The sequence below is a fragment of the Streptomyces sp. NPDC111628 genome (assembly GCF_055635195.1).
In genome coordinates, this window is sequence record NZ_JBVKBZ010000002.1 from 805944 (window position 1) to 919951 (window position 114008).

98 protein-coding genes and 7 pseudogenes (2 of these 105 cut by a window edge) are annotated in these 114008 nt (G+C 69.5%); 56 read left to right on the top strand and 49 right to left on the bottom strand.

The window, feature by feature from the left end; all coding sequences use genetic code 11:
- Positions 1-522: the start of an LLM class flavin-dependent oxidoreductase gene (locus ACZ7MF_RS11270; protein ID WP_471475958.1), read on the bottom strand. The gene continues 609 nt to the left of window position 1, outside the view; the window shows 522 of its 1131 coding nt (coding positions 1-522); it begins with the start codon at positions 520-522; its stop codon lies beyond the left edge, outside the window.
- A 33-nt stretch (positions 523-555) separates the two neighbouring features.
- Positions 556-1851 carry an MFS transporter gene (locus ACZ7MF_RS11275; protein ID WP_471475959.1) on the bottom strand — a complete coding sequence of 432 codons (1296 nt, stop codon included), beginning with the start codon at positions 1849-1851 and terminating at the stop codon, positions 556-558.
- 146 nt (positions 1852-1997) lie between these two features.
- On the opposite strand from ACZ7MF_RS11275, the gene ACZ7MF_RS11280 reads away from it, so the two are divergent.
- A complete protein-coding gene (locus tag ACZ7MF_RS11280; RefSeq protein WP_471475961.1) occupies positions 1998-2903 on the top strand; it encodes a LysR family transcriptional regulator in 906 nt (301 codons plus the stop codon).
- A gap of 139 nt (positions 2904-3042) precedes the next feature.
- Here the strand turns inward: ACZ7MF_RS11280 and ACZ7MF_RS11285 are convergent, their stop codons facing one another.
- The 3 genes from ACZ7MF_RS11285 to ACZ7MF_RS11295 all read right to left on the bottom strand — a co-directional run bounded on the left by ACZ7MF_RS11285 (position 3043) and on the right by ACZ7MF_RS11295 (position 5775).
- Entirely contained in the window at positions 3043-3249 is a 207-nt protein-coding gene (locus ACZ7MF_RS11285) for a hypothetical protein (protein WP_471475962.1), read from the bottom strand.
- Between the two features lie 176 nt (positions 3250-3425).
- Positions 3426-4388 carry a sugar ABC transporter substrate-binding protein gene (locus ACZ7MF_RS11290; protein ID WP_471475963.1) on the bottom strand — a complete coding sequence of 321 codons (963 nt, stop codon included), beginning with the start codon at positions 4386-4388 and terminating at the stop codon, positions 3426-3428.
- A 331-nt stretch (positions 4389-4719) separates the two neighbouring features.
- A complete protein-coding gene (locus ACZ7MF_RS11295; protein ID WP_471475965.1) occupies positions 4720-5775 on the bottom strand; it encodes a YncE family protein in 1056 nt (351 codons plus the stop codon).
- A gap of 500 nt (positions 5776-6275) precedes the next feature.
- Between ACZ7MF_RS11295 and fes (ACZ7MF_RS11300) the strand changes: the two genes are divergently transcribed.
- Complete coding sequence (gene fes, locus ACZ7MF_RS11300) at positions 6276-7562, top strand: enterochelin esterase (RefSeq protein ID WP_471475966.1); 1287 nt, start codon at positions 6276-6278, stop codon at positions 7560-7562.
- A gap of 204 nt (positions 7563-7766) precedes the next feature.
- Here fes (ACZ7MF_RS11300) and ACZ7MF_RS11305 read toward each other — a convergent pair whose 3' ends face one another.
- From ACZ7MF_RS11305 to fes (ACZ7MF_RS11340), 8 genes are all read right to left on the bottom strand, one after another.
- Positions 7767-11621, bottom strand: coding sequence for an amino acid adenylation domain-containing protein (locus tag ACZ7MF_RS11305; RefSeq protein WP_471475967.1), 3855 nt, complete (start codon positions 11619-11621; stop codon positions 7767-7769).
- Positions 11618-11845: a phosphopantetheine-binding protein gene (locus tag ACZ7MF_RS11310; protein WP_271158446.1), complete on the bottom strand. Its 228-nt coding sequence runs from the start codon at positions 11843-11845 to the stop codon at positions 11618-11620. Before ACZ7MF_RS11310 ends, ACZ7MF_RS11305 begins: the two co-directional genes overlap by 4 nt.
- A 3-nt stretch (positions 11846-11848) precedes the next feature.
- Positions 11849-12481, bottom strand: a complete 633-nt coding sequence (locus ACZ7MF_RS11315; protein WP_471475969.1) for an isochorismatase family protein — start codon at positions 12479-12481, stop codon at positions 11849-11851.
- A 23-nt stretch (positions 12482-12504) separates the two neighbouring features.
- Positions 12505-14133 carry a (2,3-dihydroxybenzoyl)adenylate synthase gene (locus tag ACZ7MF_RS11320; protein WP_471475970.1) on the bottom strand — a complete coding sequence of 543 codons (1629 nt, stop codon included), beginning with the start codon at positions 14131-14133 and terminating at the stop codon, positions 12505-12507.
- A complete protein-coding gene (locus ACZ7MF_RS11325; protein WP_471475972.1) occupies positions 14130-15347 on the bottom strand; it encodes an isochorismate synthase in 1218 nt (405 codons plus the stop codon). Before ACZ7MF_RS11325 ends, ACZ7MF_RS11320 begins: the two co-directional genes overlap by 4 nt.
- 39 nt (positions 15348-15386) lie before the next feature.
- On the bottom strand, positions 15387-16169 hold the full coding sequence (locus ACZ7MF_RS11330; protein ID WP_271158442.1) for a 2,3-dihydro-2,3-dihydroxybenzoate dehydrogenase: 783 nt from the start codon (positions 16167-16169) through the stop codon (positions 15387-15389).
- Positions 16166-17140 (bottom strand): ABC transporter substrate-binding protein, encoded by a 975-nt coding sequence (locus ACZ7MF_RS11335; protein WP_471475973.1) that lies wholly within the window; start codon positions 17138-17140, stop codon positions 16166-16168. The genes ACZ7MF_RS11330 and ACZ7MF_RS11335 overlap by 4 nt, the downstream gene beginning before the upstream one ends.
- 98 nt (positions 17141-17238) lie before the next feature.
- Positions 17239-18567 carry an enterochelin esterase gene (fes, locus tag ACZ7MF_RS11340; protein ID WP_471475975.1) on the bottom strand — a complete coding sequence of 443 codons (1329 nt, stop codon included), beginning with the start codon at positions 18565-18567 and terminating at the stop codon, positions 17239-17241.
- 178 nt (positions 18568-18745) lie between these two features.
- Between fes (ACZ7MF_RS11340) and ACZ7MF_RS11345 the strand changes: the two genes are divergently transcribed.
- Complete coding sequence (locus tag ACZ7MF_RS11345; protein WP_471475977.1) at positions 18746-19792, top strand: FecCD family ABC transporter permease; 1047 nt, start codon at positions 18746-18748, stop codon at positions 19790-19792.
- Between the two features lie 5 nt (positions 19793-19797).
- Complete coding sequence (locus ACZ7MF_RS11350; RefSeq protein ID WP_471477219.1) at positions 19798-20862, top strand: FecCD family ABC transporter permease; 1065 nt, start codon at positions 19798-19800, stop codon at positions 20860-20862.
- 58 nt (positions 20863-20920) lie between these two features.
- Here the strand turns inward: ACZ7MF_RS11350 and ACZ7MF_RS11355 are convergent, their stop codons facing one another.
- Complete coding sequence (locus tag ACZ7MF_RS11355; RefSeq protein ID WP_359248359.1) at positions 20921-21331, bottom strand: cupin domain-containing protein; 411 nt, start codon at positions 21329-21331, stop codon at positions 20921-20923.
- A gap of 233 nt (positions 21332-21564) precedes the next feature.
- Here ACZ7MF_RS11355 and ACZ7MF_RS11360 point away from each other — a divergent pair, with 233 nt between their 5' ends.
- From ACZ7MF_RS11360 to ACZ7MF_RS11415, 12 genes are all read left to right on the top strand, one after another.
- The gene (locus ACZ7MF_RS11360; protein ID WP_471477220.1) at positions 21565-22128 is read left to right on the top strand and encodes a carboxymuconolactone decarboxylase family protein; all 564 of its coding nucleotides are present in this window, start codon (positions 21565-21567) and stop codon (positions 22126-22128) included.
- Between the two features lie 38 nt (positions 22129-22166).
- Positions 22167-23696, top strand: coding sequence for a sugar ABC transporter ATP-binding protein (locus ACZ7MF_RS11365; RefSeq protein WP_471475978.1), 1530 nt, complete (start codon positions 22167-22169; stop codon positions 23694-23696).
- Entirely contained in the window at positions 23693-24712 is a 1020-nt protein-coding gene (locus ACZ7MF_RS11370) for an ABC transporter permease (RefSeq protein ID WP_471475979.1), read from the top strand. Before ACZ7MF_RS11365 ends, ACZ7MF_RS11370 begins: the two co-directional genes overlap by 4 nt.
- 100 nt (positions 24713-24812) lie before the next feature.
- Complete coding sequence (locus ACZ7MF_RS11375) at positions 24813-25775, top strand: sugar ABC transporter substrate-binding protein (RefSeq protein WP_361570187.1); 963 nt, start codon at positions 24813-24815, stop codon at positions 25773-25775.
- Between the two features lie 172 nt (positions 25776-25947).
- Positions 25948-26859, top strand: a complete 912-nt coding sequence (locus ACZ7MF_RS11380) for a LysR family transcriptional regulator (protein ID WP_471475981.1) — start codon at positions 25948-25950, stop codon at positions 26857-26859.
- 110 nt (positions 26860-26969) lie between these two features.
- Complete coding sequence (locus ACZ7MF_RS11385; protein ID WP_471475983.1) at positions 26970-27887, top strand: VOC family protein; 918 nt, start codon at positions 26970-26972, stop codon at positions 27885-27887.
- Between the two features lie 51 nt (positions 27888-27938).
- Positions 27939-29387 carry an NAD-dependent succinate-semialdehyde dehydrogenase gene (locus tag ACZ7MF_RS11390; RefSeq protein WP_471475984.1) on the top strand — a complete coding sequence of 483 codons (1449 nt, stop codon included), beginning with the start codon at positions 27939-27941 and terminating at the stop codon, positions 29385-29387.
- Positions 29384-30157, top strand: coding sequence for a fumarylacetoacetate hydrolase family protein (locus tag ACZ7MF_RS11395; RefSeq protein ID WP_471475986.1), 774 nt, complete (start codon positions 29384-29386; stop codon positions 30155-30157). The genes ACZ7MF_RS11390 and ACZ7MF_RS11395 overlap by 4 nt, the downstream gene beginning before the upstream one ends.
- The gene (locus ACZ7MF_RS11400) at positions 30154-30525 is read left to right on the top strand and encodes a VOC family protein (RefSeq protein ID WP_122619512.1); all 372 of its coding nucleotides are present in this window, start codon (positions 30154-30156) and stop codon (positions 30523-30525) included. Before ACZ7MF_RS11395 ends, ACZ7MF_RS11400 begins: the two co-directional genes overlap by 4 nt.
- A 26-nt stretch (positions 30526-30551) precedes the next feature.
- The gene (locus tag ACZ7MF_RS11405) at positions 30552-31337 is read left to right on the top strand and encodes an alpha/beta fold hydrolase (protein ID WP_471475988.1); all 786 of its coding nucleotides are present in this window, start codon (positions 30552-30554) and stop codon (positions 31335-31337) included.
- Positions 31334-31819 carry a GlcG/HbpS family heme-binding protein gene (locus ACZ7MF_RS11410; RefSeq protein ID WP_471475990.1) on the top strand — a complete coding sequence of 162 codons (486 nt, stop codon included), beginning with the start codon at positions 31334-31336 and terminating at the stop codon, positions 31817-31819. Before ACZ7MF_RS11405 ends, ACZ7MF_RS11410 begins: the two co-directional genes overlap by 4 nt.
- A 3-nt stretch (positions 31820-31822) precedes the next feature.
- Positions 31823-32851: a uroporphyrinogen decarboxylase/cobalamine-independent methonine synthase family protein gene (locus tag ACZ7MF_RS11415; protein ID WP_471475991.1), complete on the top strand. Its 1029-nt coding sequence runs from the start codon at positions 31823-31825 to the stop codon at positions 32849-32851.
- 68 nt (positions 32852-32919) lie between these two features.
- Here the strand turns inward: ACZ7MF_RS11415 and ACZ7MF_RS11420 are convergent, their stop codons facing one another.
- Positions 32920-33207 carry a putative quinol monooxygenase gene (locus tag ACZ7MF_RS11420; RefSeq protein WP_471475993.1) on the bottom strand — a complete coding sequence of 96 codons (288 nt, stop codon included), beginning with the start codon at positions 33205-33207 and terminating at the stop codon, positions 32920-32922.
- Positions 33208-33440: 233 nt separating this feature from the next.
- On the opposite strand from ACZ7MF_RS11420, the gene ACZ7MF_RS11425 reads away from it, so the two are divergent.
- The 5 genes from ACZ7MF_RS11425 to ACZ7MF_RS11445 all read left to right on the top strand — a co-directional run bounded on the left by ACZ7MF_RS11425 (position 33441) and on the right by ACZ7MF_RS11445 (position 40273).
- Positions 33441-34889 carry an aldehyde dehydrogenase family protein gene (locus ACZ7MF_RS11425; protein WP_471475995.1) on the top strand — a complete coding sequence of 483 codons (1449 nt, stop codon included), beginning with the start codon at positions 33441-33443 and terminating at the stop codon, positions 34887-34889.
- A 37-nt stretch (positions 34890-34926) separates the two neighbouring features.
- Positions 34927-36126, top strand: coding sequence for an L-2-hydroxyglutarate oxidase (lhgO, locus tag ACZ7MF_RS11430; RefSeq protein ID WP_471475996.1), 1200 nt, complete (start codon positions 34927-34929; stop codon positions 36124-36126).
- A gap of 148 nt (positions 36127-36274) precedes the next feature.
- Entirely contained in the window at positions 36275-37135 is an 861-nt protein-coding gene (locus ACZ7MF_RS11435) for an amidohydrolase family protein (protein WP_399691885.1), read from the top strand.
- 13 nt (positions 37136-37148) lie between these two features.
- Entirely contained in the window at positions 37149-38858 is a 1710-nt protein-coding gene (locus ACZ7MF_RS11440) for a thiamine pyrophosphate-dependent enzyme (protein WP_471475998.1), read from the top strand.
- 20 nt (positions 38859-38878) lie between these two features.
- Positions 38879-40273, top strand: a complete 1395-nt coding sequence (locus ACZ7MF_RS11445; protein WP_471476000.1) for an Ldh family oxidoreductase — start codon at positions 38879-38881, stop codon at positions 40271-40273.
- Here the strand turns inward: ACZ7MF_RS11445 and ACZ7MF_RS11450 are convergent.
- The 10 genes and pseudogenes from ACZ7MF_RS11450 to ACZ7MF_RS11495 all read right to left on the bottom strand — a co-directional run bounded on the left by ACZ7MF_RS11450 (position 40258) and on the right by ACZ7MF_RS11495 (position 50185).
- A complete protein-coding gene (locus ACZ7MF_RS11450; protein ID WP_471476002.1) occupies positions 40258-40515 on the bottom strand; it encodes a hypothetical protein in 258 nt (85 codons plus the stop codon). The genes ACZ7MF_RS11445 and ACZ7MF_RS11450 overlap by 16 nt on opposite strands.
- A 30-nt stretch (positions 40516-40545) precedes the next feature.
- A complete protein-coding gene (locus ACZ7MF_RS11455; RefSeq protein ID WP_471476003.1) occupies positions 40546-40854 on the bottom strand; it encodes an Lrp/AsnC family transcriptional regulator in 309 nt (102 codons plus the stop codon).
- Between the two features lie 60 nt (positions 40855-40914).
- Positions 40915-41775: pseudogene (locus ACZ7MF_RS11460) on the bottom strand (ATP-binding protein); the annotation flags it as partial.
- 684 nt (positions 41776-42459) lie between these two features.
- Positions 42460-43773, bottom strand: a complete 1314-nt coding sequence (locus tag ACZ7MF_RS11465) for an MFS transporter (protein ID WP_361570157.1) — start codon at positions 43771-43773, stop codon at positions 42460-42462.
- A gap of 266 nt (positions 43774-44039) precedes the next feature.
- Entirely contained in the window at positions 44040-44993 is a 954-nt protein-coding gene (locus ACZ7MF_RS11470; RefSeq protein WP_471476005.1) for a catechol 2,3-dioxygenase, read from the bottom strand.
- Positions 44990-46072 (bottom strand): 4-oxalomesaconate tautomerase, encoded by a 1083-nt coding sequence (locus tag ACZ7MF_RS11475; protein ID WP_471476007.1) that lies wholly within the window; start codon positions 46070-46072, stop codon positions 44990-44992. Before ACZ7MF_RS11475 ends, ACZ7MF_RS11470 begins: the two co-directional genes overlap by 4 nt.
- Complete coding sequence (locus tag ACZ7MF_RS11480) at positions 46069-46764, bottom strand: 4-carboxy-4-hydroxy-2-oxoadipate aldolase/oxaloacetate decarboxylase (RefSeq protein ID WP_471476009.1); 696 nt, start codon at positions 46762-46764, stop codon at positions 46069-46071. The genes ACZ7MF_RS11475 and ACZ7MF_RS11480 overlap by 4 nt, the downstream gene beginning before the upstream one ends.
- Complete coding sequence (locus tag ACZ7MF_RS11485) at positions 46764-47522, bottom strand: PIG-L deacetylase family protein (RefSeq protein ID WP_471476011.1); 759 nt, start codon at positions 47520-47522, stop codon at positions 46764-46766. The genes ACZ7MF_RS11480 and ACZ7MF_RS11485 overlap by 1 nt, the downstream gene beginning before the upstream one ends.
- A 48-nt stretch (positions 47523-47570) precedes the next feature.
- A complete protein-coding gene (locus ACZ7MF_RS11490) occupies positions 47571-48224 on the bottom strand; it encodes a GntR family transcriptional regulator (RefSeq protein ID WP_361570147.1) in 654 nt (217 codons plus the stop codon).
- Positions 48225-48526: 302 nt separating this feature from the next.
- Positions 48527-50185, bottom strand: coding sequence for a subtype B tannase (locus tag ACZ7MF_RS11495; protein ID WP_361570249.1), 1659 nt, complete (start codon positions 50183-50185; stop codon positions 48527-48529).
- A gap of 147 nt (positions 50186-50332) precedes the next feature.
- On the opposite strand from ACZ7MF_RS11495, the gene ACZ7MF_RS11500 reads away from it, so the two are divergent.
- Together ACZ7MF_RS11500 and ACZ7MF_RS11505 are read left to right on the top strand one after the other, a co-directional pair.
- A complete protein-coding gene (locus ACZ7MF_RS11500) occupies positions 50333-51532 on the top strand; it encodes an ROK family protein (RefSeq protein ID WP_361570145.1) in 1200 nt (399 codons plus the stop codon).
- A 662-nt stretch (positions 51533-52194) separates the two neighbouring features.
- The gene (locus ACZ7MF_RS11505) at positions 52195-53919 is read left to right on the top strand and encodes a subtype B tannase (RefSeq protein ID WP_361570143.1); all 1725 of its coding nucleotides are present in this window, start codon (positions 52195-52197) and stop codon (positions 53917-53919) included.
- A 772-nt stretch (positions 53920-54691) separates the two neighbouring features.
- Here ACZ7MF_RS11505 and ACZ7MF_RS11510 read toward each other — a convergent pair.
- Genes ACZ7MF_RS11510 through ACZ7MF_RS11520 form a run of 3 tightly spaced genes read right to left on the bottom strand, consistent with a single transcriptional unit; the run spans position 54692 to position 58214 of the window.
- Positions 54692-55705 (bottom strand): VOC family protein, encoded by a 1014-nt coding sequence (locus tag ACZ7MF_RS11510; protein ID WP_471476013.1) that lies wholly within the window; start codon positions 55703-55705, stop codon positions 54692-54694.
- A complete protein-coding gene (locus tag ACZ7MF_RS11515) occupies positions 55702-56565 on the bottom strand; it encodes an alpha/beta fold hydrolase (RefSeq protein WP_471476015.1) in 864 nt (287 codons plus the stop codon). The genes ACZ7MF_RS11510 and ACZ7MF_RS11515 overlap by 4 nt, the downstream gene beginning before the upstream one ends.
- 11 nt (positions 56566-56576) lie before the next feature.
- Positions 56577-58214, bottom strand: a complete 1638-nt coding sequence (locus tag ACZ7MF_RS11520) for a bifunctional 3-(3-hydroxy-phenyl)propionate/3-hydroxycinnamic acid hydroxylase (protein ID WP_471476017.1) — start codon at positions 58212-58214, stop codon at positions 56577-56579.
- 121 nt (positions 58215-58335) lie between these two features.
- On the opposite strand from ACZ7MF_RS11520, the gene ACZ7MF_RS11525 reads away from it, so the two are divergent.
- Complete coding sequence (locus tag ACZ7MF_RS11525) at positions 58336-58968, top strand: TetR family transcriptional regulator (protein WP_471476019.1); 633 nt, start codon at positions 58336-58338, stop codon at positions 58966-58968.
- Positions 58969-59031: 63 nt separating this feature from the next.
- Here the strand turns inward: ACZ7MF_RS11525 and ACZ7MF_RS11530 are convergent, their stop codons facing one another.
- The 4 genes and pseudogenes from ACZ7MF_RS11530 to ACZ7MF_RS11545 form a co-directional block, all read right to left on the bottom strand.
- Entirely contained in the window at positions 59032-59583 is a 552-nt protein-coding gene (locus tag ACZ7MF_RS11530) for a PASTA domain-containing protein (protein WP_471476021.1), read from the bottom strand.
- Between the two features lie 2 nt (positions 59584-59585).
- The gene (locus ACZ7MF_RS11535) at positions 59586-59759 is read right to left on the bottom strand and encodes a PASTA domain-containing protein (RefSeq protein ID WP_471476023.1); all 174 of its coding nucleotides are present in this window, start codon (positions 59757-59759) and stop codon (positions 59586-59588) included.
- Between the two features lie 95 nt (positions 59760-59854).
- A pseudogene (locus tag ACZ7MF_RS11540) lies at positions 59855-60348 on the bottom strand (TetR/AcrR family transcriptional regulator); the annotation flags it as partial.
- A 121-nt stretch (positions 60349-60469) separates the two neighbouring features.
- The gene (locus tag ACZ7MF_RS11545; protein WP_471476025.1) at positions 60470-61258 is read right to left on the bottom strand and encodes an LmeA family phospholipid-binding protein; all 789 of its coding nucleotides are present in this window, start codon (positions 61256-61258) and stop codon (positions 60470-60472) included.
- Positions 61259-61466: 208 nt separating this feature from the next.
- On the opposite strand from ACZ7MF_RS11545, the gene ACZ7MF_RS11550 reads away from it, so the two are divergent.
- Positions 61467-62513, top strand: coding sequence for an amidohydrolase family protein (locus ACZ7MF_RS11550; protein WP_471476027.1), 1047 nt, complete (start codon positions 61467-61469; stop codon positions 62511-62513).
- A gap of 11 nt (positions 62514-62524) precedes the next feature.
- Entirely contained in the window at positions 62525-64072 is a 1548-nt protein-coding gene (locus ACZ7MF_RS11555; RefSeq protein WP_471476029.1) for an MFS transporter, read from the top strand.
- A 110-nt stretch (positions 64073-64182) separates the two neighbouring features.
- Here the strand turns inward: ACZ7MF_RS11555 and ACZ7MF_RS11560 are convergent, their stop codons facing one another.
- Positions 64183-64929 carry an IclR family transcriptional regulator gene (locus tag ACZ7MF_RS11560; RefSeq protein ID WP_471477221.1) on the bottom strand — a complete coding sequence of 249 codons (747 nt, stop codon included), beginning with the start codon at positions 64927-64929 and terminating at the stop codon, positions 64183-64185.
- A gap of 187 nt (positions 64930-65116) precedes the next feature.
- Here ACZ7MF_RS11560 and mhpD point away from each other — a divergent pair, with 187 nt between their 5' ends.
- From mhpD to dmpG, 3 genes are read left to right on the top strand one after another with little or no spacing between them, the layout of a single operon-like run.
- Entirely contained in the window at positions 65117-65938 is an 822-nt protein-coding gene (mhpD, locus tag ACZ7MF_RS11565) for a 2-keto-4-pentenoate hydratase (RefSeq protein WP_471476031.1), read from the top strand.
- Positions 65935-66909 (top strand): acetaldehyde dehydrogenase (acetylating), encoded by a 975-nt coding sequence (locus ACZ7MF_RS11570; protein ID WP_471476032.1) that lies wholly within the window; start codon positions 65935-65937, stop codon positions 66907-66909. The genes mhpD and ACZ7MF_RS11570 overlap by 4 nt, the downstream gene beginning before the upstream one ends.
- A complete protein-coding gene (gene dmpG / locus ACZ7MF_RS11575; RefSeq protein ID WP_471476034.1) occupies positions 66906-67916 on the top strand; it encodes a 4-hydroxy-2-oxovalerate aldolase in 1011 nt (336 codons plus the stop codon). Before ACZ7MF_RS11570 ends, dmpG begins: the two co-directional genes overlap by 4 nt.
- Positions 67917-68347: 431 nt before the next feature.
- Here the strand turns inward: dmpG and ACZ7MF_RS11580 are convergent, their stop codons facing one another.
- The 3 genes from ACZ7MF_RS11580 to ACZ7MF_RS11590 all read right to left on the bottom strand — a co-directional run bounded on the left by ACZ7MF_RS11580 (position 68348) and on the right by ACZ7MF_RS11590 (position 74114).
- The gene (locus ACZ7MF_RS11580) at positions 68348-70801 is read right to left on the bottom strand and encodes a SpoIIE family protein phosphatase (RefSeq protein ID WP_471476036.1); all 2454 of its coding nucleotides are present in this window, start codon (positions 70799-70801) and stop codon (positions 68348-68350) included.
- Between the two features lie 425 nt (positions 70802-71226).
- The gene (locus tag ACZ7MF_RS11585; protein ID WP_471476037.1) at positions 71227-73155 is read right to left on the bottom strand and encodes an ATP-binding protein; all 1929 of its coding nucleotides are present in this window, start codon (positions 73153-73155) and stop codon (positions 71227-71229) included.
- A 377-nt stretch (positions 73156-73532) separates the two neighbouring features.
- Positions 73533-74114, bottom strand: coding sequence for an AMP-binding protein (locus ACZ7MF_RS11590; protein ID WP_471476039.1), 582 nt, complete (start codon positions 74112-74114; stop codon positions 73533-73535).
- A gap of 450 nt (positions 74115-74564) precedes the next feature.
- Between ACZ7MF_RS11590 and ACZ7MF_RS11595 the strand changes: the two genes are divergently transcribed.
- Complete coding sequence (locus ACZ7MF_RS11595) at positions 74565-75137, top strand: RsbRD N-terminal domain-containing protein (RefSeq protein ID WP_471476040.1); 573 nt, start codon at positions 74565-74567, stop codon at positions 75135-75137.
- Complete coding sequence (locus ACZ7MF_RS11600) at positions 75138-77186, top strand: alpha-galactosidase (RefSeq protein ID WP_471476041.1); 2049 nt, start codon at positions 75138-75140, stop codon at positions 77184-77186.
- A 44-nt stretch (positions 77187-77230) separates the two neighbouring features.
- Here the strand turns inward: ACZ7MF_RS11600 and ACZ7MF_RS11605 are convergent, their stop codons facing one another.
- On the bottom strand, positions 77231-78457 hold the full coding sequence (locus tag ACZ7MF_RS11605; protein WP_471476043.1) for a PucR family transcriptional regulator: 1227 nt from the start codon (positions 78455-78457) through the stop codon (positions 77231-77233).
- A 322-nt stretch (positions 78458-78779) separates the two neighbouring features.
- Here ACZ7MF_RS11605 and ACZ7MF_RS11610 point away from each other — a divergent pair, with 322 nt between their 5' ends.
- From ACZ7MF_RS11610 to ACZ7MF_RS11640, 7 genes and pseudogenes are all read left to right on the top strand, one after another.
- Entirely contained in the window at positions 78780-79034 is a 255-nt protein-coding gene (locus ACZ7MF_RS11610; protein WP_471476044.1) for a hypothetical protein, read from the top strand.
- A 305-nt stretch (positions 79035-79339) separates the two neighbouring features.
- On the top strand, positions 79340-79465 hold the full coding sequence (locus ACZ7MF_RS11615) for a hypothetical protein (RefSeq protein ID WP_471476046.1): 126 nt from the start codon (positions 79340-79342) through the stop codon (positions 79463-79465).
- A 230-nt stretch (positions 79466-79695) separates the two neighbouring features.
- The gene (locus ACZ7MF_RS11620) at positions 79696-80232 is read left to right on the top strand and encodes an EF-hand domain-containing protein (RefSeq protein ID WP_471476047.1); all 537 of its coding nucleotides are present in this window, start codon (positions 79696-79698) and stop codon (positions 80230-80232) included.
- Positions 80229-81362 carry an isocitrate/isopropylmalate family dehydrogenase gene (locus ACZ7MF_RS11625; protein WP_471476048.1) on the top strand — a complete coding sequence of 378 codons (1134 nt, stop codon included), beginning with the start codon at positions 80229-80231 and terminating at the stop codon, positions 81360-81362. Before ACZ7MF_RS11620 ends, ACZ7MF_RS11625 begins: the two co-directional genes overlap by 4 nt.
- Positions 81359-82003, top strand: coding sequence for a cysteine hydrolase family protein (locus tag ACZ7MF_RS11630; protein ID WP_471476050.1), 645 nt, complete (start codon positions 81359-81361; stop codon positions 82001-82003). The genes ACZ7MF_RS11625 and ACZ7MF_RS11630 overlap by 4 nt, the downstream gene beginning before the upstream one ends.
- Positions 81946-82965 (top strand): class I SAM-dependent methyltransferase, encoded by a 1020-nt coding sequence (locus tag ACZ7MF_RS11635; RefSeq protein ID WP_471476052.1) that lies wholly within the window; start codon positions 81946-81948, stop codon positions 82963-82965. The genes ACZ7MF_RS11630 and ACZ7MF_RS11635 overlap by 58 nt, the downstream gene beginning before the upstream one ends.
- Before the next feature lie 337 nt (positions 82966-83302).
- Positions 83303-83476 (top strand): annotated as a pseudogene (locus ACZ7MF_RS11640) (IS5/IS1182 family transposase); the annotation flags it as partial.
- Between the two features lie 20 nt (positions 83477-83496).
- On the opposite strand, the gene ACZ7MF_RS11645 reads toward ACZ7MF_RS11640, so the two are convergent.
- Both ACZ7MF_RS11645 and ACZ7MF_RS11650 read right to left on the bottom strand, forming a co-directional pair.
- Positions 83497-84759 carry an IS110 family RNA-guided transposase gene (locus tag ACZ7MF_RS11645; protein ID WP_471476054.1) on the bottom strand — a complete coding sequence of 421 codons (1263 nt, stop codon included), beginning with the start codon at positions 84757-84759 and terminating at the stop codon, positions 83497-83499.
- 1097 nt (positions 84760-85856) lie between these two features.
- Positions 85857-86237, bottom strand: a complete 381-nt coding sequence (locus tag ACZ7MF_RS11650) for a hypothetical protein (RefSeq protein WP_471476056.1) — start codon at positions 86235-86237, stop codon at positions 85857-85859.
- 278 nt (positions 86238-86515) lie between these two features.
- Here ACZ7MF_RS11650 and ACZ7MF_RS11655 point away from each other — a divergent pair.
- From ACZ7MF_RS11655 to ACZ7MF_RS11680, 6 genes and pseudogenes are all read left to right on the top strand, one after another.
- Positions 86516-87280: pseudogene (locus ACZ7MF_RS11655) on the top strand (IS5 family transposase).
- Positions 87281-87537: 257 nt separating this feature from the next.
- Complete coding sequence (locus ACZ7MF_RS11660) at positions 87538-88434, top strand: DUF5655 domain-containing protein (RefSeq protein ID WP_471476058.1); 897 nt, start codon at positions 87538-87540, stop codon at positions 88432-88434.
- Between the two features lie 295 nt (positions 88435-88729).
- Complete coding sequence (locus tag ACZ7MF_RS11665; protein ID WP_471476060.1) at positions 88730-89803, top strand: site-specific integrase; 1074 nt, start codon at positions 88730-88732, stop codon at positions 89801-89803.
- Positions 89804-89893: 90 nt separating this feature from the next.
- Complete coding sequence (locus ACZ7MF_RS11670) at positions 89894-90418, top strand: hypothetical protein (protein WP_471476062.1); 525 nt, start codon at positions 89894-89896, stop codon at positions 90416-90418.
- Positions 90415-90609 (top strand): hypothetical protein, encoded by a 195-nt coding sequence (locus tag ACZ7MF_RS11675; protein ID WP_471476064.1) that lies wholly within the window; start codon positions 90415-90417, stop codon positions 90607-90609. The genes ACZ7MF_RS11670 and ACZ7MF_RS11675 overlap by 4 nt, the downstream gene beginning before the upstream one ends.
- Before the next feature lie 519 nt (positions 90610-91128).
- Positions 91129-91299, top strand: a pseudogene (locus ACZ7MF_RS11680) (pirin family protein); the annotation flags it as partial.
- 395 nt (positions 91300-91694) lie between these two features.
- Here ACZ7MF_RS11680 and ACZ7MF_RS11685 read toward each other — a convergent pair.
- A protein-coding gene (locus ACZ7MF_RS11685; protein ID WP_471476065.1) for an IS3 family transposase occupies positions 91695-92857 on the bottom strand; the annotation gives its coding sequence in 2 pieces (ribosomal slippage) (positions 91695-92570 and positions 92573-92857; 1161 coding nt in all).
- 163 nt (positions 92858-93020) lie between these two features.
- Between ACZ7MF_RS11685 and ACZ7MF_RS11690 the strand changes: the two genes are divergently transcribed.
- Both ACZ7MF_RS11690 and ACZ7MF_RS11695 read left to right on the top strand, forming a co-directional pair.
- Positions 93021-93200, top strand: a complete 180-nt coding sequence (locus tag ACZ7MF_RS11690) for a hypothetical protein (protein ID WP_471476067.1) — start codon at positions 93021-93023, stop codon at positions 93198-93200.
- Positions 93151-93356: pseudogene (locus ACZ7MF_RS11695) on the top strand (IS256 family transposase); the annotation flags it as partial. The gene ACZ7MF_RS11690 and the pseudogene ACZ7MF_RS11695, both read left to right, overlap by 50 nt.
- Positions 93357-93437: 81 nt before the next feature.
- Here the strand turns inward: ACZ7MF_RS11695 and ACZ7MF_RS11700 are convergent.
- The 6 genes from ACZ7MF_RS11700 to ACZ7MF_RS11725 all read right to left on the bottom strand — a co-directional run bounded on the left by ACZ7MF_RS11700 (position 93438) and on the right by ACZ7MF_RS11725 (position 101527).
- The gene (locus ACZ7MF_RS11700; RefSeq protein WP_471476069.1) at positions 93438-94484 is read right to left on the bottom strand and encodes a LacI family DNA-binding transcriptional regulator; all 1047 of its coding nucleotides are present in this window, start codon (positions 94482-94484) and stop codon (positions 93438-93440) included.
- 193 nt (positions 94485-94677) lie between these two features.
- Positions 94678-95643, bottom strand: coding sequence for an acetylxylan esterase (locus ACZ7MF_RS11705; protein WP_471476071.1), 966 nt, complete (start codon positions 95641-95643; stop codon positions 94678-94680).
- Between the two features lie 245 nt (positions 95644-95888).
- Positions 95889-97025 (bottom strand): Gfo/Idh/MocA family protein, encoded by a 1137-nt coding sequence (locus ACZ7MF_RS11710; RefSeq protein WP_471476073.1) that lies wholly within the window; start codon positions 97023-97025, stop codon positions 95889-95891.
- A gap of 594 nt (positions 97026-97619) precedes the next feature.
- Positions 97620-98651, bottom strand: a complete 1032-nt coding sequence (locus ACZ7MF_RS11715) for a LacI family DNA-binding transcriptional regulator (RefSeq protein ID WP_471476075.1) — start codon at positions 98649-98651, stop codon at positions 97620-97622.
- A 169-nt stretch (positions 98652-98820) separates the two neighbouring features.
- Positions 98821-100806, bottom strand: coding sequence for a glycoside hydrolase family 15 protein (locus ACZ7MF_RS11720; protein WP_471476077.1), 1986 nt, complete (start codon positions 100804-100806; stop codon positions 98821-98823).
- 235 nt (positions 100807-101041) lie between these two features.
- On the bottom strand, positions 101042-101527 hold the full coding sequence (locus ACZ7MF_RS11725) for a DUF6415 family natural product biosynthesis protein (protein ID WP_471476078.1): 486 nt from the start codon (positions 101525-101527) through the stop codon (positions 101042-101044).
- A gap of 189 nt (positions 101528-101716) precedes the next feature.
- Here ACZ7MF_RS11725 and ACZ7MF_RS11730 point away from each other — a divergent pair, with 189 nt between their 5' ends.
- Positions 101717-103105, top strand: coding sequence for a Tat pathway signal protein (locus ACZ7MF_RS11730; RefSeq protein ID WP_471476080.1), 1389 nt, complete (start codon positions 101717-101719; stop codon positions 103103-103105).
- Positions 103106-103171: 66 nt separating this feature from the next.
- Positions 103172-103654 carry an SAM-dependent methyltransferase gene (locus tag ACZ7MF_RS11735; RefSeq protein WP_471476081.1) on the top strand — a complete coding sequence of 161 codons (483 nt, stop codon included), beginning with the start codon at positions 103172-103174 and terminating at the stop codon, positions 103652-103654.
- A gap of 179 nt (positions 103655-103833) precedes the next feature.
- Here ACZ7MF_RS11735 and ACZ7MF_RS11740 read toward each other — a convergent pair whose 3' ends face one another.
- A complete protein-coding gene (locus ACZ7MF_RS11740) occupies positions 103834-105036 on the bottom strand; it encodes a helix-turn-helix domain-containing protein (protein ID WP_471476083.1) in 1203 nt (400 codons plus the stop codon).
- Between the two features lie 81 nt (positions 105037-105117).
- On the opposite strand from ACZ7MF_RS11740, the gene ACZ7MF_RS11745 reads away from it, so the two are divergent.
- From ACZ7MF_RS11745 to ACZ7MF_RS11775, 7 genes are all read left to right on the top strand, one after another.
- The gene (locus ACZ7MF_RS11745) at positions 105118-105786 is read left to right on the top strand and encodes an HAD family hydrolase (RefSeq protein ID WP_471476084.1); all 669 of its coding nucleotides are present in this window, start codon (positions 105118-105120) and stop codon (positions 105784-105786) included.
- 339 nt (positions 105787-106125) lie between these two features.
- The gene (locus tag ACZ7MF_RS11750; protein WP_471476085.1) at positions 106126-106578 is read left to right on the top strand and encodes a hypothetical protein; all 453 of its coding nucleotides are present in this window, start codon (positions 106126-106128) and stop codon (positions 106576-106578) included.
- 59 nt (positions 106579-106637) lie between these two features.
- On the top strand, positions 106638-107267 hold the full coding sequence (locus tag ACZ7MF_RS11755) for a transposase family protein (RefSeq protein ID WP_471476087.1): 630 nt from the start codon (positions 106638-106640) through the stop codon (positions 107265-107267).
- On the top strand, positions 107264-107389 hold the full coding sequence (locus ACZ7MF_RS11760; protein ID WP_280524569.1) for a hypothetical protein: 126 nt from the start codon (positions 107264-107266) through the stop codon (positions 107387-107389). The genes ACZ7MF_RS11755 and ACZ7MF_RS11760 overlap by 4 nt, the downstream gene beginning before the upstream one ends.
- Positions 107390-107821: 432 nt before the next feature.
- The gene (locus ACZ7MF_RS11765; protein WP_471476088.1) at positions 107822-108541 is read left to right on the top strand and encodes a glycoside hydrolase family 113; all 720 of its coding nucleotides are present in this window, start codon (positions 107822-107824) and stop codon (positions 108539-108541) included.
- A 437-nt stretch (positions 108542-108978) separates the two neighbouring features.
- Entirely contained in the window at positions 108979-109515 is a 537-nt protein-coding gene (locus ACZ7MF_RS11770; RefSeq protein ID WP_471476090.1) for a WhiB family transcriptional regulator, read from the top strand.
- The gene (locus ACZ7MF_RS11775) at positions 109512-109724 is read left to right on the top strand and encodes a helix-turn-helix domain-containing protein (RefSeq protein ID WP_471476091.1); all 213 of its coding nucleotides are present in this window, start codon (positions 109512-109514) and stop codon (positions 109722-109724) included. Before ACZ7MF_RS11770 ends, ACZ7MF_RS11775 begins: the two co-directional genes overlap by 4 nt.
- A gap of 33 nt (positions 109725-109757) precedes the next feature.
- Here the strand turns inward: ACZ7MF_RS11775 and ACZ7MF_RS11780 are convergent, their stop codons facing one another.
- Positions 109758-110888 (bottom strand): tyrosine-type recombinase/integrase, encoded by a 1131-nt coding sequence (locus tag ACZ7MF_RS11780; protein WP_471476092.1) that lies wholly within the window; start codon positions 110886-110888, stop codon positions 109758-109760.
- Positions 110889-111475: 587 nt separating this feature from the next.
- A pseudogene (locus ACZ7MF_RS11785) lies at positions 111476-111961 on the bottom strand (flavin-dependent monooxygenase); the annotation flags it as partial.
- A 230-nt stretch (positions 111962-112191) separates the two neighbouring features.
- On the opposite strand from ACZ7MF_RS11785, the gene ACZ7MF_RS11790 reads away from it, so the two are divergent.
- Positions 112192-114008, top strand: partial view of a DUF2599 domain-containing protein gene (locus tag ACZ7MF_RS11790; protein WP_471476093.1) — the 5' portion only. It continues 103 nt past the right edge of the window; the window shows 1817 of its 1920 coding nt (coding positions 1-1817); its start codon is at positions 112192-112194; its stop codon lies off the right edge, out of view.

The following is a 114008-nucleotide window of genomic DNA, read 5'->3' on the forward strand; positions in this document are numbered from 1 at the left end:
TCCGTCACGCCGGTAGGAGACGGGCATGATGCGGCCGGTCAGCGCACCGTGGTCCCACTCGGTGTCCAGGACGATGGGGTCCTTGCCGGCGCTCTGCCGCTGGGCGCGCTGGAGCAGGTCCAGCTTGCTCGCGAAGATCTCGTCGCGGCGCCGCGGGTCGAGGCCGAAGTTCTCGAAGTCGGGCGAGAAGCCCACCCGGCCGGCCGACATGCCCATCAGGAACCGGCCCCGCAGCAGCAGGTCGACGAGGTTGGAGTCCTCGGCCAGGCGCAGCGGGTGGTGGAAGGGGAGTGGGACGATGGTGGTGCCGAAGTGCGTTTCGCTCAGGTGGGGGGCGAGGCGGGCCGCCATCAGCAGGGGGTTGCTGTAGGGCTCGTACCCGTTGAAATGCTGTTCGCCGAAGGTGACCATCGCGAACCCGTGGTCCGCGCAGCGGATCGACTGCTCGATGCACAGGTCGATCAGGGGACTGTCCTGCTGGGGGCCGTAAGCCATCGGGCCCATGAAGACGGAGATGTGCATGGATTCTGTTCCTCTTGCCGAAGTGGTACGGGGTCAGCGGACCTTGCGGACGGGGACGATGGACACCGCGCTGAGAACCGCGAAGGCCGCGCCGGCGGTGAAGAGCATCAGGTAGTTGCTTCCGGGCTCACTGGCCAGGGACCCGAAGCCGATGGTCAGGAAGAGAGGGGCGATGGCCGGCGCGAACGACTGCGGCAGGAGGTTGGCCACGTTGATGACGCCCAGATCCTTCGCGGCATCCCGCTTGCGGTCCGGCAGGACGTCGGTCACCAGTGCCAGGTCGACAGCGAAGTAGATGCCCTGCCCCAGACCGATCAGCACCATGCCGACGAAGTACGCGGGCAGAGCGGTGGACACGGCGAGGACGAGCAGGCCGGCTGCAGCGGTCGCCGCAGCCGCCATCACGAACACCTTGCGGCGGCCGGTGCGGTCCGACAACGGACCGAACACGGCGCTACCCACCACCACAACCGCGGTCTGCGCCAGAACGCCCAGGGGGATGACCGCGGTGGCCCGTGACTCGGTGAGGCCGAGCTGTTCGGTGAGGTAGAAGACCTGGTAGTTCAGGACGGATGCGATCGCCAGGAAGATGGCGAACCTGCTCAGCCAGGCCCAGGCGAAGTCAGGATGCCGACGTGGACTGAAGGTGAAGCTGCGCAGCAGTTCACCCCAGTTCAGCGGAGGGCGCTCGGAGGCGGCCAGAGTCCGGTCCTTGAGGGTCAGGCACATGACGCCCACGGCTATGAGCATGACGGCGCCCGGCACGACGACGGCCGCGACAGCCGACACGTTGTTCAGGGCTCCGCCCACACCGGCACCCACGGTGGCGGCCAGCGCCTGGGCGACTCCCAGCACCCCGGACATACGGCCACGGGCCTGCGGTGGCACATGGTCCGGCATCACGGCCATCATCGCGGCCAGCACGGCGTTGCAGCCGGTCTGGGCCAGGCACCACCCGGCCAGTAGAAGGGGGATGCCGCCGGCCACGGCCACCAGCACCAGGCCGGCGAAGCCGACGAGCGCACCGGCCAGCAGGATGGGACGCCGCATACCGAACCGCGAGGTGCAGCGGTCCGACAGCCGACCGGCCAGGGGATTGGCGATCAGCCCGAAGACGGCAGCGACCCCGAGCACGAGCGAGAGCGTCCCGGTCTTGCTGTGGGGCGCAAGCTCAGAGACGCGGATCTGCAGCATGATCATGATCGGCGTCAGGAAACCGACCCAGAGCCCGAAATAGCCGAGGCTGAAGGAAAAGACGAAGCGGGCCCCCAACCGAGGCGAAGCCTCAGGAGGCACTGCGGTGGTGCTCACTGCGGATGACGAGGTCAAGGCGGCTCTCCTATGACCAGGATGTGAAAAGGAACGGACGCCGGAGTGGCCCGTTGGTGCTACCTTTCATCAGCGTCAGCGCATAGGGAACACGAAATCATCGATCGCACCTATCGACGCCATCTATAAGTCGTGAGGGCAGTGACATGGACCTGCGTGGAATCGATCTGAATCTTTTGCTGTCGCTGGACGCCCTACTGACCGAGCGGAGCGTGAGCCGGGCCGCGAACCGCATGAACCTGAGCCAGCCCACCCTGTCGGCGTCACTGGCGCGGCTGCGACGACACTTCAACGACGAACTGCTGCACCGCGTAGGCAACCAGTACACGCTCACCCCACTCGCCGAACGGCTCGCCGCGATGACCGGCGACGTACTCAACGGAGCCGAGCGGATCTTCGCCAGCCAAGCCCGCTTCGACCCCCTGACGTCTCAGCGCCAGTTCACCCTCCTCACAACCGACTACGGACTCGCCGAAGCCACGGCCGCCCTGTGCGCCGCACTCGACCGCCAGGCACCGAGGATGAAGGTGCGGCTCCGCCACATCACGCCGGAATTCGCCGAGCGCGGAGCTGAGGGCCTGCGCACCGTGGACGGTCTCCTGATGCCGCACGGCTACCTGCCCGACATGCCGCACCTGGACCTGTACCGGGACCGCTGGGTATGCGTCGTCTCCGCCGACAACACCCAGGTCGGCGACGAGCTGACCATGCACAACCTGGCCACACTGCCCTGGGTGGACGCGTTCGGCGGCCCCGGTGGGAGCACCCCGGCGGCACGGCAGCTGCAGCTGCTCGGCGTGGAGCCGAACGTACAGATCTTCGCCGACAGCTTCCTCGGCGTACCTTTCCTCGTCACTGGCACCAACCGCGTAGCTCTCCTGCAGGAACGTATCGCCCGTCGCATCGCCGAACGGCCTGACCTGCGCATCCTCGAATGCCCCTTTGATGCCGTACCGCTGGTGGAAGCCTTTTGGTGGCACCCCGTGTACACGCACGATCTGGAACACACCTGGCTACGCAACCTTCTGCCGCAGGTCTTCCCAGATGCATGAGCCCAGTTCTGCAGTGGGCCCTATCGTGTGCGCCGACCTCCATCAGGATGAGACCGCCTGGGCGGCCGGTCCCGTTCCCGCTGCGCCGTCCGCAAGAGAGGGGCGGGGACAGGAGAAGATGACCTCTAGAAGATGACCTCTAAGGGAGAGGCGGCTTGGCTACGGGTGCGGGGTCCGCGTCGACGCGTTGGGGATAGCGGTGCAGGACCTGCTGGGCCACGCGCTGGGCGAGCAGCGCCTCGATGCGGAACTGCTCGAGGGGTTCGGCGGTGACCTGCCAGGTACCGGTCCGTGTCCCACCATGCCGACTCGCGACCAACCGCCGTCGCCCCTGGGAGAAGCCCAAGTCAACCTCCCTACGACCGCGCCGCACGGGGCAATGATCACGGTGGGTACGTGACGAGGGTTATGTCTTCACTCTGGTGATGGAGCCTCTGCACCGACTGAGTGTGCACAAGGCCGCTGTTTGATTGCTGGCTTCCGCACGTGGCGTGCGGTGGGTCTGCGGGTGGCCGTACCGGATCAGTAGTCGGCGGGGCAGTACAGTGGCGCCGTGTCCGCGTCGGCCTTGGTGACCAGGCGGATCGGCGTGTGGTCGATCTTCTCCGCCGCCCTGTCGCGCAGCAGGGCGATGGTGTTGCGGACGGCCAGTTCACCGGTGTTCCCGGCCGAGTTGGACACCGTCGCGGAGAAGCGGCCGTCCTTCAGCGCGGCGAGGGCTTCGTCCGTGCCGTTGACCGTCACTATCCTGACCTTGTCGGCCCCGGCCGCGTCGAAGGCCTTGCGGGCGGCGAAGGCCATCTGCTCATTGGCGACGAAGGCGTAGTCCAGTTCAGGGTGGGTCCGGGCCATGGTGGTGGCGACCTTTCCGGCCTTGGCGGCGTCGAACATGCCGGGCTGCTCGTCGACGACCTGGGCGTTTGCGGGCAGGGCTTCGGTGAAGCCGTCGGTGAGCAGGTCGGAAGCGGCGCCGGGTGCTCCCGCGATGACACCGACTTGCACGTCCCGGCCCGCCGCGTCGTCGGCGACCCACTGGGCGTCCAGCTGCCCGACGGCCTCCAGGTCGACGAGTACCGCGCCCAGGATGTCATCCGGGTTGGTGCTCACAGAGGTAAGGAAGATAGGGATGTCCGCGTTCCTGGCCTTCTCGATGTCGCGCTTCAGGGCATTCGTGTCCACGGTCTGCAAGATGATCGCGTCGACCTCTCGCATGATCATCTCCTCGATGTTGGCCAGTTCGGTGGCGGCGTCCTGGTTGGAGTTGGCGGTGACCAGCCTCGCGAAGTTGTTCTTGGCGGTGATCTCCACGGACCGCTGGAGGCAGGTGTGGAACTGGCTGTCTCCGCCATTGACGAATCCGAGGGTGAGTGGGCCGTCGTCGGCGGCGTCAGAGTCGTCCGGGTAGAGGCCGCAGCCGCTGAGCAGCAGGCCGACGCCGAGGAGCAGAACATGAGTGGCTCTTCGGTGGCGCGAGGGCGTAGGCATGGCTGGGCCGCCTTTCCGGGGGCGTACTGGGGAGCGTCCGATGCATCCGTTCACCGCCCATTGCAGAGGCGGCTTTCGCGCGTGGTGGCTGCGGCTCCTGCAGTCACGCGACGGCGCAGACGGTACAGCCGTTTGAAGGGCCTTCACCCTGTCCGGGAGCGCAAGGTAATCCTGCGCGGTTCGCTTGGCGCTCGGCAGTTCGCGGGTGTCCAAGGGCAGCGCGGGCAACCGCCGACGGTCTGGTCGACCTGATCGTCGGCGGCATGTGCACGGTGCCTGTCACCCCCCGCCGCTGAAAGGCGGCGGGAGGTGATGGTGGTGTACGGAGACGTCAGTGCGCGAGGCGGATCCGAGTGATGGTGTCCTCGGTCGCGGTGGCCCCGGACTTGTCGACCACGTAGGCGGTGCCGTCGGCGATCTCCACGTGGTTCGGGTTGGCGCCGGTGGCGATGGTCTCCTCGATCACGCCCTTCTTCACGTCGACCCGTGTCACGTTCGCGTCGGTGCGGTTGACCACCAGCACGTCGCCGGAGCGTTCGTCGGTGGCCACGGACAGGGCGCCGACGCCGGTCGCCACGGACTTGGTGACGACGCCCTTGCGGAGGTCGACCACGGACAGGGTGCCCGAGGTCTGGTCGGCGGTGTAGGCGGTCCTGCCGTTCCTGGACAGCGAGACCGAGATCGGGCCGTCGCCGGCCGGGAGGAAGCGCGGGGTCGCGGATCCGCGCCGCAGCTCGATCAGGCGGTCGTTGTTGAGGTCGGCCGCGTAGAGCGCGCCGGTCTTCTCGTTGACGGTCAGGCCGGTGGGGCCGGCACCCTCGACGGTGACGCGCTCCTTCTCCTTCAGGGTCTTCGTGTCGAAGGCGACGAGGGCGCCGTCGCCGAATGCGCTTGCCCACACGGTGTTGTGCTTCTCGTCGACGACGATCTCGCGGGCGTGGTTGACGTTCGGCAGGCTGGCGAGGTGCTCCCCGGTGCGCTGGCTGTAGACGGATACGGTGTTGTTGCGGGTGTTGGTCGTCCAGACGGTGTTGTGCTCGTCGTCTACGGCGACGCCGTAGACCGCCTCGACGGCGCCGGTAGTGGTGTCGGTGACAGGCGGGGTGAGGTCGGCCTTGATCTCCAGGGTCTTCGGGTCGACCTTCAGCAGATGGGACTCGGTGACCGGCGGGCGGCCGACGGCGGCGGTGACCCACAGCGCGTCGTTCCGCTCGGAGTAGGAGGACTGGTACAGGCCCTTGGTGAGCTTGGCGGTGGCGACCTGCGAGCCGGTGGAGTGCGCGGAGGCGGTGCCCGCCAAGGTCAGGGTGCTGCCCGCGGCGACGGCCACAGCGGCGGCAGTGGCTACCGCGGTACGGCGGCGGATGGGGGTGACAGGGATGGACATGGTGGTGAAGCTCCCTTTCTCGGGGATCAACGGACAACTGCACAGGGACAAGTGGCTCGGGTGGCTGCCCGGAGGGCGGCGGTCAGGCGTTCGCGCCGGGGCCTGCGGCGGGACTGCCGACGCTGCGGCGGCGGACGACGAAGTACGTGGTGGCTGCAGCCCCCGCAGCGCCGCGGCCGCGGCGGCGGCCGCGGACCAGGCGATCGTGGTGTAGGAGACAGGCTCTCCACGGACGCCGCTGTCAGAGTCTGACGGCGGCGCCCCTGGGGCGGCGCACAGGGCGCCCATGGCCAGGGTCGCGCTGACGGTCGGGGGGACCACGCGGCTCAGCCGGACACCGGAGGGCGCAGCGGATCTGTCAGAGGTCATGCGGGCTGCTCCTGGCAGGCAAAACGTCACGGAGGAGGACGTTCGAGAGAGAGGACACGTCGGGGCGGCGACAGCCGGCGCGGAACACGACGTGCGATCTAGTAAGGTAAGGCTAACCTAAGCTATAGGTCATGGACAGTCAATTGAGATCCGCACCCACGCACCTCCCAAGGCCTCCGGAGAACACCCCTGACAACCCGCCCCGCCTGCCCCGGCCGCATCCGGTGCCCCGCCTCGCCAGGCCGGCGTGCACGCTGCCCGGGCCGGGTGGCGAGGACACCTTCTGGGCAGACGTGCGGGCCCGCGGTGGTACGCCCCTGGTGGGCCCCGACCCGCGCGGCAGCGCCGACCACCGGGCGGTGACGTTCCTGTGGCGCGGCACTGCCACCACCCGGGCAGTCCAGGTACTGCCGAACAAGCTCGGCGACCCGCGCGACCCCGACGGCAACCTCATGGAACACGTCCCCGGCACGGACGTCTGGCACTGGACCCTGCGTCTGAGGCACGACTGGCGGGGTACCTATGACCTGTACGTCGACGAAGGCGACGGTCCGGGCCCGGGAACGCTCGCGTACCAGCGCCGTCTGCGCACCCTGCGCCGCACCGACCCCTTCAACCCCCGCACGCTGCCTCATCGCTGGCAGGCGGACCCGGTGTCGTACGCCGAACTCCCGGCCGCCCCGCACGCGGTGGACTGGGAGCCGCGGCCCGGCGTTCCGCGCGGGACCGTCACGGAGTACACCGTGGGGAGTAACCGCCTCGGCGGTTCCCGCCGGGTCTGGCTGTACGAACCGCCTGCCGCAGTGCGGGAGTCGGAGCGGCTGCCGGTGCTGGTACTGCTCGACGGCGAGCACTGGCAGCCCCGCCTCGGGCTCTCCCACCTCCTCGACAACCTCATCGCGGACGGCCGGGTCCCGCCGGTCGCCGCCGTACTGCCGGATGCCGTGGACGAGGCCACTCGCTGGGCCGAACTGTCCTGCCGGCCCGAGTACGTCGACTTCCTCGCGGGCGAGCTGCTGCCGTGGGCGGCGGGACACCTGCCCCTCAGCGACGATCCGGCGCGCACCGTGATCGCCGGGCAGAGCCTCGGCGGGCTCACCGCCGCATACGCCACGGTGGCGACACCGCACCGCTTCGGTAACGCCCTCGTCCAGTCGGGCTCGTTCTGGTGGCCGGTAGGGCCGGACACGGAGTGGCTCACCCGGACACTCGCCGGTATGCCCCGGCTTCCGGTGCGGTTCCGGCTCTCCTTCGGCACACAGGAATGGGTGGCCCTGCCCGCCGCGCGCAGGCTGCGCGACACCCTGACGGCCCTCGGCTACCACGACTCCTCCTACCGGGAGTTCAACGGCGGTCACGACTACCTCTGCTGGCGTACGGAACTGGCGGACGGCCTGGTGGAACTCCTGGGCCGCTGAGCCTGGCTTGGGGGTCACTCCCGGCCCCCATCGCTCGGTGCACACACCGCCCGTGCGGTGCGGGGCCGAAGCGGGGCGTCCAGCCGGACGGGACCGCTCGCCACGCGGGCCACCGGGACCGGTGTCCCGCGGCGCTCTCCAGCAGCAGGTGCCCCTCCCAGCCGTCGTCGGTTCCGGACTCGAAGGGGCCGGCCGGTTCCGGAGTCATGCATCCAGCTCCTTCAGCCGGGCGGCCAGGACCGTTGCGACGTCGTCGAGGTTCCGGTCCCGCATCAGCTGCGGGTGGGTGCAGTCGAGGTCGTGGTTGTCGACGGCGCCGGTGACGTGCGGCCGCCAGGACTCGCTGGTCAACCAGTCCTCGGTGCGCGGGGCGGCGGCCGTGAAGAACAGCACGTCGCCGTCGTACGGGCGGTGTTCGTGCTCGCGCATCATGCGGGCGTGGTTGGGCACGATGTCGACGATCCGGGACAGGGTGCGGTCGGTCAGTCCGGCCAGCGGGCTGCCTGCCCGGCGCAGCGTGGCGAGCACGTCCTGTCGGGTGCGTTCGCCGGTGCGGTCGAAGCCCGCCATGCGCAGGACGGCCGTCAGAGCGTCGCCCTCCTCGGGAGCAGGCCGATCGCGCCACTGCTCGGAGGGGAAGGCGTCCAGCAGCGCGAGGAGTTCGACCTCCTCGCCGGCCTCCTGGAGCAGTACGGCGACCGTGTGCGCGAGGACGCCGCCGACCGACCAGCCCAGGAGGCGGTACGGGCCGTGCGGCTGGACCTCGCGGATCCGCTCGGCGTAATCCTCGGCCTCCTCCTGGAGCGTGCGCGGCAGGGCCTCGTCCCCGGTCAGGCCGCGGGCCTGGAGCCCGTACACCGCCTGCCGCGGTCCGAGCCGCGCGGCGAGTCCCGCGTAGCACCAGGCGAGGCCGCCTGCCGGATGGATGCCGAACAGTGGCGTCCGGTCGCCCTCGGTGCGGAGCGGCAGGACGACGCCGAGGGCGTCCCCTGCGGCCGGTGCGGCGGCGTCCAGCCGGGCGGCGAGCGCGGCGGGCGTCGACGCCTCGAACAGGGAGCCGAGGGTCAGCTCGGCATCGAATTCCTCGCGGACCCGGCCGACCAGGCGCACCGCGAGCAGTGATGTCCCGCCCAGGTCGAAGAACGCGTCGTCGGGACCGATCCCCTCCACACCCAGCACCTCGGCGAACAGGCCGGTCAGCGCTTCCTCACGGGCGGAGGCGTACGGCCGTCCGCCGGCGCCGCCGGCGAACACGGGGGCGGGCAGCCCACGCCGGTCCAGCTTGCCGTTCGGTGAGAGCGGGAAGGCGTCCAGTGCGACGACGGCCGCCGGGACCATGTGCTCGGGCAGCTCCCGGGCCAGCGCCGCCCGGACCCCGGCCGGATCGGCGCCGCCGGTCACGTAGCCGACGAGCCGGTCGTCACGGACCAGGGCGCACGCCGCGTCCACGCCGGGACGGGCGGCCAGCGCCGCCTCGATCTCGCCGAGTTCGATGCGCTGGCCACGCAGCTTGACCTGGTGGTCGGTGCGGCCGAGGTACTCGACCTCGCCCTTCTCCGTCCACCGGGCCAGGTCTCCGGTGCGGTACATCCGGGTGCCGGCCGGACCGAAGGGGTCGGCGACGAACCGGGCCGCGGTCAGCTCCGGTCGGCCCAGGTAGCCGTCGGCGAGCTGCGTGCCCGCCAGGTACAGCTCACCGGGGACACCGGGCGGGCAGGGCTGGAGAGCGGCGTCCAGGACGTACAGGCGGGTGTTCCACACCGGCCGCCCGATGGGGACCGGGCCCCGGTCCGCCGGGTCGCACGCGTGGTACGTCACGTCGACGGCGGCCTCGGTCGGCCCGTAGAGGTTGTGCAACTGCACGCCGGGCAGGGCGCGGGCGAACGCGGACGCGGTCTCCCGAGGGAGGGCCTCGCCGCTGCAGAACACCCGGCGCAGCACCGCCGCACAGCCGGAGGCCTCCGGGGTGCCCAGGAACACCTGAAGCATCGACGGAACGAAGTGGCAGGTGGTGACGTCCTGTTCGCGGATCAGCCGGGCCAGGTGGATCGGGTCCTTGTGGGCGCCGGGCTCGGCGACGACCAGCGTCGCGCCCTCGCGCAGCGGCCAGAAGAACTCCCAGACCGACACGTCGAACGACGACGGGGTCTTCTGGAGCACCCGGTCCGCGGCCGTCAGCCCGTACTCGTGCTGCATCCACCGCAGCCGGTTGTCGATCGCCCGGTGCGGCACGACCACGCCCTTGGGGCGGCCGGTGGAACCGGAGGTGTAGATGACGTACGCGGGATGGGCGGGGGTGAGGGCGCGGGCCGGGTCGGTCCAGGGGTACGACGACACGTCGAGTCCGTCCAGTACGACCATCTCGGCGTCGGTGCCGTCGGGGAGGCGGCCGGCGCGGTCGGTGACCGCGCACACCGGTGCCGCGTCCCGCAGCATGTACGTCAGGCGGGCCGCCGGGTAGTCCGGATCCAGCGGCAGATACGCCGCGCCCGCCTTCAGCACCGCGAGCAGGGTCACGATCAGCTCCACCGAGCGCGGCACCGACACCGCCACCAACGTGCCCGGCCCGGCGCCCAGGGCCTGGAGGTGCCGGGCGAGCCGGTTGGCGCGGGTGTTCAGCTCCGCGTAGGTCAGTGTGGTGTCCCCGAGGACCAGCGCGGTGGCGTCAGGGGTACGGGCGGCCTGCGCCTCGATCGGTCCGATGAGCGTGGTCGGCGGTAGTGGCCGCTCCGTGCGGTTGAACTCGTCGACGACGAGGCCGACTTCCGCCGAGGTCGCGGCGGTGTGCACCGCGAGGGGCTGCTGCGGGTCGGTGTCGGCCAGCCGGTCCAGCAGGTGCAGGAAGCGGTCCTGGTGCGCGGCGAGATCGGAGTGCTCGTACAGCGCGGGGTTGCCGTCGTGGTCGACGCGCAGGCCCCGGCCGTCGGCGCGGTCGTAGACGTTGACCGTCAGGTCGTCCACCGGGCCGGCCGACAGGTTCCTCGCCCGGGCGGGGGCGCCCGCGAAGCCCACACCGTAGTCGAAGGGCATGACGTTGACGAGCGGGCCGACCAGCGCCCGGCCCTCGCCGAGCAGGCCCAGGTCGCGGCGGATGTCCTCGTAGCGGTAGCGCTGGTGGCGGCGGACCTCGCGGACGCCGAGCACCACCCGCCGGACCAGTTCGGCGAAGGTCTCCTCGGGGAAGACGGCCAGCCTGAGCGGCAGTACGTTCATGACCATGCCGGGCACGCGCAGCGCCACCGAGCCCATGCGGCCCATCATCGGCAGGCCCAGCACCACATCGGTACGGGCGGTGGCGCGGGCGGTGTACAGGGCCTGCGCGGCGATCAGCACGTCCGGCCAGGTCGCGCGGAGCCGGGCTGCGAGGTCCTTGAGCCGCCCGGTGGAGTCGGGGGAGAGGTGGGCGGTGCGGCGCAGGAAGGTGCGGGACGGCAGCGCACCGCGGCCCGCGAGCCGTGCTGCCTCCGGCCGGTCGGCGAACGCCTCGGCCCAGTACGCCCGGTCGGCCTCGAACGCGGCCGACTCCCGGTAGGCGGCGTCGTCCGCGACCAGGTCGGCCAGGTGGCCGAAGTCGCGTGGGGCGGGTTCCTCGCCGCGGACGAGCGCCGAGTACACCTCGGCGGTGCGGCGCACCAGGAGCGAGTAGCCGTAGCCGTCCATGACGAGGTGGTGGATGCGTTGGTACCACAGCCACCGCTCGGCGCCGACCCGGAACAGTGCGTGGTGGAACAGCGGCCCGGAGGACAGGTCGAACGGCTCCGCGAGGTCGGCACGCATCCACGCCACGGCCTCCGCCTCGGTGCCCGACTCGCGGACTGTCAGCGGCATTTCGGTCGTGTCGGGCACGCGCTGCACGGGGCCGTCCGGGGCGTCCTCGATCCGGACCCGAAGCGCTTCGGCCTCGTCCGCGACCAGGCGCAGAGCGCGGGCGAACAGCACCGGATCGAGCGGACCGTCGATCTCCAGGTACTCGGCGGTGTTCTGCGCGGGACTGAGCGGGTCCAGGGCCTGCGCGAACCACATGCCCGACTGGGCCGCCGTCAGGGGCAGGACCCTCATACCGCCCCCAGCAGGGGCGCCCACGCCTCGATGGCGGGCCGCTCGGCGAGGTCGGCGAAGGAAGCGGTCACGGCGTGCTCGCGGCGCCAGCGTTCCAGGAGCGTCATGACGCGGATCGAGTCGAGACCGTGGTCGACGAGGTTCTCGTCCACGGGTATGTCCGCCGGGTCCTCACCGAGGCAGTCGGCGACGTCGGTGCGTATCCGCTCAACGGTCAGCGTCATGAGTCAGTCCTTCGTCACAAGCGCGTCGGTGGTGGTGACGACCGCGCAGCGGCCGGCGGCGTAGCGCAGTGCCATGTCGTGGTCGGCGCGGGAGAAGTCGGCGACGGCGTCGGCGACGACGAACGCCTGGATGTCCCGCTGCCAGGCGTCGGCGGCGGTCATCAGCACGCCGATGTGCGCGTACACGCCGGCGACGACGATCTGGTCGCGCCCCCGCTCGCGCATCAGGTCCGCCAGCCCGGTGCGGACGAACGCGCTGTACTTCCACTTGGTGAGCACCGTCTCCCCGTCCTCGGGGGCGACCTCCTCGGGCGCGGCGAGCCGCTCCGGGTCGTCGGGGACGCCGGGGCCCCAGAAGTCGAGCTGGAGGCCGCGCTGTTCGGGGGTCTGACCGCCGCGCTGGGCGGAGTGGACGACCGGTACGCCGAGGCGGCGGCACTCCTTCAGCAGGCGGGCGGTGTTGCCGAGCATTCCGGTCAAGGGCTGCTCGCCGGCCGGGAAGGCGCCGAGGAAGTGCTGCTGGAGGTCGTGCACGAGCAGGACGGCACGCGCCGGGTCCACGGTCCAGGACACGCGGTTCGCCGGGAGTTCGTCCGGTTCCGGGAGCGGATAGGGGGCGATGGCGGGAAGTGCCATGGGGGAGGTGCCTCTCGATACGGTCAGGACTGTCCGGCGGCGGATCGCAGCTGCTTCTTGCTGATCTTGCCGACGCCGGTCTGCGGGAACTCCTCGACGAACTCGACGCGGTCGGGGACCTTGTAGGCGGCGATGCCGCGCTCGCGGACGAACCGCTTGATCGCGGCCGGCCTCAGTGGTTCGGCGTCCCCGCGCAGGATCACGTAGGCGAGGGAGCGTTCGCCGAGGTACGCGTCGGGCACCGAGACCACCGACACGTCGTGCACCGACGGGTGGGCGAGGATGATGTTCTCGACCTCCTCCGGTGCGATCTTCTCGCCGCCCCGGTTGATCTGGTCCTTGGCCCGGCCCTCCACCACGAGGTGCCCGCCGGGGAGGCGGCGCACGATGTCGCCGGTGCGGTAGAAGCCGTCCTCGGTGAAGGACCGCCGGTTGTCCTCGGGGGCCCGCCAGTAGCCGCGGATGGTATAGGGGCCGCGGGTCAGCAGATGCCCGAACTCGCCCTCGGGGACGTCCTCGTCCTCGTCGTCGACGATGCGGATCTCGTCGTCCGGGGAGATCGGCCTGCCCTGTGTGGTGACGACCGTCTCGGTGTCGTCGTGCAGCCGCGTGTAGTTGACCAGGCCCTCCGCCATGCCGAACACCTGCATCAGCCGGCAGCCGAGCGCGGGCTCCAACCGGCGGGCGGCCTGCTCGCTGTACTTGGCGCCGCCGACCAGCGTCAGCTCCAGGCTGGACAGGTCGTGCTCGGCGGCCGGAGCGGCCTCGGTCCACACCAGGGCCAAGGGCGGCACCAGGGCCGTCATGGTGATCCGCTCGGCCTCGATCAAGGGGAACACGGTGCCCGGGTCGGGCTTCGGGGCGAGCACCACCGTGCCACCCGCGTACAGGACGCCCAGCCAGCCCGGTGAACTCATCGGGAAGTTGTGCGCGGCGGGCAGCGCGACGAGGAAGCGGGTGCCGCCGTCCACGCCGCAGATCTCGTCGGAGCCACGCAGCGAGTACATGTAGTCGTCGTGGGTGCGCGGGATCAGCTTGTTCAGACCCGTCGTCCCGCCCGACAGTTGGAGGAACGCCAACTCGTGCGGCGCAGGCCCGTCGAACGGACCGGACGGCTCGCACGGCACCTCGCGCAGCGCCGTGTGCTCACCGGGGTCCCCGGCCACGAACACGTGCCTCAGGCCAGGCGTCCGCTCCCGCATCCGCGCGGCCAGGTCCCGGTGGTCGAAACCGGCGTGCGTGTCGGGGACGACGTAGGCGACGGCCTCGGTGAAGGAGCAGAAGTGGGAGATCTCCGTCTCGCGGTGCGCGGGCAGCGCGTACACCGGCAGCGCGCCGATGCGGAACAGGGCGAAGACCACCTCGACGAACTCGCCGATGTTCGGCAGCTGTACGACGACCCGGTCGCCCTTGGCGATGCCGCGGGTCAGGAACCCGGCGGCGAGGCGGTCGGCGCGTGCGTCCAGCTCGCGGTACGTCCAGGTGCGCCGCTCGGGTGCCGGGTCGACCAGGGCGATCCGCTCGGGGTGGGCGGCGGCCCGCTCGCGCAGCATGCCGCCGAAGGTCTCGCCGCGCCAGTGACCGGCGGCCCGGTAGCGTGCGGCGAACTCGGCCGGCCAGGTGGGGGCGTCCACACCGGGGGTGAGGGTCACAGCGCTGCTCCTACGGCGTGCAGGAAGGTACGGAACTTGGCGGCGGTCTCCGCGGTCTCGGCCTCCGGTGTGGACGCGGCCACGACCCCGGCGCCGGCGAAGAGTCGCAGGCTGGTGCCCTGGGCCTCGGCGCAGCGGATGGTCACCACCCACTCGCCGTCGCCGTCGGCGTCCTGCCAGCCGACCATGCCGGTGTAGGCGCCGCGGTCGAAGGGCTCCGACTCGGCGATCACCCGCCGGGCCAGCTCGGTGGGCGTGCCGCAGACCGCCGGGGTGGGGTGCAGGGCTGACGCCAGGTCGAGGGCGGTGGTGTCCGGGGCGGAGACCTCGCCGGTGACCGTGGTCGACAGGTGCCACATGGCGGCGGTGCGCACCAGCGTGGGCCGCGCCGGCACGTCGAGCGTGGTGCAGAACGGTGCCAGCGCCTCCTGTACGGCGGCCACGACGACGGCGTGTTCGTGCAGGTCCTTCTCGGACTCCAGCAGGGCGACCGCGCGCCGCACGTCCTCGGCGAGGTCCGTACTGCGTGGCGCGGAGCCCGCGAGGGGGTTGGCGGTGAGCCGGCCGCCCCGGCGGGAGACCAGCAGTTCGGGGCTGGCGCCGATCAGGGTGCGGCCGGGACCGCTCGGCACGGCGAAGGTGTATCCGGCGGGGTCGCGGCGGGCCAGGCGGCGCAGCATGGCCGGCAGGTCCGGTTCCCGGGCGGAGGTCAGCTCCAGGGTGCGGGCGAGGACGACCTTGTCGAACTCCCCGGCCCGCATCCGTGCCACGGCGGCGGCGACCGCCTCGCCGTAGTGTCCCGCGGCCGGGACCTCTCGGACCTGCCACTCGGGACGGTCTGCGTCCTCGGGCACGGGCAGCGCGATCAGAGGGTCCTCGCGCAGTGGCGGCGCCCAGCGCACCGAGTCGGGCACCGCCAGCGCGGCCGGGGCGTCAGGGGCGAAGGGCAGTGCCCCCACGACCACCGGTGCGGGTGAGCCCGGGCGGCGCAGCGCCTGCAGCGCTTCCCGTACCCGCCTGGCCGGCGGGCGCGAGTCGTCGGGTAGCTCGGCGGCGGTGCCGCGTCCGAGGAGGGTGCGGTGGGGGGTGGCGAGGAAGCGGTCGGTCGGGGGTCGGTAGGACTCCAGCAGCGCGGTGGCGGCGCCGGGGGTGACCGGTGTGCCGGTGGGCCGGTGCAGGGGTTCGTGCAGGGGTTCGTGCAGGGAAAGGGACATGGCTGTCTCCAGGGGGAGGACGTGTGCCGGAGGCCCGGGTCAGGCCCGCAGGGTGGCGCCGCCGTCGACGTACAGGTCGTGCATGGTGATGTGCCGGGCGCGGTCGGAGGCCAGGAAGACGACGGCGTCGGCGATGTCGGAGGGGTCGGCGATGCGGCCGAGCGGGATGCCCGTGCGGTAGGACACCAGGTCGCCCTCGACCACCCGCCGGGCGGATGCCTCCTCCTCGCCCGAGGTCCACAGGGCGCGCTGCATGTCGGTCATGGTCGAGCCGGGGGAGACGGTGTTGCAGCGCACGCCCTGCCGCGCGACTTCCAGGCCCAGACACTTGGTGAACATGACCGCGGCGGCCTTGGAGGCCGCGTAGGCGGCGAGGCCCGCGCGGGGGATGCCGCCCGCGTTGGAGGCGACGGTGACGATGCTGCCGCGGCCGCGCCCGGTCATCCGGCGGGCGGCGGCGCGTGAAACGTGGAACACCCCGGTGGTGTTGACCGCGAAATGCGCCGCCCAGTCCTCGTCGGTGAGGTCGGCGACGGGTCCGTCGCGCAGGATCCCGGCCACGTTGACGGCGATGTCCAGCGGGCCGAGGGTGTCCTCGGTCTCGGCCACCAGCGTCTCCACCGCGGTGGCGTCGGTGACGTCCAGCTGCCGGGGGATGACCGACTCACCGTGCCGTGCGGCGAGTGTCTGCACTCCCGCGCGGTCGAGATCGGTGGCGACCACGCGCACGCCCTCGTCGACGAGGGCGGTGACCACCGCCGCGCCGATGCCCCGGCCCGCCCCCGTCACGAGGGCGAGCCGGCCGTCGAGTCCGGGCGTCACGGGGCGAGCGCCTTCGTCACGTCGTCCAGGACGATCCGGGCGGCCAGCGGGCCGCCGGCGCTGTTCCAGGCGGAGCCCTGGACGACCACGACGTGGCCCTCCCGCTCGGCCTTCAGCCTGCTGAAGTTGGGCACCTTCCGGGCCTCGGCGTACGCCTTCTCACCGTCGGCCTTCTCGCCCAGGGTGCCGAAGAACAGCCAGTCGCCGTCGATGGTGGAGAGCTTCTCCAGACTGACCGGCTCACTGTGGCCGGTGCCCACGCCCTGCTGGTCCTTGGGCCGTTCAAGGCCCAGGGCGGTCAGGGTGGCGCCCACGTGGCCCACACCACGGCCGACCGCCGACGGAGCCTTGTTCTGCCAGCGGATCACGCTGACGACCGCTCCTGCGTTGTCGCCGAGCTTCGCCTTGGTCGCCGCGACGTCGGTGTCGAAGCCGGTGAGGAACTTGTCGGCCTCGGCCTTCCGGTTCAGCGCGTCGGCCGTGGCGGTGAACGCCTTCTTCCAGTCCTCGTTCAGCTTGGCGGTGACCACGGTCGGGGCTATGGACTCCAGCTTGGCGACCTCGCCCTTCACCGCCGTGGTCTCGTCGAGCAGGATCAGATCGGGCTGGAGCGCGGCCAGCTTCTCCATGTCGGCCTCGGCGACCGTGGCGACGACCTGCGCCTTGCCCGCCTTGTCGGCCAGATACGCGGACACGCCCTTCTGTCCGCGCCCGGCGGTGGCGCCGACCGGCTCGATGCCGAGCGCGAGGGCGGCGTCCAGGGTGGGCTCGCTGAGCGTGACGACCTTCTTCGGCTCGGCGGGCACGTCGACTTGGCGGCCCGTCGCGTCGGTGACCTGACGAGTGCCGGCCGCGTTGCCGCCCGCGCTGTCGCCGCCGTCGTCACCGCAGCCGGTCAGGAGCAGCGCCCCGATGGCCACGGCGGTGGTGGAGGCGAGGACGGTTCTGCGTGAGGCACGTGCAAGGGACATGAAGGGGTCCTCCTCGGGAGGGGTGGTGGGACAGGAAAGGGGAGCCGAAGTACGGAAAGGGATCCGGACCACGGAGGGGGACGGAGCCGCGCGAGGCGTCAGGAAGCGGGGCCACCCAGCAGACGGACCAGGCCGTCCGCCAGGGCGCCGTGCCAACAGGCGTAGTCGTGACCGCCGTTGAACTCGTCGTAGGTGACGCGGTGGCCGGTGGTGCGCAAAGCGTCGTACAGGGCGCGGCTGTGGTCGATCATGGCGCCCTCGTGCAGTCCGACATCCAGATGGACTCGGACCGGCCGGGCGGTGCCGGCGGCGAAGCGGGTGACGAGCCAGGGCGTGCCGTGCACCGGCGGTTTGGGTCCGGCCGGTGGTGGCAGCCCGGGCCGCCACCACAGGGAGGCGGACTGGGCGAGGACGTTGCCGAACCGGTCGGGCCGCAGATACGCGGCGTACAGCGCGGTCATGGCGCCGAGGCTCTGCCCGGCGACCACGGTCCGTCGCGGGTCCGTGGCCAGGGGCCAGCGTCCGGACGCCCAGGGCAGCAACTCGTCGGCCAGGAAGCCGACGAACGGCTCTCGACCGCCGAGGTCGCGCCAACGGGTCCGCCGGTCCACGGCGTCCGGCGCCACCACCGCCAACGGTGGTAGCGCGCCGTCGGCGATCAGCGCGTCCAACGTGTCGCCGAAGCCGAGGCGCCCGAACCACATGTCGCCGTCGCACAACACCACGACCGGCAGGGGCGCGCCGGCGCCGCGTTCGTGACCCGGCGGCAGATACACCCAGGCGTCCCGGTCGCCGACCGGTGCCGAGCCCGGTACCCGGTGCCGCTCGACCAGCCCGGCCGGCACCGTGCCCCGCCGCTCGGCCCACGGCTGGGCGGGGGCGTCGGGCAGGGCGAAGACCGAGGCGTCGGACTCCTGTCGGCGGGTGGCGACAGAACGGCGGTTGAGCGGGTCGGCGGCGGCGAACGCGGTCAGCGACCGCAACCGCTGCTGGAGGCCGTCCGGGTCCGGCGGCGGTTCCTTGAGCGAGATGTCGGCGGCCAGCCGGTAGGAGCCGCGGTGGTCGGCGCGCAGCCGGAGCCCCAAGTGCCAGACGTCGGTGCCGGGGACCCGTTCCAGCAGGGAACCGGCCAGGTGGGCGGGGTCGGCGAGGCGGTTGCCGCACAACAGCACGTACCGCGTGGCGCGGTGCCCCCGCCACAGGAACGTGACCACCCGATGGCCTGGCGAGCCGTCGAGTTCCTCGACGAGCGGGGTGCCCAGACCCTCTGCCGTCTCCCAGAACTCGGCGGCCAGGGCTGCCCGTCGGGTGTCGTCGGCGCCGTCCACGGCCTCCAGCAGCCGAGCGATGCGAGGCCCCGTCACCCGCACCGGGCGGGCGTCCGGCGCGGTGGCACCGCGAAGGGTGGAACGGGTGAGCGTGGTCATCGGCTTTCTCCGTGAACTGCTGGTCGGAGGGCAAGGCAGGGCCCGAACTGCCGACGAAATCGTCAACAGCTAAGGTAAGGCTAGCCTAAGCTAAGCACATGTCCATCGGAATATGTGCCATGCACCTAGTCGCTCCGGCGCCCGTCGTCCGGCGCCTCGCCCCCCGGACGGCCGCCTCATGAGGACCACAGTGGCCACCACCACGGGGAAGGAGCGGGCGGAGAAGCCCGATCTCAGGGCGTCCCGGCCCGCGGGGGGCCTGCTCCTCGGCGTCTTCCTGCTCGCCGGCGCCGCCGCCCTCTCCCTGGCCGTAGGCGCCAGGCAGATACCGCTCGACCAGGTCTGGGCCGCCCTGTTCGACCCGTCCGGCACCGAGAACGACGCGATCGTCCGGGACCTGAGACTGCCCCGCACCCTCATCGGTGCCGCGGTCGGCGCCGCCCTCGGCCTCGGGGGCGCGGTCATGCAGACCCTGACCCGCAACCCGCTCGCCGACCCCGGGCTCCTCGGCGTCAACGCGGGCGCGTCCGCGGCGGTCGTCACCGCGATCGGGGTCCTCGGCATCACGTCCTTCACCGGATACCTGTGGTTCGCCCTCGCCGGAGCCGCCCTCGCGGCCACCGCGGTCAACGCCCTCGGGGGTGGCCGATGGGCGACGCCGGTCCGGCTCGCGCTGGCCGGAACCGCCGTCAACGCGGCCCTGTTCGGCTACGTCAACGGTCTCTCGCTGTGGCACCTGAGCACGCTGGACGAGATGCGGTTCTGGTCGGTCGGCACCCTTGCCAAGCGCGAGGTGTCCCTGCTGCTCATCGTGGCGCCGCTGCTCGTGGCCGGCGCGCTGCTCGCCTTCGCCCTGGCCCGGCCGCTCGGCGCCCTCGCCCTCGGCGAGGACCACGCGCGGGCGCTGGGCACCCGGGTGCGGCGCGTTCGGGTGCTCTCCGTCCTCGCCATCACACTGCTGTGCGGCGGCGCCACCGCCGTGTGCGGGCCGATCGGCTTCATCGGCCTGATGATCCCGCACGCCGCCCGAGCCTTCTGCGGGCCCGACCCGCGCTGGATGTTCCCCTTCTGCGCGCTGTACGCGCCGGTGCTGATGCTCGTCTCCGACGTGATCGGGCGCGTCGTGATGCCGCCGTCCGAGATCGAGGTCGGCACGGTCACCGCGTTCCTCGGCGGACTCCTCTTCATCCATCTCGTACGGCAGCGGAAGGTGGCCCAGCTGTGAGCCCAGTGAAGAACGCTTCCACGCGGGCCCGCGTGGAAGTGCGGCGCGGACTGCTGCGCACCGCCCACTGGTCGCTGCGCTACGACACCCGGGCTCTCCTGGTCTGCGTACTCCTCGCGGTGGCCGCGGCGAGCGCCATGGTGCTGGCCATCGGCACGGGAACCTACGAACTGTCCCCGGCCGAGGTGCTGAACACGCTCGCCGGCGACGGCCCGCCGGGCGCCGGCTTCGTCGTGCTCGACCTGCGCCTCCCCAGGGCCCTCGTGGCCGCGCTGGTCGGCTTCGGACTGGGCATGGCGGGCGCGGTCTTCCAGTCCCTGACCCGCAACCCGCTGGGCAGCCCCGACATCATCGGCTTCGGCAACGGCGCCTCGGCCGGTGCGCTCGTGGCGATCATCGTCCTCGACGCGGGCGCCGCGCAGACGGCCGTCGGCGCGGTGTGCGGTGGGGTGGCCACGGCCGCTGCCGTCTACCTGCTGGCCTGGAAGCGCGGGGTGCACGGCTACCGGCTGGTCCTCGTCGGCATCGGCGCCTCGTCGGTGCTGGGTGCGGCGACCAGCTTCCTGTACCTGCGTGCCGACATCGGCAAGGCCGCGCAGGCCGCCGCCTGGACGATCGGCTCGCTCAACGCCCGGGACTGGAACGACGTCCGCGTCGCCGCGCTGGGGCCGGCGGTGCTGGCGCCGGTCGTCCTGGCGTACGGACGACGGCTGACCCTGCTGGAGATGGGCGACGACGTCGCCGCCGCACTCGGGGTGCCGCCCGAGCGGAGCCGTCTAGTGCTGCTTGGCGCGGGCACGGGCCTCACCGCCATGGCGGTGGCCGCGGCCGGCCCCGTTCCCTTCGTCGCGATGGCCGCACCGCAGCTGGCCCGCCGGGTGACGCGGGCCGCGGGTCCGAACGTCCTGCCCGCCGGGTGGACGGGAGCGTTCCTTGTGACCACCGCGGACCTGGTCACCCAGCGTCTGACCGGCTCCGCCCTGCTGCCGGTCGGTGTGGTGACCGGCATAGCCGGTGGGGCGTACCTGGCCTGGCTGCTGCGCGCCGAGCGCCGGGGCTCCCGGCTGTGACCGGGGGGGGGGGGGGCAGCGGAGCCTCGCACACCGAAGGCGAGCTCGGCCCGCCCCCTTAGTCCTTGCCCATCTGGTCCTCGTCCGACAGGTGTTCCACCGTCCTGCCGGTCTCCGTGAACGTACGGGTCACGTGACCCGAGGAGTACACCCACAGGATTCGCAGCGGGCGGTCGCCGACATTGCGGAAGAGGTGGGGGATGGGGGAGGGGATGTACGTGGTGTCGTACCGCTCGAGCTTCGTCACCTCACCGTCGACCCACACCTCCGCCTCGCCGTCGAGGATCGTCACGTGCTCGTCGCAGTTGTGCGAGTGCATCGGGGCTCCGGAGCCCACCGGATACACGCTCATGCCGCTGGTGATGAGGTTCTCCCCGCCCGCCGACGGCGTGGTGATCAGGGGCGTCGTCACGACGGAACCGCCTCGGTCCAGCAGGGGCACGGACGCGGCCTTGATGATCGTGGTCATCCGCGGGTTCCTCTCCAGTTCGACGTGTTACGTCGGACGACGTTAGGTCGCCGTGTCCCGAATCGGTGCCCTGTGGCGTGCAGGTTTACGTTGCAATCCAGGAGGGGTGAGCATCTTCCGCTCGGCTGTACCGTCACCTGTCACCGCAGGGCTTTCGACCCGCCCGGGAAACGCGCCGGAAAGAAAAGGCAGGTATCGGCCAGATGAGGCTCCCCGTTCTCACCGAAGAGGAAATGGACCAGCGGCAGCAGGAGCTGGCCGCCCGTATCGCCGGCCGCCGAGGCGCGGTCCGCGGCCCCTTCCGGGTGTGGCTGCACAGCCCCGAGATGTGCGAGCGGGCCGAGTCCCTCGGCGCGTTCGCCCGCTTCGACTGCAGCCTGCCCAAGCACCTGCGTGAGCTCACGCTGCTGATGGCCGCCCGGAACTGGGACGCGCAGTACTCGTGGAACGCCCATGTGCACCAGGCGATCGAGGCGGGTATCCCCGAGCCGGCCGTCAAGGCGATCGCGGAGAAGCGCGAGGCGGTCTTCGACGACGAGGCCGACCAGGCGTTCTACCAGTTCTGCCGGGAGATCCTCGAGGAGCACTTCGTCACGGACGAGACCTTCGCCGCCGCCCAGCAGTACTTCGGCAACAAGGGCCTGGTCGACACCATCGGCGCGCTCGGCAACTTCACCATGCTCGGCATGTGTCTGAACACCTTCCAGGTGGACCTCCAGGCCGACAAGGAGCCTCCGTTCCCGGACATCAGCGGCTACGGCCGCGTCGTCCCCGGCGCCGACCGGTCGCAGCCGTGAGTTCCCTCAGGGACCCGGAGACCGAGAAAGGGATCGCCGTGACCCCCGGGGCACTCCACGACAGCGGTGAGGACACGGCCCGGCAGGCCGTGGTCCGCGTACGCGGCGTCACCAAGAGCTTCGGCGGGGCGGCCGCACTCAAAGGCGTCGACCTCGACCTGTACCCCGGTGAGGTCCACGCCCTCATGGGCATGAACGGCGCCGGAAAGTCCACGCTGGTGCAGGTCCTCAGTGGCGTGCACCAGTCCGACACGGGCACCATCGGCATCGGCGGCGAGCAGCACACCGGGCTGACGGTGCGCAAGGCCCGCCGGCTCGGCATCTCCTCGGTGCCGCAGCGCCGCGAACTGGCCATGGGCCTCACCGTCGCCGAGAACGTCATGCTGGGCGACCTGCCGACCCGGGGCGGTGCCGTCGACTGGAAGGCGGTCCGGTCGCAGGCCGGCCAGGCGCTGTCCGGGCTCGGCATCGACATCGACGTGGACCGCGTCGCGGGCACGCTCACCGTGGCCGAGCAGACCATGGTGGAGGTGGCGCGCGAGGTCCGGCGCGGCGGCAGGGTGCTCATCCTCGACGAGCCCACGGCCTGCCTGAGCGCCAAGGACGCCGGCCAGGTCCGCGCCCTGGTGCGCACGCTGCGCGACGAGGGCGTCGCCGTCGTCTACATCTCGCACTACATCGACGAGGTCATGTCCATCGCCGACCGGGTCACGGTCCTGCGCGACGGCACCCTGGTGCGCAGCGCGTCGGCGACCGAGATGGACCCCGGCTCCCTGGTGCGCAACATGGTCGGCCGGGACGTCGTCTCCACCCGCCCCGAACGTCCCGCCCCCAAGAGTGACCACGGGCTCGTCGTCCGCGGACTGAGCCAGGGCCGCGCCATCCGCGACTTCACCGTCGAGGTGCGCAAGGGCGAGATCGTCGCCGTCCTCGGCCCCGCCGGCGACGCCCAGTCCCGGCTGTTCGACCTGCTGTCGGGACGCCGTCGCCCCGACACCGGGGAGATCCACGTCGACGGGCGTGCCGTGCCCTTCGGCCGCGTCAAGGCGTCCCTCGCCAGCGGGTTGCGCTGCGTCACCGGCGACCGCCGCTCCCTCGGTCTGGTCCAGAGCATGACCGTGGACGAGAACCTGATGCTGGCCGGCGACCGCTTCGCCCGGCGCCGCCTGCACCGCACCCGCCATCTCGCCCGGCGCGCGGCCCCGGTCCGTGACACCTACGGTGTCGTCGCCCTCACCGGCAACCCGCCCGTGGGCTCGCTGTCCGGCGGCAACCAGCAGAAGGTCCTGCTGGGCAAGTGGCTGGAGACCGAACCGGTCGCCTGCTTCCTTGAGGACCCCACCAACGGCGTGGACGTCGCCGCCATGGCCGACATCCACACCCTCGTCGACGACCTCGCCGCCCGCGGCGTGGCCGTCCTGCTGGCCTCCTCGTCCGCCGAGGAGGTCATGCGTCTGGCCGACCGGGTCGTCGTCGTGAGCGCCGGCCGCACAGTCGCCGAACACGACATCAACGCCATCACCCGCGACGAGCTCGTCGTGACCGCACTCGGAGGTCAACCGCTGTGAGCCTCAAGACCCCCGCCGCCTCCCCGGACGTCGCGGCCGGCCCGCCCCAGCGCACCGGCGCCTCCCGGCCGGGGGCCGGGAAGCTGCTGCACATACCGCACGGCGGCCTGATCCTCGTACTGATCCTGGTGTGCGTGTTCACCGCCGTGCAGGCGGACGCGTTCACCTCCTCGCAGAATCTGCTCAACGTGCTGCGCCAGGTCAGTGTCAACGCGGTCATCGCGGCCGGGCTGACCCTGCTGATGACCGCCGGCGGCATGGACTTCTCGATGGGCAGCAACGCGGCCGTCACCCTGTGCGTGGGCGCCCAACTGGTCGACGGCGGCTGGTCCACGCCCGTCGTCGTGGTCGTCTGCCTGGCGCTGGCCACGCTGATCGGTCTGGTCAACGGTCTGGTGGTGACCTACACCAAGGTCGCGCCGTTCGTCGCCACCCTCGCCTCGGCGATGCTGCTGGACGGCGTCGCGCTGCTCGTCCTGGACGGCATGAGCGTCACCATCGGCGACAAGATGTCCGCGCTCGGCAACGACGAAATCATCGGCGTGCCCTATCTGACCGTCGTGGCGGTGCTGGTGCTGGCGCTGATCGGCGTGACCATGCGGTACACCACCTTCGGCCGCGACGCCTTCGCCATGGGCGGCAACGAGCACGTCGCCCGGCTCAGCGGCATCAACGTGAACGCGCGCAAGCTCGCCCTGTACGCGCTCGCCGGTGTGCTGGCGGGCCTGGCCGGTCTGATGCTGCTCTCCCGGCTCGGCGCCGCCGCGCCCAACACCGCGGGCCTCCAGACCCAGCTCACCGCCGTCGCCGCGGTGGTCATCGGCGGTACGTCCCTCGCCGGCGGCCACGGCACCGTCATCGGCACCGTCTTCGGCGTGGTCCTGCTGGGGGTCGTCGGCAATGCCCTGAACCTGCTGCAGGTCAACAGCAACTACCAGCTCGTCGTCACGGGCGGTGTGCTGCTGGTCGCGGCGATCATCAACGAGTTCCAGCGCAAGTCCTCACCAGGGCATTAGCAACGCCGCGCTGGAGCAAACGCCCTTCGCCTTCGCGCACCCCCCCTCTCGGCGCCGCCCCCACACCTTCTCTTCAACGATGCAGGAAAGGCCCCACCCCATGAAGCCCATCGCCACTTCCCGCCGCGTCGCTGCGGTGTCCCTCGTCGGCGCCACCGCCCTGCTCCTGTCCGGATGCGGCTCCGGGAACGACAGCGGGGGCGCCGCCGACGGTTCCGTCTCCCTCGGGTTCGTCAACGGCTCCAACACGCATTTCCACACCTGTCTGCTCAAGGCGGTCGAGCAGGAGGGCGAGGCGCAGGACGCCAAGGTCTACTCGGCCAACTCCAAGCAGGACGCCGGGACCGAGCTGTCCAACATCGAGGACATGATCGCCCGCAACGTGGACGCCCTGATCGTCCAGACGGTGAACGTCGACGCCCTGGAGGGCGACATAGCCAAGGCCAAGAGTGCCGGCATCCCGATCTATCTGACCTCGGTGGCAACCTCCGACATGAACGACGTCCTCGGCGCCGCGGTGGTCGACCTCAAGAAGGTCGGCGCGCTGGACGCCGGGTGGATCGACAAGGATTCCGCAGGCAAGGACGTGACCGTCGGTGTCGTCGCCGGCGCCCCGGGTGCCGCCTCCGACCTGCTGGTGGGCGGGTTCAAGGACGCCCTGCCCAAGAACGCCAAGGTGGTCGCCAACCAGCCCGGCATGTTCAACCCGGCCAAGGCGCAGGACGTCGCCGAGAACATGATCCAGTCCCACCCGGACCTGGACTACGCCTTCGTCGCCAACGAGGAGATGGCCTTCGCCGTCCGCAAGGCATTCGACGCCGCGGGCGCCAAGGACGTCAAGATCGTTTCAGTGAACGGCACCGAGGAGGGCGTCGCCGCGGTCAAGGACGGCCGTCTCGCCGCCACCGTCGCCAACTCGGCGATGACCATCGGCCAGACCGCGGTCAAGAACACGGTGGGCCTGCTCGACAAGAAAGAAAGTGTTGACAAGATCTCCGACATTCCTCTTGTCTTGGTCACGAAGGACAACCTGAGCGAGGCTCCCCAGTACTGCCCGAAGTAGGGCCCCACCGGGAACCGGCGCCCGTCTCACCCGTGTCCGAGCCGCACCATCCCGCCGTACCGCCGACCCGACCCCGCACCGCCACTGCGGGTACGGGCCCGCGTCCCACGACGGGTCCTTGCTCCCCGCCCCCGACGCCGGTCGGGCGGGGAGCGGCCTTCGGAGGAAGAACATGGATCGCCTGCTCCTCATGCACAGCTTCGTCACCGTTGCCCAGGTCGGCAGTTTCAGCGGGGCCGCCAAGAAACTCGGATCATCGGGCTCCTTGGTGTCCCGGCACGTCGCCGAACTGGAACGCCAGATCGGCGTCCGCCTGGTGAACCGCACCGCCCGCTCGGTGAGCCTGACAGAACCCGGCCAGCGGTACGCGGATTTCGCCGCCCGCATCCTGGGCGAAATCGAGGCCGAGGACGCCGGCATCGCCCAGCTCCACGACCGCGCCGAGGGCACGCTCAGCGTCATCTGCCCCAAATGGATAGGCAGCCTGGATCTCGGCGATGCCATCGCCGCCTTTTCCGCAGCGCATCCCAAGATACAGATCCGCTTCGAACTGGGCGGCATGTCGGACCGCACCTACGATTTCCTGGACAGCGGATTCGACGTCGCCTTCCACACCCGCGACCTGAGGGATTCGAGCGTCCGGCTGAAGAAGATCTCCTCCCTGCCGTTCGTCCTGTGCGCGTCGGAGGAGTACATCGGGGAGCACGGCTCCCTGACCCACCCCAACGACCTGGCCGCCCACGACTGCCTGGTGCACCTCAACGACCCGGTGTGGCGGATCGGCCACGGACACGCGAGCACCCTGCACAAGATCCGCAACATCGCCTTCTCGTCGAACTCCTACATCGCCCTGCAGAAGGCCGCTGTGCACGGCCGGGGCATCGCCCTGCTGCCCCAGCGCCCGGCCTACGACGACCTCGTCTCCGGCGCACTCCAGGTGCTGCTGCCGGAACTCGCCGTGCCGGACCGGCCCCTGTACGCGATCTACGGACCGGGACAGGACACCCCGCGCAAGGTCAGCGTGTTCCTGGACTTCCTCGCGGAATGGTTCTCCCAGAATCCCATTCCCACCGTGCGCACCTGAACGCGGCCCCGCCGCGCAAGAAACGATTGCGAACCCGGGAGACCTCGGGCCATTGAGGCCCCCGCGCCCGCATACATACGCTCACCAGGCGAGACGGAAACGAGGAATCCATGGGAATCCAGAGAATCGAATCGGTCACCTACGGCATCGACGACCTCGGCGAGTGCGTCCGGTTCTTCGAAGACTTCGGCCTCTTCCTGGTGGAGCGGACCGACGAGCACGCGGTGTTCGAGACGCTCACCGGACAGACCCTCCACCTCGACACCGATCCCGGCCCGCTGCTGCCGCCCCCCGTGGAGAGCGGGCCCACGCTGCGGGAGGTCGTCTGGGGCGTCGACACCCGCGAGGAACTCGATCGCCTGGTGACCGCCGTGGGCCGGGACCGCGAGGTCCGCGAGAGCGCCGACGGCGTGCACCACACCGTCGACCGCAGCGGCTTCGGCGTGGGCCTCACCCTCGCCCGGCCCAAGAAGGCGGCCGTCGACCCCCGCCCCGCCAACACGCTGGGCCACGTGGTTCGCTGGAACGAGGCGCTGGAACCGATCACCCGCGCCCACCCGCTGCGCATGTGCCACGTGGCCCTCAACATCGCCAAGGAGGGCAAGGAGGAGGCCGTCGCCTTCTACACCGACCTCCTCGGCTTCCGCGCCACCGACGTGGTCGAGCCCATGGGCGTCTTCATGCAGGCTCCCGGCGACGACGACCAGCACACCGTGCTGCTCTGCCACCGCCCCGACCGGGCCGGCGTCAACCACATCGCTTACGAGGTGCCCGGATTCGACGACGTGATCGAGGGCGGCAACTTCATGATCGAGCGGGGTTGGCGGGAGGCCCGCAAGCTGGGCCGGCACACCATCGGCTCCAACGTCTTCCGCTTCCTGCACGCCCCCTGCGGCGGCCGCGTCGAGTACGCCGCCGACATGGACCGGGTCGACGACACCTACGAGACCCGCGTGCACGAGACCAGCCCGCCGCACCACATCTGGGCGCTGCGCACCAACCGCGGCCAGGACGCGCCCGCCTCCTGAGCCCGGACAGCCCCGAACCACCACCCCGCCAGCCTGAGAGGGCACCCACCCATGACCACCGATCACGGCTACCCCTCCGTCCACATGTACATTGCGGGCGAGTGGTGCCAGGGCGGCACCGGACGTACCGCCCCCATCGTGAATCCGGCCACCGAGGAGGCGATCGGAGAGGTACCGCTGGCCACCGCCAGTGACCTCGACCGCGCGCTCGACGCCGCCACCGAGGGCTTTCGGATCTGGCGGGACACCCCCATAGCCGAACGCACCCGCATCCTGCACGCCGCCGCCGACCTCATCGCCGAGCGCGCCGCCGACATCGGCCGCGTCATGACCCGGGAACAGGGCAAGCCGCTGCGCGAGTCGACCGGCGAGGCCCGCCGCACCGCCGAGACCCTGCGCTGGCACGCGGACGACGCCCGCCGCACCTACGGCCGGATCATCCCCTCCGCGCCCGGCACCGTGCTGACCGTGCGGCGCGAGCCGATCGGACCCGTCGCTGCCTTCGTGCCGTGGAACTTCCCGGTCGGCGGCCCCAACCGGAAGATCTCCTCCGCGCTCTCGGCCGGCTGCTCCCTGGTCATCAAGGCATCCGAGGAGACTCCAGCCACGGCGATGGAACTGGTCCGCTGCTACGCAGACGCGGGTCTGCCGGCCGGCGTCCTCAACCTCGTCTTCGGCGACCCCGCGGAGGTCTCCGCCCACCTGATCGCTTCCCCGGCCACCCGCCTGATCGCCTTCACCGGCTCCGTCCCGGTCGGCAAGCTGCTCGCCGCCAAGGCCGGTGAGGTCATGAAGCCCTCGCTGATGGAGCTGGGCGGCCACGCCCCGGTGATCGTCTGCGCGGACGCCGACCCCGGCAAGGCCGCCCGCAGGGCCGCCCAGGCCAAGTGGGCCAACGCCGGACAGGTGTGCACCTCGCCCAGCCGCTTCCTGGTCCACGAGTCGATCGTGGAGGAGTTCACCGCCGAGTTCGTGAAGGCGGCCGAGGCCGTGGCGGTCGGCGACGGACTGGACGAGGGCACCGCCATGGGTCCGCTCGCCAACGAGCGCCGCCTCGCGGCCATGGAGCGCCTGACCGCCGACGCGGTCGCCCGCGGTGCCAAGGTGCTCACCGGCGGCGAGCGCCTGGACCGCCCCGGCTACTACTTCGCGCCGACCGTCCTCACCGAAGTACCCGAGGACGCGGAGCTGATGAGCGAGGAGCCGTTCGGACCGCTGGCGCCCATCGCTCCCTTCAGCGACCTCGACGAGGCGCTCGCGACCGCGAACGCGCTGCCCTACGGACTGGCCGCCTACGGCTTCACCGACTCCGCCGCGACCGCCGAGAAGCTGTCCGAGGAACTCGAGGCCGGCATCCTCTCCCTGAACCACTGCGGCGGCTCCGTCCACGAGGCCCCCTCCGGCGGCGTCAAGGACAGCGGCTACGGACGCGAGGGCGGACCGGAGGCCCTGGACGCCTACCTGATCACCAAGCGCGTCTCCCACCTGCTGGCGCCATGAGGTACGCACGCATCTCCGTCGGCGGACGGGCGGTATGGGGCCGCGTCGGGAAGCACGACGTCGAACTGCTCTCCGGCTCCCCTCTCGACGAGACCGACGTCCACGTCATCGGCACGGTCCCGCGCGCCCGCGCGCAGTGGCTGCCGCCGGTCGTCCCGTCCGTCTTCTACGCCGTCGGCATGAACTACCCCCGGCACATCGAGCACGCCGGAGTCGCGACCCCCGAGCGTCCCGAGGTCGGCTACCGGGCCAACAACGCTCTCACCGGCCACCTCGCGCCGATCGTCAAGCCCGCCGAGGTGACGGGCCGCTTCGAGGCCGAGCCCGAACTCGTCGCCGTCATCGGGCGCACCCTGCGGCACGCCACCCACGACGAGGCCCGCAAGTCGGTCTTCGGCTGGGCCATCGGCAACGACGTCAGCGCCCGCACCTGGCAGCACCAGGACCGCACCTTCTGGCGCAGCAAGAACAGCGACACCTTCAAGCCGATGGGCCCCTGGATCGAGACCGACGTCGACGCCCTCGCGCAGACCACCACCCTCCGCGTCAACGGCGAGACGCGCGCCGAGTTCCCGACCGGCGACATGCTCTTCGACCCCTTCGACTACATCGTCGAGATCACCAAGCACATCACCATGCACCCGGGTGACGTGCTGTGGATGGGTGCCGAGTCCGTCTGCCCGATCGAGCCCGGCGACACCGTGGACGTCGAAATCGGCGGCATCGGCGTGCTGTCCAACCCCGTACTCCTCGAAGGGAACCAGCCATGAGCGCAGAACCCCGATACATCCACCACGTCAACTTTCCCACCACCGACCCGGACCGCACCGCCGAGTGGTACTCCAGGGTCTTCGGCATGAAGCGGATCCAGCCCAAGTCCAACACCCGCGTGGTGCTGATGACCCGGGGCAACTTCGACCTGCACTTCACCCCGGTCGAGGAGATGGAGCGCATGGCGCCCTATCACTTCGCCGTCGAGGTCGACGACTGGGACGACTTCCTCGCGCACCTCAAGGAGCTGGGCATCCGGCACACCCGGCCCATTCAGCGCCCCGAGAACCAGTCGAAGTTCTGCTACATCCACGACCCGGACCACACCATGATCGAGCTGGTCTACCACGCCAAGCGTCCCAACTGAGCGCTTCTGCTGAGGAGTTACACCCCATGCCCTACGCCGACTCCGACGGCACTTCCATCTACTACGAACGCCACGGCAGCGGCCCGGCGATCCTCTTCGTGCACGGCAGCGGCGGCCACCACGCCGCCTGGTGGCAGCAGATAGCCGCGCTGCGCGACGAGTTCACCGTCGTCACCGTCGACCTGCGCGGCTTCGGCAAGTCCGACAGCTCGATGCCCGAGTTCGACGGCCAGGACTTCCCCGGCGACGTCGTCGCGGTCCTGGAGGCGGAGGACCTCACCGACGCCATGCTGGTCGGTCAGTCCATCGGCTCCGTCGCCGCCCTGCGTGCCGGCCTGCTGCGCCCCGACCGGGTCTCCTCCGTCGTCCTCGGCCACTCGCTGGGCGGCATCAGTCACCCCGAGCTGAAGGAACTGGCCGCCGCCGACCGCGCCGAGGCCGTGAAGCTCCCGGTCATCGACCGGCTGCTGACCAAGCAGTTCCAGACCGATCGCGCCGACTTGACCTTCCTGTTCCAGCAGATGGGCACGTTCAACGTCGCCAGAATGCAGGACTTGCGCAACCTCGACACCAACGGCCCCAGCCTGGCTGAGATCCGGGAGTCGGGCGTCAAGGTCGTCTTCCTCGCCGGTGAGAAGGACGCCGTCCTGAGCGTCAAGACCGTCACCCGCGCCCACGAACTGGTGGAGGGATCGCACCTGGAAATCGTCCCGGGTGCTCCGCACTCCATGTACTGGGAGACGCCCGAGGCCTACAACGCCGCCGTCGCCCGACTGCGCCGCACCCTGACCGCCACGAAGGAAGCCGCATGAGCAACATCAGCCTCGACGCCGCCGAGGAGATCATCGCCGCCGTCCACAAGCGGGCCCAGCAGATCGGCAAGGCCGTGAGCGTCGCCGTCGTGGACGCCGGCGGCTTCGTCGTCGCCGTCCGGCGTCCGGACGGCGCCCGCCCGCTCACCCCCGACATCGCCCGCGCCAAGGCGTACACCGCAGCCATCATGCAGCGTCCCGGCAAGATGCTGAAGAAGTGGCAGGAGAGCCAGCCCGTCTTCTTCTCCCAGCTCTCCCAGCTTCCCGGCGCCTCCATGCCCATCCTCGCCACCGAGGGCAGCGTCACCATCAAGAAGGACGGCGAGATCATCGGCGGCCTCGGCATCGCCGGCGGCACCGCCGACGAGGACCAGGTCATCGCCGACGAGGTCCTGCAAGCCCTCGGCTACGAACTGGAGTTCGCCGCCTGGGGCGTCGCGGGCACGCCCGCTCCGTCCGCTTCCGACGCCGGGAAGGACTGACCCATGGCGGACACGTTCAACTACCGCATCGACCACCACGGCAGCCTGGTGCGCCCCGCCGAACTCACCGCCGCCCGCGCGGCCGGTGACCCGGAGGGGCTGAAGGAGGCCGAGACCGCGGCGGTCGAGGAGGCGGTCGCCCTCCAGCGCAAGCTGCGCTCCACCGTCGTCACCGACGGCGACTACCCCCGCGAGGACTTCCGCGGCGCCGTGCTCGGCACCGTCTCCGGCTTCCGCCGTACCGACCAGGTGGGACCCGACGGCCTGGTCCGCTGGGTCGCCGAGTCCCTGCCGAAGACCAACGGCCCACTGCTGCCCGACTACGGCACCCGGCTCACCGGTCTGACGGTGATCGCGCCCAAGGCCACGCTGCCGTCTCCGGCGTACCTCGCGGCGACGACGTACCAGAAGGGCCTCGGCGTGACCTCCGCCCGGGAACTCGGCGAGGCACTGGCCGAGATAGTCCGGGCCGAGATCGCCCTGCTGGTCTCCCAGGGAGTCCGGCTGATCCAGCTGAACAACCCTCTCCTGCTGGACCAGGTCGCCGCCGACCCGGCCGCCCCCGGCGCGCTGTCCTTCGAAGACGCCCTCGCGGTGGACGCGCTGGCGGTACGGCTGGACGAGCGCTCCGAGGGCGTGCGGATCGGCGTGGCGCCCGGCTGGGCGGCGCCGGCCGCCGTGGACCGCGGCCGTGCCGAGCGGTTGTACACGGCCGTCCCGGCGGACCGCTGGGTACTGCCCTTCGACCAGGGCACCGAGGCAGAGGTGGACCTCGTACGGGCACTGCCCGACGAACGCGACTTCTGCCTCGGCGTGGTGGACGCCACCCGACCCGAACTGGAGGACATCGACACGGTGATGTCCCGGATCGACCCGCTCGACGCGTTCAAGGACCTCGAGGACGCCGCCGTCGCCCCGTCCCGGGGCTTCGCCGAGGTCACGGACCAGCCGCTGCTGAGCGCCGAGGAGCAGCGCAGGAAGCTCGTCCTGGTGGAGACGGTCGCCCGCTACTGCTGGGGCAACGAGTTCTGAGACGGCCGCGGGGCCGGGAAGCGGCTGCTTCCCGGCCCCGCGGCCCTCTGCTCACAGAGGTCCTCTGCTCACAGCACTTCGGCGAAGGTCACCGACCGGTCCGTCAACAGCGGCCACACCGTCTCGACGATCTGCTCCTTGAAATGCGGCGCGGCCTTGTGCACTTCGAACCCGGCAACGTCGTCGTATCGCTCGTAGAGCAGGAAGCCGCCGGGCTGTTCGGACACGGCGTGCACCTCGTAGAGCTGGTTCGCGGGTTCCGCGCGGGTCGCCTCCCGCGCCTTCAGCAGCGCGGCACGCACCGCGGCCTCGTCGGCGGGCGCGCAGCGGTAGTGGGCGACGACTGCGTAGGCCATGTTCGGTCTCTCCTCGGCTGTTCTCGGTTTCCGGCGGCGTCGTGCGCACCGTCCGGCCAGCTGATTCCAGCACGGATTGCGCCCCGTCCGACCTGCGCGCGGTGCAACCAATGCCTGCCGCCGCGGGGCTGGTGGGCCCGCCCCGACATGGTGTGTTGTCGCATCCGGCCCTGCACGGCCGACCCGCTGGGGCCGCGGTCACCCGCACCGCGGTCGACGAAGGAAGTGATCTGATGCGCACCTTGGAAACGCTCCTGGGCGGAGAGTGGGTGACGACCGGTGAGTGGATCGACGTCCACGACCCGGCCGACGTCCGCGCCCCCGTGGCCCGGATCCCGGCCCTGTCCGCCAAGGACGTCGCCCGGGCCTACGACCGGGCCGAGCAGGGTTTCGCCGTCTGGAAGCGCACGAGCCCCTTCGAGCGGGCCCGCGTCTTCACCGACGCCGCCCGCCTGATCCGCGAGCGGCTCGACGAGATCGCCGCCGACGTCACCGCCGAGAACGGCAAGACGCTGGCCGAGGCCCGCGGTGAGGCGGGCAAGGCCGCCGACTTCCTCGACTACTACGCCGGCCTCGCCCGCCAGGGTTACGGCACCCTCCTGCACGATGCCCGTCCCGACACCCGTACGCACACCCAGCGCGAGCCCATCGGCGTCATCCTGGTCATCAGCCCCTGGAACGATCCGCTGATCACCCCGGCCCGCAAGCTCGCCCCGCTGCTCGCGACCGGCAACGCCGCCGTGTTCAAGCCGGCCACCGACACGCCGATGTCCGGACTGCACTTCGCGCACGCCCTGCACGACGCGGGACTGCCGGCCGGCGTGCTGAACGTCGTCACCGGCCGCACCCGGGAGATCGCGGAGGCGCTTCTGGACGACCCGCGGATCGCCGGCATCACCTTCACCGGCTCCAACGAAGTCGGCAACTCCATCCGCCGCCGCCTCGGCGACGGCAACGTCCGCTTCCAGGGCGAGCTGGGCGGCAAGAACGCCTCCGTCGTCCTGAAGGACGCCGACCTGCCGTCCGCCGCGAAGACCGTCGTCGCTGCCTCCTTCGGCCAGGCGGGCCAGCGCTGCACCGCCACCAGCCGGGTGATCGTCGAGCGGCCGGCCTGCGAGGAGTTCACCCGGCTGCTGGTCGCCGAGGTCGAGAAGCTCAAGGTCGGCCCGGGCAGCGACCTGGCGACCACGATGTGCCCGCTGTCCAGTCCCAAGCAGCGCGACAGCGTCCTCGCCGACCTGCACAAGGCGGTCGAGGAGGGCGCGGTGGTCCTCACCGGCGGCGCCGCCGACACCGAGGGCGACCACGCGCACGGCTGCTACGTGCAGCCGACCGTGCTCGGCGACGTCACCCCGGAGATGGCTCTCTGGCGGGACGAGGTCTTCGGTCCGGTCCTCGCCGTCCGCGCCGTCGACGACTTCGCACAGGCCGTCCAGGCCGTCAACGACTCCGTGTACGGCCTGGCCGCGGCCGTCTTCACCCGCGACATCGGTGCCGCCTACCGCTTCGTGGACGAGGCGGAGTGCGGCCAGATCGCGGTCAACCACCCGACGCCCGGCTGGGACGTGCACCTGCCGTTCGGCGGCTTCCACGACTCCGGCACCGGCTACAAGGAGCAGGGCGAAGAGGTCCTGCGCTTCTCCACCCGCGTCAAGACGGTCGCCATCAACTTCGGCGCCTGACGGCGGGGGAGCGGCAAGAACAGAGAGGAGGATGCCGATGGCTGACGAGACGATCGGCATCGTCGGTGCCGGCATCGTGGGCCTGGCCACGGGCCGCGAGATCGCGCTCAGGCGCCCCGGCACCCGTGTCGTGGTGTTCGAGAAGGAACAGCAGGTCTCGCTGCACCAGACCGGCCACAACTCGGGCGTCGTACACGCGGGCATCTATTACACGCCGGGCAGCCTCAAGGCGGACCTGACGGTGCGCGGCGTGGCACTGCTGCGCGAGTACTGCCAGGACCGCGAGCTGCCCTACCGGGAGATCGGCAAGCTCGTGATGGCGGTCCGCCAGGACGAGCTGGGCCGTATGGAGAACCTCTACGAGCGGGCCAAGAACAACCACGTGCCCGACCTGCGGAGGGTCTCCAAGGACGAGATCAAGGAGCTGGAGCCCAACGCCGCTGGCATCGCGGCCCTGCACTCCCCGCGCACCGCGATCACCGACTACCCGGCGATCGCCCGGGAGTTCGCCAAGGACATCGCCGACGCGGGCGGCGAGGTCAGACTCGGCTTCCCCGTCACCGGCATCACCAACGTGCCGGGCGGCATCGAGGTGGCCTCCGGACAACAGCGCCTGAAGGTGGACCGGTTGATTCTGTGCGCCGGCCTGCAGTCGGACTCGGTGGCCAGGCTCGCCCAGGACAAGCAGGAACCCAGGATCATCCCGTTCCGGGGTGAGTACATGCTGCTCAAGCCGGATCGCACCCACCTCGTCCGCGGCCTCATCTATCCGGTGCCGGACCCCCGTTACCCCTTCCTGGGTGTCCACTTCACCCCCCGGGTCGACGGAACGGTGGAGGTCGGCCCCAACGCCGTTCTGGCACTCGCCAGGGAGGGTTACCGGCTCACCAAGGTCTCCCCGAAGGACCTGCTCGGCCTCGCCGCATATCCGGGCTCCTGGAGGATGGCGGCCCAGCACTGGCGCACCGGCGTCAAGGAGTACCGCGGTTCGCTGTCCACCACGGCCTTCATGAAGGACGCAGGCCTGTACGTCCCCGGCGTGGGTGCGGGGGACGTGATCCGCGGCGGAGCCGGCGTACGGGCCCAGGCCCTGGACCGGGACGGCACCCTCGTGGACGACTTCCGCATCCACCGGGTTGGCAGGATCACCGCCGTGCGCAACGCGCCCTCGCCGGCCGCCACCGCCTCCATGGCGATCGCCGAGCACATCGTCGGCGCCGTCTTCGGCGAGGCCTGAAGCACGCCGCGAATGCCCAGTTCACAGCGCACTTTCGCGCAACAACAGCTTGCATCCCAAGCTCTCGGCAAGACCTCTTCACCCGCCTAGCGTTCGTTGCACACCACCCACCACCCCCTTCGAGAACGTTCGAGAAAGCGAGTTCGACATGTTCGTCGTCGACACCCAGATCCACATCTGGAAGGAAGAGACCCCGGACCGCCCCTGGGTCCCGGGGGCGCGCGAGCGCATCCGCCTCAACGGCCACCGCGAGGACCCCTTCTCCTACGAGGAGGCCCTGGAGCTGATGGACGAGGCCGGCGTCAACCGGGCGCTGATCCTCCCGCCGTCCTGGGAGGGCAACCGCATCGACTACGCCCTGGAGGCCTGCGAGGCCCACCCGGACCGTTTCGGCATCATGGCCCGCGTCCCCCAGGACAACGAGGCCGAAGGCACCGCGATGCTGAAGGACTTCGCCCAGAACCCGCACATCAAGGGCACCCGGCTCACCTTCCACCGCCCGCAGGACCGCAACTGGATGATCGACGGCACCAACGACTGGTACTGGCCGATCGCCGAACAGCTCGGCATCCCCACCATGGTCCACGCCCCCATCTGGAAGCGCGAGCTGGGCGAGATCGCCGCCAAGCACCCCGAGCTGAAGATCATCATCGACCACATGGGCATCATGGCGCGCTGCGTCGACGACGCGATCGGCTACTGGGTCTCGGAGACCGCCGACCTGGCCGCCCACCCGAACATCTACGTGAAGGTCTCGGCGCTGCCCGGCTACTCCACGCAGCCCTTCCCGAACAGCAACATCCAGAAGTACGTCCGCGAGATGGTCGACAAGATGGGGCCGCAGCGCTGCTTCTACGGCACCGACATCACCCGCCTGCTCGGGCACGGCATCACCTACACCGACACGATCGAGCAGTTCACCAAGCACTGGGACTTCACGCCCGAGGAGCTTGAATGGATCATGGGCCGCGGTATCTCCGAGGTCCTGAACTGGCCGTACGAGGGCTGAGGACGCACACGAGATGACGGACAGCAACAACAGGCCGGGCGCCGACGGCGGTGACGCCGTCGTCTCCGCCTTCAACGCCGTCGGCGCCGACTACATCTTCTGTTCATCGGGGTCCGAGTGGGCCCCGGTGTGGGAGTCCCTGGCCTGGCGTCACCGCGACGGTGAGCCGGCGCCGGAGTACCTGGATCTGACCCACGAGACGGTGGCGGTCGGCATGGCCACGGGTTACGGCCTGGTCGAGCGCCGCCCGCAGGGCGTGCTCCTGCACGCCGCTCCTGGCCTGCTCCAAGGCTCGATGGCGGTGCACGGCGCCCTCCTCGCCGGCGTTCCGATGGTGGTCACCTCCTCGGAGTCGACCACGTACGGCGACGGCCCCGGCCAGGACCCGGGCGGCCAGTGGTACCGCAACCTGTCCATCGTGGGCGGACCGCACCATGTGGCACAGCCGTTCACCAAGTGGTCCAACGAGGCCGCCGGCATCCACACCCTGCCCACCATGATCACCCGGGCGGCGGAGCTGGCCTGGCGGGCCCCGGCGGGCCCCGCCTACCTGAACGTCCCGCTGGAGATCCTGCTGGAGGAGTGGGACGGCCGCGAGGCCAAGCCCATCGTGCCGCCGGGCTCCATGCACTCCTCACCCGAGGAGGTCGACCCGGTCGCGCAGCTGATCCGCGAGGCGAAGAACCCCGTGATCGTCACCGAGACCGCGGGCCGTGAGGCGGGCGGCTTCGAGGCGCTGGTCGCCTTCGCCGAGGCCTGGGACATCCCCGTCGTCGAGCCCGACTCGGCGGTGTGCGGCAACTTCCCGCGCACCCACCCGCTGCACGCGGGCGGCGAGATCGGACCGTGGATGGACGAGGCGGACCTGATCCTCCTGGTCAACTGCCGCGCCCCGTTCTACCCGCCGAGCCGCAGACCGTCCAAGGCGAAGATCGTCGTCATCGACCAGGTGCCGCAGCGCCCGCACATCGTCTACCAGGTCCTCTTCGCGGACGCCTACCTGGAGGGCAACGTCACCAACACCCTGCGCCAACTGGCCAAGCGGGCAAAGAATCTCGACGAGAGCTCCGTCGCCGCACGCCGTGCGGCGCAGGAGGAGCGCCACGCTGCCGAGCAGTCCGCCATCGCCGCAGCCGAGGCGAAGGCGGCACAGTCCGAGGGCGTCGACCCGGTCCTGGTCGCCGCCACCTTGCGCAAGCTGCTCGCCGGCTCCGGCGGCGTCGTCGTCGACGAGACCATCACCCACAGCCGCGTCGTCAAGCGGCACCTGCAGACCACCGACCCCGACTCGTACTTCTACGTGCAGGGCGGGCTCGGCCAGGGCATCGCGGTCGCCCTCGGCGTCAAACTCGCCGCCAGGGAACGCCCGGTGGTGCTCACGATCGGCGACGGCGCCTTCACCTACAACCCGGTGATCCCGTCGTACGACGCGGCGAAGGCATACGACCTGCCGGTACTGATCGTGGTCTTCAACAACCGTGTCTACAAGTCGATGAACCTCAACCACCGCCGCTTCTACCCCGAGGGAGCGGCGGCCGAGACCGGGGAATGGCTCGGCACCGATCTGCACCGGCTGCCCCGACTCGCCGGCTTCGCCGAACCCTTCGGCATGCACACCGAGACCGTCGACACCGCAGAGGCGCTCGCTCCCGCTCTCGAACGCGCCCTCAAGGCTGTGGCGGACGGCACCACCGCCGTCGTCGACGTCCTCGTCACCCGCTGATCCAGGAGGCTCCCGCCACCATGACCGACTCACCGAGCCCCAAGCCAGGCAAGGTCCTGGTTCCCGCGGAGAACCTGCGGGTCTTCGCCGCCGCCCTTCTCCAGAAGGGCGGCCTGAGCCCCGACCACGCCGTCACCACCGCCGAGGCGTTCGTCTGGGCCGCACAGCGGGGCGTCGACTCGCACGGCATTGCCCGGGTCCCCGCCTATCTGGAACTACTGGCCAAGGGCATCGCCAACGCCACCCCCGAGATACGGCTGGAGTCCTCCACGCCGGCCGCGGTCGTTCTCGACGCCGACCGCGCACCCGGCCCGGTCGCGCTCACCGCTGCCGCAGAGGAGGCCGTGACCCGGGCCCGAATCACCGGCATCGCCGCCGTCGGCGTGCGTCGCACCGTGCATACCGGAGCCATCGGCCGCTATGTGTCGAAGATCGCCGAACAGGGCCTGGTCGGCCTGGCGTTCGTCGCCGGCATGCCCAACATGGGCTACACCGGGGCCAAGGGCGCCGCCGTGGCCACCAGCCCGCTGGCGATCGCGGTGCCCGCCGACGGCCGCGCTCCGCTGCTCCTCGACATGGCCACCGCGACCATCGCCCTCGGGAAGATCCGTCAGGCCAAGGCGTCCGGCGCCGCGCTGCCAGAGGGCGCCGCCGCCACCGAGGACGGCACCCCGACCACGGACCCCGAGAAGGCCGTGTTGCCGCTGCCGCTCGGCGGGGCCAAGGGGTCTGGGATGTCACTCGCCTTCGAGCTGCTGACCAGCGTGCTGGTCGGCGCTCCCATCTTCGCCGGCTTCCACTCCGGCGATCCCAAGGGCCGCAAGCACCGCCAGAACGCCCTGCTGATCGCCGTCGACCCGGCAGCTTTCGGCGGCGCCGAGCCGTTCGCCGAGTCGGTGGAGGCCACTCTGGCCACCCTCAAGACCCTGACTCCGGCCGACGGCGCCGAAGGCGTGTACTACCCCGGTGAACGTAGCGCCGCCGTCGCCGCAGAGCGGGCCGCGGACGGCATCCCGGTCGCCCCGAAGGTGTGGAAGCAGCTGACCGAGGTCGCCGACGAGTTCGGCGTCGCCCTGCCCGGCCTCGCCGGCGGGCGAGCCCGCTCCGCGGCCCGGGTGGTCACCGAGCGGCCGCACCGCTACGCCAAGCAGCTCGTGAGCCACCTCGGTCGCCGCGCCGAGACCGCATGGGACGACGAAAGGGGCGAAGGGCGGATGCTGTTCCAGGACGGCGTGGGCACGCTCACCGCCGGGGACGGCGCGCTGCTGCTCACGGTCGAGGCGGAGGGCGGCTCTCCGGAGCGGCTGGAGGCAGTCGTCGGACGCCATCTCGTCCGCTTCGGCACCAAGGACGAACTGGTGGTGGAGTGGCTGCGTGACGGCGGCGAGCCTGGCGGAACCTACCGGGCGGAGTGACGTCCGGAGGGTCGCGCGTCGGCGTACCCGGCAGCCGACGCGCACCGGTTCCCGAGGCAATGGCCGTCACCCCGACGGTCAGCGTCTTGGACCCTGCGCGGGACGGGCATCGTATCCGCCGCGTGGACACCGAACAGTGCGCCGACCTGCTCGGCGAGGAAGGCGTAAAGACCGGGAGGTGTCTGGCAGAGGACCGGGAATACGAGGTTGGTGCGGCCGGCGATGGCGGCGGCGAACCGCACCTCGGGCCGGGCGGCGAGCGCCTGATCCGCTCAGACCAGGTCGTGTAGAGAGACGGTCGGCCAGACCAGTGCCTCGATGCCCTGGCCGAGCGGCTCATGGTCGTACTCGGCGGCGATGTGCCGGACTCCCGCGGCACGCAGCCGGTCCAGGCGCTTGCGCACTGCGGTCTCGGACATGCCTGTCACCCGCTGCAGATCGGTCAGGGTGGCCCGCCCGTCGATGCGCGGTGCTTCCAGCATGGCGTGGTCGACCGCGTCCGGAGTGACCGGGGCGGCGGCGAGGTCGGGGGAGGGGGGCCGGGGCGCGCAGGGCGCTCTCCTCCGCCGGCTCCAGAGCACTGATGTTGCGCAGTGAGCGCAGCGAGTGGCCGTAGAAGGCGTGCAGGACGCAGTGGGAGCTCACCGAGGTGACATGCGGGGTGCGCTGGAGGCGCTCCAGGAGAAGGTCGTCGCCCTCTCGCCGGGAGCGAGGGGTGATGGAACAGATGACTGCCGCGCCGTCGGCCCGCTATGTCGACGTAATGGGTGTCGGACCGGCCGGAGAGCGTGGCGGCCAGCTGCGCCGCCGCTGCGTGGCCGTAGCGCCGTCGCCTCCTGGGCGTCGGGCGAGGGGCGCTGAAGGGACTGTTCCGTCCCCATGACCTTGCCGCGAGCGGAGACCCGGGTTCCCACCGCTGGGAGAACAGGGCTACGAGGAACAGCCCTCGTCCGCCCTCGTCGGTGGTCGCCGCGCGGCGCAGGTGCGGTGAGGGTGCTGCTGCCGTCGGTCACCTCGCAGACCAGACTGTCGTGGTAGATCAGGACGCACAGTCGAATCGGACCGGTGGCGTAGTGATGGCGTTGGTCACCAACTCGCTGATCACCAGCTCGGTGTTGAAGGCCAGCGTCTCGTCGAGATCCCAGGCGTCCAGCCGTCGGGTGACGTCGGCCCGGATGCGGCGACGACTGCGGGATCCTCGGGCACGTCTCACTCGGTCACCCGGGGAGGGATCCAGCAGGCGAGTGCGGGCGACGAGCAGTGCGACGTCGTCGTTCGGGCGGTCCGGAAGCAGGGCGTCGAGAACGTCCTGGCACATCTCCTCGGAGCATCGGTCCCGGCGTGCCAGGGCCTTCCGCCACCTTCGAGTACTCCACGGCCCCGTCGGGGTGCACCAGGGACGGTTCCGGGTGTCCCGAGCGGGCCAGGGCGCACGCTCCGGACATCGCGTCGTAGATCGCGTAGAGGCAGGTGGCTCCCGTGAAGCCGTCGCTGTCGCCTTCGGTACATGTCCGTGAGTGCGATCGGCTCCAGAACGGACACGCACTCGCCGAGTCCGTCAACGCGACATCGACAGCCGCATAGCCCGTGGCCAAGATTCTGGGTCAAGGCCCTCCCGAACCAGTCCGGTGTTCGCACTCCACCGACCACACGGTCGGATGGACAACGGCCTGTTGAACCGTTGGAGATCGGCCAGATGTGCAAGCTGGCCAAGGACTCGGCGGCCGACGCCCACACCCAGGCGATCCGTCTGTGGCGAAGTCCGGAATCGGCAGAGACGAAGGCGACCGCGGCGCAGTAGACGCCGTACGGCGACTCTTCGTGTCCATCAGACGCTTGAGGAGGGCGTACGCCTGCTCAAGGCCGTTCATCCGTGCGGGCCGGCGGGGGAGTGTGCCCCGCGCCGGCGCACGTGGTCCTGTGCCTTCTAGCCCCGACGCATCAGGCAGCTAAGCGAAGAGGTCCAGGACCCGAAAGGCTGCATGACTTGGCTGATGGAACCACGCTCCGCAGCTGCTCAAGGTAGTGGGCATCGGTCCGGAGGTCGCCGCCCAGGCAATGCGCTCGGCTGGGAGAACCCAGCCGAGCGCATTGCGGAGGCTACTTGCAGTTTGACCGCAGGGCCACGTGGTGCGCCACTCTTCGTAGGTTGGCGGCGCTGGAGTGTCTATTCCCTCTGCCTGTGGTCAGACCTTCGCGGGCGTGTGCATTTTGATCGTGAGGGCAGCCGCGGTCATCATGACCGCGCCGAAGAGCGCGGCGCAGGCGTACATGGTGAAGCCGATGTCGGCCTTGCCCGCCTCAAGGAGGGCGCCGCCGATCCACGGGCCGAAGATGGCGCCGAATCGGCCCATACCGGAGACCCAGCCGAGGGCGGTGGGGCGGTCTTCGTCGTTGTGGTGGGTGCCGACCGTCGCGTAGACCATGGTCTGGCCGGAGAAGAGCAGCAGTCCAGCGAAGAAGACCACCGCGTACAGGAGGCCGACCGACATCTGGACGCCCATGAGGTAGACGAAGACGGCGGTCAGGACGAACCAGGCGATGACGACCTTGCGCGGGCCGACGCGGTCGGCGGTGCGGCCGGCGATGAGCATGCCGCAGATGCCGCCGATGTTCAGGAACGTCGAGAAGAGCAGCGAGTCGCCGGTGTCGTATCCGAGGTCGACCATGATCTTCGGCAGCCACTGGCCGACTCCGTAGACCAGGAGCAGACCCGCGAAGGATGTCAGCCAGAAGCACAGGGTGGTGGACCACTGGCGGTTCCGGAAGAGGTTCTTCAGCGCGTCCAGCTTGTCCTTGCGGTCCGCCTTCGGCTCGGCAAGTTCGGTGCCGTAGGCGGTGGCGAGCAGCTCGGCGTCGGCTCGGCGGCCGCGAGTGAGCAGGTTGGTGGGTGACTCGGGCAGCAGCTTGAAGGCGATCGGGAGCAGGATCAGGGCGGGCAGCGCGGAGGCGATGAAGGCCGTTCGCCAGCCGTGGTCGTCGACCAGCCAGAGAGCGATCAGTGGGGCCAGGGCGCCGCCGGTCTGGTGAGCGGTCATGATGATGCCGGTGGCGAGGGCGCGGCGGCCGCGAGAGGTGAACTCCATGCCGTACGAGATCGCGATCGGCAGCAGCGCGCCGAGGCCGAAACCGCACACGAAGCGGAAGAAGCCGAACTGGCCCGAGGACTGGGACCAGCCGGTGCCCAGCGTGGCGAGGGTGAAGATTGCGACGCTGACGAAGACGGTGACACGGCGGCCGATCCAGTTCGATGCCATGCCGGACAGAATCGTGCCGAGCAGCATGCCGAAGTTCGCGTAACTGCCGATCGTGCCCGCAGTGTCGGGGGTGAGGCCGAGGCTGTGGCCGCCGAGCATTTTCGGAAGCACGGAGCCGTAGATGAACGTGTCGATGCCGTCGAGGAGGACGAGTCCCCAGCACAGGGCGATAACGACGGTGCGGCTACGGCGGGATGCTGTCCCGGTCGCCTGGGCGAGCGGGGAGGTGGCGGAGGAGGACATCGTTGTTTCCTCTCGTGCGGGACGTCAGGACAGGGCCCTGGTCCCTGGCTGCAAGGGCAGTGGGGCCGGTGCGGCTCGCGCATCCGGTGGGGACGGACGGAGCATGCCCCTGAGCTGCGGGCTCCGCGCGGGGAGCCTCAAGCTCGCTGTGGCGTAGACGTTAAGAAGCCGTAGGCGCCGCGTCAACACTTTTGTTAACAATATAAGCAACGATTTAAGCCCCGAGGTACGGGTGGCCGTTCCCCGGGGCCTGGGGAGAGATCACATCAGGGGTGGACGGGCGGCGTGCCGTGTGTGTGGAAGGACTCGATGGTCTTCAGGCCCCATGCCTGGCCCTTCTTGCGCTCCTCCTCGGTCCATGTGATGAGTGGCCAGTCTGGGGCGAGGACGAGGCGGGTGAGCGGGTTGCACAGCTCGATGCGGTTGCCGCCGGGTTCGTAGACGTAGAGGAAGAACGTCTGCTGGATGGCGTGCTTGTGCGGGCCGGTCTCGATGAAGACGCCGGTGTCGATGGCGAGGTCGGCGGCGCGCAGGATGTCCTCGCGGGTGTCGGTGGCGAAGGCGATGTGGTGCAGTCGGCCCTCGCTGCCGGTCCAGTCGGACGTGTAGACGACGTCGTACGACTTGTTGGTGTACGTCAGCCAGCGTGCCGCGATCCTGCCGGAGTCGAGCCGGATCTGCTCGGTGGGGCGGGCGCCCAGCAGCTGTTCCTGCCACTCGGCGTTGGCGAGGACGTCGGCGGCGAGGAAGTTGATGTGGTCCAGGCGGCGGACGCCGACGCCGCGGTTGGGTTTCGCCTGTGGCTGGTTCTTGAGTGCGGGCTTGAGTGCTTCGGGGGCCTGGTAGTACTCGCTCTCCCAGTACAGGGCGTGTTCGTGGCCGTCCGGGTCGGTGGTGACGTAGAGCCGGCCGAGACCGGGCTCGTCCTCGGTCCACTTTCCCGTGCCGCCCGCCGCCTCGATGGCCTCCACCCGGCGCCGGAGCGCCTCCTTGCTGGAGGTGCGCAGGGCGAGGCGGCCGAGGCCGGGCTGCTCGCGGGCGGTGAGGACGAGGCTGTGGTGCTCATAGTCGTCGAAGGTCCGCAGGTAGACGGTTTCGCCGTTCTGCCCATTGACGGTCAGGCCCAGGAAGTCGGTGAAGAAGGCGACGGAGGCGTCCAGGTCCGGAGTGAACAGCTGGGCGTGGCCGATGTGGGCGATGTCGCCGAGAGGCGGGGTCATGAGCGACCTCCTGTGCGTGGTACGGGGAAGACGGTGCCGTCGAAGATCTTGCGGGCGGTGCGGACGACGGCGGTGCGACGCGCTGTCGGGCCGCCCTCGGTGGCGCGATCGATGCTGCTCTCGATGTCTGTGAATCCGCTGGGATGCTCGATGCGGAGCCGGTCGCCGTCCTTGGGGAGGATGGCGATGCCGTGCGCGACGCTTCCCTCGATCCGCAGTCCGGCCGCCACGCTCGCGGCGCCGAGGACGCCGATGGAGGTGTGGACGCGGGCCGGGATGAAGGTGCGGGTGGTGACGGCGCCGCCGTGGCGGGGCGGCGAGAGGATGGTGAGCTTGGGAACGGTGGTGTCGGTGACGTCGCCGAGCCCCATCAGCCGCCCGGCTGTCAGCCGTATCTCGTGGAGTCGGGCGGTCAGCTCCCGGTCGCTCTCCAGTCCTTTTGGGTCCTCCTGACCGGTGACCTCGAGAGCCTCAGCCGGTATCAGGACGGTCGGCATGCCGTTGTCGACGCAGGTCACCTCGGTGCCGGCCACGGTGTCGCGCACGTTCCCCGTGGGCAGCAACTGCCCTTTACGCGGCGGGAAATCGATTACCACGGCGGCGGCGCTCCCGGGAACCCCGGAGATTTCCGTGTCGCCGCTGTAGTCGACGCGGCCGTCAGGGGTCGGGAACGTCGCCACGGCGAGGTCACCGGAGTTCACCATGCGGATGCGCACGGATGTCTCGCCGCTCCCTGCTCGTACGAGTCCGCGCTCGACGGCGAACGGACCGACCCCGGCGAGCAGGTTGCCGCAGTTCTGGCGGTTCGAGACCTCTGCTGTGTCCACGGCGACTTGGAGGAAGAGGTAGTCGACGTCGGCCTCGGGGTCGGCCGACGGGGACACCACCGCAACCTTGCTCGTAAGCGGGTGGGCGCCGCCGAGGCCGTCGATCTGGCGCGGGTCCGGGCTGCCCATGACCCGCAGCAGCAGCTCGTCGCGCACGGTCTCTTCGGCAGGCAGGTCGTCTGCCAGAAAGTAGGCGCCTTTGGAGGTGCCGCCGCGTATCAGCATGCAGCGGACCCCTGCGGGGCGGGTCACGACTCGACCTCCTCGTACGCCCGGTAGGTCACCCCGAGCCGTGTGAGTGTCTCCCGCAACCCGTAGCGATCCAAGCCCAGTTGCCCGTCCCGAAAGGCGGCGCGGGCCCCGGCCTCCTTCTGCTCGCGGGCCTCGGACGCCTCGGCGGTATCGCGGGCGCGCTCGCGCGGGACGACCACTACTCCGTCGTCGTCGGCGACGATCACATCACCGGGACGGATCACCTGCCCGCCGATCACGATCGGGACGTTCACGCTGCCGCCGGTCGCCTTGACCGTCCCCTGCGGGCTGACGGCGGCGGACCACGCGGGGAAGGCCATCGCGCGCAGTTCGGCGGTGTCACGAATACCGGTGTTCAGGACGACGCCACGCACCCCGCGATGGGCGAGGGCCGTGGCGAACAGCTCGCCGAACAGGCCGTCCGGGCACGGGGAAGTGGTGGTGACGACGAGGACGTCGCCCTCGCCGCACTGCTCGACCGCCGCGTGGATCATGAGGTTGTCGCCGGGCCAGCACAGCACCGTGACAGCGGTGCCCGCGACCCGGACACCTTGCTGGATCGGGCGCAGATGGGTACCGAGGAACCCGGTGCGGCCCATGGCCTCACCGACGGTCGCTGTCCCGTAGCCGGCCAGCGCCTCGACGTCCTCCGCCTCGGCCTTGGGCGGGTTGGTGACGATCATGCCGGGCATCAGGCGAGCTCCTTCGCGATCTGCGGGTAGGGCCGCATGTACGCCTCGGCCATGGTCTTGTGCGCCAGGCCGAGGTTGGGGCCCGCGTTGCGCTTGAGCTGGACGCCGCGGCGGACGGCGAGGTCGGTGTAGTAGTCCCACAGGTGCTGCTGGGCGGCGAGGCACTCCATGGCCTTGCGCTTGGTCTCCCACACCTCGGTGATGTCGAGCAGGACCTCGGGCTTGAAGCCGCTCATCTCGGGCTGGTGCGGCTCGAAGTAGAAGACGGGCGGGGCGCCGATGATCTCGCCCTCGCCCGGGTAGCCGATGGCCTGGGCCAGGACCCGGGCCTCCAGTGCCATGCGGTTGGCGGCCGGGTGGTCGCCGTTGTACGGGTCTTCGGTGGGGTGGGTGAGGACGACGTCCGGCTGCGTCTCCCGGTAGACGGCGACGAGCTTGTCGGTCAGCTCGGCCGTGACGAGGAGCGGGTAGTCGCCGGCGTCGAAGAAGCGGACCTCGGCGCCCAGGGCGGCGGCGGCCTTCTCGGCCTCCTCCCGGCGTATCGCCTTGATCTGCTCGAGCTTCTTGCCCTCCCGCCATGCCTTGGCGGACTCGCCGCGCTCGCCGAAGGTCAGGCACGCGATGGTGACCTTCTCGCCCCGGGCGGTGGCCAGGGCGATGGCGCCGCCCGCCCGCCACACGAAGTCCCCCGCGTGCGCGGTCACAACGAGGGTCGATCGGGACGGAGCGGCGGCGGGTGCGCCGTTGCCGTGGGTCATGCTGCATCTCCTTGGTGACAGGTGCCGCACCCGCCCCAGGAACGCGCTTCAATCGGCGCGCAGGGCGTCGATCACGCTGCTGAGGTGGGCGCGAACGGCCGTCTCGGCCGCTTGCGGATCCCTGGCCCTGATCGCTTCGATCACGGCCAGGTGCTCACTCAGGGACTGCTGCGGACGACCCGGTCGCAGCGCCAGCTGGAAGCGGTGGCGCACCAACTGGGCATTGAGCCGCTCCAGGAGACCGACGGCCGTGTGCTGGCCGGAGGCGTCCCGGATCAGAGCGTGGAGGTCATGGTTGAGTTTGGAGTAGGCAACCGGATCGCCGTCGGTGACCGCCCTGGACATGGCCTTGCCCAGGTTGGTCAGCTCGTCGAGCTGCGCGTCGGTGGCCTCGGTCGCCGCCTTGCCCGCGCACAGCCCTTCGAGCACCATCCGGCACTCCGTGATCTCCACGGCCTCCTCGACCGTCACCACCCGCACCCGCGAACCACGGTTGCGGATCCGCTCGACCAACCCCTCGGAGGTCAGATCGAGCAGTGCGGCACGCATGCTGGCACGCGTGACGCCGTAGTTCTCGGCGAGCTCGTTTTCCACCAGCCGCTGGGCCGGTGCCATCTCCCCCTGCAGGATCGCCTTCCTGAGCCGCTCCAGCGCGTACTGCTTGGCCTGCTCTCCGGAGCCTGGACGGGCTTCCTTCGGCATCTGCCCTCCCTGAGTGAGTGCCTGTCGACGCTAAATGTAGGCGAACAGAATTGTCAACAATTCTGTTCTCACTCTTTGGGTGAGGCGAGCACCGTGCAAGTCACACGCGGCGCCCGACAGCTGCCCTGGCCGTTCATCCGGTGCTGCGCCTGATGCGGATCACAGGCGGGGCTGATATGGCGGCGCAAGGAAGGATGTGCGGAACATGTCGGCTGGTGGTGGCGCAATCGCCGCAGCGCGTTCAGGCCATCCATAGCGGTCGGCTCCGGCAAGGAACGGCGGAACGGGTGCGGTGCCAGTGGCTAGCTCTTGTAACCCGTCACCTTGGCGACCCACTTGATGAAGTCACCCGGGTCCTCGTTGGTGGCGTGGCCCATGTCCCAATAGTACGCGTGGTTGACGTCGTCACCGAGGTTGTCCGCGGCCATGGCGAGGTTCGCGGCGACTGTCAGCGCCGTGTCGGTGTCGGATGTGCCGAGCCGGATCCACCAGTGCTTGGAACGGTTCGGGTTGCCTTCTTCGAGGATGTGGAACATCGGGTTCATCAGCTTGAGCTTCTCGGGGATGTCGCTGTCGACCCGCTTGCCACCGAGCCCGGTGGTGTCGTTCTTCGCGCTGTAGGCGGTGAAGTGACGGGCCTTGGTGGTGTCCTTGCCGAACTCGTTGTTCTCACCGGCGGACAGGTCGAACGCGTCGAAGGCCGGCTGGGTCTTCTTCCGCTGTGCCACGTGCGTGAGGTAGCCCTCCCAGGTGAAGGTGGCCTGGCTGTTCTTCCACGTGATGAACGTGTTCTTGGCCAGGTACGTCTCGCGCTCGGACGCCGACAGGGCCGCGAGGTACGTCGTCGCCGACGGCTGGAGGTAGTGCTCCAGCAGGTATTCGTCGTAATTGCGGGCGGTGATCTTGCCGAAGCCCGAGCCCTTGAGGCCGCGGAGGTTCAGGCCCGCCTGGTATTCGGCGAACTGCGACTGGAGCTCCCTCGACACACTCTGGTCGACGGTCTTGCCGGTGGTCTGCGTGGGCAGAGTGCCCCAGTTCCACTCGTAGGCGCCGTCGGCGTGCTCCAGATCCGTGATCGGGCACCAGGCGCCCGTCGCGAAGATGGCGTCGGAGCCGTCGGCGGCACCGGCTTCCCTGAGGTACGGCTCGTAGATCTTGCTGTCGCCGGAGGCGCCGAGCAGTGCGGAGGAGGCGCCGCCCGCGCTGGTGCCGGTGGACACGATCCGCTCGGTGTTGCCCGGGAGGCGGCCCTTGTTGGCGCGGATGTAGCGCACTGCGGCCTTCAGGTCGACGATCACCGCGGGAGCGGTGCCGTAGTAATTGCCGGAGGAGTCGGTCAGGCTGCGCCCGCGGGTGCCGGGCTCCACCACGACGTAACCGGCGGCCAGGGCCAGCTTCGCGAGGTTCACCATGCCGTTGATGGCACCCGTGCCACCCGCCGTGCCTCCGTCCGTGCCGCCCGACGGCATGCCGCTGGGCGTGCTCCCGCCCGTGGGTGTCCCGCCGAGCATGGCGCCGCCGCCCATGCCGGACATCTCCAGCTTGGCCTGGCCCACGCCGGTGGCGTCAGCCACCGTGGAGGGCATGTAGGCCCCCACCGCGTTGGCGAGGACGATGGGGGCATGCGAGGCGTCGACCGCCTTGCCGTCGATGTCGACGGGGACGCTGACGACCAGACTCTGGTGATCGGAGTCGCTCGGGTTCGTGACGTAGTCGCGGGCCTTGTAAAAGCGGTACGTCACCGAGTGCTCAGTGCCGGACGCGTCAGCGATCGACTCGGTCTTCTCCTTGTAGTCGTCCTGGTCGAAGGCCAGGGAGTCGTTGGCCGAGGCCCCCTTGCTGTCGGTGCCCTCCGTGTCTTCTGCCTGTGCGGTCAGGGCGATGCCGCCGATGGCTGCGACCCCTGCGGTCGCACCGAGTCCTATGACGACGCTCCTGCGGGTTACTGCCCTGTGCTTCATGATCATCTCCTCGTCGAGGGGGTCGTCCGCCGCCTGCGGGGGTCGCTTCACGTTGAGTGTGCGGGCTTCCGTTCTTTATTTTCAATGGTTGAAAAATTAGAAGACCGTGAGACGGGAAGTGCTGGGGCGACCAGGCACAATCGAGACGTGAATACCCCCGCTCCCACCGACTCCGCAGCCGTGCGCCGGGCCAACCTCTCCCTGGTCCTGCGCTACGTCGCCGCGCACGGCCCGTGCGCGCGCACCGAGGTTGCCGCGGGCACCGGCCTGGGTCACGCCTCGGTGACCGCGCTCGTCGCCGACCTGATCGAGCGCAACCTGGTGGCTGAGGTCGGCGCCGCCTCCTCGGGGGGCCGGGGGCGTCCGCGCCGACTGGTGAACCTGGTGCCCGGACGGGTGCGGACCACAGCCGTTCATGTGGCCTGGGGGTACAGCACGGTGATGACGTGCGACCTGGCCGGCGCTCCCGGCCGGCCGCTCCAACGGCCCAACTCGGGGCCGTTCGGGGCACAGGAGGCCCTGGCCGAGGACATCGCCTCCGCCGTCGACGCCGTCGGTCCTCCGGAGGTCGGAGTTCATCACGGTCGCCTGGTGGTCGCCCTGTCCGGACCGGTCACCGAGGGGGCTCAGGACGCCACGGGTTCTGCGCGCAGTGCCTCGCACCTCGCCCGGCTTGTCGCCGACCGGCTGCCCGGGCTGCCGTACCCCGTTGGCGTGATCAACGACGCCAAGGCCGCGGCCCTGGCCGAGTACCACGCCCTCGCCTTGCGGGATGGCATCGTCGCGTACGTGAAGTCCGAGGCGGGAGTGGCCGGTGCGTTGATCGTCGACGGCCGTGTCTTTCAGGGCGGTCACGGCCTGGCCGGGGAGCTCGGCCACATCCCGGTCTCCCTCGACGGGCCCGTCTGCCGGTGCGGCGCGACGGGCTGTCTGACCACGTACGTCAGCACCCGCGCGGTCCTGGAGGCGGCTGGTCTCGGCAATTCGGCTTCCCTCCACGACACCAGCGCCGCCCTCAATGAACTCGACCACCGCCTGCATACGGGGGAGCCGCTCGCTCTGGCTGCACTGGACCGTGCTGGGCACGCCCTGGGCGCCGCACTCCAGTCGCTCACCGGAATGACCGACCCTGATCATGTCGTCCTCGGTGGCCGACTCGCCGACTGGCTGCCATGGTTGAGGCCCGGCATCGACGCCCGCCTCGCCCCGCGCCGGGGCGCCTTCCCGGCCTGTGCCCCAGTCGTCACGCCCGGGACCCTCGGTGCCGACGCGGCCCTCCACGGTGCGCTCGCCGCCGGACGCGAATACATCTTCGCCGACCCCGCCGCCATACCGAAGGAATCCTGACGGCGGCCGCGTGGGTGCTGTTGCCAGTGCTGGTTCCAACACCTGCACCTCGGTGACCAGCCACTGCCGCCGACCCAACTTCCGAAAACCGTCTTCTTCACCTGCGGGTGGTGGGTGCACGGCGGTGCATACCCCGCTGCCCGGCATCCGGGTCGCCCGCGGGTCCGCGCGGCCCTAGGCATTGCCGGACACGTCCTGGGCGTCACGCTCAGGGCCGTCGCCAGCGTGACCGACGTAGAAGAAGTTATTCCTGGCGGCCATCTCGCTGAATGGGTCCGGTGGGTGACTACGGCCATCGATGCCCGACTCACCGGCCGCCGCACCAAAGTCGAGTACGTAAGGTTCGCCGCCTCTGCCAGCGCCTTCTGTGCCGCCGCCGCACTCGGCGGATCGTCCACGTCGGCGAGCAGCACGTCTTGTCGGTGTCCACCCGGGTGCTGGTGCCTGCGGCGGCCGGGCTCTGACCCGCCGGACTCCGGAAGACTAAATGTCGGCGATAGTGCTAGGCATATTGTTGACAAAGTTGTAGCGTGCGTCGCGCCTTGACCTTGAGGCATCCGCAGCACTTGCTGCTCGATGAGGGGAGACCCATGCAGAGGTTGACCGCGCCAGGCGGACGAGACGCACTCACCCACCGGCCGAGCATGCGGGCGGAACGCTTCGTGACCCGCGAACGCCTCCTGAGAGGTATGGCGCTGGCGGGCTCCCTCGTCCTCACGTTCGTCGCAGTACCGGCCTCCGTCGCGGCAGCTGCCCCTGCGCAGAGCCGTGGCCACAAGGCAGACCCCCAAGACGCGGCGCTCGCCTTCGACTCCTCCGGCTACACGACGATCAGCGTCACCGTCGACGGCCGGCCGATGAACGTTCGCTGGTACAAGGAGATCTGCTACGTCGCGAACCCGGTCGCGGCGGCGGCCCGGCAGCCCGGCGGCCCCGGCGGCGGCACCACGATCCCCAACACCGCCTGCGGCTACCAGAGCATGAACGTGTTCGTTCCCGAGAGCGCCTTCGGCGACCAGCGCGCCCCGGTCTACTTCGCAGTGAACAACAGTGGCTGGAGAGCCAGTTACATCAAGGCCAGCGTCACCGACGGCACCCCCTACAACAGTGCGACCAGCAACGTCGGCGCCGCCCTGAAGGCGGGCTACGTCTTCGTCGACGTCGCGAGCCGCAGCCGCGGACTGATCGGCGCCGACGGCTCGTTCCCCGGCAAGGCTCCGGCGGCTGTGGTCGACGCCAAGGCCGCCGTCCGCTACCTGCGCCTCAACGACGCGACGATGCCCGGCAGCGCGGAGCGGATCGTGGTCAACGGCACCAGCGGCGGCGGTGCGCTGGCGTCGATCCTCGGTGCTTCCGGCAACAGCGGCGAGTACACCCCGTACCTGGCCGCGATCGGCGCCGCCGGTGTCGACGCCAAGGAGCGCAGCACCCTGCGCGACGACGTCTTCGCCGTCAACGCGTACTGCCCGATCACCGACCTCGGCAACGCCGACGTCGCCTACGAGTGGCTGTACAACGTCCTCGCCACCAGGGACGCCACGGGCTCGAACCCCTCGCCCAAGGACGCCGCCGCGATCGCGGCTGAGTTCGCGGCGTACGAGAAGAGCCTTGGGCTGCGCAACCCCGAGGGCTCCCGCCTCACTGCCGCGAACATGCTCGACACCATCGAGGAGGAGGTTGTCCGCTCAGCGGAGACCTACCTGAAGGCCGATCCCGCCCATTCGATCCCGCCGCTGGGAGACACCTTCGAGATCACCTCCGGCGCCCCTGGAGGTCAGCCCACCACCAAGAGGTACGTCAACGACTGGATCGACGTCGACACCGCCACCCGCACGGTGCGCTCCGTCGACATGGCGAAGTACCTGGCTTTCGTCGCCACCCAGGCCACCTTGAAGACGACCCCCGCCTTCGACGCGGTGGGCGTCAACGGGAACACCACCAGCGGAACCGAGACCGACCTCTTCGGCCCGCCGACGCAGAAGTACCTGAACTACACCGAGTACAGCTGGAACCACAACGACATCGCCGGGGACGGCAGCGGACTCGACGACACCGGGCTGACCTGGCACCAGTACACGGGCAAGAAGAGCACCACCGTCGACGACCAGGTCCACCTGATCAACCCGATGGACTTCATCGGCACCCGCGCCGACACCGCACCGAACTGGTACGTCCGCCACGGCACCCGCGACCGGGACACCGCGGCCACCGTCTCGGTCAACCTCGACCGGGCACTCGCCGCGGACAAGCAGGTCGAGGACCTCGACTACCGGCTCGCCTGGAACCAGCCGCACGCCGGCAATTACGATGTACTCGAGGCCATGGCCTGGATCGCCGACGTCGTCCGCAAGGCCGGCGACCCGCTCGCCCCCCGGCACAAGGGATGACAGGTCGTCGGCCGCCCCTCCCGCGGCGGTGGGGCGGTCGATGGGCTGTCATTCCTGGTAGTCGGGTTACCAGGGCGTGAGGCAGGGGCAGCGCGAACGGTTCCGCCGAAGGTGACATGAGTACTACCTGGCCTCCTCACCGAGGGCATCACCGCCAGAATGCCCTGGTAGTCGGCCGTGGTGTCGCCTTCTGGGCGGGCCAGGATGCAGAGCAGGAGGGACAGCGCGACGAACACCAGGAAGGTGATGAGCACCAGTGGACGGTTGTCGGTGACGCCGTCCGGGGTCGGCGTGAGCGCCGCGTGGAACAGGTCTGTCATGTCCGCCTGGCCTCGGTCCGTCCTTCGAGGTGGTGGGCGGCACGGTCGTACCGTACCGCCATGACGTGAGCGGCAGGACGGCCAGTTGCAGGGCGGACAGCAATACGCCCAGCGGCAGACCGCCTGCGGGTCGCTCGGTGAGCACGTCAACAGCCATCCCGGTGAGCAGCACGGTGGGTACGAGGACCGCGCCGTTCGTGGCCAGGAACCGGCGGCCCGCGAGGCCGGTGGTGCGGGGGAGTACGTCCTGTGCCTCTGGAGGCAGGCCGTGGCCGGACCGGGGGGGCATGGACAGTCCTTGTGTGGGTGGGGTCTATGGGTGCCCGGCGCGCAGTCCTGTGCGACGGACGGGTGCCGGGCGGGAGAAGGCGGGTTACGCAGGCGCGTCCGCCCTGTGGCGGGCGGACGCGAGCGGGCCGCACCGCCACTCGGCAGTGCGGCCCGCGAGGGGGTCAGTCGTCGGGGATGCCGGTGCCGCTGAGGGCGGGGACGGTGATCTCGGGGTGGGTCAGGGAGCGGGCGCCGAGGCGGAACTGGTCGAGTTTGTCGACGATGGTCTGGCCGACGGGGAGGTGGCCCCAGATGCTGATGCCCTGGTGGGTGGAGGGCTGCCAGGTGTTCTCGTCGACGACGATGGGGTTCCAGCCGACCTCCCACTCGAAGCCGGAGGGGGTGCGGGCGTAGTAGGAGAGTTCGCGGTCGTTGGTGTGCTGGCCCACGGACAGGGCCATGTCGAAGCCGAGTTCGCACACGCGCTGGTAGCTGCGGGCGACGTCGTCGAGGGTGGCGGCCTGGATGTTGAGGTGCTGGACGCGGGTACGGATGGGGTCGATCGGCAGGCCGCGCACCGCGGCGATGGCGAGGGAGTGGTGGCGTTCGTTGACCCGCAGGAAGCGGATCTTGAGCTTGACGCCACTGATCGTCTCGTCGATGTAGTCGGTGAGGCGGGCGTCGAAGACGGTGTTGAAGTATCCGCGCATCTGGGCCGGCTTCGTCGAGGTGATGGCCAAGTGACCCATGCCGGAGTCGCCGGTGACGAACGCGGAAGCGAGCATGCGCAACGGCTCCGTGGAGACCTTCGGGGTGGTGTAGATCTCCTGGACGATGCCCTTGGGGCCCGGGAAGCGCAGCAGGCGTTCGACGCCTCGTACCGCGGCTTCCTCGTCGGTGCCGGGACGCAGCGGGACACCGTGGGCGCGGATCCGGGCCTCGATCCGCTCGAAGACGGCGTGGTCGTCGACGTGCCAGCCGGCGGCGACGACGTCCTCGGCCGGGCCGCGCCGCAGCAGGAAGCGGCACTCCTGGTCGTCTAGACGAAAGCGCATCAGGTCGCGGGAGAGGGCGTCGTGGTGCATGCCGATGGCGTCGGTGCCGAAGCGCTGCCAGTCGGCGAAGCGGTTGGTCTCGATAACGACGTACCCGAGGTGGACCGAGCCGAAGACGGAGGAAGTCTCTGTGGTGGTCATCGGTGGCCTGCCAGGAAGTCGGCGCACAGGCGGTTGAACAGATCGGCGCGTTCGAACTGGACCCAGTGCCCGGTGTTGGCGACCTGGTAGAGGTCGCAGTTGGGCAGGCGCTCGGCGAGCATGGGACCGCCGGAGGGCCGGTTGACCTTGTCCGCCGCGCCCCACAGCACCAGGGTGGGCACGGCCAGCCGGGTCAGCCGCTGGTCGCGGGTGAAGTCCATCTTCCACAGGGCGGACGGTGACTTGGGGCGCCTGAGGGGAGGATCGGCGACGACTTCCGGGTCGAGGCTGTCCCGGTAGCGCGCGTCGATGACGTCGTCCGGCACGTCGGCGGCGTTGAAGACGAGGTACTGGCGGATGAACTTCTCCAGCTTGAGCCGCGAAGGGCCGTCGCCGGTGTAGTAGTTGAGCAGGCTGTTGAGGCCGGGCGTGGGCAGGGCGCGGGTGGTACCGATGCCGCCGGGGCCCATGAGGACCATGCGGTCGACGCGGCCGGGAGTGTCCAGGGCGAGGCGCAGGGCGCAGGCGCCGCCGTAGGAGTTGCCGACCAGGTGCGCCTTGTCCAGGCCGAGTCGGTCGAGGAGGCCGCGGATGCCGTCGGCGAGGCTGCCGAAGGGGTCGGCGGGGTTGACGCCCTTGGTGCTGCGGCCGTAGCCGGGCAGGTCGGGGACGATGACCCGGTGCTGCTTGGCCAGTTCGCCGATGTTGCGGTGGTAGTTGGAGACGCCGGAGGCGCCGGGGCCGCCGCCGTGCAGTAGCAGGACGGGCGGGCCGTCGCCGGTCTCCGCGACGAAGATCTTCTTTGTGCCGACGTCGTACGTCGTCTCCTGCATCTGAGGCATGGCGGTCTGCGCGGTCATGATGTCGCTCCTCACTGGGTGGTGGTCTCGGTCGGGGCGCCGGCCCGGGTCGGACGGGACACGGCCGCGGGCGCGAAGCCGGCCGGGGGCGGCGGGAGCGGGGCGCTGGCGGGCGCGGCGGCGTAGACGTAGGCGTCGGGACGCAGCGCGAGGGTGGCCGCGCGGTGCTCCCGCATCCAGGGCAGCAGGACGCCGTCGCTGTCGACGAGGGTGCCCTCGGCGGACCGGGAGCCGGCCGGGGTGACGGTGAGCGAGGGCAGCGCGAGGCGGTCCCACGCCGGCTGGGGCGTGGCCGTGCAGGCGTGCAGAAGCAGCCAGCGGCCGCCGAGGGCGTCGTCCAGACGGACGCGGTTTCCGTCCGGGCCGGTGACCCACGGCTGGGGCACCTGGCTGCCGTTCGCCTTGGCGCGGGGACGGGCCTGCAGGCCGGCGGAGTAGCGGGCGACCGGGATCCAGTGCGAGTCCTGCATCCAGTCGGCGAACCCCGGTATGCGGTCCAGGGCGCGCAGGGCACCGTCGCGGACGCGCGCGACCGGCAGGCGGCGCTCGGTGATGATCCGGCCGACGAACACCGCCCGCCCGGTCACCTCCTTGACGTGCGGCTTGCGCTCGGCCTCGTAGCTGTCGAGCACGCTCTCGGGCAGTTCACCTCGGAGCACGGCGTCGAGCTTCCAGGACAGGTTGGCCACGTCGCGCACGCCGGCGGCCATGCCCTGACCGATCCACGGCGGCATGGCGTGGGCGGCGTCGCCGGCCAGAAAGACCCGGCCCATGCGGAAGCGGGAGGCGAAGCGGACGTGGTGGCTGTAGACGGTGGCACGCAGCACCTCGATGCTGTCGCGGGAGATGCCGTAGCGGGCCACCAGCCGGTACACGGCGTCCTCGGTGGTCAGGTGCTTCTCGTCGTCGCCGGGCAGGATCGGGAACTCCCAGCGGTGGTGGTCGAGCGGCGTAGGGCAGTCGACGGCGGGCCGGGCGGGGTCGCAGTGGAAGCGGAGCTTGTCGTGGTCGGGCCATGGCTTGAGCATCTTGGTGTCGATGACGACCCAGCGGTCTTCGTACGTCTTGCCCTCGTAGTCGATGTTGAGCTGCGCGCGGGTGAGGCTGGAGCCGCCGTCGGCCGCGATCACGTACGCGGCGCGCAGTCGGTGCACGGAGTCGTCGGCTGTGCCGACCACGGTGAGGTCCACCCCGTCGGCGTCCTGGCGCAGCCGCAGGCACTCGTGGCGCAGCAGCACGCGCACGTTCGGATAGCGGTCTACGCCGTCGCGCAGCACCTGCTCCAGTGCGGGCTGGTAGATGAACATCTGCGGCGGGTGGCCATGCCCGCGTGGGGTGGGGCGCGCGCTGAGGAACGGGCGGCCGTTGGCGTCGACGAAGTCGACCGGCCGCTCGGTCAGCATGTCCTGCTTGAGGCGCTCGGCCAGACCTATCCGCTGCCAGATCCGCATGACCTCCTCGTCCGTGGAGATGGCCCGCGCACGCGTGAAGATCTCGGCGTCGCGCTCCAGGACGACGACCCTCAGGCCCATCGCGCCCAGCAGGTTCGCCGCGGTGACGCCGGTGGGTCCGTAGCCGATCACCGCTACGTCGTACACATCGTTCTCCGCGTCACTGCGGTTTCTGCTCTCGGCCCCGGTCGTGCTCACAGGCCACCTCACTGTCTTCGCGGCTCTTCATGTAGTGGTCACTCCAATTGGAGTGATCGCTACGCTAAAATGGCTGGGACGATAGAGTCAAGGGGCAGTGCACACAGGAGGGGCAGTTCACATGACCAGGGCGCACACGACCCGTAAGAAGCGCGCCAACGGGGTCGAGTCGCGGCAGCGCATCCTCGATGCCGCGGTGGAGATCGCGGGGGAGCGCGGGTACGAGGGAACGAGCATCGCGGCCGTCAGTGCCAAGTGTGGGCTGCCCGCCAGTTCCATCTACTGGCACTTCAAGGACAAGGACGACCTGATCGCCGCCGTCATCGAGCGCAGCTTCGACACCTGGCTGACCGCGGTGCTCCTGCCGGACGAAGACGCGGGCACCCCGCTGGAGCGGGTCACCGCGATGGCCGCGAACGTGGCAAAGTCCCTGGTCGACGCACCCGACTTCCTCCGCCTCGGCCTGATGCTCGCCCTGGAGCGGCGCCCCACCGAGCCCCGCGGGCGGACCGTGTTCCTCCAGGTCCGTGACACCGCACGCCGCAAGGTCGCCGAGACGGCCGAGGCGCTGTTCCCCGGGCTGGACGACGACGCCCTCCGCACAATCACGGACTATGCCGTCGCCGGTGCCGACGGACTGTTCGTCCAGCGGGAGATCCACGGCGACGGCATCGACCTGGTGGCCATGTTCGAACTGCACGCCCAGGTGGTCTACGAGGCAGCGGCCCGGCTCGCCGCGAACAGCGGGGAGTGACGGCGCGAGCGCACAGCGCGCCGGGCGGCGATCCTCAGCCTCTCCGGTGGTGCATGTGTCTTCTCACCTGGAGCCGAAGGGCCAGCGCCCTGTCGGCGTCGCGCAGTCCCCCTCGTTTCCGACGGGCGAACCGCTAGGTGTCGGCGTGGGCGTGGCCGTCGAGCCACCTTCCGGGGTTCCGTCGTCCGTCGTCCCGGTGCCGGGGCATTCGGTGACGACTGTGACGGTGCTGTCGGCGGCGACGTCGCTGCCTGCCTGCGGGGTGGTCGCCGTCACCACGGCGTCGGGTGCCTGGGCGCAGTCGGATGCGACGTTCGTTCCGAGCCCGAGACGACCCAGTGCCTCCTGCGCGTCGGCGAGCGTCCCGCCGACGAGGTCGCCGGGCACCTCGACGGTCGCCGCCTCCTTGGCGAGCCGGACGTCGATCGCGGTGCCGGGGTCGACCTCTGTGTCCTCCGCGACGCTCTGCCCGATCACGGTCCCGGGGCCGGCGCTGCTCTCGGCCTCGGTCGTGTAGCCGAGCACGAGGTCGTGGGCGGTCAGCAGTCTTCGGGCTTCGTCCGTGGTGCTGCCGGTCAGATCGGGAACGGTGGTCGTCTCGATTTCCTCGGCCACGGTCAGGGTGGTCTCCGTGTCCTTCTCGGCCCGCTCACCGTCGGCGGGTCCTGTTCCAGCACGGTTCCGGCGTCCTTCGAGGACTCGACGTGCCGGACTCGCGACGGAAAACCCTTGTCCGAAAGGATCCGTGCGGCGGTGTCCTCGTCCCTTCCGGTGACGTCGGGCACCTCCACCGTCGGCGCGCCGGTGGAGACGGTGACGAGACGGCCTCGCCCTCGGTCAGTCGACCGTCCGCCGGGCGGCGCCGACCACGGCGGATGCCCGGCAGGTCGGGTGCGCCCGCCATGATCAGGGCGAAGACGGAGACGCGGATCCCGTCGTCGTCCAGTGCTCCGGTGTTGACTGCATCGACCCCGGCGCTCAGCACGGTGGCCGGCAGATGTGTGGGGAACACACCGTCCCGCTGACCGCGTCTCAGGACGGCCGTGGCCCTGTCGCGGGCGGGCGCCAGGATTTCGGCCACGCGCTCGGCTCCCAGATCGTGCCGGGCCAGCGCCAGGAGCATGCGGTAGCGGTCACCTGCCGGCCACATGGTCAGGGAGAGACGGGCCATGCCCGTTCGGGCGGCTCCGAGGATGTCACGCCGGCGGAGGCTCTGCTCCGCAGTGTGCCGGAGGCTTCCTCGGCCAGGGCTTGCAGCAACGCCGCCCGTTCGGGGACGTGACCGAAGAGGGCACGGCGTACGGCGCTGGAGGCCCGGGTCGGTTCCTCGAGGGTGATGTCGGGGTTGCGGCCCAGTTCCCTGCGGGCCGTGGCCAGGATGCGGGCCCGGTTGGCTCGTGCGTTGCAGCGCCGTGACGCACGGGCGGAGAGCGTGCTTTACGAAGGACCTCGAGACCGGAAGCGTCGGGCGGGGTGGGACGGCGCGGGCTGCCCTGGGCCGTCACGCCGCCGACGACTGCGGCCGGTAGGTGACCGTGTCCCCGGTGAAGCGGGCGTCGAGTCCGGTGGCCGTGGGGGTGACGGACCGCAGGTGGAGACCCTCGGGGATGTTCCGCAGGGGGATGGGCTCGGCGAAGACCCGGTCGAGCAGGCGGCGTGCGGACGCCGGCAGGTTCCCGTGGACGATCCGGAAGTCCGTGAACCCGACACGGTTGCCGGAGGCCGCCGAGACGGCCGCGCTCACAGTCACGTCGCCGACGAGCGGGCGGGTGAGTACCGCCTTGACGCGTCCGGGCTCGGTGTCCCGGGCGATCTCCAGACCGAGTGCGTTCGACACGTCCTCGTACGACAGGAAGGCGGTCGCGTCGACGGCACGGGCGTGGGCCACCTCGGCGTTGTCCGAGAGTTCGAGGTCGTTGAGGTCGACGGTGAGTTCCGTCACGGGCACCGGTCGTTCGGAGCCGTCGGCGGGCACGTCGTGGGCGGTGATGCCCACGTGCCGCAACGTGCCGCCGGCCATCTGGGTCAGCACCGGGAAGCCGTCGATGTCCACCGAGGGCTCTTCCAGGATGTCCATGCCGTCCTGGAACGCGGTGGCGATACGGCCTTCCACGCGACTCGTAGCGACGCGGTCCACGACGACCAGGACCAGCATGAGTGCCACCAGTGTCCCGGCCAGAACTGCGATCAGCCGCTGGCGCCGCCAGGGGGACGGAGGACTCGCGTACACCGCGTCTTCGTCGTATCCGGAGTCGTAGACGGGCGGGTCGTCGTACATCGAGTGATCCATGGGGTTCCTTCGCGGGAGTCCGGGCCGGTGGCGCGGAAGGATGAGCGGGACGTCACTTCACGCGCCACAGCATCGTTGACGTATCGTTCACTCTAATTGGAGCGAACGCTACACTAGCTTTCGTTCCCGGGCCGTGTCGCCGAAGCCGACCGGCAGGGGGACGGAGCCGGCAACGGCGCGCCTCATCCCCTCGCACGGAAGGTCGCTCATGACTTCCTCGGCTCAGCGCATCGACGTCCACCAGCACCTGGTGCCGGCCTTCTATCGTGAGGAACTGGTCAAGGCGGGCATCGTCGACGTCGGAGGCCGGGCCCTGCCCGACTGGAGTCCCGAGTCGGCCGCGGAGGTGATGGACCTGCTGGGCGTCGGCACCGCGATCGTCTCCGTCTCCGCCCCCGGCGCCGGCTTCCTCACGGATCCGGGCAAAGCCGCGGACCTGGCGTGCCGGCTCAACGAGTACTCCGCCTCCCTGGCCGCCGACCGCCCCGGCCGTTTCGGCTACTTCGCCACTCTGCCCATGCCGGACATCGCCGCCTGCGCCGCCGAGGCCGCGCGGGCACTGGACGACCTGCGGGCCGACGGTGTCACCCTGCTCGCCAACAGCGGGGGCACCTACCTCGGCGCCGACGGGCAGGAGCCCCTCTGGCAGACCCTCGACGACCGTGGCGCCGTGGTCTTCGTCCACCCGGCCGAACTGCCCGCTGTCCCGGTCGACGGCATCCCCGCCTTCGCCGCCGACTTCCTGCTCGACACAACCCGCGCTGCCTACCTCCTGGTCCGCAACGGCATCGTCCGACGCCATCCGAACATCAGGTTCCTCCTCAGTCACGCCGGCGGCTTCGTCCCCTACGCCTCCCACCGCATGGCCGTCACCCTCGCCAATGACACCGGCCGCAGCCCTTTGGACGTCCTGGAGGATTTCCGCTCCTTCTACTTCGACACCGCCCTGTCCTCCAGCCCCGCAGCGCTGCCCACCCTCCTCGCCTTTGCCCGCCCCGGGCACGTCCTGTTCGGCAGTGACTGGCCTTTCGCTCCCACTCCTGCCGGCCAGTACTTCGCCAATGGTCTGGACTCCGGGGTCGACCCTGGCACGCTCCAGGCCGTCAACCGCACCAACGCTGAAGCCCTCTTCCCCCGCCTGGCCACGCACCGCCACCCGGCACCCCCGGCGCCGGTTCCGGCGCGCTTGCGTCAGTCGGCCCAACGCGCTGCAGCACGCTTCTTCTTCAAGCTCGTCCAGCCCAGCACCAAATGAAATGAGTCACCATGTCCAGCGCATCCAGTTCCACGAGCGACCGGGAGCATTCAGCCGTCGCCACGGGGCGGGCCGGTCACCAGGGCGTGCTGTTCGCGATGTGCCTGTCCTTGATCCTCGTCGTCGCCTCGGTCTCCGCACTCAACCTCGCCCTGCCCGACCTCGCCGTCGACCTTTCGGCCTCCAACAGCTCCCTGACCTGGATCGCCGACGGCTACACCGTCGCCTTGGCCGCGCTGGTACTGCCGCTGGGCGCCGTGGGCGACCGGTTCGGGCGCCGCAACGTCCTCATCGCGGGCACCGTCGTCTTCGGCGCCGCCTCCCTGGCAGCCTCCTTCGCCGACACCACGACCACCCTCATCATCTGGCGCGTCGTCATGGGCGTCGGAGCCGCGATGATCATGCCGGGCACCCTGTCGACCATCACCGCGGCCTTCCCTCCGGCGCAGCGTGCCAAGGGCGTGGCCGTCTGGTCCGGCTTCGCCGCGGCAGGCGCCATCCTCGGCATGCTGGCCGCCGGCGCCCTGATGGAGTGGTACTCCTGGCGGTCCATCTTCGTCAGCAGCGCCATCGTCGCCCTGGCCGCCGCCGTCGCAGCCCTCGTGCTGGCGCCCAACACCAAGGACGAGCACCCCTCCCGACCCGACGTGTCCGGAGCCGTCAGCACGGCCGTGGGCATCGGCACCCTGGTCTTCGCCATCATCGAGGGCAACGAGAAGGGCTGGACGGAACCCGTGGTGATCGCCGCCCTCGTTGTCACGGTGCTGGCGTTCGCCGCGTACGCCTGGCTCGGACGGCGCCACGACCATCCGCTGCTCGACCCGGCCCTGTTCGGCATCCGCGGCTTCCGGGCCGGCGCCATCACCGTACTCGTACAGTTCCTTGCCGTCTTCGGGTTCTTCTACGTCGGCCTGCAGTACCTGCAGCTCATCCTCGGCTACAGCCCGCTCAAGGCCGCAGTCGCACTCGTCCCCGTCGCTGTTGTCGTCCTGCCCACCTCCCAGGCCACCCCGCACCTGGTGCGGCGGACCGGCATGAAGGTCACCATCACCGCCGGGCTGTTCCTGCTGGCCACCGGCCTGTTCATCATCTCCCGGCTCGACACCGGCTCCGGCTACCTGCCCTTCCTCGGCGGCCTCGTCGTGGCCGGCCTGGGCATCGGCCTGTCCGGCGCCACCGGCACGGCCGCCATTACCGGTTCCCTCGGCCGGGGCCAGCAGGGAGTGGCCTCCGCCATGAACGACACCACCCGCGAGGTGGGATCGGCCGTCGGTATCGCCCTGATGGGCTCCATCTACGGGAGTCACTACCGCTCCAACCTGCCCGCCACGGTCGACCAGCTCCCCGCCGAAGCCGCTGAGTCGGTACGCGACTCAGCGGCCGCCGGTCTCCACGTCGCCGACCAGCTTGGCACTCAGGGCGCGGGTCTCGCCGACCAGGTCAAGACCGCCTTCATGGACGGGCTCTCCGCCTCTCTGATCGCCGTCTCCGTCATCGTCCTCGCCACCGCGATCGGCTGCCTCTTCCGGGCGCCGAAGGAACCGCCGGCGTCCGACTGATCCGCGTGTCTCCGGCCCGGTGGCCGGGCAACGAACCGTGACGTCGCGGTCCTCGTGGGGCGTGCTCGCCGAGGTGCCGCCACCCGTCGGCGTCAGTGGTGCTGCTCACGTCAACTCCGGGTACCCAACGACGCGGCGCCGCCGGAACGCAGCACCCGGGACAGGCCGAGGGCGGCCGTCCGTACGGCGGGCGCCAGTTGCGCGGGGCCGAACCGGGCGAGCGGCACGGCGACCGACAGTGCCGCCACCGCTGTCGGACCGTCGAAGACGGGAGAAGCGATGCAGCTGACGCCAAGGGCCGCCTCCTCCTCCTCGTAGGCGAGTCCGGAGACCTGAATCTGTTCCAGCACGGTGCGCAGCCGCGCGGGGTCGGTGACCGAGTGGGAAGTGAGCCGGGGCAGGGGTCCCGTCAGTACCTCGTCCGTCAGTTCGGAGCCGGAGAAGGCCAGCAGCGCCTTGCCGACGCCAGTGCACGTCAGGGGGAGCCGCCCGCCGATACGGGAGGGCAGGGGCAGGGTCTGGTGGCCGTGGATCCGCTCGACGTAGACGACGTCGTGCCCCTCTCGTACGCCGAGGTGCACGGTCTCGTGGGTGGCCTCGAAGAGGTCCTGGAGGAACGGCAGCGCCGCCTCCCGCAGGTCCAGGCGGCGCGGCACCAGTGAACCCAGCTCGAAGAGCCTGCCGCCGAGCCGGTAACCCTCACCGTCGCGTTCGAGCAGGCCGAGGCGGACCAGGTCGGCACAGAGGCGGAACGCGGTCGTCTTGGCCAGTCCCGTACGCGTGGCGATTTCTGTGAGACGGAACGTACCGCCGTCCGGGCGGAAGCAGTCGAGGACGCCTGCCGCCTTGTCGAGCATGTTCCCCTGCGCGCTGTTCCGTGTCATGGAACGTATTTTGCCGCTACTCGGACCGGACGCCTATATCTGTCGCAGAACGGCGAACAGCCACCGCCCTTCCCGCAGCCCCATGACTCCCCAGCATTCCACCCGGAGGTACCTCCATGTCCGCTCAGCCCTGTCGCACCGGTCTCCGCCGGGGGCGGCTGTGAACGCCCCCGAGTCCGCCGACGCCGTGACCGAGGCGGCGGCCGTCCTGGCGGAGGCCGCTCGTACCGGGAAGCCGTGTCCGCCGGTGCGCACCCTGCTCCCCGAGGGGGACATCGAGGTCGCGTACGCCGTGCAGCGTCTGTACGTGGAGCACGGAGTCACCGCAGGCCGCCGGCTGGTGGGCCGCAAGATCGGCCTGACCTCGCCCGCCGTGCAGCGGCAACTCGGCGTCGGCCAGCCGGACTTCGGTGTCCTCTTCGCCGACATGGCGGTGCCCGAAGGACAGCCGATCGCCCCCGGCCGGCTCCTCCAGCCCAAGGTCGAGGCCGAGGTCGCCCTGGTCCTCGGCGACGACCTGCCGCACGGGGACCCGACCGTCGCCGACCTGCTGCGGGCCACCGCGTTCGCCCTGCCGGCGCTGGAGATCGTCGACAGCCGGATCGCCGACTGGGACATCACCATCGTCGACACCGTCGCCGACAACGCCTCCTGCGGCCTGTACGTCCTGGGCGGCACCCCCGTCCCCCTGGACCGCGTCGACCTGCGCGCCGTGACGATGACCCTCACCAAGAACGGCGAGACCGTCTCGCAGGGCACCGGCGCCGACTGCCTGGGCAGCCCCCTCGCCGCCGCCCTCTGGCTCGCCTCCACCCTCGCCGGGCTGGACGACCCACTGCGCGCCGGAGACATCGTCCTGACCGGCGCGCTCGGCCCGATGGCCCTCGCCGCCGAGGGCGACACGTTCACCGCGCACATCGAAGGGCTTGGCACGGTCACCACCGCGTTTGCGTCCGCCGCCACGGAAGGAGCCGGAGCATGAGCACGAAGGTCGCCGTCATCGGGTCGGGCAACATCGGTACCGACCTCATGATCAAGGTGCTGCGGCTGTCGGAGTCACTGGAGATCGCCGCCATGGCCGGGATCGACCCCGACTCCGACGGCCTGGCCCGCGCCCGTCGCCTGAAGGTCGCGACGACCCACGAGGGCGTGGACGGTCTGGTGAAGCTGGACGAGTTCGCGGACGTGGAGATCGTCTTCGACGCCACCTCGGCCGGTGCGCACCGCCGCCACGACGAGGTCCTGCGCGCGATGGACCGCAGGATCGTCGACCTCACCCCGGCCGCGCTCGGTCCCTACGTCGTCCCGCCGGTCAACGGCGACGCCCACCTCGACGCGCCGAACGTCAACATGGTCACCTGCGGTGGCCAGGCCACCATCCCGGCCGTGGCCGCCGTCGCCGCCGTCACCCCGGTCCACTACGGCGAGATCGTCGCCTCGATCTCATCGCGCTCGGCCGGCCCTGGCACCCGGGCAAACATCGACGAGTTCACCGAGACGACCTCGTCGGCCATCGAGAAGGTGGGCGGCGCCGCCCGGGGCAAGGCGATCATCGTCCTCAACCCGGCCGAACCCCCGCTGATCATGCGCGACACCGTGTACTGCCTGGTCGGCGAGTGCGACGACGCTGCGGTCACCGCCTCGGTGGAGGAGATGGTCGCCCGCGTGCAGACCTACGTGCCCGGCTACCGTCTCAAGCAGAAGGTCCAGTTCGAGCGGGTGGCCGACGACGACCCCCTGCGCACCCTCGCCCCCGGCGGGTCCCGCGCCGTGAAGGTGTCCGTCTTCCTCGAGGTGGAGGGCGCCGCCCACTACCTGCCCGCCTACGCCGGCAATCTCGACATCATGACCTCGGCCGCGCTGCGCACCGCCGAGCGCGTGGCCGCCCTCCCCTCCTCCCGGCACCGCCCGAGCGGGGCGACCCCCATCGCCACGGAGGTGGCTTCCCGATGACCGCTCTCTACGTCCAGGACGTGACGCTGCGGGACGGCATGCACGCCGTCCGCCACCGCTACACCGTCGCCCAGGCCCGCACCATCGCCGCCGCCCTCGACGCCGCCGGGGTCGCCGCAATCGAGATCGCCCACGGCGACGGCCTGTCCGGCTCCAGCATCACCTACGGCGTCGGCGCCCACACCGACTGGGAGTGGATCGAGGCCGTCTGCGACGCCGTCACCCACGCCGTGCCGACCACCCTGCTGCTTCCCGGCATCGGCACCCTGCACGACCTGCGCCGGGCCCACGCCCTCGGCATCGGCTCGGTCCGCGTCGCCACCCACTGCACCGAGGCCGACATCTCCGCCCAGCACATCGCCGCCGCCCGCGACCTCGGCATGGACGTGGCCGGATTCCTGATGATGTCCCACATGGCCGAACCCGCCGAGCTCGCGCGTCAGGCCAAGCTGATGGAGTCCTACGGAGCCCACGCGGTGTACGTCACCGACTCCGGCGGCCGGCTCACCATGGACGGCGTCCGCGACCGTGTCCGCGCCTACCGTGACGTCCTCGACCCGGCCACCGGCATCGGCATCCACGCCCACCACAACCTCGGCCTCGGCGTCGCCAACTCGGTCGTCGCCGTGGAGAACGGCGTCACCCGCGTCGACGCCTCCCTCGCCGGCCAGGGCGCCGGAGCCGGCAACTGCCCGCTGGAGGCATTCATCGCGGTCGCTGACCTGATGGGCTGGGACCACGGCTGCGATCTGTTCCCCCTGATGGACGCCGCCGACGACGTCGTACGCCCCCTCCAGGACCGCGAGGTACGGGTCGACCGCGAGACCCTCACCCTCGGCTACGCCGGCGTCTACTCCAGCTTCCTGCGCCACGCCGAGGCCGCGTCCCGCCGCTACGGCGTCGACACTCGCGCGATCCTTGTCGAGGTCGGCCGACGGGGGATGGTCGGCGGCCAGGAGGACATGATCACCGACATTGCCCTCGACCTCGCCGCAGCCGCTGCCTGATCCCGTCACGGCACCTTTTGCGAGGTCGGCTACAGCAGGGCTGCCTCCGGGAGAAGTCCGACGGGGAGTCGTACCGCTGACATCGGAAACCGCACACATGAGGGTGCGACCGCGGATGAGCCGCAGGCGGATCGACGGTTCGCCGTAACGAATGGCGTTGGTGACCAGTTTACTGACTACCAGTTCGGCGGTGAACTCCAGCTCTCGCAGATTCCATGCTGCCAGCTGCCGCGAGACGTCCGACCGGGCCTGGGCAACGGAGGCGAGATCGTCGTCGAGGTGCCAGGCCCGCCTCCTAGACGTGGCACGGCGCACACAGTTCCACGGCGCGCCGGGTCACGAGGAAACGTAGGGAAGAGGGCGTGCAGACCGGCGCTGGTAGTCGGGCGTGCGGAAACGCCTGCGCCGATCATCAGCGTGGCTCCCAGGTGCTACCCGTTAGGGACGACCCGCTGTATCCCGCTGACCGAAGTCGATTTGGGGGGCGCGTTCGCCAACGCTGTCTTGTGCCTCATCGGGCTTCGGTCCGCCTCTTGGGTTGGGCGGATGAGTAGGAGGGCGATGTCGTCGTGACCGGGGATGCCTTGCTTGGCGTGGCGGATGAGGGTGTCGGCGAGGTCTTCCAGGTCGTGGTGCCGGTTTTGGGCCATATATTGGGCGAGGCCGTGGGTGGCGTGGTCGATGTCGGTGCCGGCGGCTTCCACGAGTCCGTCGGTGTAGAGGGCGAGTACGGAGCCGGGTCGGAGGGACACCTCGGTTGTGGGGTAGTAGGTATGGGGTTCGATGCCGAGTAGCAGCCCGGGGGGCAGACGCAGCACTTCGACGTGTCCGTCGGAGTGACAGAGCAGCGGTGCGGGGTGTCCAGCGTTGGCGAGTCGTGCGAGGTGGCGGGAGGGATCGAGGTGGGCGACCAGGCAGCTGGTGAACAGCTCGGTGTCGAGGTCGGCGAGGAGGTGATTGGTGCGGCCGAGGACGTTGCCGGGGGACGTTTCCACGTATGCGTGTGAACGGACGGCAGTACGCACCTGGCCCATGAGCGCGGCAGCAGCGGTGTCGTGGCCTTGGACATCTCCGATCGCGGCCATGGCTTGGTTGGAGGAGCAGCGGATGAGGTCGTAGAAGTCGCCGCCGACTTCCATGCCGTGGCCGGCCGGAAGGTAACGGGCGGCGACTTCCAGACCGTCGATGCGGGGCAGGGCTCGGGGTAGCAGGCCGGTCTGCAGTGCGTGGGCGACAGCGTGCTTGGCGTCATAGAGGCGGGCGCGATCCACAGCCTGAGCTATCAGTCCTGCCAAGGAAGTGAGGATGGCGCGTTCTGCCGGAGGGAAGGGCCGGGGCTGGTCGTAGGAGAGGACGAGCATGCCGATGGGACGGCTGGAGGAGAACAGAGGCAGGAAGGCCCACGCGCTTCGCTGCTCGAAGCGGGGCGCGCCGGGGTAGGCACGCTCGAGTTCGGTGAAGGTGGGAAAGAAGGCGGGAGTGCCGGTCGACAGGCCGTGGGTGGCGGGAGTGGCGGAAGCCAGGGCACTGCCGTCGACGATGCGGACGAAGTCAGGACGGTAGCCGCGATGACCGATGACGTGGAGTCGGCCCTCTTGCGAGGTCATCAGGATCATGCCCTGGGGGCCGAAGGCCGGGACGATGTGGTCGGCGGCCCGTTCTGCCACATCCTGGACGCCCGTGGCTTCGGCGAGCGCTGCTGCCAGGTGTGTCAGATGGTAGAGAGCAGCGGCGCTGGCGGGCTCATCCTGCGGCCTCGGCTGCGCTTCCATCCCGCCCGCCGCCATTGACTGTGCAGGGGTGATGTGGACGCTGACACCGCTGTCGTCGGGGTAGAGCTGGAACAGGAGCGGTGTGTCTGGGGGGCGCCGGGCGACGAAGGACATGGGCTGGCGGGTGATTACTGCCGCTCGGTAGCGGTCCTCGAAGAGGGGGTCGTCCAGCCAGAGCAGTACCTCCCACGGTCGCCTGCCCACCAGACAAGCGGCGCCGGCGTCCACGAGGCGTGCCGCAGCGGAGTTGATGAACGTGAGCCGGCCGTCGAGATCGAGAGCGCAGCAGCCCACGGGCAGACGTTCGGCGAAGCCGTGCGCGGCCATGGCCTGGGCCGGATGCGCTTGGGAGGGACGTGTGGCAAGGACTCGAGGTTTCTCGGGAGCCAGGAGAGGGCGGCCCAGTGCTGTGGCCTGATCGAGGAGTTCCGCCGCTCGGCGGCAGTGGGTGGTGATCGCTTGACGTTCGCGCTCGTCGAGCTGTGGCGGGTGCCAGACGGGCCACAGCAGGACGATGCCGCCCCACACCTGCTCGCCGCCGGCGAGCGGTGCGGCAGCAAGCATGAAGTCGTACGGCAGAGTGACCCCGAGCAGGGGATAGCGGCGGGCTATCTCCTGCTGACTGGCCAGCCACACCAGACCGCGCTGCCGAATGGCGTCCACAACGGGGAGAGGAGTATCCGCGCGTATTCGGGTCCATGGTGCGATGAGCTGCCGCGATACGCCGGAGACCAGCGCCAGCTGAAGCATCTGCTGCCCGGGCTGTGGCAGGTACAGCAGACCGACCGACGCACCGGTCTCGCGCATCACATCGGTCATGATCGGATCCAGGCGCTGCACACCCGCACCGGAAGTCTTGTAGTCGGCAGAGTGCGGAGAGTTTCTCGCATGGCGTGTACCGGTCGACTCGATCCGTCCGAACCGGCCGCGCGCCGCTTCGACACTGATACCCAGGCTCGTGCCGATCTGCGCCCAGCCGGCTCCCGCCTGCAGGTCCGCCTGCACCGCCGCTTCGACCAGCTGTCTGGCCAGCTCCGGTACGTGCGCTACCGCCTCGCTGTGCCATCCCCTGTCGGGTCCTGGGGACGGTACTTGCTGAACACGTTCGGCCACAGCCCGCGCCTGAAGGGTCAGGGCCTCACTGGCTGCGGACGCCCTGTCCCGGGCCTGGGCTGCCTTGCGCCAGTTGCGCCGGGCGCGTTTGGCCGCGTGCCGGTGCTCTGCCTGGCAGTACTGCCTGCGGCCTGCCGTCTCCTCAGGGAGCGGGGCGCCGCACCAGCCACACCGCTTACGGGACATAACGGGGAGAATACGCCTAAAGCATTCAGGATGCGCCCGTCCCGCAGTTGACGCTGGCTGCGTTGTCATGGAGCCAGCGTGCGGGCTGCCGCGCCCCGAAACCGACTCGTTCCGTGATCGTGCGTGGGCAAAAGAAGCCTGCGGACCTGATCGTCAGCTCATTCCCAGGGTGCCCTGACGTGCCGGGCAGGTAGCTCTTTGGTTCTGCTGTGGATGGGGTCCCGTTCTGGCGCTCGGTCTCAACGGGGCGGCTGATGCGGGGACGGTTCGCGGCCGAGACGCAGCTCGCGGCCGAAGGGGTGCGGCACGCGCAGGGGCGTCGAGGCGCGAGGTATCAGGACCGGGCGCGGGTCCGTGCGGGCCGGAGAACCGGCCGCGATGTCGGCGAGGAGTTGGCGTAGCGCGGTCGTGCTCTGCCACGTGGGCGGGGCGTCGTCCGTGTCGGCCAGTGCGCGATGTGCGGTGTGCCAGGCTCGTCCCGTACGGCCGAGCGCGTGATGGGTGCAGGCGTGGGCGTAGCGGGCGACCTGGTGTGCCCACGGGTCGTGGCGCAGGCGGGCTTGGGCGAGGGTGCGGCAGGCGCTGCGGCGGGCGGCGGCGGGTGCGAACTGTGTCTGGGCCAGGGAGAGGGATGCCTGGCTGAGCGTTGCGGGGGGACCACCGGGTGCGTTGGCGGGGATGGTGTCGGCGGCCTGTGCGAAGTGGTCGGCCGCACCCCGGGCATCATGCTCCTGCAGGGCCAGGAGACCGTGGGCGTGTGCGATGCGGCCGATGGTCGCGGTGTCTGCGGCCAGGACGGCGTTGTGCCAGGCATCGGCCAGCAGGGCGTGGGCGGTGTCGGGGGCGGTGCCGACGCTCAGCCAGGCGGCCAGCCACTGCCCACGTGTGAGAAGCGCGCCGTCCTCGCAGTGAGGGAGGAGAGCGAGCAGGTGTGTGGCGCCCTCCTCGGCCCGGCCGCAGGCTCCCCACCAGAACCACAGGTGCAGAGCCGCCCGGAGGGCATCCGGCGCAAGGCTCGGCGCGGTGCGTGCGTGGCTGAGCATCGCGTCGATCTCCTCGTACTCGTCGAGCACCAGGCGTACGGCCCGGCTCTGCGCGCCTATGGCCCACAGTCTCTCGGCCTCGGCGGCCACCCGCGCCCAACACTGCGAGCGACGCAGCGCCGCGGCAGGGAACTCGCCTTGCTCGGTGAGGCGTTCGGTGCCGAACTCCCGGGCGAGGCGGGTCATCCGGTAGCGGTGACCGCGCACGGAACCCACCTCACCGTGCACTTCGAGGACGCCCAGGGCCGCCAACTGCAGGAGGCACGCGGGCACATGCGTCGGCTCGATCTCCCCTCCCGCGCACATGTGGACCGCCGACGCCTCGGTGAAGAGCCCGGCGAAGATACTCGCCCGCGCCCACACAGTGCGTACAGCCCCGTCGCACAGCAGCCACCCGGAGCCGGCAGCGTCGCGCAGCGACCGGTGCCGTGGAACCGCGGGGCGCCCGCTGCTCAGCCATCCCTGCCCCTGCCGCAGCAGCGGCACCAGCTCCCGCACCGGCAGGTGCGCGGTCTGCTCGGCAGCCAGCACCACGGCCAGCGGCAGCCCGTCCACGAGCCGGCAAACCTCACCCACACTCTCCAGGTCCGGCGCACTGTCGCGGGGGACGGCGCGTTGCAGGAACAGGTCCACGGCCGGTGCCGGCCCCGCTTCGTCCGGGGCGTGGTCGACACGAAGACCGCTGAGGCGCACGGTGCGCTCCGCGTCCAGACCCAGCGCTGTACGTGATGTCACGAGAACAGACGTCTGAGGCGCCCACAGCAGTACCCGCTGCACCAGCTGTACGCACTCGCTGTGCACGGGGTCGACGTCGTCCAGCCACAGCAGCGTGGGCGCGTCGGGCAGACAGAGCGCCGCCCGCACCGGGGCGACGGGCCCGTGCGGCGCGGCGCCGGTCAGGCGTGTGATCACATCGGCGGCCAGGGATCCCATCCGCCCGGGCCCGGCATGCTGCCACCGCACCTGCGTCAGGCACTCCCACCCGGCCGACGACGCCACCGCCGCTGCCGCCACGGTGCTCTTTCCCACTCCGGCAGGCCCAGTGATGGTCACCAGCCGGTGCCCGGCCAGCAACTCCACCACCGAGGCCGTCTCCTGCTCCCGGCCGATCACAGCCGTCCGCACGCTCCCGTGCCCGAGCTCGCTCCCCGCGATACTCCTGCCCGTCCGCACCCTCGTACCCTCCCCTTCTTCCTGCCCCCATCGAGTGCGCTCTGCGCCGGCCGCTGGCCGGCACAGGGCAGAAACGTCACTGCAAGGGGCTTCACGGCTACCTCAACGCCATTCCCCGCTTGCCGGTGGCGGCGTCGGAGCTCGCACCACACACGCCCCTGATGCTTAGAACTCACATCCGAAGACCTCAGGACGGTCGACTCAGAGACGGAGCCAGGCCGCAGACCGGCTGGCGGGGCGGCATGAACAGAGACACGACAGCACGAGCGACCGTGTCGGGAGACGGGAAGCTCACGGGCGCACAGAAGTGCGGCACGGACTGAGAGACGTCACGTGCAGAATCGGTCGTGGCACCTGCGGCGGGCGGCGGCTGCGGCGTCTGTGCGCGCAGCCCCGTGCGTGAGCACGTGGTGCTGGGTCGGGTGCCCCTGGTCACCGGTGTCGACCAGGATCGCGACATGATCGTCGTCGCGGTCGACGACACCGCAATGCTGAGGCCAGAACCTCAGCTGAGTGAGGAAGTCAGGGCCCACCCGGACGACGGTCGTCGTATCGCCGGCTCCTTCGTCTGCGACCAGCAGAGCTTCAGTCGGTGCGAACATCAGACGTGCGCCGCGAGCCGCACCCCTCGGCCTCGCCGTGCCGGGTCGGCTGGTCGCGGCCACGGTCGTGACGACGACTGCTCCGGCGCGCAGCGCCCCGAAGTACAGGACGGGGAAGACCAACAGCCCCGGCAACCTCACCTCCACCCGGTCGCCGGGGCGCACCCCGTGGGCCAGCAGGCCCCCCGCTACGTGGGCGCTGAGCTCATCCAGCTCGAGCACGGTCAGGACTGTCCCTTCGACGCACAGGGCCGGCCGCTGCGGGTATCGCTTGGCCGCGTCGGTCAGGACAGAGGCGAGATTGCTCACGTGATTCCGCTTTCACACACAGTTCGGATGCAACGCGGTGATCCTCACAGCTGTCCGGTGGCACGCACCAGGTCTGCGCCGACAAAGACCTCTGTCGCCGTCGACAAGGACCTCATTTGCCCTCGGTCGTTGCGGGACTGCCTCGGCTCCGGCTGCTCTAGGCTCGCTCCGTGACTACGACCGAACCGCGTTTCCTGGTGGCCGAACTCGCCAAGTCACTGACGGTCAGACTCGACGCCATCGCCGCTGCGATGTCCCAACAAACCTACGACAGCATCGACTTCTATCGGTCCATGGTCGTGGGCCCCGAAGACCTGCATGCCTCGATGCGTGGGAATGTCTCCTACATACTCAAACACCTCACCGATCCCACCTCCTCGACCGTCGATTTGACGGGCCCCGCGGACACCGGTCGCAAAGCGCGCCCTGCAGAACGCTCCGCTGCCGGAAGTGCTGCGCGCGTACCAGATCAACTTCCGCTACTTCTGGGAACAACTCCTCGACGCGGCCCGGGAGGCAGGCGGCGACGTCCCTGACGCCCTGCTGGACTCCGCGTCCTACATCTGGGAGCTGGCCGACGTCTACTCGTCGGCCCTCACCGACGCCTACCGCGAGGCCTGCGCGGAACGCATGGTGGAGACGGACCGGCGACGCTCCGCACTGGTCTCCGAACTCATCGGCGGCCCCTCCGTGAACAGCGACAGCGTGTGGGAGGTCGCGCGCATGCTCGGGTTCCCCTTCCAGGGACGGTTCCTCGTCGTGACGGCGGAGGTCCCGGTCAGTGGTGAGCCACCCCTGCCGGGGCTGGACCGGGGCCTGCGCGCACTCGGCGTGGGTTCCGCATGGCGCGCCAGACCCGGCTCCGAGGTCGGGGTGCTCTCCTGCCCGCCGCGACGGCAGGTCGACGGGGTCCTTGACGCCGTACGGGCTGCCGCGACCGGCAGAGTGGGTGTGAGCCCTCTGTACGAACGGCTCGACCAGACCAACCGCGCTCTGCACTACGCGCAGGTCGCCGCGGAGTAGGTGTTCTTCGACGCGTCCAGCCGCACGTTCCTGCTCAACACCCCATCCGCCTCATACGCGTTGCGCATCGGCGCGCAGGACGCACCGCAGCACGTCCACTGGGGCGCTCCGCTCACCCTCGATCAGGCCGCGATGCTGCCCGCGTACGACGGGCTCACGTCCAGCTTCGCCTCGACGAGCGGGGAGGAACTGGGGGTCGAGGGCGGCGCCAGGTTCGGCGTGCCGTCCCTGCTCGTGCGGCACCCGGACGGATCCCGGGGCGTCGAATGGCTCTACGAGGGTCACGACATAAACGGCGACACACTGGACCTGCGGCTACGCGACCGCCACTACCCGCTCGGCTGCACACTGCACTACACCGTCCACGCGGACAGTGACGTCATCGAACGGTTCCTGACGCTGAGCCACCTGGACCCCGATGCCCGGGAGCCCATAGAGATCCTGCGGTGCGACGCCGCGGCATGGTCCGTCCCGGCCGCCTCCGGCACCAGGATCAGCCACACGGTCGGCGACTGGTGCGGCGAGACGCAGCTGCGCCGCACCGAAGCGCCCTACGCCGAAACCGTGTTCACCAGCCGCCGCGGGGTCTCAGGACACTTCGGCAACCCCTGGCTGATGGTCGACGCCGGCGACGCGGACGAGACCGGCGGGGACGTGTGGAGCATGGTCCTCGCCTGGTCGGGGAGCTGGCGGATCACCGCGCACCGCGACCACACCGGCGGGCCGTTCACCGTCACCGGCGGTGCCGGGCACGAGGGGCTGACCTGGAGCCTCGAACCCGGCGAGACGCATCGGACCCCGGTGTTCGCAGGGCAGTTCAGCCGGGACGGCTTCGGCGGCACCAGCCGGGGCTGGCACCACTACATCGCCTCGCACGTTCTGCCCGGCCCGGACGAGGAGCGGCCAGTCCTCTACAACTCCTGGGAAGCCACGGGCTGGGACGTCACCCTGGAAGGACAGCGAGCCCTCGCGGAACGCGCCGCCGGCCTGGGCGTCGAACTCTTCGTCGTGGACGACGGCTGGTTCGGCAAGCGCACCAGCGACCGCGCCGGCCTCGGCGACTGGCACCCCGATCCGGCACGTTTCCCGCACGGACTGGCCCCCCTTGTCGACGACATCCGACGCCGGGGGATGCGCTTCGGCCTGTGGGTCGAGCCGGAGATGACCAACCCGGACAGCGATCTCTACCGCGCCCACCCCGAGTGGGTCCTGTACATGCCCAACCGTCGGCGCACCGAACTGCGCCACCAGCTCGTCCTCAACTTCGCCCACCCCGACGTCACCGAATGGGCCTTCCAGTGGCTCGACCGGCTCGTGTCGACCTACGCGATCGACTACCTGAAGTGGGACATGAACCGCGCCCTCACCGAGGCGGGCTGGCCAGGACACCCCGACGGGGAACGGCTGTGGACCGGCCACACACGGGGCGTGTACACGGTGATCGACCGCCTCCGCCGCACCCATCCGGGTCTGCGGATCGAGGGCTGTGCGAGAGGTTGCGGCCGGGCGGACCTGGGAATGCTGGCCCGCACGGACCAGACGTGGATCTCCGACAACACCGACGCCGTGGACCGCATCGCCATTCAGCACGGCTACAGCCAGATCTACCCTGCCCGCACCATGTCCGCCTGGGTCACCGACAGCCCCAACCCGCACACCGGCCGCAGCAGCGACCTGACCTACCGCTTCCACATCGCGATGGCCGGAGCCCTGGGCATCGGCGGCGACCTCGCCGCCTGGACCGACGAAGAACTGGCCGAGGCGCGCGACCTCGTGGCGCTCTACAAACAGATCCGCCCGGTGGTCCAGTTCGGCGAGCAGTACCGCCTCCACGACGCCGTGCAGTACCGGGCGGGCGAGCGGATCGTCGTGATCGCCTGGGGACAGGACCGCAGCCTGCGCCTCACCGGACTGGTTCCCACCGGCACCTATGTCGATGACGCGACAGGAGAGGAGTACCTCGCGACAACGCTGCTCACCCAAGGCCTGCCGCTGAACGTGCCGGTGAGTGAACGAGCCAGCACGCTGGTGCGGCTGACACAGCGATGACGGGGGGAAGCCGAGGAACTGAGGATAGTTCCTGAAGGTCAAGATCACCCACCAGTGGGATGTACCTGGACCGGTCTGCTGTCCAGGAGGGTGGGGAAGGTAACGACGGCGTCGACGGCCATGGCGAGTTCGGCGACAACCTTGGGGTCCTCGAGGGGACCTCGCAGGTATTCCTCCAGGCGGTGCATGCGGTAGCGGACCGTGTTCTGATGGCAGTAGAGGGCCCGGCTGGCTTCGGCCGCAGACCCATGGGCGTCGAGCCAGGCGCGGGCGGTGGCGAGTAGGGTCGTGCGGTCGCTCTCGGGCAGGGACAGCACGCCGCCGAGGATGCGGTTGACGGCGCGCCGGGTTGTCTCGAGGTTGGTCATGACCATCTCGGTCAGCGGTGTGTCGACCAGCTGCCGGACGGCCGAGGTGCCTGCGGGCAGGGACTCGAGTGCGACTTGGGCGTATCGCAGCGCGCGGGGTGTCCGGTCGAGGCGGTCGTAGACGGGGCTGACTCCCACGCGCCCGGTGGCGGCCAGTTCAAGGGCTTCGAGGACGCCTTGCATGGCAGGTGGTGAAGGGCAGGAGAGAATGCCCAACTCCTGTCCGAGCTGTGAGCGCCAGGCCGATCCGGCGCCCAGTGCACGGCATTTGGCGTCCAGGCCCGGCAATGGTGCGGTATTGCCGGCTTCTGACTCGGCAGTGACTACGAGGAATGATCCGCGGTACGGGAAGTCGAGCATCCGGGCGATCTCCCAGATGGTTTCGTCGCCCGGAGGCGGGCCTTCGACGAGGGCGGCGACGAGTGCGGAACGGCGTCGGTCCGCTTCGATGAGCCGTTCCGCGACGGCGTCGCGGTAGGAGATGGTCACGGCCTGGGTGTAGTTGTCCAGCATCTTCCAGTAGTCGGTGGCGGCGTGCAGCAGTGCGGACTGGGCCCCGGAACCCGACTCTTCGGCTTCGGTCAGAAGGCGTTCCCAGATGGTGATGAATCCGATCTGGAAGACGCGGAGAACTTCTGGCAGCGGCACGCTCTGAGTGGCACGCAGCCGGCCGGTCGCTGAGGCCGAGGTGAGATCCACATTCTCCCCGGATCCGGCCAGACACGACAGGACGAACGTGATGTTGTCTCTGACCGCTTTGGCCAGGTCTTCCGGCGGCACGTCCCGGTAGTGCTCGACCTCCGCATAGATCCGTTCGACCGTCGCCGCGACATGCACGTCGAGCCTCTCGGCCACGTTGTGGGCGATGCCGGCGACGGCCGGGTCCGGAACTGCCTGCTTCACACCTGTACCTGACCTGTCCGGGAGACGTGGGCCTGCTCGGCCGCGGGGATCGGGCCGCGGCAACGATTGTGGTGCACGATCGCCGTACGAGCCGACCTTTTCGGTCAAGGGATGTACATCGCCCGAACTGGGGATCAACGCTGTAGCGTTACGACCGCCGGCACGAGAACGAGTGGCAGGGTGGTACGGCCCCGAAGTCGCGCCTGGAACGAGGGCTTGGCGTCGGCCAGGCCGGTGATCAGCTCGACTCGGGTCACGTTCTCCGGCGACACCGCCCGCCCCCACCAACATCCCCGCGCTCGCCCGGGACACCGACCTGCTCGTGCACGAGGCGATCAATCTGCGGGGCTCCGAGCTGCCGCCCGCCCTGCACAGCCACATGCTGGAGTCGCACGTCGAGGTGCAGAAGGTGGGCACCATCGCCGAGGAGTCAGGCGCGAAGCGCCTCGTCCTGACCCGCCTCATCGACTTCGCCCGCGACCCCCTCGACGTATGGAAATGGCAATGCTGGGCCCAGCAGGGCTACGGCGGCCTCGCGCTCGTCGGCACCGACCTGCAGCGCATCACCGTGAAATAGCCCGGCGACAGAAGCTCGCCGACGCTCTGGAGCTGCCGGCGCCGGCGTCTCCGTCAGGCACAACACCGCCTGGCGGTCCTGCGCGACGCCGAGGATGTCACCGGCAAGCTCCGCGAGTGGGAGGACTACTACAACTACCATCGTCCCACGGAGCCCAGACTGTTCGCCCGCGGCAGGATCGGCGTCGAACCCACCGAACTGGGCCAGTTCGTGCTGTCCGCGGCGAACCGGGTGCTCGGCGAGAGGACGCGCTCGCCGCCGGACCGCGGGCTGTCGCACCCCACCCCGCCCTGCGGATCGGCTGCATGCTGCTCGTCCCGGTCGACCGGCTGCTCGGGAGCCTTGACGAGGAACTGCCGGGGCCCTGCTTCGGACGCAGTGGCCCGCAGATCCCGCTGGAGGCAGTCGGCGCCCGCGCGGAGGAGAAGTAGCGGGAGCAGGTGCGGCGGGCGGCCCAGGAGCAGGCCGCGAACGCTCCTGGACGGCGGCGCTTTCCAGGGGCGTGCTGCTTCATGCGCCAAGCAGCGGATTTCCTTCTTTCGTGTGCACGTGCCCGGCTTTCTCCGCTAAGGCCCCGGTGGCGAGCCGATCGTGGTGGCACCGCCGGGCCCGGGATCCGGTGGCGTCCCGACCGAACAGCGCTCAGTAAAGGTGACACAGCATGCCCACCACCCAGGCGAACGACCGCGTTGAGCTCGTCTTCTCCCTGTTCGACGCCGACGACAACGGTGTTTTGGAGTCGGAGGACTTCGAGCTGATGGGCAAGCGGGTCATCGCGGCGGTTCCCGAGGCCGGCGGCAAGGCAAAGAGCAGGATGCTTGACGCGTTCCGCCGCTACTGGGAGACGCTCGTCCGCGAGCTGGACGCCAACGGCGACGGTCGGATCAGCGCGGAGGAGTTCACCGCGATCGTGCTCGACCCTCAGCGGTTCGACGGTACGGTCGACGAGTTCGCGGAAGCCCTGGCGGCCATGGGCGACCCGGATGGCGACGGCTTCGTCGAGCGTCCCCACTTCACCGCCCTGATGACGGCTATCGGCTTCCAGAGTCCCAACATCGATGCCCTGTTCGAGGCTTTCATGCCGGTCGACGGCGACCGTATCCCCGTGATCACCTGGGCGGACGGCATCCGTGACTACTACCGTCCGGAGAAGGCCGGCATCCCCGGCGACCACCTCACCGCAGGCGCGGCCCGATGACTCACCCCCGGATTCCCGCACAGGCAGCCCCCGTACGCAGCGGGAAGCTCGCCATCGGTCTGGCGGTCGGGCGGGGTACCGGACCGGAGCTCGCGGACGTCTTCGAGTACGTGCTCAGCGCGCTGACCGCACGGCACCCGCACGGCGTGGCGATCGAGCGCTCCCCCCGCCTCTACCACTCGTACGTCTCGCTCCGTGCCGAACGGGACGTGGCCAGGATCCGGACGCTGACCGCTCAGGACGCGGACCACTACGAGCGGTTCTGCCGCACCCGGGCCGGGCAGGGCACCGAGGCGATCTTCCGCACCGCTATCAACGCCCAGTCCCTCTACCTCGTCCGGCAGCGGCTTCGCGCCGTGAAGGTCGACCTTCTCACCGACGCTGGGCGCTCCCTGCTCCTGGTACGGGATCAGGCCCAGGGCTTCTACACCGGGGACAACCGGCACACGCCCGGCGAGGTCACCCGCACCATGACCTTCAGCCAGGAGATCACCGAGGCCGTGATCACCTACGCCCTGCGGCGAGCCCAGCACGAGTGGCCGGACGGACACCTCGATCGCATCGTCATGGCCTACAAGTTCCATCTGTTGGACGGCGCCCTCGATGCCTGGGTGTCCGAACTCGCGGACCGGCTCGGCATTCGCATCGACCTGTTCCAGCCGGACACGGTCAACCGCAACCTGATCACGCACGGCCTGCCCGACCGCACGCTGATCGTCGCCGGGAACGAGTGGGCCGACATCATGCACGTCATGCTGCTCGACCGGTTCGGCTCCGACCGGCAGGAGAACCGCTGCACCGAGAACGTCTGCCTCGACCCCGGGCTGGCCGGCCTGGTCGAGTACCAGACGGTGCACGGGTCCGCCGACGACCTGGCCGGGCAGGACCGGGTCAACCCGGTGGCGACGATTCGCGCGGCGGCGCTCGTCGCGGAACGCCACGCCGGATGCCCCGGAGCGGTACGCGCCACCGAGCAGGCGTTGCGAACTCTGGACGAGCGGAGCGTGCACACTCCGGACATCGGGGGGCGGCACTCCACCACCGCCGTGGTCGACGCCCTGCTCGACGTGCTCGACGTGCCTGAAGCCGACGGGGAGCCGAAGGACGCCGCCCTGGTCGGCGGGTCATGAACAGCGGGGAACCGGACGGGACGGCCCTGGTCGTCGTGGACCTGCAGAACGACTTCTGCACCGGGCCGACGGCTCTGGCCCGCTTCGGAAAGGACCCCGCCACGCTGGACACAGCCATCACCGGCTGTGTCCGCGCGGTGGCCAGGGCCCGCGAGCGCGGCGTGGAGGTGCTCTTCGTACGGTTCGTCGGCGACCCCGAGTTCCAAGGGGCCGGCTGGCGGCTGCGGGACCGTGCCCTCGGCAAGCAGCCCAAGTGCCTGGAGGGCTCGTGGGGCGCCCGGTTCCACGCCGTTGCCCCGGCCGTCGACGAGCGGGTGTTCACCAAACGCGCCTGCTTCGATGCCTTCCTGGCCGACGGCTTCGAGGAGTACCTCGCCGCGCGGGGTCTGCGCCACCTGGTCTTCGCCGGACTGTACGCAGACGTGTGCGTGGACTCCACCGCCCGCACGGCGTTCCAGAAGGGCTTCCACGTGACCGTCCTGACGGACTGCACCACCGCGCTGCACCTGCCGTACGACGCCGTGCTGCGGTTCATGCGCGCCGTGTACGGCGCCCGGACCACCACCGCGGAAGACCCGCAGGCATGGACCGCGCCCATGCTGCGACCCGAGGAGCAGTCGTGCGTCCTTCCGGCGGGCTGAACGCCGGTGTGGCCGAGGGCGTGGGTCGCACCGCCCTCCTGGTGGCCGCAGCCCGTGCCATCGAAAGCCACCGCCCCGACGGCCTGGCCCGGGACCCGTTCGCGGAACACTTCGTACGCGCGGCACCGGCCTCTGCCAGCTGGCCTGTCCGTCCGGAACAGGTGCCCGCCGGTGAGGCCGACCCGCTGTGGGGCCGGCTCGGCCGGTACTTCGGCCTGCGCACCCGCGTCCTGGACGACCACCTGCTCCGCTCCGCGCAGCGGGGCGTCCGGCAGGTGGTCCTGCTGGGGGCGGGCCTGGACTGCCGGGCGTTCCGGCTCGACTGGCCGCCGGGCTGCGTAGTCCACGAAGTGGACACCGCCGCATTGCTGGCGTTCAAACAGGCGGTGCTCGACCGGACCGGGGCCGCCCCTACGGCCAGGCGCCAGACCCTCGCGGCCGACCTCCGGCTCGACTGGGGCGAGGCACTGCTGGCCGCGGGCTTCGACCCCGCAGCACCTACCGCTTGGCTCGCCGAGGGCCTGCTGCTCTACCTCCCGGCGCAGGCCGAGCGCCACCTCATGGCCACGATCAACCGGCTGAGCCCGGCGGGCAGCTCCCTGGCGTACGAGATCAAGGACATCGCCGAGTCACCGCAGGTGCGGGCCGGCCCGGTCTATACCGCGGCGAGGCAGCGGATCGGCATCGACCTGCTCGCCCTGTTCGACAACGAGCCACGCCCCGACTCGGCGGGCGAACTCGCCCAACGGGGCTGGACGGTGGCCCTCCACACCCCGTACGACTTCACCGCCCTGCACGGCCGCGGCCCCCGCCCGGAGCCGAACGACGCCCTGGCGGCCAACCGCTGGGTCTTCGCCTCGGCCCTCGGACGGCGCCGTGCGGGGCAAGGCGGGGCACGTCGTGCGCCGGGGTTTCGGCGGCCAGGACCTAGTGAGCAGCTGCCTACCAGCTCAGCATCCTGACCGCAGGGAAGGTACGCGACCCGCAGGACTGAACACAAGAACCTGACAGGGAACCGCCCTCTGCGACCACTGCAAGCACACGCCTGTGATCCCCAAGGACCGCAGCGTTGAACGTATTCGCATTGGGTGAATGTGCCTCTCGTCGGCCTGAAGTATCCGACGCATAGCGGTAGTTCAGGCAAAGTGGCCAGTAGCTGACAGGAGGCATCGCGGAGGCCTGGGATACTGCCAAGATGCAGATCGGACATTATAAGTGTTTTCCGTGCATCTGCTTCTTGCGGTTGGCGGTCTGGTCGGCCTTCTGCGGGATCACCGCCTTGATGTTCCGTCTGCGCACCTGACCACCAAGGTCCACCCTTCTTCCGATCCGCGCTGCCGCCCGCTCTCCTTCGTCCTGACCGAGGGACAGGCCGCTGACAGCCCCCGATTCATCCCGGTCCTGGACGAAGTCAAGGTCCGGGGCCCGGTCGGCCGCCCACGCACCCGGCCCGACGCGGTCGCCGGCGACAAGACATCCCACGCGGATAAGCGTCAAGCTGCCGCTGCGGTATGTCCGGCTGAGGGCTGTGGGAAGGCGATTGCTTCGTCGTAGGTGTGACTGTTCTGGAGGCAGTGGAACAGCATGCCCATGAAGCGTTTGAAGAGGTTCCGCTGTGCCGCGACATGGCGGTCGCCAGCTGCTCGTCGGCGGTCGTAGTGGGCTCTGGCGCCGGGCGACCTGGTGAGAGAGACGAAGGCCCAGACGTAACCGACGGCAGCCAGTCGCTGGTTCTTGACCTTCCGGCTCATGACCTTGCAGCTCTTGCCGCTGACTCTCGTGACCGGAGCGCTTCCCGCGTATGCCTTCAAGGATCCGGCATCGGCGAACCGGGCCCGGTCGTCGCCGATCTCCGCAAGGATTCGGGCGCCGGTCAGTGCGGCGAGACCTGGAAAGCTGCAGGTGATCGGTGCATCCGGATGCTCTTCGAAGGCTTGTGTCACGGCGTCTTCGAGCTGGTCGGCGTTGTCGCAGGCGATGTTCAGCTGTCTGAGCAAAGCGGAGGTCTGCTGTCCGAGGGCGGCTTCGACCTGCGGAAGCTGGTGGAGGTAGTCGCGTTTGAAGACCTCGTGGAGCCTTTCGGCGTCGGCCTGGATGCCGCGGACTCGGCCGGCCTGCTTGAACAGGGTCTGCAGGCGTCGCCGTGTCAGCTTCGCAGCCATCGTAGGAGTCGGTGCTGCGGCCAGGATGGCGCGGGCTTCCCTTGAACACAGATCGTGCTTGTGCTGGGCGAAGGCGCCGAGGATCGCAGGGTAGAACTCTCTGAGCTGGGACCGAAGCTTGTTGTGGGCCTGGCCGCGGGCCCAGACTGCGTCCTGTTGGGCCCGGGCGAGCACGGCGATGGCCTGGACGAGCTCGGAGTCCGCAGGCAGCGGTCGGTGGGCGGCCATATCCGTTCGCAGGATGTTGGCCGGGACCGCGGCATCGACGGCGTCCGACTTCTTGCGGGCAACGGAGTGGCGGTCTCGGTAGTGGGCAACTGCCATCGGGTTGATCGCGAAGACCGGCCGCCCGGTGGCCCGCAGGCAGGCGACGAGGAGCCCGCGTGACGTCTCGATCGCCACGGGGATCGGGGCGACATCGCTGTCTCCGTGTTCGGTCAGTAGGTCTGTGAGCTGGGTGAACCCTGCAGCATCGTCGCTGATGCGCCTCCTGGCGAGTCGGCTTCCGCCGGCGTCGACGAGTGCAATGTCGTGGTGGTCTGCGGCCCAGTCGATGCCACAGAACACGGGCGTCGGTAACTCGACAATCGCCATCCATCCCCTCCTTCGTCGCGACTCTTTTCGCAGGCCAGAGCCTATGCAGGGTGCGCGTGCTCCCTAATGGAAGTACTCAAGGCACGTCATCCCACCAGCCGTTCGCAACCCCAGCGAGTCATGCGGCCCCTCGGTCCGCGTCAGAGCTGAGAGCTCAGGCAGAGCTGAGAGGTGATCCGCACAACCGGCTCGGACAACGGACCAGCAAAGCGCCCAGCCGCCGCAGACGCACTCGTCCGCACCAACCGGACCGTTTCGATGTGGTCCTGCTCCGCACTCTTGAGGCCCCGCACTGCTCTCCTGACCTTCTGCCGCGCGGAACTTGCACTGATCCTCTTACGACTGGCCACGGGACCTCCAAGACCACCGAAGTGCCGGTTTCTGTGCCGGTAACCGCCTGGAAGGTCGCCGCTGTGAAGCCGGCGGTGGATCGGAAGGCCGCTTCTTCGAACCTGGTGTACTGCTTGAAGGCGGCCCCTTCGAACGAGACCGACCACGCGAAGGTCGCCGCCGGGAACCAACCGTTGTCCTGAAACAGAGCGGCGTCGAACACGGTGTTGTCGTCGAAGGTCACCGACTCGACTCGAACCAGGAGTCCAGGCGGAACACCGCCGACGTGAACTGCACGTTACCGAAGGTGGATACGCCGCTGGCGAGATCGCGCACAGCATCGAGCAAGGTATTCCAGGACTGTCGTCGTCGAACGTGGTGCCGCGCAGGTCGAGGGCCGCGCGAGGGCGCAGGTCGTTCAGGAAAGGCGCGGCGGTCGGTGTTGGTCAGGTGGGTGAGGTAGGCGGTGTGGCCGGGGGTATGTATGCCTCGGCAGCCGCGACCGGGTCCTGACTGCTGGAACCGTAGCCGCAGTGTGGCCACCGCGGTGCAGCGGGGGACGGGCTGGGATGTAGGTGCATCACGGGTACTTTCGATCCTGGGAGGCGGGCGACGAAGGCCGATCGTATGCGGCTGGGTCCAGGAGCCTTGGCGCCGCCATGCTTTGACTGCGCGACGGTATTCACCACGGCTGCTCGGTATCTGCCGCCTGCACCTGACGCTGCCAGGACGGCAGGGCAGCACGAAGGTCATGTACGAAGCTGTCCTCAGCCCACGATGGTCCAGATCACGAGTGCCGGCAGAGTGAGGAGGTAGGCGATGCCGCAGCACCGCAATGCCCTGTCCGAGGCATGTCCGGACGGGGCGCGGCAGCCGGTGAGCGCCTGCAGCGGACTGGTGGACGTGTTGTCGCCCCCGTCTTCGAAGATCAGAGCACACACAAGGAGGAGCACGTCTGCCGCAGCAAGGAGAGGCCACGCCGACGGTGGAGCGGAAAATCCGGCGTACAGCAGGGGCCCGACCACGATCGCGGGCACGGTGCCGAGCGACAGGGCGCTCACGGCGATGGTGATAAGGGCGTACCAGCCGAAGACTGTCAGTCGCAGAAGCACGGCCAGGCCCACGACCCCAACCTGGATCAGTCCCATCGATACCGTGGTCCTTCCTGCTTCTGTGGAGCCTGTGAGGAATAGCCATGACGCGTGGATCAGGGTGTCTTACGACTTGCTGATCTCCTCATGCCTTGTCGGGCGAACCCTGCGATAGTCCGAACGGCGGACCCATTGGGCCTTGGCGGAGCCTACCCAGCGTCGCTGGAATGTTCGGAGACGATCGAGCCAGGACGGATGATCGGGCACGTCGGCAACCCCGACCAGTCGCCTTAGACGCTATTTCACTTGGCGTGATCTTGCGGCACTCTGGGGTGATGACTGCTGCGCATGTCGAGCGGATGGCGCCGGAGGACCTGTGGTCCTTGTTCCAGCGGGTGGTGCCGCCGGCGCCGGTTCGCCCGCAAGGTGGAGGGCACCGTCCGCGTGGGGACCGCGAGGTGCTGGCCGCGATCATCTTCGTGGCCACATCGGGCTGCACCTGGAATCAACTGCCGCCGGGCTTCGGCCTGTCGGGTGTGACGGCCTTCCGGCGGTTCACCGAGTGGACCGAGGCCAGGGTGTGGGCCAAGCTCCACCGCCTGGTCCTGGACGGACTCGGTGCCCGGGGCGAGCTGGACTGGTCGGGGTGCGCGATCGACTCCGTCAGCGTCCGAGCCCTCAAAGGGGGCACCTGACGGGACCGAATCCGACCGACCGCGGCAAGAAGGGATCGAATCCACCTCATCGTCGACCGACACGACAGCCAGGCCCTCATCCCACTGGTCCGCGGCATCCCACCCATCCGCTCCCGCCGCGGCCCACGACGCCGGTGCCCCGGCAAACTGCACGGAGACAAGGGCTACGACTACCGCCACCTGCGCCGATGGCTCGCATCCCGCGGCATCCGGCACCGCCTCGCCCGCAAGGGCATTGAGTCATCCCGACACCTGGGCCGACACCGCTGGGTCGTAGAACGGACCGTGTCCTGGCTGTCCGGCTGCCGCCGCCTCCACCGCCGCTACGAACGCAAGCCGGAACACTTCCTCGCCTTCACCGCCCTCGCCGCGACCCTCATATGCCATCGCAGACTCACCAAATGAAATGACGTCTTAGAAGGCACGTGCTCTATCCGCTGAGCTACGGGGGCTGACCTGCGTAAACGCAGCTTCCGGGAGCTGTCCCCAAGGTCGCGGGGGGATGCATGGGGGATCGCGGATTCCCGGTGACCGGGGGACGCAAGCGCTCCCTGATGGGGCCGTACGTAGGGTCCCACACTATCTTCACGCCCCCGAAGGCTCTCGCGGAAACAATCCCGCACCCCGTCGGCGTTGGTGATCTCCGAGCCGAGGAGGGGAAGGTGTCGGGCCTGAAGCTGTTCCGCACGGACACGACGAATAGCGGCATGACGGAGGTCACGCCGCGTCTTGCTGAGGTCGAGGCCGATGTGCAGGGCCTTGTCGAGGCGCACATGGAGACGCTGCTGGGCGTCCGGTTTCTGGCGAGCGAGTACAGCACTGGGCCCGCCCACGGGGGCCGGATCGACTCGCTCGGACTGGACGAGAACGGATCGCCGGTCATCGTCGAGTACAAGCGCGGCACGGACGCCGGCGTCATCAACCAGGGCCTGTTCTACCTGGCCTGGCTGATGGACCACCGGGCGGAGTTCGAGCACCTGGTCCGCGACCGGCTCGGGGTGACGGCCGTGTCCCAGGTCCTGTGGAGCGGACCGCGCCTGATCTGCATCGCCGGCGACTTCACCCGCTACGACGTGCACGCAGTGTGCGAGCACCGGAGGTCGATCGACCTGGTCCGCTATCGACTCTTCGGCAGGGACCTGCTCGGGCTTGAGACCGTGGCCTCCGTGAGCGGGGGCACGCAGGTGTCCCGCCATGCGCGGCGCCAGGCTGTTGCCCGGGCGGCGGCTGATGTCCAGGGGTTGGCGATGCGCGAGTTGGCGGGTGCGGTCGACGAGGTCCTGCTCGGGCTCGGGGACGGCGTGAACCGGGTGGAGCGCAAGACCTACCGGGCGTATCAGCGGCTGCGGAACTTCGCCTGCATGTGCCCGCCGCAGCGCAGCAAGCTGCTGGTCTATCCGAAGGTCGACCCGAAGGACGTCGATCTTGTTCCAGGCTTCACCCGGGACGTGTCCGGTCTCGGTCACCACGGCACGGGTGATCTGGAGGTCAAGCTCCGTACGCTCGGGGACGTGGAGCGGGCGCAGGACCTGTTCCGGGCAAGCTACGCGGCGGCCTGATCGCCTGCAGAGGCCGACCTCGTGAGGGGTTGCGGCACGTGTGGTGTCTGCGGTCGTGGGAGGAGCCTCTCGACGTACGGGCAGGGCGTGGCGGTGGACTATCTGTGGTGTGCGGTTGTCGCTGCTTTCTTGCCGTTTCTCACATTCCTCAACTCCCGTTGATCAGGCGTGGGGTTAGCAGTTGATGAGGGTCGTGTCGCGGACGTAGCGTCCCGCCGCGTGTTGGGGCACTTCCTTTTCTGCCGAGGGTTGGCAGTCCTGGGGGCTCGGTGGCGAGCCGTTGATCCCTGAGCGGATGCCGGTGCTGTTCGACGACGACTTCTTGTCCGAAGACGAGAACGGTCCCAGGGCGACGCGGGCGGTGAATGCCTGGCTTCGTACGCTGCCGTCGAGCGGGGCACCGTCGCCGAATTCGTGGCGGGCGTACGCGCTGGCGGCCCGGGATTGGCTGATGCATCCGCGGCGGCACCGAGTTGCGGTGTTCAGTTCGCGGCGGGAGCTGGTGGCCGCGCTGGGTACGTATGCGGACCGGCGGCTGTCCGGGCCACTGGACGAGCGGCTGGTGTCGTCGTCGTGGGAGCTTCAGGTGACCGCGCTCAGCCGGTTCTACAGCTGGGCGGTGTTCGAGGGCCTGACGTCGGCGGTGCCGTTTACGCAGGCCGTCGGGATTCGGATGGTGGACGGCCGACTGGTGCAGGGCGAGCGGAACCTGGCGAGGCTGAGGCGGCCGAAGCCGCACGTGAAGATCCAGTATCTGGAGGGCGACTTCGCCGAACTGTTCCGCCACGGCCTGGCCGGTCTGGGTCCGGGCGGGCTGGAGGACGAAGGCTTCCGAGGCCGGTTCCCCGGGCGGAACGCGGCGATGGGCGGTCTCCTACTGGGCACGGGGATGCGGCGCCGGGAGTTCAGCCACCTGCTGGTTCATGAGGTGCCGCCGCTGCCCGCCGAACCGACCGAAGTGCCCATCCCCTGGGCGGTGCCGGAGCTGGCGGCCAAGGGCAGGAAGTTCCGCACGACCTGGATCGACTACGGGTTGCTGATAGCAATTCACTCCTATATCGCCCTGGAGCGTGAACTGAGCCGCGGGCCGTGGAGGCCACGAAAGCCGTTGGTGGTGGAGGAGGCCGACTTCCATGGCGGTCGGGTCAATGGCCGGCGGACGGCCTGGTCTCAGCTGGGGCCGGCCGAACGGCTGCGGCTGGTCGGACCGGAGGGAGGTTCGCTGCTGCTGGCGCTCAGCTACGACGGTCGGCCGTTCGTCGACTGGGGAACGTTGTTCCGTCGCACGGGCCGCCGCATCCGTGAACGGTTCGAGCCGCGCTTCCCCGAGGTCGCTCCGCACCGGCTCAGGCACTTTGTCTCCGCTTAGTTTCTGTGTGGCGATTAGCTTCAACCGAGCCGGTGACCTGGGGGTTTGGGCTTCGCACTGAGGCGTGTGGTGTTTCTACTGCCGGTGCCCATGATCCTGAGCTTCTTCTCGTCCCGAGGCTGGGAGTCCAGGGACGTCGAGCATCGGCTGTTGATCCCCGAGGGGGTGCCCGTGCTCGTCGACAACGACCTGTGCTCCGTGGACGGCCCGGCCGCGCCGCGTCCGACGGCGGTGGTGAACCGGTGGCTGCGTGAGCTCCCGGCCAGCGGGGCGCCGGCACCGAGCTCGTGGGAGAAATACGCGTCGGCCCTCAAGGAGTGGATGGAGTTCCTGGCCGAGCACGGGGTGGGTCTGTTCGACTCGCAGGTGCGGCTGAAGGCGGGCCTGAGCCGGTACGTCGAACACCGGGCCGCGGGGCCGCTGAAGGTTCGGTTCTTCTCCCGGCAGTGGCAGCAGATGCCGGCCGCCCACTTCATGGCCGTATTCGGCCCTTACACAACCCGCATCCAGCAGGCCCTGGACCGCTTCGACCCTGCCGTCCTGGCCGCGGCTGCCTCCCATGTCGAGGACCTGGACGACGAACTTCCCCTGCGGCCGAAGGAGATGACCGCGTGACCACCGTCCTCGCCCCGGCTGCCGTCTTCGACGGCCGTTCCTCGGTCTTTGCCGGCGCCGATGTCTGCCGCGAAGCCGGATTCTTCCTCCCTGAAGGAGGCACCCGTCCGGTGTTCGAGGACGACGTCTGGGACTTCACCGATGTCGTCGGCCTGACCGTCCAACTCGCCCTGGCCACCCGCCGTTTCTAGTTCACCGGGACCACCAATGAGCGGTGGCGGCTGGTCGGCAAGGAACTCGTCCTGGCCATGCTCGCCCCTCGGCACCCGGCGGTCGCTCCGCTGCCTCGGGCCCACCGCACTGCCCTGCACCGACGCCGGCCCCAGATCCCGCTGCCCCGCCTTCCACTCGCCGGCGTATTCCTCGAACCGCATGACCCCGTATCGGGCGATCCGTTCCGCCTTCGCCTGTCCTCGCGGCGCGGCCTTCTTCGCGTTGTAGACCTCCGTCAAACGCGCGATCGCCTTGTCCTGGGTCGCAAACCCGGACTCCTCCACCCGCCGCCCGGCCGCCGACCGATAGCGGACCCTGTACGGGTGCGGACACTTCGACCACCGCGACCGCGGATGCTCACACCCCTTGAAAAACGACCCCATCCCACGAATCAGGGCAGCAGAACCCATATTGCTGACTCCTCCATGACCGATGCTGACGGTTTGCTGGGAGTGAGAGGGTTGGCATGCCGCTGACCTGCGGTTATGAGTGCAGGGCTCGATATGTTCTGGAACTGGATCGGGCGCTCCCAGGAGGAGATCGTACAGGCCCACCGGGACTGGATGGAAGGGACACGGTTCGGCGAGGTGAAGGGCTACGACGGGGCTCCACTGCCCGCCCCGGCGCTGCCGGCGGTGCCGTTGAAACCGCGAGGGAGGACGCGCTGACCTGCGGTAATGCGTCGATTTTACTGACTGTCGGGGGTGTAGGCGGTCAGCAATCCTCGTTGCTTGCGGCCCCCAGCCGGATAGCTCCTGAACAGCTCGCCGACCTCAGGCCGGAGTGGTTGGCGATCCCACGGTGTGGCTGGCTGTGGGCAGCTGTGGCAGGACACTTGCTGACTCAATGCTGACTTTGCTGACGTGCCGTCAGGTGAGGTTTAAGAGCCCTTTGCGTATTTCCGGCGATCGCGTAAATGTTTGCAGGGTTGGTAGAGGTCGGGCCGATGCTGACCTGTCCGGCGATCGAGTCGGGCGTTGGATAGGGGCAGGGCTGTTCGTGCTGATGCCTTGTGGGGATCCCACAAGAGCGGGTCTGATGCAGGTTCGGGTGACAGGTTCGGTCACGCGGCCTGGAGGGCCGGCCTGGTCATGACGGTCTCGAATTCGATGGGGGTCAGCCGGCCGAGTGAGGCTTGTCTGCGGCGTCGGTGGTAGGTCCGCTCGATCCAGGTCACGATCGCGATCCGGAGTTCTGCGCGGGTGGCCCAGACACGGCGGTCAGGGACGTTCTTCTGCAGCAGGCTGAAGAAGGGCTCCATGGCCGCGTTGTCGCCCGCAGCCCCGACCCTCCCTATCGATCCGGCCATCCGGTGGCGGTCGAGCGCCCGGACGAACTTCCGGGAGCGGAACTGCGATCCGCGATCGCTGTGCAGAATGCACCCGGCAACGTCTCCACGCCGGGCCACAGCGTTGTCCAGGGCCGTCACGGCCAGGCGGGACTTCATCCGCTCGTCGATGGAGTAGCCCACGATCCTGTTGCTGAAGACGTCCTTGATCGCACAGAGATAGAGCTTGCCTTCGCCAGTGGCGTGCTCGGTGATGTCGGCGAGCCACAGCCGATTCGCACAGGCCGCGGTGAAGTCACGGAGGACCAGGTCGTCGTGCACCGGCGGGCCGGCCCTCTTACCCTTGCCGCGCTTCTTGCCGAACACGCTCCACCAGCGGTTGTCCCGGCAGATCCGCCAGGCAGTCCGGTCCGCCATCACGGCCCCGGCGCCGCGGGCTCCGTCGGCCAGGAAGCGGTAGCCGAACTCTGGGTCGTCACGGTGCGCGTCGAACAGCGCGTTCGCGCGATACGCCTCCTCCAGCATGGCAGCGGTCACCGGCTGGTCCAGCCATCGGTAGTAGGGCTGCCTGGCGAGCTTCAGCACCCGGCACGCAACCGTGACGGGCACCCCGCCCCCGGCCAGCTCCTTCACGAGCGGGTAGATCCTTTTCCCGGCAGATGCGCCTGCGACAGATAGGCAGCGGCCCGCCGCAGAACCTCGTTCTCCTGCTCCAGCAGCTTGGTCCGCCGACGCGCTTCCCGAAGCTCGGCGCTCTCCTGGCTGATCGTCCCGGGCTTGGTTCCGTCGTCGATCTCCGCGCGACGCATCCACTTCCACAACGTCATCGGATGGACTCCGAAGTCGGTGGGCACCTGCTCGACCGTCACACCCGGCCCGCGGTTCCTCGCGACCCGCACGACGTCCTGGCGGAACTCCTCCGGATAAGGCTTGGGCACAGCGACATCCTTCCCACCCGCCCCACAGGGCAAGCCAGTTCAGATGTCACTCGATCGTGCGGCAGACCCCTGGTCGGTGCTGCGTTCCTGGACTCCCCGGGCACCGGCTTCGTGGCTACTCGGGCAAAGTCCGAGGCTGACCGCCACAACCCTGCTCAGGTCAGTGAATGTCCCCAGAGAAGCACCGTACTTCCACTGGGCCCTGTGGGGGCGGCTCCTGCTCGTCCTCGGCTACTTCATGATCAACAGCTATCAGCTGTACATCCTCACCGACCACGTCGGCCTGTCCGAGAACCGTCGCCACGGTCCGGCTCCGCACGAAGGTCACCCGGGGCGCGGGTAGTGCGGCCGCCGCACTCGCCATGGTCTTCAAACTCGTCGAGTCTGCCCAACAGCGGTGGCGGGCCGTGAACGCACCCAACCTCGTCGCCCTCGTGCGCGCCGGGCCCGATTCGAACGCGGAGTCCTGGTCGAGGGCACTGAAACTCTGGCTGCCTGAGGAGGACGACCAGGCGCGGTGCCAACGGATGCAGGCCTGTGCCACCGTTCCGCGGACACCGAATCACGAGTGCGCGGTGGCTCAGACTTCTCTGAAGCACCCCCGGTTGGCCCCGGGACGCGTCAAGGAGGATTGGCGGACGATGAGCTCAGGCATCAGGATTATGTTGCGATGCCTGTGCTGCCGGGGATTGTCTGCCTCGTCGAGGAGGAGCTCGGCGGCCGTAGCACCCATGGACAGGGCCGGCTGCCGTACGGAGGTCAGCGGGACGGCCGCTGCTGCCGCGAATTCGTTGTCGTCGTACCCGACGATGGCAATGTCCTTGGGGACCTGCATGTCTGCTGCGAGAACAGCCTGGAGCACCCCGAGCGCGAGCAGGTCGTTGGCGCAAAACACTGCTGTGGGTCGGTCCGGCATGCCCAGAAGCCGAGTACCCGCGTCCCAGCCAGCAGTGACATCGAGGCGCTCGGCGGCCAGTTCCCGCAGGAGGCGGGGCCCGTACCCTGCCTCGCGCAGTGCCTGGAGCGCTCCCGTCCGACGGTCTCGTATCTGGCTCAGAGCCCCGGGGCCGCTGACGTAGGCGATCGAGCGATGACCAGTCGCTAGCAGATGCCGCACAGCCAGCGCCCCGCCGGCGATGTCGTCGACCGAGACGGAACACCTGTCGGGGTCGTCCGCGACGCGGTCGACGAGGACGAAGGGAACGTCGGCGCGGCGGAAGGCGGCGATGCCGTCTCCCCGGGCAGTCGTGGGGGTCACGAGCACCCCGCGCACTTGCCGCTCGGCGAAGAAGGACAAGTACTCCGCCTCGCTCTGCTGGCTGTGAGCGCTGTTGCAGATCATGACACCAAGCCCCCTGCTTCGGGCTGTGCGCTTGGCGCCGCGGGCGATGCTGACGAAGAACGGATTGCTCATGTCCAGGACTAGCAGGCCCATCATGCGACTGTGGCCCACGCGTGTCTGCCACGCACACGCGCTGCGCACGTAGCCGAGCTGGTCACTTGCCGCCAGAACCCGTTCGCGGGTTGCGGGCCTGACCACCTCGGGGTGGTTGAACACATTCGAGACCGTCCCGATGGACACCCCGGCGAATCGAGCCACGTCCTTGATACCCACGCGGCGAGCCATCAGGAGGACGCTCCTTTCTTCACGTGGAGCTACCCGCTGGAGAGAGACTCACTGTGCGACCTGCACCCGGAGGCCGGTCAGATTCCAGACCGCGGCAGACCTGCCTGCCGCGTTCGTCAGGACCAGTCGCGGCAAGCGTGTCAGACGGCGCGTATCTGCGCAGTCGCAGCACACGACATCTGGGGCACCGCCCTCACATGTAGCCCTTCAGCCAGCCCAGTTCGACGGTTTCGTGATAGCTGCCGCCACCCTCATGCGCATTGAACTCGTACACCTCGATGGCCTTGTCCTGATGCGCCCAGGCGTTGTATGCCGCGAACACGGTGGAGGGCGGACAGGTCTGGTCTTCCAGAGCCGTTGAGAAGAGGGTGGGGGCACTCGCGCGCGCGGCGAAGTGCACACCGTCGAAGTAGGAGAGAGTACGGCGCGCCTGGGTCACCTGTGTGCGGTGGGTCTGGAGGAAGTCGCCGATCTCGCGATAGGGACGGCGGTCGGTGAGGGTCAGGGCACGCGGGAAGTCGCACAGGAAAGGCACGTTGACCATCGCGGCCGTCAGACCTTCGGTGAGGCCCGCTGCAGCGATCGCGATACCGCCGCCTTGGCTGGTCCCAAGGACGGCCGTGCGGCTCGCGTCGACAAGCGGATGGGCGTGAGCAGCCTCGACGGCGCGCACCGCATCCGCGAACAGCCGACGGTAGTAGTAGTCCTCCGGAGCTTCGATACCCCGGGTCATGAAGCCGGGGTAGGAGGGGCCCGAGCCCACGGGATCGGGTGTGTCGCCGCCCTCCATCTTCGCCCCCTGCCCTCGTGTGTCCATCACGAAGTGGGCACGCCCTGTCGATGCCCAGAGCAGATGCTTGTGGCGAAGGCCGCGGCCGCCGCCGTAGCCGATGTACTGCACCACCACGGGGAGGGGTCCCTCCGCGTCGGCGGGCAGGATGAGCCAACCCTTGATCGGGTGGCCGGCGAAGCCGGCGAAGGTCACGTCGAAGGTCCGAACGGTCGTCAGGCCGGAATCGACTTCGTCAAAGCGGGCCTCCAGGTCGTGCTGGCGCGTCTCCGCCAGGGTCTGGGACCAGAAGAGATCGAAGTCGTCCGGTGCGCTGGTGGAACCGTGGTAGGCACGCAGATCGGGGAGGGGAAGGTCGAACAAGGCCATGGGTCACCTTTTGGAGCAGCACGTGGGCGGTGGGAGGGGGAGGCGGGGCGCTGGTCGCGAGATCCCGGACAGGCTGGAGAGGTCACTAACCGGGCACGATTTGGGTGCCTTCCTCTGTGAGCAGCACCGGCGTCCCGGAACGGCCCGATGCGTCCGCTGCAACACCAGTGAGGACACTGCGCAGTCCGTCCCGGAAGTCGGCCTGACGGGCCAGAGGGTCCGCACTTGTGCGGCGGAAGACATCGTCAAGAAGGAGTGCGTCGCCCCCCCCCGTGCGCCCCGCTGCCCTGAAGGATCGCGATCTCCTCGGGACGCTTCCAGTGCTCCTGCACGGTGAGGCCCTCATAGCCCTCGTGCTCTGCCATGGACGGGTCGATGGCAGAGCCGACCGGTGTCCACAGCCGCTCGCACACTTCCAGTTCCAGGCGTCCGCGGGTGCCGTTGATGGCCACCCGGTAGCCCTCGTAGGGTGAATACGCAGTGAGGGAGTACGTCAGCACGGCCTTGCTCGCGTAACGGACCATGACGGACATGGTGTCGTCGATGTCGATGCCCTCGCTGAAGGCATCCAGGTCGCGCAGATAGCCGTCCTCGTGTTCGGCATCCAGATACAGGCTCTTCAGCCGCGGGTCAGCGGCCAGGTCGATCAGGAACGGATCGCTGCCTAGTGCCGTCGCGCCGTGGGACCGGGAAGGCCGGGGAGACGCCGACTGCACGGCGCCGGCGCCGGTGGCCCCGTAGAAGCGGCGGCTGTTCTGGGCGAACACGAGCTCGGGGTGACTGCCCAGCCACCAGTTGACCAGGTCGAAGTGGTGGGTGGACTTGTGGACCAGCAGTCCGCCGGAATTCTCACGGCACCGGTGCCAGCGGCGGAAGTAGTCGGCGCCGTGAACCGTGTCCAGCATCCACTCGAAGTGGACGGAAGTGACGTCACCTATGCGGCCCGTTGCGATGAGTTCTCGGACAGCCGAGTTCCGCGGCGAATAGCGGTAGTTGAAAGCGACGACGAGCTGAGCGGAGCTGCGCGCAGCGGCATCAGCGATCCGCGCACAGCCCTCCGCGTCAGTGGTCAACGGCTTCTCCACGATGACGTCCACCCCGGCGTCCAGGGCCGCACACACGTAGCGTGCGTGTGTGGCATCCGGGGTGGCGACGACGACTGCGTCGGCCTGGGCGAGGACGGTGTCCAGGTCTGAGGGGTCGTAGCAGGCGGCCCGGGCGTAACCGGCGGCCTCCACACGGGCGTTGTGGAACTCCATACGGCTGCGGTTGGTGTCGCAGAAGGCGACCAGTTGTCCGGTGTCGCTCCAGTCGCCGATGAGAGCGTCGACATACATCTGCGCTCGGTGGCCGAGGCCGATCACCGCGAAGCGGCGGGACATGCGTACTCCTGGAAGGGTGGGACAGGGCCTGTGTTCAGGCAGGGCTGGTGGAGGTGGGCGACCAGGTGCGGTCCTGGTCAAAGGCCCGCCGGACGGAATCGGGAGTGACCCGCCCGGCGGGAGAATGAGGCCGGGCCTGGAAGGTGCCCCGGTGAGGGACGACAAGTCAGCACACGGTGGCTGACCTGGGACGGTGCTCCGTGTCCAAGGTGCTGCAGACGGCACTGGCCAGCACGGTGTCAGATGGCGGGAGAGTGCGACTGACGCCGAGGGCGAGCCCGGTTGGGCGTCGGTATCAGGACAGCCGCGGCAGCATGTTTCGACCTTTGCCGGCTACGGCAGATGCCTGGGCGGATCGCGGGTAACACCCTGTGATGCCATGCTAGTTCCTTTCACGGCAGTGCACTCAGGAACAGCTGGCCCCTGGGCTGCCTTGGTGAGAGCACTGCGAGATGAAGTCAGAGAGGGTGAGAGTGCCTGCCGCGCCGTAAACGTGGCGGCATCAGAAAAATAGTGACCGTTCACCTTTCTCGTCAAGACTTCGCAGGGCGAACAGTCACTTTTGCTGTCGCCACCTTTGATGATCGGTGAGATCTAGCGGATTTTCGGGGCAGGGCCGCTTGATCCTCGCGGAATCAGCTCATAGAAGTTGCTTACGCGAATATCTGGTGTGGGTTCGTCTCGGATGGTTGCCAGCAAGGAGAGCATCGCCTGCCTGCCGAGTGACTCGCCGTCACTCTTCACGGAGGAGAGCGTGGGCTGCAAGAACAGGCCGAACTGCTCGTTGTCCCAGCCGAAGACGCTCACATCCTCGGGGACTCGCACACCCCGGTCCTGAAAGCCGCGGATCGCTCCCATGGCGACGTAGTCGTTCGCGGCGAACACGGCAGTGACGCCGCATTCCGCCGGCAGCTCATGGGCGGCACGGTAGCCGGACTCCGCCGACCAGTCGCCGTCCACAATGGCGTAGGACTCCAGGCCGAGCTTCGCGATAGTCTCTGCATAGACCGCGCGCCGGTTGTCCGCAGATGCCCAGTTGTGCCTCCCCGCAATGTGCATGAAGCGACGGTGCCCCAGACTGGCCAGGTAGCGGATGATGTCCTCCGTGGGCCCGCCGTCCGCCATCTCGCCCTGGGAGTGCATGTCGTCGTCGTACTCCCCGAAGACCACCACCGGGTAGCGCTCTTTCAGCTCGTCGGTAACGGGCCCCAGCGGTGTGAACGACAAGATGCCCTCGGCCTGCCCTGAGGCGAACAGCGCCCGGGCGCTCTCCGCTCGCCTGCCTTCCCCGCCCTCGAGGCCGACAACGTCGGTCATGTATCCGGCCTCGCGGGCGGCCGCCGAGGCACCCCTCAGCATGGGGATGGGAACGAAGTCCGTCAGCTCGGGCAGGATGATGGCGATGCGGTTGGACCGGTGGGTCCGCATCGACTGCGCGATGACGCTCGGGTAGTAGTCGAGCTCTGCGATGGCCTGGTCGATCTTGGTGCGGGTGGCAGGCTTCAGGCCCCCGTTATTCCGCAGGTAGCGCGAGACGGTCTGATGGGACACACCCGCGAGCTGGGCGACCTCTCTGATGGTCGCGCGCTTCCTGCGCGGATCCGCCGCATCGACGTGCCTGGTCATCTCTGTTTCTCGCCTTCGTGGGGGTCATCTCCTGCGCCACCGATGTGCACCGCACTGCGAGGATAGAGCGCTCGCAGTGCATCCCCACCGGGAGTTCGTGGGGGCAGTGGGCCTCTGCCGAGGCAGCCGGGCCGCGGCCGGGGGTGCGGCCCTACCGCCGCACGGGCGTTCACAGACGGCTGAGCAAGGTGGCCAGGCAGGGATTGTCGTTGCTGGGACGCCACGCCAAGTGCAGCTCGACCGGCCACCGCCCTGGAACGTCCAAGGCCCGGAAAACGATGTCCGAGTGTCGGTCATGAGCTGCTGCTTCCGGCACCAGTCCAATGCCCCACCCGGCATCGACCATGGCGAGGACACCATCGATCTGCGCTGCGAACTGGGCGTACACCGGTTGCACCCCGGCGTCACGAAAGATTCCGACGAGCAGCTCGTAAAAGTAGCGCGCTTCGACCGGGGCGTACATCAACAGTTCCTGCCCGTCCAGCTCTGCGACCGGCAATGGCCCGGGAGCGGAAGCGAGCCGATGCCGTGCCGGAACTGCGGCGATCAGCTCTTCGCGGAACCGCGGTCGGCTCACCACACCAGGAGGCAGGGCCGAAGGGCGGATGGCTCCTATGTCGAGGGCGCCTTCGGCGATGGCCTGGATCTGGTCGCGGCTGAACATTTCGTGGAGCACGAACCGGGCGCCGGGCAGGGCAGCACGGGCCTCCCTCAGCAGAGGACTCAGAGCCGAACGGGCGCCGACCGCGGTGTACCCCACGCTGACGGTGCCGGTCTCACCGGCGGTGTTGCGCACCGGGTCGAAGCCCTTGTCACAAACCTCCCGGCGGATCGCCGCCCGCAGCTCGACCAGCGGGGCCACGTCGACGTTGAGGGCGCCAGCCTCGGCCAGGCGGATGGTGCGGTCGACCGCCACCCAGGCCATCACCTTGGAATGGACGAAGTGCCGGCGGGCCCCGCGGATCTCCCAGATGCCCTCGTCGGGCTCCCGCCAACGCTGGACCAGGTGCTCGATGAGTCGCTGGTGCAGGACCGCGGTGTCGGCGCAGTGCGCGACACCGCTCTGGTGCGCGAGATACAGGGTGTCGATGATCTCGCCGTACACGTCGAGCTGGAGCTGGTCCGCAGCCCCGTTCCCGACCCGTACGGGGGCCGAGCCCTCGTACCCGGGAAGCCAGGGGAGCTCCCGCTCCCGCAGGTCACGCTCCCCGGTGATCCAGTACATGATCTGCAGATTCTCCGGGTCTCCGGCCACGGCGCGCAGGAGCCATCGCCGCCATGCCTGTGCCTCCTGCCGGTATCCGGTCCCCAGCAGCGCGGCAAGCGTCGTGGCGGCGTCGCGCAGCCAGGTGAAGCGGTAGTCCCAGTTCCGGTCGCCGCCGATCTCCTCGGGAAGCGACGTGGTCGGCGCCGCGACGATCCCGCCGCTCGGCCCGTAGGTCATGGCCTTCAGCGTGATCGAGGACCGGACCACGGCCTCGCGGTAGGGCCCGTCGTAGGTGCACTCCTGCGTCCAGTCCTGCCAGAAGGCGAGCGTCTCGGCGAGGGCGGTCTCGGGGGCAGCAACGTCAGGGGCGGCTGCATGGGACGGGCACCAGCTCAGTACGAACGCCACACTCTGGTCGGCGGCGATGGTGAAGGCGCTGACGACGACGCCGTCCTTCTCCACCTGCGGGACGCAGGTGTCGAGCCACAGAGCGTCCGCGCCGGCCTCCGCGACCATGCGGCCCTCGACCTCGTGGATCCACGGGCTGACGCTGCCGTACCCCGGCCGAGGACGCATGGCCGAGACCATCTCCACTTCGCCAGTCAGGCCCTCAGCGATCCGGATCACCTGCGGGGCCCCGTCGCGCGGCGGCATGAAATCCAGGACCCGGACCGAACCAGTCGGGGTACGCCACAGCGATTCGAGAACGAGCGAGTCACCGCGGTACCGGCGCTCAGCCACTCTCCCGGAGCCGGGCCGGCTTGCGGACGAGCCCGGGGCGATCTGCCAGGTGCCGTGCTTCTGTGTGCCGAGCAGACCGGCAAACACGGCCGGTGAATCGAAGCGGGGCAGGCACAGCCACTCGATCGTGCCGTCGTCGCAGACGTGGGCGCTGGTCTGCGTGTCGCCGATCAGGCCGTACTGCTCGATACGCGGAAGGCGTTTCATCGTGTGTGGATCTCCGTTAAGCCCCGCTGGTCTGGGGGGTGTTATCGGGGCCGCCGGAGCGGCCGGGGACAGGCCGGGAGCCAAGGAGTCAGCGGTCACCGCGGGGACGCAGGCTCGCTCGGAGGTGGTGTAGAGGCCCTGTCTGCGGGATCGAGGCCAGTTGCACGAGTGCCTCGGCACACCGGCCACGCCATCGCGACGAGGATCAGTCCGATGAGGAGCGCTCCGGTGAGGGTCATGTCCGGGGCACCGAAGCGGCCCACACCAGGCCGGTGAGGGCGACGGCGACGACCGCACCTCGCAGCACGTTGATCTGCGGCGTCCATCGAGCCAACCTCCGTGCCGGTCGACTCGCTCCGACGTCGTCCAGCCGGATCTTCGCGATGAGTTCCTGCGTTGCCTCGGCGAGTCTGACGAGGTGCACCCGACTGGGCAGATAACCCTCCGGGAGCCCGACCGAGCAGAGTTGCTGCGCACGGAGCAAGGCCGGCTCTTGCGAAGGCATCAGGGTTCCGAGCTGGTTGACGTGCCCTCGCAGGCGCAGGACGAGGTCCTCCACATCGGCGGCGGTCTCGGGCACCGGGGAGTCCTCGCCCAGCACGAGCGTCACCGTCTCCGTCGCGGACACCGCTTGGTCACGCCCGGCGCCCCTCTCACCGAGGCTCCGGTCCTGACCACTGCGTTGGCAGAACGCCCGGCGAGGGGCCAGCGAGAGACGCATGACACAACTCCTAAGTAGATCGAGCCAAGTTGAGTGAGAAACGCCGTGCACTGCAGTCGGTCGTCGTGCATGGTGAGTGATCCGGCCGCTACGTTGAGCGAACCGCGAATCCCCGCTGAGGGGTATGCCTGCGCGGCCCGCAAGGCCGTCAAAGGCGTCAAAGATCATTTCGGACCCGAGGGGCACCCCATGGCCCGTGAGCGAAACGTCGCCCTCGCCGCACTCCTGCGCGAAGCGGGCTGGTCCCAGCCCCAAGCAGCCGCCGCCGTCGCTCGTGTCGCCGCGGAGAGCGGTGCTCGCGAATTGGAGGCCATCTCGCGCTCGCACATTGCCATGTGGGTCCAGGGAACCAAGCCCAGCGGACGAGCGCCCCATATCCTGCGTGAGACGCTGTCCCGCAGGCTCAGCCGCCGCCTCACCCTCGCTGACCTCGGGCTGGAAGACGGGCCGACAGGCTCGCCCGACAGCAGTTCCGACTGGAGCGTCGACCCTCTGACCGTGCTGGCCGAGCTGGGAAGCGACGACCTGGACATGCACCGACGCAAGCTGCTGGCGACCGCCGCGTACTCGGCCGCCGGCCTCACTCTGCCCGCGAGCTCGTGGTGGACAACCGCCCCAGCCGCGGCAGCATCGCGCCCAGCAGTATCCCCACGGCTGGTAACACAGGCCGACATCGACGACGTCCGCAACCTGACAGCCTTCCACTCCGCGCGGGACCAGCAGCGTGGTGGAGCCTCGGGGCGCTCGGCCCTGGCCGGCCACCTTCGCGACGAAGCGGTGCCACTGCTGGGCAGCAGGTTCCGAACAGAACGGCACCGCCGGGACACGTACTCGGCCGTGGCAGAGATGACCTACATCGCTGGCTGGATGGCGTTCGACGCCTCCGAGCACCGCACCGCCCAGCGCTACCTCACCCTCGCCGCCCGCATAGCGGCCGAAGCCGGCGACGGACCGCTGGGCGGCCACATCCTGCGCGCCCTCGCCCACCAGGCAGTCGACCTCGGACACCCACGAAGGGCCCTCGACCTGGCCGATGCCTCCATGGCCCGCACCCACTACGGCCAGGCCAGCTCGCGCGAGAAGGCCCTGCTCTCCATCGTCCACGCCCGTGCTCTGGCCGCCGACGGCGACAGGCCCGGCACCCTCGCGGCCATCAGCCGAGCAGAGCGGGACCTCGCCCGCGCCGACAACGAGGACGCCCCCGACCGCGTCGGCTTCTTCCAGGAAGCCTCTCTCGCCCACGAAACTGCCTGCGCCCTGCGCGACCTGGGCAACCCCGTCGAGGCGGAGATCTATTTCCAGCGCAGCGTCCGCACTCGCCGCCGGCAGCAGTACGCCCGCACCCACAGCGTGACACTCGGCTACCTGGGTGCCGTCCAGGTCCAGCAAGGACGTCTCGACGAGGCATGCGGTACCTGGGGGCAAGCCCTCGATGCCATGGTCGGCGTCCAGTCCGGCCGCGCTCGCGACGTCATCGTCCGCATGCAGAGCGACCTGTCGCCCGTCCGGCAACGCGGAGGCCGCCACGTTGTCGAATTGGACCGCCGGGCACGGGAAATGCTGCGCGCCATAGGCTGACCACAGGGCAGGTCCGCAGCCGGCGGCTGCTGAACACGCGACTTCATGGGAGAGGAACGAGCGCCGATGGCAACGTACGAGGTCGAGTCGATCGCAACGGTGGTCGGGGGCCACATCCGCGTTCGGGACGATTACCAGGGCGGGGTCGAATCGATCATCCGGCTCAACGACGAGTACCCTCTCGAAACGCTGCGGGGCATCGAGGAGTTCTCCCATTTGACGGTGACGTGGCGCTTTCACCTGGCACAACCTGAGGATGTGCAACTCCACGCCCGCAGCCCCCGAGGCAACCCGCAGTGGCCGGCGACCGGAACCTTCGTTCACCGGAATCACCGACGGCCCAACCAGTTGGCCGTCAGCTACCCGCAGTTGCTTAGCGTGGATGGCCGCGACCTCCTGGTGACGGACCTCGACGCGGTCGACGGGACACCGGTCGTGGACGTGGCCCCGTACTTTCAGGAAATGGGCCCCCGAGGAGCCGTCCGGCAACCGGCCTGGCCGGGCGAGATGCTCGCAAGCTACTGGTGTGACGCGTCGAAGCGTCCGTAGACAGGCTTGCCGCGATTTCTCGCGCATCCGCACGGTAGCCGTTGCCAACGGTGCGCTCGCGGGTTCGCTAGGCATGTCCCTGGCCTCCCAGGTCGCGGTGATCCGTCCCACACCAACGACCGTAGGAAACAGCGGGCAATCACACCCGAGCTGTCAGCTCGGGTGACCCAGCGGCTCGCTCACACCAGGCCAATCCGTTCGGCCATCTTCTCTGCCTGCCGGGCTTGCATGGCCCGTGCCCTACGGATGACCGTGAGCACTAGTTGGCGGGCGAGGGGGTTGCGCGCGAGATCCTCGGGCGCGAGCGTCTCTAGCTCCCGCAGGGTCAGCAGCGTGGCCGCGTCGTCGCGGCGTTGAGAGTGGCAGGCAGCTACCTCCAGACCGAACGTGAACTCCCGTTCCACAGAGGGCAGTCCCTCGGTATCGATGGCGTCCGCTGTGTGCAGGGCCTCGCCGGTCTCACCCGCCTCCATGTCGATGGACAAGGCGTGCAACGCCACATTGGTCGGTCCGAAGACGGTCCAGGCCACGTTGCTGTCATCGGGCACCCGGCGGGCTGCAGGTGCCGCGTGTTGCTTTAGCCGCTCGCGTGCTTCCCACCACCGGCGGCGGCGTGCTGCGCCGACCACGGCGACGAGTTGGAGGGCGCCGCCCATCGCCACCTGCTCGACATTGGGCATCGTCGTTGCGGCGACCTGCTCGGCCGCGCAGAGCGCCAGCTCCTCCGCCTCTGCTGGCTGGCCGGCAGCGAGCAGGACGTGGCCTAGATTCCATTGGGCGGCGGCGATGCGCAACGGATCGTCGGCGTCCTCAGCAGCGCGCTGGGCTCGGTCGGCCGCGATGGTGGCCAAGTCCACGCGGCCGGTGCGTCGCAAGTACGACCGGAGCAGACAGTAAAGGTCGGCCGCTGCCCGCAGCACGCCTCGCCGTTCGGCCGGGTCGTTACCGGCGCGGGCGGCCCGGGCGGCGTGCTCGACATCGCCAACTAGGTCGGGCAGCGTCTCGGTAGCCTCCGTGAATCGGGTGCCGCTCGTCTGCCAGGACTGCCAGGCGGCCTCCACACGGTCCCGCAGTACAGCCGCCGGAACCGGGGCGGTACTGCGGGGCGGACCATATCCGAGGAAAGCACGACCGACCGCGGCCTCCGCCGTATCTGTCGACTCAGCCTCCACGGGCGCTTGCTCGGACAGCAGTGCTGCGGCCGGGACCCCCAGTTCCTGGGCGAGGGCGTACAACATGGGCACCGATGGAACCTTCAGCCCGCGTTCGATCTGCGACAGATAGTCCGGACTGATACCGACCAGTCCAGCGACTGCGTCCTGCCGACGGCCGCCGCGGTAGTGCCTGATGCGGTCCCCGATGGGGAGGTCTGCTGCAACCATGTGTCCGCTCCTCGTTGCTTCTTCCGAGCGTAGGGTGCCGGATGCACGGGGACCCTGCTGTTCTACAGAAAGGAGCTGCCGGTGCCAGAACTGGTGCTGTGGGACATCGACCACACACTCATGGCCACAGGCGGGCTGGGCCGCGAGCTGTGGGCCGACGCATTCGAGCAGGTGACAGGATTCGCGATGCGTGAGCAGGCGTCGGTCACGGGGTCGACGGAGCGTGTGATTCTGCGGGAGACCGCGCGGCTCCACGGTCTCGACTACGACGAGGAGCTGTTTACCCGGTTCGCTGACGCGCTCGGCACGGTGCACGTTCGGCGCGCAGCCGAGCTGCGCGAGCGTGGCCACGCACTGCCCGGTGCCGCTACGCTTCTCGCTGCCCTCGATGAGCGGGGCGTGCGGCAGTCAGTCGTGACCGGCAACGTGCGGCTGGCAGCCGAGGTGAAGTTGGCCACGTTCGGTCTGGACTCGTACCTTCGGCTCGAAGAGGGCGCCTACGGGGAGGACGGTGAGGAACGCCCCGAACTGCTGCGCCTCGCGCTGGAACGCGCAAACGTCACTGGGCCCAAAGCGGTGTTCCTTGGGGACACCCCGGCGGATGTGGCGGGCGGGCGCGCAGCTGGCGTGCGGACGATCGCGGTCGCCACCGGCAAGACCTCGACGGACGAACTGAAGGATGCGGGTGCCGAGTCCGTGCTCGATGGTCTAGCCGATACTGCGCAGGTACTCGCCGTGCTCCGGGCATAACGAAGGTGGCGTGTTCTTGGGCCCAGCGGTGGGAGAAGTTTCAGGCCGATGGCAGGCTCTCAAGGACGCGGCTGTGGATGGCCTCGGTGATCTCTATGCCAGCCGGGTGGGACAACCAGCGCCCGCAGGGTGAGAGAGGCGACGAAGCCGAGAGTGCCGCTCGCAATAGCAGTGAGCCTCCGCCAACCTGAAAGTCCAAGGTCAGCAGGGCTAGTGTGACCGTGCTCTGGAGGGCTCCTGCTGGTCGTGGCCGACAGTCCGCGCCGTAGATCGTCCGTCACGGGGCGGCTTGCCGGTTTCCCGCTCGCGGCGGGCAAGCGGCCTTCTACGATCCGGTGTATGGATCCCGAGTTGCTGGAACGGATCACCGCGCGGCGTGCGGAACTGGACGGACTCGAAGAACAGCTGGCAAGGCAGCTGGCGGAGGTCCGGGCCGAGCGAGACGAACTCGCCGTCGCTGAGAAGGTCCTGGAGCGGATGAGCGAGCAGCTTGCCGAGGAGCGGGCCGCCTCCGCGCCGACGCCCGGGCAGGTGGCTGGCCGGGCGGTGATGATGATCCCGCACCGCGCACCGGACGTGGAGGAGACCATGCTTCCGCCGGACTACCAGCGCATTCTCTCCGTCGTGCGGCAGGCCGCCGGGCCGGTCATGGCCCGTGAGGTCGGCGAGGTGGTGGGCGTGGACGTCAGTGTGAGGAGCAAGCTGGAGCCGCTGCGCGGGAAACTGGTCAGACTGGTCGACCGCGGCTGGCTGCGGAAACAGCCCGACGGCAGGTTCACCGTCCGGCTGTGACCCGGGCAGTCGCACCAGGCACTGCTGAGCGGGCGTAACCGGGGTGCCGCCGACGGCCGTTGGAATTGTGTGACGAGGACCGAAGAACGCGCGCCGGGGACACCTGCCCGCTTGTCTATCAGTGCCGTCTGTCGCTGTCCACGCGCACCGTCAATCACCTCGCCGACCTGCTGCGGCGTCATCTGAAGGCGATCCGGTCCAGGTGGCGGATCCTGTCGCCCGGGAAGATCGCGGTAATCGTCCTGGCCGTACTTCGCCACGACCAGCGCCTGGCCGACATGGCCGGCGGCAACAACATCTCCGAGTCCACCGTCCGCCGCTGGCGGGACGAGATGATCGCCCTGCTCGCCGCGCAGGCCCCGCGCCTGGACCGTGCCTTGAAGACGATCGCCCGCCAGGGTGGGGAGGCCGTCCTGATCGAGGGCACCCTCGTCCACACCCAGCGCCGAACCGGGAAAGCCGACCGCAAGAACTACTCCGGCAAGCACCGCCAGCACGGCCTGCACTTCCTCGCCCTCACCGACGAGAGGGGCCGCCTGATCTGGATCTCCGCCGCCCGGCCCGGCCGCACCCACGACAACACCGCCGCCCGCCACGACCACATCCTGGCCCACCTGCGCGCCGCCGCCTCGGGGCGCTGGCCGACCTCGGCTTCCGCGGCCTGGACAACGACATTCACGCCCCCGTGATCGTCACCGGCTTCGCCGCCACCCGCGCCCACAAGCTCACCCCGGGCCAGAAGGAAGCCAACCGTGTCCTCGCCGTCGGACGTGCACCGGTCGAGCACGGCTTCGCCCACCTCAAGAACTGACGGACCTTGACCAAGCTTCGCACCGATCCCGCCCACGCCACCCGCCTCCTGCGTGCACTGCTCGTCCTGACGAATCTGGAAGTCAACCGCTGAGACAACACCGCATGGAGTTTCCGGCGACATCACCTTCGGGAGCCGCCCTCTGGCCAAGAACCCCAAGCGCGGCTTTGACTTGCTCGAACACGGCAACGGCAGTGAAGGGACACGGACGTGCGCGCACGGGGCATCAACTACGACACAGGGTTCCTCCCAGGGGAACAACTCTCCCGCAAGAGCTTCACCTCTGAGACGGTCCGGCACGACATGGCGGTGATCTCCAGAGATCTCCACTGTGACGCCGTTCGGATCTCGGGACGAGAGCCCGAACGGTTGAGCATCGCTGCAAGACACGCTGCAGACACCGGCCTTGAGGTCTGGTTCGCCCCCTTTCCCGTGGACCTTCCCCGCGACCAGTTGCTCCCGTTCTTCGCCGACTGCGCAGCCCGGGCCGAAGCCGTACGGGAGGCCGGCACCGAAGTGGTGTTCGTCGCCGGCTGCGAGATCAGCGCGTTCTGCGGCGGTTTCCTCCCGGGCGACACCTACGGCGACCGCCTTCGGGCCATGGCCGACGCCGACATGGAGTGGTGGTCCTCCCTCGGACCGGTGCAAAAGCGCCTCAACGACTTCCTCGCCCAGATCGCCGCGACCGTCCGTACGCACTTCCGCGGGAAGATCACCTACGCCTCGGCTCCCTGGGAGTTCGTCGACTGGGATGCGTTCGACCTCGTAGGCATCGACGCCTACCGGGCCGCCTACAACGCCGACAACTTCCGTGAAGAGCTGCGTGGGCACCTCGCCCACGGCAAACCCGTCGCGGTGACCGAGTACGGAACCTGTGCGTACCACGGCGCGGGAGAACGTGGCGGCATGGCCTGGCAGGTGCCGCACGGCGCGGTCCCGGACGAAGACGAGCAGGCGCGCTACCTCACCGAATTGCTGGACATCTTCGAGGAGGAAGGCGTGGACACCGCGCTCTGGTTCACCTTCGCCGGTTACAGCAGGCCCGGGGAGCGAGACCTTGGCTCCTACGGCGTCGTCCGGATGCTCGACGAGATGCGCTGGGAACCGAAGAAGGTGTTCCACACGATGGCAGCCAGATACCAACGCAGCTGATCGACCAAGATCTCCGGCCTTTGGCAGCACCCGCTTCACAGCCCCCGATCACCGTCACGCTGGGGTGCGGGGTGACGGATGATCTACTGCACAGACTGCCGCCCGCGACCAGCATGAGCACCCCGAACTACCGTCACACCAGCCCTTTGACCGGCGCCTTCAAGTTGGCGGAGCCTCAGTGGATGAGGTTCTGCTGTCGGCGCTGGTAAGCAGAGGCAGGCCGCGTGACAAGAGACGCGTGGCGGACAAGCCTGCGGGCGGAGGCACTCCGTCGGCCACGGTTGACCAACAGGGGCGGATCGAAGGCGTGGCGAGGCCGGCCAACATAGCCGACGATCGCCGGTTAGCAAAACCGGCGCATGTACAGATGCTTGTGTCTCTGCCGACCGCCTCGGGTCGACAGGTTGCACGTAGGCATCGAACAGGAAGCGCCGGTGATGAGCGAAGAACGCCCCGCTATCAGGGCTAGAGGGGACCAGACCTGGCAGCAGAGGGCTGCATGCGCCAGGGCAGCTGAGGTGATAAGAGACCCTGATCTCTTCTTTCCCAGCCCGCTCGCCGACGAGGAGAATATTCGGCTCGCAAAAGGAGTCTGCTCATCCTGCGCAGTGAGGAAGACGTGTCTCGAAGCGGCGTTGGAATGCAGGGACGCTGCGGGCATACGAGGCGGCCTGACGGAGGCGGAGCGTCGGGCTGTCCGGCAGAAGTTCGACCTGCGATGTGATCCCGCTAGAGTCGCGGCAGCGCTGGCTGGGAGGGATGTGCATCTCACCAGGGTGGAAAAGGAGGAGCTGATCCGGTGGGCTGTGGGGTCTAACACGTCGACTCCGCGGCTCGCCAGTGTCCTCAAAGTTTCCGAGGCACATGTGCATAAGTTGCTACGTCGGGAGCGTCGTACCGGCAGCGACGTCGATGCCGATGGCTCGGTGGGCACCTCAAGCACTGGGGAAGCTTCAGCCGAGGCGGCGGCATGAGCGGAACTGGGCTGGATGGAGAAGCTCGGTATGAGGCGAGGCGCCGGTACCTGGGAGTTGACGAAGCAGCGTCCTACCTCAACGTGAGTCGACGTTGGATGTATCGAGACTCTCAACGTCACGGTCTACCACGATACTACTTCGGTGGAATGCTCAGATTCAGAGTTGACGACCTGGATATTTGGGCTCGTCAACAAAAGGTCCTCTGAAGGGGGGCGGGCATAGGCCCGCCCCCCTTCGTGCTACAAGCCTTCGTTCAAGAGCCTCGCTGCGCGCCCGATCGATGCTGGCATCAGGTGTCGATAGATCTTGAATGTCATGTTTATATTCCTGTGCCCCATCCATTCGGCAACGTCCGTGATGGGTATCCCTCTGGCCAGGCAGTTGGATGCAAAGAAGTGGCGCAGGGAGTAGGTGGTGAACCTCCTGGTGATTCCTGCCCGCTTCTTCGCTGCGCTCCATTGATAGTCGAGCGTCGAGTGACCCCAGTGGGAGGAGCGCTGGGTTCGCAGAAGATAGCCGTTCGTGTCAGCGCCGTGCTCCTTCTCGAACCTGAGCAGGGCGTCTCGGACGGTCGATGGCATCGGCGCTTCGCGGAACTCTCCGAGCTTCCGATGCTTGAGAGGTGCCCGCTCGCGCGTCTTCCCTTCAATCTGTTCGGTGATGCGGTAGACGTCGTCGGCGACAATTCGTTCCATGTTCGCGGCGTATGCCTCCCCGTTGCGGAGACCGCAGCCGGACATGAGGTCGATCAAGAGTCGAAGGCCGTTGCTGCTGGCGGCCTTGAGGGCGTGGATCTCGTCCAAGGTCGGAATGGTGATCTTACGAGGGATGTACTCAGGCGGGACTACTCCTTCGAATGGGTCCTCGGCGATACCGCCGCGACGTCGCGCGTCGAGAAGGATCTTCTTCAGGGTGTCGAAAGCGTTCTGTTGTGCTGCCAGTCCAACGGATCGTTCCTCCAACGACATAATGAAGTCGTCGACCACCGTCGCCGTGAACGTGTTGATCCGCCGAGACCCGAGCACTGGCAGAATCTGTCGGCTGAGTATCTGGTTGACCGTGCGTATGCTGCTGGGTGCGTAATGACGTTGCCGGGTGAGCCAGGCGGCAGCGTAGGGTCCGAAACGTTGCTTGCCGATCTCACGCTTGAGTTCGGCCTGAGTCCGAGGAGTGGTCCGTTTCTCGTCGTAGACCTTGGTCAGTCGGTCGAGGGCCGCCTGCTGTGTTGAGAACCCGGTCTCCTCGCGTTGCCGCCCGGCGGCATCGCGGTAGCGAATGGCGTACGGGTGCGCGCAGCGGTTCTGTCGGGCGCAGGCGCAGATTTTAAAGAAGCTGCCCATTCCGCGAACGAGTTGGGTCGCCAAGTGCACGTCTCCTGACTCATGCTGGGAGTTTGCTGACCAAGGGCCTCCGAGCATGGGCCTGACCTGCGGCCGCACCAAACTACGGGACGTTGATCAGCATCCTCAAGGGTATCTCCTAGGCAGGTTGGCAGTGGGCGTTTGACCTGTGTTTTTGCTGGTCGGAGTGGTGGCGGTACTGATGCTGATTCCATGCCGGCTTTGGTGACGCAGCGTCAGGCATTGGCGGCAAGTCGACGACAGATCGGCAAGAGTCCCGCAGGGGCAGTATCGACCTTGCGACCGCGAAGGTCACGCGAGGCGACGTCTGCCGAGGCCAGGGATTACCGGACTGGCAGATACGACCGAAGCGCAGGGGCGGTCACACGCCTGCTCCTGCCTCAAAGGGCCGCCGCTCGCCACTACCGACACGCTGCTCGCGCGAGGCCGAGCGAGTGGGGACGCGGCAACAGCGGAGCCACCCGCTCCTACCGGTCGTCCGGAACAAGATCAGCACGCTCCCGGACGCCCTGCCCACCGTGACCGCCAACGGCAAGACCCGCAGCTCGACTCTCTCGTAAGGCGTCTGGTGGTGTGTTGGCGGGACGGGTATCGGATCAGGTCAGGTGCGGTGGGACCCAGGCGTGGTGCCGAAGGATCATGTGTGTTGCGGCGCGGGAGGGGGTCAGCCGCATCGCCGTGTTCCGCAGGGCGACGGCCAGTGGGTGGGAGAGCTGCTGGCCCATCCGCCCGGCCTGCCGCGCGGCCCGCGCGACGGCCTGGCTGCGCGGTCGGCGCTCGGCGTCGTAGCGAGCGAGCGCGGCCTTCACGCCGGCCTCGGTGGCCAGCGCGGTCCGGCCGACCGTGTACGAGGGGAGCGGTGTGCGGAGTTCGTTGACGTCGTGGTGCAGCACGGCGGCGGGCCGGGTCGCGTCGAGCAGGGCGGGGATCGGATCGTGCCAGGTGTCGAACCGTCTGCGCAGTTCGTCCAGTGGGTCGGCGAACCGCGTCCCGGCGGGGAGGCTCAGGACGGCGTGCCACTCGGCGCGCCCGTCGTGGAAGGCGATGTGCCCGAACTCGGCGCCGCGCCCCCAGGTCAGCTCGAGTCGAAGGCCTGGTCGCCGCCGCCCTGCGTGAGGACCCGGGCGTCCGGGTCCCTCCGAACTCGGCGAGGCCGCCACCGCACCTGCGAGGCGAAGCGCTGAAGCAGGAAGCGCTTACTCCGGGTGGGCGCATCCGGTGAAGACCTCTCGCCCGGCGGCGCGCTGGGTGGTCACTTCGGGGCCGCGCTTCGATCCTCGGGCTACGTCGTTCCGGAAGGGAAGGTATGTCGATGCGAAGACGAACACTGCGGACACTGGTCACGCTCTGCGCGGCATCGGGGCTGCTGGCGTTACCCGCCGGCCTGGCCCCCACGGCGCACGCGGCGACTTCGTCCGATGTCGTACGCAATGAGGACGGGCAGTTCCTGGCCAAGGCGGAGTTCAACTCGGGGCTGCACTACTACCACCACAACGGCAAGCCCGGTCCCGGAGTGAACTCCTTTCAGGTCCTGGACCGTTGCGGGGACGGTCTGATCCCCCGAGTCACCTGGACGGAAGACACGAGGACCCGCATCGCGACCCTGACGGACGAGTGCCTGCTGCCCGGATTCCCCTATCGCACCCACACGGTGAAGACCGGCTACGCCCCCGAGATCATGGAGGAGACAACCTGGTACGTGTCCCTGGTGGACGCGAACGGGGAACTCCAGTACACCGGGGACGCCTATCTGGACGACTGGATGGGGTCGTACTCTCACGACACCGGCTCGGAGTTCTTCGTCCACTCCAGCGTCTATCGCGACGAGTTCGGTACCACCGGCCAGGACACCGTCATCGCGTCCATCGTGCCGACCACGGACGCGTACGGACGCGTCGGCTCGGTCAACGAGGTCTGGGACGAGCTCCTGGAACGCACCCCGCTGCCCCCGGGCATCACCGCGGACCAGAACGAGTCGATGCTCAAACAACTGGCCTGCCACCTGCTGTATGCCATACCGGGGCAGACCGGCGGCCCCACATGGGATCTGGAGGCGGAACACCCGAACATTCCGTGGGAGGAGGTGCTGGATCCGAGCAAGGTCCTGGACCACGAGTGCAACTGGGGCTTCGACGGGGACCGGTTGCCCACCATCCCTCCCGTGAACGGCGATCCGGACGACGCATCCCCGTTGGTGCATGCCGGGCCCGACACCACCGGGGACGAGGGCTCACAGGTGCGGCTCGACGGGGCTGCCTCCGACGACGGCGGCCGTCCGGAAACCGAGTGGTCCTACACCGCGGGCGAGGACGTGGACGCCGGTACCACCTGCACGTTCACGGACAAGTCGAGCGTGGACACCGGGTTCACCTGTACCGATGACGGCACGTTCACCGTCACGCTGACCGCTGACGACGGCGTGAACCGTCCCGTCAGCGACAGCGCGCGGGTCACCGTGAACAACGTCGCCCCCGTGATCAGCGTGACTGGCCCGGAGGACTGGTCGGTGCACCGGGTGAGGAGTGAGCTGTCAGTGCGGGCGACGTTCACCGATCCCGGCTCCAACGACACCCACACGTGCGAGGTCACCTGGGACGACGGACAGGTATCCACCTTCGACGCGACAGACGGTGCCTGTGACGCCGGGCACCGCTTCGACCGTGCCGGAATGAACACGATCAAGGTGGAGGCGGCCGACGACGACGGCGGCTCTGACAACGGACAGACCATGGCCGTTGTCTACGATCCCAGGGCCGGGCTGCTGACCGGACTCGGCACTGTCGACGGGAGTGCCTTCACTGTGGCCGGCAAGTACCCGTCCGCAGGTTCTACGGTGCCGGCGGGGGCCGTCGTACTGAGCGTTCCCACGGAGGACGGGCGCCTGAAGGTCGTGTCCACGAAGCTGGAGTGGCTGGTGATCACGCCGGACGGCAAGGCGGCAGTGAAGGGCGAGTCCGCCCATCACGGCTTCCTCGGGTACGCGGAGGCAGGCAGGTTCCGGGGGGTGGTCTGGCCCCTCTCCGCGGGAGACGTCCCGCCTGAGCAGCCGTTGTACGACACCAGCCCAGGGGCCGGCTGGGACATCGACCAGGCTGAACCGAAGAGGGTGACGGCCGGGGTGATGATCAT

Coding starts and splice junctions, on each gene's coding strand:
- ACZ7MF_RS11515 (WP_471476015.1), bottom strand. CDS start 56,565: ATGACCGCGCAGACCGCCATGCCTCAGATGCAGGAGACGACGTACGAC.
- ACZ7MF_RS11705 (WP_471476071.1), bottom strand. CDS start 95,643: ATGGCCTTGTTCGACCTTCCCCTCCCCGATCTGCGTGCCTACCACGGT.
- ACZ7MF_RS11630 (WP_471476050.1), top strand. CDS start 81,359: ATGAACAGCGGGGAACCGGACGGGACGGCCCTGGTCGTCGTGGACCTG.
- fes (WP_471475975.1), bottom strand. CDS start 18,567: ATGACCACGCTCACCCGTTCCACCCTTCGCGGTGCCACCGCGCCGGAC.
- ACZ7MF_RS11560 (WP_471477221.1), bottom strand. CDS start 64,929: ATGCTCGACAAGGCGGCAGGCGTCCTCGACTGCTTCCGCCCGGACGGC.
- ACZ7MF_RS11510 (WP_471476013.1), bottom strand. CDS start 55,705: ATGACCACCACAGAGACTTCCTCCGTCTTCGGCTCGGTCCACCTCGGG.
- ACZ7MF_RS11305 (WP_471475967.1), bottom strand. CDS start 11,621: ATGAGGGTCCTGCCCCTGACGGCGGCCCAGTCGGGCATGTGGTTCGCG.
- ACZ7MF_RS11635 (WP_471476052.1), top strand. CDS start 81,946: ATGGACCGCGCCCATGCTGCGACCCGAGGAGCAGTCGTGCGTCCTTCC.
- ACZ7MF_RS11355 (WP_359248359.1), bottom strand. CDS start 21,331: ATGACCACGATCATCAAGGCCGCGTCCGTGCCCCTGCTGGACCGAGGC.
- ACZ7MF_RS11380 (WP_471475981.1), top strand. CDS start 25,948: ATGGATCGCCTGCTCCTCATGCACAGCTTCGTCACCGTTGCCCAGGTC.
- ACZ7MF_RS11715 (WP_471476075.1), bottom strand. CDS start 98,651: ATGACCAGGCACGTCGATGCGGCGGATCCGCGCAGGAAGCGCGCGACC.
- ACZ7MF_RS11665 (WP_471476060.1), top strand. CDS start 88,730: ATGCCGGTGCTGTTCGACGACGACTTCTTGTCCGAAGACGAGAACGGT.
- ACZ7MF_RS11525 (WP_471476019.1), top strand. CDS start 58,336: ATGACCAGGGCGCACACGACCCGTAAGAAGCGCGCCAACGGGGTCGAG.
- ACZ7MF_RS11555 (WP_471476029.1), top strand. CDS start 62,525: ATGTCCAGCGCATCCAGTTCCACGAGCGACCGGGAGCATTCAGCCGTC.
- ACZ7MF_RS11700 (WP_471476069.1), bottom strand. CDS start 94,484: ATGGCTCGCCGCGTGGGTATCAAGGACGTGGCTCGATTCGCCGGGGTG.
- ACZ7MF_RS11415 (WP_471475991.1), top strand. CDS start 31,823: ATGGCGGACACGTTCAACTACCGCATCGACCACCACGGCAGCCTGGTG.
- ACZ7MF_RS11710 (WP_471476073.1), bottom strand. CDS start 97,025: ATGTCCCGCCGCTTCGCGGTGATCGGCCTCGGCCACCGAGCGCAGATG.
- ACZ7MF_RS11465 (WP_361570157.1), bottom strand. CDS start 43,773: ATGTCCTCCTCCGCCACCTCCCCGCTCGCCCAGGCGACCGGGACAGCA.
- ACZ7MF_RS11480 (WP_471476009.1), bottom strand. CDS start 46,764: ATGCCCGGCATGATCGTCACCAACCCGCCCAAGGCCGAGGCGGAGGAC.
- ACZ7MF_RS11345 (WP_471475977.1), top strand. CDS start 18,746: ATGAGGACCACAGTGGCCACCACCACGGGGAAGGAGCGGGCGGAGAAG.
- ACZ7MF_RS11440 (WP_471475998.1), top strand. CDS start 37,149: ATGACGGACAGCAACAACAGGCCGGGCGCCGACGGCGGTGACGCCGTC.
- ACZ7MF_RS11445 (WP_471476000.1), top strand. CDS start 38,879: ATGACCGACTCACCGAGCCCCAAGCCAGGCAAGGTCCTGGTTCCCGCG.
- ACZ7MF_RS11570 (WP_471476032.1), top strand. CDS start 65,935: ATGAGCACGAAGGTCGCCGTCATCGGGTCGGGCAACATCGGTACCGAC.
- ACZ7MF_RS11280 (WP_471475961.1), top strand. CDS start 1,998: ATGGACCTGCGTGGAATCGATCTGAATCTTTTGCTGTCGCTGGACGCC.
- ACZ7MF_RS11625 (WP_471476048.1), top strand. CDS start 80,229: ATGACTCACCCCCGGATTCCCGCACAGGCAGCCCCCGTACGCAGCGGG.
- ACZ7MF_RS11770 (WP_471476090.1), top strand. CDS start 108,979: ATGAGCGAAGAACGCCCCGCTATCAGGGCTAGAGGGGACCAGACCTGG.
- ACZ7MF_RS11390 (WP_471475984.1), top strand. CDS start 27,939: ATGACCACCGATCACGGCTACCCCTCCGTCCACATGTACATTGCGGGC.
- ACZ7MF_RS11290 (WP_471475963.1), bottom strand. CDS start 4,388: ATGCCTACGCCCTCGCGCCACCGAAGAGCCACTCATGTTCTGCTCCTC.
- dmpG (WP_471476034.1), top strand. CDS start 66,906: ATGACCGCTCTCTACGTCCAGGACGTGACGCTGCGGGACGGCATGCAC.
- lhgO (WP_471475996.1), top strand. CDS start 34,927: ATGGCTGACGAGACGATCGGCATCGTCGGTGCCGGCATCGTGGGCCTG.
- ACZ7MF_RS11335 (WP_471475973.1), bottom strand. CDS start 17,140: ATGTCCCTTGCACGTGCCTCACGCAGAACCGTCCTCGCCTCCACCACC.
- ACZ7MF_RS11735 (WP_471476081.1), top strand. CDS start 103,172: ATGGCAACGTACGAGGTCGAGTCGATCGCAACGGTGGTCGGGGGCCAC.
- ACZ7MF_RS11410 (WP_471475990.1), top strand. CDS start 31,334: ATGAGCAACATCAGCCTCGACGCCGCCGAGGAGATCATCGCCGCCGTC.
- ACZ7MF_RS11315 (WP_471475969.1), bottom strand. CDS start 12,481: ATGGCACTTCCCGCCATCGCCCCCTATCCGCTCCCGGAACCGGACGAA.
- ACZ7MF_RS11650 (WP_471476056.1), bottom strand. CDS start 86,237: ATGGGACTGATCCAGGTTGGGGTCGTGGGCCTGGCCGTGCTTCTGCGA.
- ACZ7MF_RS11385 (WP_471475983.1), top strand. CDS start 26,970: ATGGGAATCCAGAGAATCGAATCGGTCACCTACGGCATCGACGACCTC.
- ACZ7MF_RS11310 (WP_271158446.1), bottom strand. CDS start 11,845: ATGACGCTGACCGTTGAGCGGATACGCACCGACGTCGCCGACTGCCTC.
- ACZ7MF_RS11740 (WP_471476083.1), bottom strand. CDS start 105,036: ATGGTTGCAGCAGACCTCCCCATCGGGGACCGCATCAGGCACTACCGC.
- ACZ7MF_RS11490 (WP_361570147.1), bottom strand. CDS start 48,224: ATGCCGAAGGAAGCCCGTCCAGGCTCCGGAGAGCAGGCCAAGCAGTAC.
- ACZ7MF_RS11420 (WP_471475993.1), bottom strand. CDS start 33,207: ATGGCCTACGCAGTCGTCGCCCACTACCGCTGCGCGCCCGCCGACGAG.
- ACZ7MF_RS11375 (WP_361570187.1), top strand. CDS start 24,813: ATGAAGCCCATCGCCACTTCCCGCCGCGTCGCTGCGGTGTCCCTCGTC.
- ACZ7MF_RS11425 (WP_471475995.1), top strand. CDS start 33,441: ATGCGCACCTTGGAAACGCTCCTGGGCGGAGAGTGGGTGACGACCGGT.
- ACZ7MF_RS11545 (WP_471476025.1), bottom strand. CDS start 61,258: ATGGATCACTCGATGTACGACGACCCGCCCGTCTACGACTCCGGATAC.
- ACZ7MF_RS11550 (WP_471476027.1), top strand. CDS start 61,467: ATGACTTCCTCGGCTCAGCGCATCGACGTCCACCAGCACCTGGTGCCG.
- ACZ7MF_RS11645 (WP_471476054.1), bottom strand. CDS start 84,759: ATGGCGATTGTCGAGTTACCGACGCCCGTGTTCTGTGGCATCGACTGG.
- ACZ7MF_RS11720 (WP_471476077.1), bottom strand. CDS start 100,806: ATGAAACGCCTTCCGCGTATCGAGCAGTACGGCCTGATCGGCGACACG.
- ACZ7MF_RS11730 (WP_471476080.1), top strand. CDS start 101,717: ATGGCCCGTGAGCGAAACGTCGCCCTCGCCGCACTCCTGCGCGAAGCG.
- ACZ7MF_RS11495 (WP_361570249.1), bottom strand. CDS start 50,185: ATGAAGCACAGGGCAGTAACCCGCAGGAGCGTCGTCATAGGACTCGGT.
- ACZ7MF_RS11395 (WP_471475986.1), top strand. CDS start 29,384: ATGAGGTACGCACGCATCTCCGTCGGCGGACGGGCGGTATGGGGCCGC.
- ACZ7MF_RS11775 (WP_471476091.1), top strand. CDS start 109,512: ATGAGCGGAACTGGGCTGGATGGAGAAGCTCGGTATGAGGCGAGGCGC.
- ACZ7MF_RS11620 (WP_471476047.1), top strand. CDS start 79,696: ATGCCCACCACCCAGGCGAACGACCGCGTTGAGCTCGTCTTCTCCCTG.
- ACZ7MF_RS11400 (WP_122619512.1), top strand. CDS start 30,154: ATGAGCGCAGAACCCCGATACATCCACCACGTCAACTTTCCCACCACC.
- ACZ7MF_RS11295 (WP_471475965.1), bottom strand. CDS start 5,775: ATGTCCATCCCTGTCACCCCCATCCGCCGCCGTACCGCGGTAGCCACT.
- ACZ7MF_RS11435 (WP_399691885.1), top strand. CDS start 36,275: ATGTTCGTCGTCGACACCCAGATCCACATCTGGAAGGAAGAGACCCCG.
- ACZ7MF_RS11470 (WP_471476005.1), bottom strand. CDS start 44,993: ATGACCCCGCCTCTCGGCGACATCGCCCACATCGGCCACGCCCAGCTG.
- ACZ7MF_RS11405 (WP_471475988.1), top strand. CDS start 30,552: ATGCCCTACGCCGACTCCGACGGCACTTCCATCTACTACGAACGCCAC.
- ACZ7MF_RS11360 (WP_471477220.1), top strand. CDS start 21,565: ATGGACCAGCGGCAGCAGGAGCTGGCCGCCCGTATCGCCGGCCGCCGA.
- ACZ7MF_RS11615 (WP_471476046.1), top strand. CDS start 79,340: ATGCTGCTCGTCCCGGTCGACCGGCTGCTCGGGAGCCTTGACGAGGAA.
- ACZ7MF_RS11725 (WP_471476078.1), bottom strand. CDS start 101,527: ATGCGTCTCTCGCTGGCCCCTCGCCGGGCGTTCTGCCAACGCAGTGGT.
- ACZ7MF_RS11485 (WP_471476011.1), bottom strand. CDS start 47,522: ATGACCCACGGCAACGGCGCACCCGCCGCCGCTCCGTCCCGATCGACC.
- ACZ7MF_RS11670 (WP_471476062.1), top strand. CDS start 89,894: ATGATCCTGAGCTTCTTCTCGTCCCGAGGCTGGGAGTCCAGGGACGTC.
- fes (WP_471475966.1), top strand. CDS start 6,276: ATGGACAGTCAATTGAGATCCGCACCCACGCACCTCCCAAGGCCTCCG.
- ACZ7MF_RS11750 (WP_471476085.1), top strand. CDS start 106,126: ATGGATCCCGAGTTGCTGGAACGGATCACCGCGCGGCGTGCGGAACTG.
- ACZ7MF_RS11325 (WP_471475972.1), bottom strand. CDS start 15,347: ATGTCCCTTTCCCTGCACGAACCCCTGCACGAACCCCTGCACCGGCCC.